At 69.9% G+C, this 113,143-nt stretch carries 97 protein-coding genes (1 of these 97 cut by a window edge); 53 read left to right on the forward strand and 44 right to left on the reverse strand.

What is annotated here, in order from left to right; genetic code table 11:
* Positions 1-395: the 5' end (the start) of an SAM hydrolase/SAM-dependent halogenase family protein gene (locus KY572_RS08560; RefSeq protein ID WP_224242031.1), read on the reverse strand. The gene continues 400 nt to the left of window position 1, outside the view; only the first 395 of its 795 coding nucleotides appear in the window; its start codon is at positions 393-395; the stop codon falls past the left edge of the window.
* Between the two features lie 97 nt (positions 396-492).
* Here KY572_RS08560 and KY572_RS08565 point away from each other — a divergent pair, with 97 nt between their 5' ends.
* Entirely contained in the window at positions 493-963 is a 471-nt protein-coding gene (locus KY572_RS08565; protein WP_224242032.1) for a hypothetical protein, read from the forward strand.
* Positions 964-975: 12 nt separating this feature from the next.
* Here the strand turns inward: KY572_RS08565 and KY572_RS08570 are convergent, their stop codons facing one another.
* Genes KY572_RS08570 through KY572_RS08580 form a run of 3 tightly spaced genes read right to left on the reverse strand, consistent with a single transcriptional unit; the run spans position 976 to position 4,924 of the window.
* On the reverse strand, positions 976-2,997 hold the full coding sequence (locus tag KY572_RS08570) for a PAS domain S-box protein (protein WP_224242033.1): 2,022 nt from the start codon (positions 2,995-2,997) through the stop codon (positions 976-978).
* A gap of 50 nt (positions 2,998-3,047) precedes the next feature.
* Complete coding sequence (locus tag KY572_RS08575; protein WP_224242034.1) at positions 3,048-4,055, reverse strand: NAD(P)H-dependent glycerol-3-phosphate dehydrogenase; 1,008 nt, start codon at positions 4,053-4,055, stop codon at positions 3,048-3,050.
* A 35-nt stretch (positions 4,056-4,090) separates the two neighbouring features.
* Positions 4,091-4,924, reverse strand: coding sequence for a hypothetical protein (locus KY572_RS08580; protein WP_224242035.1), 834 nt, complete (start codon positions 4,922-4,924; stop codon positions 4,091-4,093).
* A gap of 376 nt (positions 4,925-5,300) precedes the next feature.
* On the opposite strand from KY572_RS08580, the gene KY572_RS08585 reads away from it, so the two are divergent.
* A complete protein-coding gene (locus tag KY572_RS08585) occupies positions 5,301-5,918 on the forward strand; it encodes a hypothetical protein (protein ID WP_224242036.1) in 618 nt (205 codons plus the stop codon).
* A 9-nt stretch (positions 5,919-5,927) separates the two neighbouring features.
* Here the strand turns inward: KY572_RS08585 and KY572_RS08590 are convergent, their stop codons facing one another.
* Both KY572_RS08590 and KY572_RS08595 read right to left on the reverse strand, forming a co-directional pair.
* Positions 5,928-6,425, reverse strand: a complete 498-nt coding sequence (locus tag KY572_RS08590) for a cupin domain-containing protein (RefSeq protein ID WP_224242037.1) — start codon at positions 6,423-6,425, stop codon at positions 5,928-5,930.
* Between the two features lie 102 nt (positions 6,426-6,527).
* A complete protein-coding gene (locus KY572_RS08595) occupies positions 6,528-8,588 on the reverse strand; it encodes a c-type cytochrome (RefSeq protein WP_224242038.1) in 2,061 nt (686 codons plus the stop codon).
* A gap of 256 nt (positions 8,589-8,844) precedes the next feature.
* On the opposite strand from KY572_RS08595, the gene KY572_RS08600 reads away from it, so the two are divergent.
* The 3 genes from KY572_RS08600 to KY572_RS08610 are packed head-to-tail and all read left to right on the forward strand — an operon-like array spanning position 8,845 to position 11,822.
* Positions 8,845-10,368 (forward strand): sensor histidine kinase, encoded by a 1,524-nt coding sequence (locus KY572_RS08600; protein ID WP_224242039.1) that lies wholly within the window; start codon positions 8,845-8,847, stop codon positions 10,366-10,368.
* Positions 10,365-11,054 (forward strand): response regulator transcription factor, encoded by a 690-nt coding sequence (locus KY572_RS08605; protein WP_224242040.1) that lies wholly within the window; start codon positions 10,365-10,367, stop codon positions 11,052-11,054. Before KY572_RS08600 ends, KY572_RS08605 begins: the two co-directional genes overlap by 4 nt.
* An 18-nt stretch (positions 11,055-11,072) precedes the next feature.
* Positions 11,073-11,822, forward strand: a complete 750-nt coding sequence (locus KY572_RS08610) for a hypothetical protein (protein WP_224242041.1) — start codon at positions 11,073-11,075, stop codon at positions 11,820-11,822.
* Between the two features lie 21 nt (positions 11,823-11,843).
* Here KY572_RS08610 and KY572_RS08615 read toward each other — a convergent pair whose 3' ends face one another.
* A complete protein-coding gene (locus tag KY572_RS08615) occupies positions 11,844-12,539 on the reverse strand; it encodes a class I SAM-dependent methyltransferase (RefSeq protein WP_224242042.1) in 696 nt (231 codons plus the stop codon).
* 196 nt (positions 12,540-12,735) lie between these two features.
* Here KY572_RS08615 and KY572_RS08620 point away from each other — a divergent pair, with 196 nt between their 5' ends.
* The 3 genes from KY572_RS08620 to KY572_RS08630 all read left to right on the forward strand — a co-directional run bounded on the left by KY572_RS08620 (position 12,736) and on the right by KY572_RS08630 (position 16,282).
* Positions 12,736-14,382, forward strand: coding sequence for an ICP22 family protein (locus KY572_RS08620; protein WP_224242043.1), 1,647 nt, complete (start codon positions 12,736-12,738; stop codon positions 14,380-14,382).
* A gap of 761 nt (positions 14,383-15,143) precedes the next feature.
* On the forward strand, positions 15,144-15,527 hold the full coding sequence (locus KY572_RS08625) for a DUF6310 domain-containing protein (RefSeq protein ID WP_224242044.1): 384 nt from the start codon (positions 15,144-15,146) through the stop codon (positions 15,525-15,527).
* Positions 15,524-16,282 carry a DUF5953 family protein gene (locus tag KY572_RS08630; protein WP_224242133.1) on the forward strand — a complete coding sequence of 253 codons (759 nt, stop codon included), beginning with the start codon at positions 15,524-15,526 and terminating at the stop codon, positions 16,280-16,282. The genes KY572_RS08625 and KY572_RS08630 overlap by 4 nt, the downstream gene beginning before the upstream one ends.
* Positions 16,283-16,636: 354 nt before the next feature.
* Here the strand turns inward: KY572_RS08630 and KY572_RS08635 are convergent, their stop codons facing one another.
* Both KY572_RS08635 and KY572_RS08640 read right to left on the reverse strand, forming a co-directional pair.
* Positions 16,637-17,977, reverse strand: a complete 1,341-nt coding sequence (locus tag KY572_RS08635; protein WP_224242045.1) for a monooxygenase — start codon at positions 17,975-17,977, stop codon at positions 16,637-16,639.
* 7 nt (positions 17,978-17,984) lie between these two features.
* The gene (locus tag KY572_RS08640) at positions 17,985-18,602 is read right to left on the reverse strand and encodes a hypothetical protein (RefSeq protein WP_224242046.1); all 618 of its coding nucleotides are present in this window, start codon (positions 18,600-18,602) and stop codon (positions 17,985-17,987) included.
* A gap of 188 nt (positions 18,603-18,790) precedes the next feature.
* Here KY572_RS08640 and KY572_RS08645 point away from each other — a divergent pair, with 188 nt between their 5' ends.
* The 12 genes from KY572_RS08645 to KY572_RS08695 all read left to right on the forward strand — a co-directional run bounded on the left by KY572_RS08645 (position 18,791) and on the right by KY572_RS08695 (position 31,701).
* Positions 18,791-20,155, forward strand: coding sequence for a sigma 54-interacting transcriptional regulator (locus tag KY572_RS08645; protein ID WP_224242047.1), 1,365 nt, complete (start codon positions 18,791-18,793; stop codon positions 20,153-20,155).
* A gap of 29 nt (positions 20,156-20,184) precedes the next feature.
* Positions 20,185-20,832, forward strand: coding sequence for a DUF3332 domain-containing protein (locus KY572_RS08650; protein ID WP_224242048.1), 648 nt, complete (start codon positions 20,185-20,187; stop codon positions 20,830-20,832).
* 315 nt (positions 20,833-21,147) lie between these two features.
* The gene (locus KY572_RS08655; protein ID WP_224242049.1) at positions 21,148-22,110 is read left to right on the forward strand and encodes a hypothetical protein; all 963 of its coding nucleotides are present in this window, start codon (positions 21,148-21,150) and stop codon (positions 22,108-22,110) included.
* Complete coding sequence (locus KY572_RS08660) at positions 22,107-22,868, forward strand: glycosyltransferase family 2 protein (RefSeq protein WP_224242050.1); 762 nt, start codon at positions 22,107-22,109, stop codon at positions 22,866-22,868. The genes KY572_RS08655 and KY572_RS08660 overlap by 4 nt, the downstream gene beginning before the upstream one ends.
* A gap of 14 nt (positions 22,869-22,882) precedes the next feature.
* Positions 22,883-23,353 carry an ATP-binding protein gene (locus KY572_RS48085; RefSeq protein WP_407659915.1) on the forward strand — a complete coding sequence of 157 codons (471 nt, stop codon included), beginning with the start codon at positions 22,883-22,885 and terminating at the stop codon, positions 23,351-23,353.
* Positions 23,353-24,666 (forward strand): M20/M25/M40 family metallo-hydrolase, encoded by a 1,314-nt coding sequence (locus KY572_RS08665; protein WP_224242051.1) that lies wholly within the window; start codon positions 23,353-23,355, stop codon positions 24,664-24,666. Before KY572_RS48085 ends, KY572_RS08665 begins: the two co-directional genes overlap by 1 nt.
* Entirely contained in the window at positions 24,663-26,990 is a 2,328-nt protein-coding gene (locus KY572_RS08670; RefSeq protein WP_224242052.1) for an arylamine N-acetyltransferase, read from the forward strand. Before KY572_RS08665 ends, KY572_RS08670 begins: the two co-directional genes overlap by 4 nt.
* A complete protein-coding gene (locus tag KY572_RS08675) occupies positions 26,981-28,033 on the forward strand; it encodes a hypothetical protein (protein WP_224242053.1) in 1,053 nt (350 codons plus the stop codon). Before KY572_RS08670 ends, KY572_RS08675 begins: the two co-directional genes overlap by 10 nt.
* Entirely contained in the window at positions 28,033-28,587 is a 555-nt protein-coding gene (locus KY572_RS08680; RefSeq protein WP_224242134.1) for a TIGR00725 family protein, read from the forward strand. Before KY572_RS08675 ends, KY572_RS08680 begins: the two co-directional genes overlap by 1 nt.
* Positions 28,584-29,501, forward strand: a complete 918-nt coding sequence (locus tag KY572_RS08685; RefSeq protein ID WP_224242054.1) for a polysaccharide deacetylase family protein — start codon at positions 28,584-28,586, stop codon at positions 29,499-29,501. Before KY572_RS08680 ends, KY572_RS08685 begins: the two co-directional genes overlap by 4 nt.
* Positions 29,498-30,742 carry a nucleotide sugar dehydrogenase gene (locus KY572_RS08690; protein WP_224242055.1) on the forward strand — a complete coding sequence of 415 codons (1,245 nt, stop codon included), beginning with the start codon at positions 29,498-29,500 and terminating at the stop codon, positions 30,740-30,742. The genes KY572_RS08685 and KY572_RS08690 overlap by 4 nt, the downstream gene beginning before the upstream one ends.
* Before the next feature lie 2 nt (positions 30,743-30,744).
* Entirely contained in the window at positions 30,745-31,701 is a 957-nt protein-coding gene (locus KY572_RS08695; protein WP_224242056.1) for an NAD-dependent epimerase/dehydratase family protein, read from the forward strand.
* A 47-nt stretch (positions 31,702-31,748) separates the two neighbouring features.
* Here the strand turns inward: KY572_RS08695 and KY572_RS08700 are convergent, their stop codons facing one another.
* From KY572_RS08700 to KY572_RS08715, 4 genes are read right to left on the reverse strand one after another with little or no spacing between them, the layout of a single operon-like run.
* Complete coding sequence (locus tag KY572_RS08700; protein ID WP_224242057.1) at positions 31,749-32,816, reverse strand: NADH:flavin oxidoreductase/NADH oxidase; 1,068 nt, start codon at positions 32,814-32,816, stop codon at positions 31,749-31,751.
* A gap of 42 nt (positions 32,817-32,858) precedes the next feature.
* Entirely contained in the window at positions 32,859-34,067 is a 1,209-nt protein-coding gene (locus KY572_RS08705; RefSeq protein ID WP_224242058.1) for a cytochrome P450, read from the reverse strand.
* Positions 34,068-34,096: 29 nt separating this feature from the next.
* On the reverse strand, positions 34,097-34,609 hold the full coding sequence (locus KY572_RS08710; RefSeq protein ID WP_224242059.1) for a hypothetical protein: 513 nt from the start codon (positions 34,607-34,609) through the stop codon (positions 34,097-34,099).
* A 14-nt stretch (positions 34,610-34,623) separates the two neighbouring features.
* On the reverse strand, positions 34,624-35,925 hold the full coding sequence (locus KY572_RS08715) for a hypothetical protein (protein WP_224242060.1): 1,302 nt from the start codon (positions 35,923-35,925) through the stop codon (positions 34,624-34,626).
* A gap of 125 nt (positions 35,926-36,050) precedes the next feature.
* On the opposite strand from KY572_RS08715, the gene KY572_RS08720 reads away from it, so the two are divergent.
* The 4 genes from KY572_RS08720 to KY572_RS08735 all read left to right on the forward strand — a co-directional run bounded on the left by KY572_RS08720 (position 36,051) and on the right by KY572_RS08735 (position 40,083).
* Positions 36,051-36,695: a gluconate 2-dehydrogenase subunit 3 family protein gene (locus KY572_RS08720; RefSeq protein WP_224242061.1), complete on the forward strand. Its 645-nt coding sequence runs from the start codon at positions 36,051-36,053 to the stop codon at positions 36,693-36,695.
* Positions 36,692-38,347, forward strand: a complete 1,656-nt coding sequence (locus tag KY572_RS08725; protein ID WP_224242062.1) for a GMC family oxidoreductase — start codon at positions 36,692-36,694, stop codon at positions 38,345-38,347. The genes KY572_RS08720 and KY572_RS08725 overlap by 4 nt, the downstream gene beginning before the upstream one ends.
* Positions 38,348-38,360: 13 nt before the next feature.
* On the forward strand, positions 38,361-38,960 hold the full coding sequence (locus tag KY572_RS08730) for a hypothetical protein (RefSeq protein ID WP_224242063.1): 600 nt from the start codon (positions 38,361-38,363) through the stop codon (positions 38,958-38,960).
* A 400-nt stretch (positions 38,961-39,360) separates the two neighbouring features.
* Positions 39,361-40,083, forward strand: coding sequence for a hypothetical protein (locus KY572_RS08735; RefSeq protein ID WP_224242064.1), 723 nt, complete (start codon positions 39,361-39,363; stop codon positions 40,081-40,083).
* Between the two features lie 81 nt (positions 40,084-40,164).
* On the opposite strand, the gene sitI6 is transcribed toward KY572_RS08735, so the two are convergent.
* The 4 genes from sitI6 to KY572_RS08755 are packed head-to-tail and all read right to left on the reverse strand — an operon-like array spanning position 40,165 to position 42,527.
* Positions 40,165-40,887: a SitI6 family double-CXXCG motif immunity protein gene (gene sitI6 / locus KY572_RS08740; protein ID WP_224242065.1), complete on the reverse strand. Its 723-nt coding sequence runs from the start codon at positions 40,885-40,887 to the stop codon at positions 40,165-40,167.
* Positions 40,888-40,911: 24 nt separating this feature from the next.
* Positions 40,912-41,631: a SitA6 family polymorphic toxin lipoprotein gene (gene sitA6, locus KY572_RS08745; RefSeq protein WP_224242066.1), complete on the reverse strand. Its 720-nt coding sequence runs from the start codon at positions 41,629-41,631 to the stop codon at positions 40,912-40,914.
* A 52-nt stretch (positions 41,632-41,683) separates the two neighbouring features.
* Positions 41,684-41,998 (reverse strand): hypothetical protein, encoded by a 315-nt coding sequence (locus KY572_RS08750; RefSeq protein WP_224242067.1) that lies wholly within the window; start codon positions 41,996-41,998, stop codon positions 41,684-41,686.
* Positions 41,999-42,056: 58 nt separating this feature from the next.
* Positions 42,057-42,527 carry a hypothetical protein gene (locus KY572_RS08755; RefSeq protein ID WP_224242068.1) on the reverse strand — a complete coding sequence of 157 codons (471 nt, stop codon included), beginning with the start codon at positions 42,525-42,527 and terminating at the stop codon, positions 42,057-42,059.
* Positions 42,528-42,595: 68 nt separating this feature from the next.
* Between KY572_RS08755 and KY572_RS08760 the strand changes: the two genes are divergently transcribed.
* On the forward strand, positions 42,596-43,042 hold the full coding sequence (locus tag KY572_RS08760; RefSeq protein WP_224242069.1) for an Ig-like domain-containing protein: 447 nt from the start codon (positions 42,596-42,598) through the stop codon (positions 43,040-43,042).
* A 54-nt stretch (positions 43,043-43,096) separates the two neighbouring features.
* Here KY572_RS08760 and KY572_RS08765 read toward each other — a convergent pair whose 3' ends face one another.
* From KY572_RS08765 to KY572_RS08785, 5 genes are all read right to left on the reverse strand, one after another.
* A complete protein-coding gene (locus tag KY572_RS08765; protein ID WP_224242070.1) occupies positions 43,097-45,373 on the reverse strand; it encodes a cell-cell cohesion protein MtsF in 2,277 nt (758 codons plus the stop codon).
* Between the two features lie 62 nt (positions 45,374-45,435).
* Complete coding sequence (locus KY572_RS08770) at positions 45,436-47,217, reverse strand: vWA domain-containing protein (RefSeq protein ID WP_224242071.1); 1,782 nt, start codon at positions 47,215-47,217, stop codon at positions 45,436-45,438.
* Positions 47,214-49,178: a cell-cell cohesion protein MtsD gene (gene mtsD / locus KY572_RS08775; protein ID WP_224242072.1), complete on the reverse strand. Its 1,965-nt coding sequence runs from the start codon at positions 49,176-49,178 to the stop codon at positions 47,214-47,216. Before mtsD ends, KY572_RS08770 begins: the two co-directional genes overlap by 4 nt.
* A gap of 39 nt (positions 49,179-49,217) precedes the next feature.
* Complete coding sequence (gene mtsC, locus KY572_RS08780; protein WP_224242073.1) at positions 49,218-50,546, reverse strand: cell-cell cohesion MYXO-CTERM protein MtsC; 1,329 nt, start codon at positions 50,544-50,546, stop codon at positions 49,218-49,220.
* 170 nt (positions 50,547-50,716) lie between these two features.
* On the reverse strand, positions 50,717-52,318 hold the full coding sequence (locus tag KY572_RS08785) for a calcium-binding protein (protein ID WP_224242074.1): 1,602 nt from the start codon (positions 52,316-52,318) through the stop codon (positions 50,717-50,719).
* Positions 52,319-52,461: 143 nt separating this feature from the next.
* On the opposite strand from KY572_RS08785, the gene KY572_RS08790 reads away from it, so the two are divergent.
* Positions 52,462-52,842, forward strand: a complete 381-nt coding sequence (locus KY572_RS08790) for a DUF4406 domain-containing protein (RefSeq protein ID WP_224242075.1) — start codon at positions 52,462-52,464, stop codon at positions 52,840-52,842.
* 21 nt (positions 52,843-52,863) lie between these two features.
* Here KY572_RS08790 and dbpA read toward each other — a convergent pair whose 3' ends face one another.
* Positions 52,864-54,249 (reverse strand): ATP-dependent RNA helicase DbpA, encoded by a 1,386-nt coding sequence (dbpA, locus tag KY572_RS08795; protein WP_224242076.1) that lies wholly within the window; start codon positions 54,247-54,249, stop codon positions 52,864-52,866.
* Positions 54,250-54,357: 108 nt separating this feature from the next.
* On the opposite strand from dbpA, the gene KY572_RS08800 reads away from it, so the two are divergent.
* Entirely contained in the window at positions 54,358-55,797 is a 1,440-nt protein-coding gene (locus KY572_RS08800; RefSeq protein ID WP_224242077.1) for a discoidin domain-containing protein, read from the forward strand.
* Positions 55,798-55,970: 173 nt separating this feature from the next.
* Here the strand turns inward: KY572_RS08800 and KY572_RS08805 are convergent, their stop codons facing one another.
* The 3 genes from KY572_RS08805 to KY572_RS08815 all read right to left on the reverse strand — a co-directional run bounded on the left by KY572_RS08805 (position 55,971) and on the right by KY572_RS08815 (position 60,624).
* Positions 55,971-57,152: a FadR/GntR family transcriptional regulator gene (locus KY572_RS08805; RefSeq protein WP_224242078.1), complete on the reverse strand. Its 1,182-nt coding sequence runs from the start codon at positions 57,150-57,152 to the stop codon at positions 55,971-55,973.
* A 179-nt stretch (positions 57,153-57,331) separates the two neighbouring features.
* Positions 57,332-58,081 carry a sulfite exporter TauE/SafE family protein gene (locus tag KY572_RS08810; RefSeq protein ID WP_224242079.1) on the reverse strand — a complete coding sequence of 250 codons (750 nt, stop codon included), beginning with the start codon at positions 58,079-58,081 and terminating at the stop codon, positions 57,332-57,334.
* Between the two features lie 233 nt (positions 58,082-58,314).
* On the reverse strand, positions 58,315-60,624 hold the full coding sequence (locus KY572_RS08815) for an NHL repeat-containing protein (RefSeq protein ID WP_224242080.1): 2,310 nt from the start codon (positions 60,622-60,624) through the stop codon (positions 58,315-58,317).
* A gap of 205 nt (positions 60,625-60,829) precedes the next feature.
* Here KY572_RS08815 and KY572_RS08820 point away from each other — a divergent pair, with 205 nt between their 5' ends.
* Genes KY572_RS08820 through KY572_RS08855 form a run of 8 tightly spaced genes read left to right on the forward strand, consistent with a single transcriptional unit; the run spans position 60,830 to position 72,242 of the window.
* A complete protein-coding gene (locus tag KY572_RS08820; protein WP_224242081.1) occupies positions 60,830-61,246 on the forward strand; it encodes a hypothetical protein in 417 nt (138 codons plus the stop codon).
* Positions 61,247-61,281: 35 nt separating this feature from the next.
* Positions 61,282-63,633 carry an AgmX/PglI C-terminal domain-containing protein gene (locus KY572_RS08825; RefSeq protein WP_224242082.1) on the forward strand — a complete coding sequence of 784 codons (2,352 nt, stop codon included), beginning with the start codon at positions 61,282-61,284 and terminating at the stop codon, positions 63,631-63,633.
* Between the two features lie 49 nt (positions 63,634-63,682).
* Positions 63,683-64,318 carry an outer membrane beta-barrel domain-containing protein gene (locus KY572_RS08830; RefSeq protein WP_224242083.1) on the forward strand — a complete coding sequence of 212 codons (636 nt, stop codon included), beginning with the start codon at positions 63,683-63,685 and terminating at the stop codon, positions 64,316-64,318.
* On the forward strand, positions 64,315-65,934 hold the full coding sequence (locus KY572_RS08835; RefSeq protein WP_224242084.1) for a hypothetical protein: 1,620 nt from the start codon (positions 64,315-64,317) through the stop codon (positions 65,932-65,934). Before KY572_RS08830 ends, KY572_RS08835 begins: the two co-directional genes overlap by 4 nt.
* A complete protein-coding gene (locus tag KY572_RS08840; protein ID WP_224242085.1) occupies positions 65,931-69,206 on the forward strand; it encodes a tetratricopeptide repeat protein in 3,276 nt (1,091 codons plus the stop codon). The genes KY572_RS08835 and KY572_RS08840 overlap by 4 nt, the downstream gene beginning before the upstream one ends.
* Positions 69,203-69,685: a hypothetical protein gene (locus KY572_RS08845; protein ID WP_224242086.1), complete on the forward strand. Its 483-nt coding sequence runs from the start codon at positions 69,203-69,205 to the stop codon at positions 69,683-69,685. The genes KY572_RS08840 and KY572_RS08845 overlap by 4 nt, the downstream gene beginning before the upstream one ends.
* A complete protein-coding gene (locus KY572_RS08850) occupies positions 69,682-70,317 on the forward strand; it encodes a hypothetical protein (RefSeq protein WP_224242087.1) in 636 nt (211 codons plus the stop codon). Before KY572_RS08845 ends, KY572_RS08850 begins: the two co-directional genes overlap by 4 nt.
* Positions 70,317-72,242, forward strand: coding sequence for a tetratricopeptide repeat protein (locus KY572_RS08855; RefSeq protein ID WP_224242088.1), 1,926 nt, complete (start codon positions 70,317-70,319; stop codon positions 72,240-72,242). Before KY572_RS08850 ends, KY572_RS08855 begins: the two co-directional genes overlap by 1 nt.
* Positions 72,243-72,380: 138 nt before the next feature.
* On the opposite strand, the gene KY572_RS08860 is transcribed toward KY572_RS08855, so the two are convergent.
* Positions 72,381-73,232 carry a DMT family transporter gene (locus KY572_RS08860; RefSeq protein ID WP_224242089.1) on the reverse strand — a complete coding sequence of 284 codons (852 nt, stop codon included), beginning with the start codon at positions 73,230-73,232 and terminating at the stop codon, positions 72,381-72,383.
* A 244-nt stretch (positions 73,233-73,476) separates the two neighbouring features.
* On the opposite strand from KY572_RS08860, the gene KY572_RS08865 reads away from it, so the two are divergent.
* Positions 73,477-74,385, forward strand: coding sequence for a fatty acid desaturase family protein (locus KY572_RS08865; RefSeq protein WP_224242090.1), 909 nt, complete (start codon positions 73,477-73,479; stop codon positions 74,383-74,385).
* A gap of 1 nt (position 74,386) precedes the next feature.
* Here KY572_RS08865 and KY572_RS08870 read toward each other — a convergent pair whose 3' ends face one another.
* From KY572_RS08870 to KY572_RS08880, 3 genes are all read right to left on the reverse strand, one after another.
* On the reverse strand, positions 74,387-76,732 hold the full coding sequence (locus KY572_RS08870) for a hybrid sensor histidine kinase/response regulator (RefSeq protein WP_224242091.1): 2,346 nt from the start codon (positions 76,730-76,732) through the stop codon (positions 74,387-74,389).
* A gap of 19 nt (positions 76,733-76,751) precedes the next feature.
* Positions 76,752-77,879, reverse strand: coding sequence for a sensor histidine kinase (locus tag KY572_RS08875; RefSeq protein ID WP_224242092.1), 1,128 nt, complete (start codon positions 77,877-77,879; stop codon positions 76,752-76,754).
* Between the two features lie 181 nt (positions 77,880-78,060).
* Positions 78,061-79,248, reverse strand: a complete 1,188-nt coding sequence (locus tag KY572_RS08880; RefSeq protein WP_224242093.1) for a sensor histidine kinase — start codon at positions 79,246-79,248, stop codon at positions 78,061-78,063.
* A gap of 357 nt (positions 79,249-79,605) precedes the next feature.
* Between KY572_RS08880 and KY572_RS47090 the strand changes: the two genes are divergently transcribed.
* Positions 79,606-80,784, forward strand: coding sequence for a radical SAM protein (locus tag KY572_RS47090; protein WP_263451483.1), 1,179 nt, complete (start codon positions 79,606-79,608; stop codon positions 80,782-80,784).
* 22 nt (positions 80,785-80,806) lie between these two features.
* On the opposite strand, the gene KY572_RS08895 is transcribed toward KY572_RS47090, so the two are convergent.
* Together KY572_RS08895 and KY572_RS08900 are read right to left on the reverse strand one after the other, a co-directional pair.
* On the reverse strand, positions 80,807-82,960 hold the full coding sequence (locus tag KY572_RS08895; protein ID WP_224242094.1) for a PhnD/SsuA/transferrin family substrate-binding protein: 2,154 nt from the start codon (positions 82,958-82,960) through the stop codon (positions 80,807-80,809).
* A 227-nt stretch (positions 82,961-83,187) separates the two neighbouring features.
* Positions 83,188-83,826: a putative metallopeptidase gene (locus tag KY572_RS08900; protein ID WP_224242095.1), complete on the reverse strand. Its 639-nt coding sequence runs from the start codon at positions 83,824-83,826 to the stop codon at positions 83,188-83,190.
* 66 nt (positions 83,827-83,892) lie between these two features.
* Between KY572_RS08900 and KY572_RS08905 the strand changes: the two genes are divergently transcribed.
* Together KY572_RS08905 and aat are read left to right on the forward strand one after the other, a co-directional pair.
* Positions 83,893-84,729 carry an LEA type 2 family protein gene (locus tag KY572_RS08905; RefSeq protein WP_224242096.1) on the forward strand — a complete coding sequence of 279 codons (837 nt, stop codon included), beginning with the start codon at positions 83,893-83,895 and terminating at the stop codon, positions 84,727-84,729.
* 26 nt (positions 84,730-84,755) lie between these two features.
* Positions 84,756-85,439 (forward strand): leucyl/phenylalanyl-tRNA--protein transferase, encoded by a 684-nt coding sequence (gene aat / locus KY572_RS08910; RefSeq protein ID WP_224242097.1) that lies wholly within the window; start codon positions 84,756-84,758, stop codon positions 85,437-85,439.
* Between the two features lie 3 nt (positions 85,440-85,442).
* Here aat and KY572_RS08915 read toward each other — a convergent pair whose 3' ends face one another.
* The 3 genes from KY572_RS08915 to KY572_RS08925 are packed head-to-tail and all read right to left on the reverse strand — an operon-like array spanning position 85,443 to position 88,480.
* Positions 85,443-87,074, reverse strand: a complete 1,632-nt coding sequence (locus KY572_RS08915) for a tetratricopeptide repeat protein (RefSeq protein WP_224242098.1) — start codon at positions 87,072-87,074, stop codon at positions 85,443-85,445.
* Between the two features lie 33 nt (positions 87,075-87,107).
* Positions 87,108-87,632 carry a class I SAM-dependent methyltransferase gene (locus KY572_RS08920; RefSeq protein ID WP_224242099.1) on the reverse strand — a complete coding sequence of 175 codons (525 nt, stop codon included), beginning with the start codon at positions 87,630-87,632 and terminating at the stop codon, positions 87,108-87,110.
* Positions 87,633-87,676: 44 nt separating this feature from the next.
* On the reverse strand, positions 87,677-88,480 hold the full coding sequence (locus KY572_RS08925; protein WP_224242100.1) for a pilus assembly protein N-terminal domain-containing protein: 804 nt from the start codon (positions 88,478-88,480) through the stop codon (positions 87,677-87,679).
* A gap of 54 nt (positions 88,481-88,534) precedes the next feature.
* Between KY572_RS08925 and KY572_RS08930 the strand changes: the two genes are divergently transcribed.
* Positions 88,535-89,935, forward strand: coding sequence for a hemolysin family protein (locus KY572_RS08930; protein WP_224242101.1), 1,401 nt, complete (start codon positions 88,535-88,537; stop codon positions 89,933-89,935).
* 155 nt (positions 89,936-90,090) lie between these two features.
* Here KY572_RS08930 and KY572_RS08935 read toward each other — a convergent pair whose 3' ends face one another.
* Genes KY572_RS08935 through glgA form a run of 3 tightly spaced genes read right to left on the reverse strand, consistent with a single transcriptional unit; the run spans position 90,091 to position 92,951 of the window.
* The gene (locus tag KY572_RS08935) at positions 90,091-90,567 is read right to left on the reverse strand and encodes a hypothetical protein (protein WP_224242102.1); all 477 of its coding nucleotides are present in this window, start codon (positions 90,565-90,567) and stop codon (positions 90,091-90,093) included.
* Positions 90,567-91,490 (reverse strand): serine/threonine protein kinase, encoded by a 924-nt coding sequence (locus tag KY572_RS08940; RefSeq protein WP_224242103.1) that lies wholly within the window; start codon positions 91,488-91,490, stop codon positions 90,567-90,569. Before KY572_RS08940 ends, KY572_RS08935 begins: the two co-directional genes overlap by 1 nt.
* A 33-nt stretch (positions 91,491-91,523) precedes the next feature.
* A complete protein-coding gene (glgA, locus tag KY572_RS08945) occupies positions 91,524-92,951 on the reverse strand; it encodes a glycogen synthase GlgA (RefSeq protein ID WP_224242104.1) in 1,428 nt (475 codons plus the stop codon).
* Positions 92,952-93,045: 94 nt separating this feature from the next.
* On the opposite strand from glgA, the gene pdxH reads away from it, so the two are divergent.
* Entirely contained in the window at positions 93,046-93,630 is a 585-nt protein-coding gene (pdxH, locus tag KY572_RS08950; protein WP_224242105.1) for a pyridoxamine 5'-phosphate oxidase, read from the forward strand.
* Between the two features lie 17 nt (positions 93,631-93,647).
* Here the strand turns inward: pdxH and KY572_RS08955 are convergent, their stop codons facing one another.
* On the reverse strand, positions 93,648-94,358 hold the full coding sequence (locus tag KY572_RS08955; RefSeq protein ID WP_224242106.1) for an SDR family oxidoreductase: 711 nt from the start codon (positions 94,356-94,358) through the stop codon (positions 93,648-93,650).
* Between the two features lie 104 nt (positions 94,359-94,462).
* On the opposite strand from KY572_RS08955, the gene hemG reads away from it, so the two are divergent.
* The 4 genes from hemG to KY572_RS08975 all read left to right on the forward strand — a co-directional run bounded on the left by hemG (position 94,463) and on the right by KY572_RS08975 (position 98,423).
* Positions 94,463-95,827, forward strand: coding sequence for a protoporphyrinogen oxidase (hemG, locus tag KY572_RS08960; RefSeq protein ID WP_224242107.1), 1,365 nt, complete (start codon positions 94,463-94,465; stop codon positions 95,825-95,827).
* A 207-nt stretch (positions 95,828-96,034) separates the two neighbouring features.
* On the forward strand, positions 96,035-96,607 hold the full coding sequence (locus KY572_RS08965; protein ID WP_224242108.1) for a sugar transferase: 573 nt from the start codon (positions 96,035-96,037) through the stop codon (positions 96,605-96,607).
* Positions 96,604-97,659, forward strand: coding sequence for a sensor histidine kinase (locus KY572_RS08970; RefSeq protein WP_224242109.1), 1,056 nt, complete (start codon positions 96,604-96,606; stop codon positions 97,657-97,659). Before KY572_RS08965 ends, KY572_RS08970 begins: the two co-directional genes overlap by 4 nt.
* Positions 97,656-98,423, forward strand: a complete 768-nt coding sequence (locus tag KY572_RS08975) for a LytR/AlgR family response regulator transcription factor (protein WP_224242110.1) — start codon at positions 97,656-97,658, stop codon at positions 98,421-98,423. Before KY572_RS08970 ends, KY572_RS08975 begins: the two co-directional genes overlap by 4 nt.
* A 3-nt stretch (positions 98,424-98,426) precedes the next feature.
* On the opposite strand, the gene KY572_RS08980 is transcribed toward KY572_RS08975, so the two are convergent.
* Positions 98,427-99,914 (reverse strand): glutamate--cysteine ligase family protein, encoded by a 1,488-nt coding sequence (locus KY572_RS08980; RefSeq protein ID WP_224242111.1) that lies wholly within the window; start codon positions 99,912-99,914, stop codon positions 98,427-98,429.
* Between the two features lie 107 nt (positions 99,915-100,021).
* On the opposite strand from KY572_RS08980, the gene KY572_RS08985 reads away from it, so the two are divergent.
* From KY572_RS08985 to KY572_RS08995, 3 genes are all read left to right on the forward strand, one after another.
* Positions 100,022-100,420 (forward strand): DUF1499 domain-containing protein, encoded by a 399-nt coding sequence (locus tag KY572_RS08985; RefSeq protein ID WP_224242112.1) that lies wholly within the window; start codon positions 100,022-100,024, stop codon positions 100,418-100,420.
* 78 nt (positions 100,421-100,498) lie between these two features.
* Complete coding sequence (gene rlmN, locus KY572_RS08990) at positions 100,499-101,587, forward strand: 23S rRNA (adenine(2503)-C(2))-methyltransferase RlmN (RefSeq protein ID WP_224242113.1); 1,089 nt, start codon at positions 100,499-100,501, stop codon at positions 101,585-101,587.
* Positions 101,588-101,652: 65 nt separating this feature from the next.
* The gene (locus KY572_RS08995; RefSeq protein WP_224242114.1) at positions 101,653-102,507 is read left to right on the forward strand and encodes an aldo/keto reductase; all 855 of its coding nucleotides are present in this window, start codon (positions 101,653-101,655) and stop codon (positions 102,505-102,507) included.
* A 36-nt stretch (positions 102,508-102,543) separates the two neighbouring features.
* On the opposite strand, the gene KY572_RS09000 is transcribed toward KY572_RS08995, so the two are convergent.
* Positions 102,544-103,284 carry a ferritin-like domain-containing protein gene (locus tag KY572_RS09000; protein ID WP_224242115.1) on the reverse strand — a complete coding sequence of 247 codons (741 nt, stop codon included), beginning with the start codon at positions 103,282-103,284 and terminating at the stop codon, positions 102,544-102,546.
* 252 nt (positions 103,285-103,536) lie between these two features.
* Here KY572_RS09000 and KY572_RS09005 point away from each other — a divergent pair, with 252 nt between their 5' ends.
* Positions 103,537-103,980 carry a hypothetical protein gene (locus KY572_RS09005; RefSeq protein WP_224242116.1) on the forward strand — a complete coding sequence of 148 codons (444 nt, stop codon included), beginning with the start codon at positions 103,537-103,539 and terminating at the stop codon, positions 103,978-103,980.
* A gap of 9 nt (positions 103,981-103,989) precedes the next feature.
* Here KY572_RS09005 and KY572_RS09010 read toward each other — a convergent pair whose 3' ends face one another.
* Positions 103,990-105,603 carry an adenylate/guanylate cyclase domain-containing protein gene (locus KY572_RS09010; RefSeq protein WP_224242117.1) on the reverse strand — a complete coding sequence of 538 codons (1,614 nt, stop codon included), beginning with the start codon at positions 105,601-105,603 and terminating at the stop codon, positions 103,990-103,992.
* A 34-nt stretch (positions 105,604-105,637) separates the two neighbouring features.
* The gene (locus tag KY572_RS09015; RefSeq protein ID WP_224242118.1) at positions 105,638-106,507 is read right to left on the reverse strand and encodes a metallophosphoesterase family protein; all 870 of its coding nucleotides are present in this window, start codon (positions 106,505-106,507) and stop codon (positions 105,638-105,640) included.
* A 177-nt stretch (positions 106,508-106,684) separates the two neighbouring features.
* Here KY572_RS09015 and KY572_RS09020 point away from each other — a divergent pair, with 177 nt between their 5' ends.
* From KY572_RS09020 to KY572_RS09030, 3 genes are all read left to right on the forward strand, one after another.
* On the forward strand, positions 106,685-107,887 hold the full coding sequence (locus tag KY572_RS09020) for a PEGA domain-containing protein (RefSeq protein ID WP_224242119.1): 1,203 nt from the start codon (positions 106,685-106,687) through the stop codon (positions 107,885-107,887).
* A complete protein-coding gene (gene gluQRS, locus KY572_RS09025; protein WP_224242120.1) occupies positions 107,884-108,828 on the forward strand; it encodes a tRNA glutamyl-Q(34) synthetase GluQRS in 945 nt (314 codons plus the stop codon). The genes KY572_RS09020 and gluQRS overlap by 4 nt, the downstream gene beginning before the upstream one ends.
* 83 nt (positions 108,829-108,911) lie before the next feature.
* Positions 108,912-109,844, forward strand: coding sequence for a hypothetical protein (locus tag KY572_RS09030; RefSeq protein ID WP_224242121.1), 933 nt, complete (start codon positions 108,912-108,914; stop codon positions 109,842-109,844).
* On the opposite strand, the gene KY572_RS09035 is transcribed toward KY572_RS09030, so the two are convergent.
* A complete protein-coding gene (locus tag KY572_RS09035; RefSeq protein ID WP_224242122.1) occupies positions 109,841-111,154 on the reverse strand; it encodes a sensor histidine kinase in 1,314 nt (437 codons plus the stop codon). The genes KY572_RS09030 and KY572_RS09035 overlap by 4 nt on opposite strands.
* Positions 111,155-111,262: 108 nt before the next feature.
* Between KY572_RS09035 and KY572_RS09040 the strand changes: the two genes are divergently transcribed.
* A complete protein-coding gene (locus tag KY572_RS09040; RefSeq protein ID WP_224242123.1) occupies positions 111,263-112,924 on the forward strand; it encodes an FAD-dependent oxidoreductase in 1,662 nt (553 codons plus the stop codon).
* Positions 112,925-113,143 lie beyond the last annotated feature (219 nt).

Here is a 113,143-nt window from a genome sequence, read left to right on the forward strand (position 1 = left end):
TCCCTTCCGTGGAAGGTGCTCGAGCGCAGCGGCCCCCAGTAGGCGGACTCCGTGAGCTCCACCGCGGCGTCCATGCCCCCGAGCTGCTCGAGCGCCGGCAGCAGCAGCCCGTTGTCCGGCCCCACCAGCACATCCCCTCTCCGGGAGCGCACCGCCACCGCTCGGCGACGGGAGCCCACCCCCGGGTCCACGACGGCCAGGTGCAGCGAGCCCGGGGTGAAGGCCTCCACCGCCGTCCAGAGCAGGAAGGCTCCCGCGCGCACATCCTGGGCCGGCACCGCATGCGTCAAATCCACCAGGGTGGTACCCGGCGCGATGCGGAGGATGGCCGCCTTCATCTGCCCCACATAGGTGTCGGCGGCGCCAAAGTCGGTGAGCAGGCTGACGAGAGGCATGGTCCGCCGCCCAGGCTACCGCACCTGCCCGCCAGGCGACGCCTTCCTTCAGGGAGGGTTGCGGGGAAACCCTCGGATTTTCTAGATTGGCCCTACCGTGCTCACGCTGCTCCTCAGCCTCCTGCTCCACCTCGTCCAGATCGACGGGCTCCCCGAAGGGATGCCCGGCCATGACGACACGCCCAAGTACGTCAAGCCCGCCTCGTCGATGGCGCCCAAGTACTTCGATCTGCTGGAGCAGAACAGCCACATCGTCTACCCGGGGCTGGCCGTCATCACCCTGCTCATCCTCGTGGCCGGCATCTTCCAGGCCTGGAAGAGCCAGGACATGGACGGCCTCTCGAAGAACGAGTTCAAGCGCGCCATCGTCAACGAGCTGCGCAGGAACATCAGCGGACTGCCCGGTGACATGATCGCCCGCGCCATCGGGCTGGATCGCCTCAAGACGGTGCGCCTGCTGGAGCAGATGCAGCAGGAGGGCATGGTCAACTCGTACATGAGCTCCAACCAGATGATGATGTGGCGCGTGCGCGGCGTCGGCCCCGAGAAGAAGGACAAGCGCTACTAGCGCCCGCCCCCGCTACAGGAACGAGCGGACGCGCACCGGATCGAACGGCTTGTCCACCCGCCGCTCGGCCACCCGCTCCAGGAACTCGGTGGCTCGCGGCGTGAACGTCCCCGCCGTCATGTACACCATGCGCCCCAAAAACTCCGGCCGCTGCTCCGAGAGCGCGTCGTGCAGGTCCATGCCGGTGACGTCCGGCATCATCAAGTCACAGAAGACGACGTCGTAGTCCTCGCGCCGCGTCAACAGCCGCTCCTTCGCGTCGCGCGCCGTCTCCGCCAGCTCGACGACGTGCGGCGAGCCGATGATGCGCGAGAGCGCCAGCCGGACCTCCGGATCGTCGTCGATCACCAGCACCCGCCGCGAGGTGACGCTCCGTGGCTCCGCCGACTTCCCCGCCGGGAGCACCCGCGCCGACGGCGCCCCCACCGGCAGCAGCACCCGGAACGTGGTCCCCTGGCCCGGCTCGCTCTCCACCTCGATGCTGCCTCCCAGCCCCGTCACGATGCCGTGGCACACCGAGAGCCCCAGCCCCGTGCCCACCCCCACTGGCTTGGTGGTGAAGAACGGCTCGAAGATGTGCGGCAGGTGCTCGGCGGCGATCCCCTTGCCCGTGTCGCTCACCTCCACCAGCACCCAGCCCTCCCGCCCCGGGCGCGCCGTCACCGTCACCTGGTGCTCCTCCACCGCGCCCTCGGGCGTGGCCTGCGCCGCGTTGAGCAGCAGGTTGAGGAACACCTGCCCCAGGCGGGACTCGTTCGCCTGGACGAGCGGCACCGGCTCGTACCGCCGCACGAGCTGCGCCCGCTGGCGGATCTCATGCGCCGCCATGGCGATGGAGAACTCCAGCGCCGCCTGCACGTCCACCGGGCCGATGGCCTCCGGATCGCCCCGGGCGAAGATGCGCAAGTCCCGGACGATGTCCCGGATGCGCTCGGCGCCCAGCTGCGCCTGCACCAGCGCCCGCTGGATCTCCTCCATGTCCACTTCCGGCGTGGGGGCCTTGAGCTGGGCCAGCTCCTCCACCGCGTACATCACGTTGGCCAGCACGTAGGCCAGCGGGTTGTTGATCTCGTGGCCCACGCCCGCCGCGAGCTGCCCCGCGGTGGCCAGCCGCTCGGCCTGCACCAGCGCGCTGCGCGTCGCCGCGAGCTCCGAGGAGCGCCTGCGCACCAGCTCCTCCGCCTCCGTGCGAGCCTGGTGCTCGCGCGCCAGCAGCGCATCCCGCTCCAGCTCCGCGCGGTGCCGCCGGGAGATGTCCTCGATGACGCTGATGAAGTAGTCCGGCGTGCCGTCCGGCCTGCGCACCAGCGACACCGTGAGGTTGCACCACACCTCCTCGCCCGTCTTGCGCAGGTAGCGCTTCTCGACGGCGAACATGGGCGCCGTGCCCCGCAGCAGCCAGCGCACCTGCTCCAGGTCCTGCGCCACGTCATCCGGGTGGGTGACGCTGAGGAACGTCTGCTCCAGCATCTCCTCGGGCGTGTAGCCGAGGATCTCGCACAGCCGCAGGTTGGCGCGCAGGCAGCGCCCGTCCACGCTCACGTGCGCGATGCCCACCGCCGCCTGCTCGAAGGTGGCCTTGAAGCGCCGCTCGCTCTCCTCCAGCCGGAGCAGCGTCCGCTCCCGCTCGGTCACGTCGACGATCTGCGAGAGGATGCAGAGCAGCTGCCCCCTGGCATCCCGCAGCGTGTAGCTGTACCAGTCGCACAGGATGACCGAGCCGTCCCGGCGGTAGTTCCGGTTGCGGCAGAAGTTCCAGGGCTCCTGCCCCGTCAGCAGCCGGCGCACCGCCTGCACGGCCAGATCGTTGTCATCCTCGTAGACGAAGGGCCGGCCACCACCGCCGGGGTAGCCGCCGAGCACCTCCTCCTCCGTCCAGCCGAACATCTCCTCGGCGCGCGGGTTCCAGTAGCGCACCCGCATGTTCGGATCCCACTCGATGATGGCGATGGGCGAGTTCTCCGTGAGATCGAGCGCGGAGAACGTCCACGTGGGAGACACGGCCCCCGGGAGCTTGGAAGGACTCTCGGACATGAGGATGCCATCACCGGGGTGCGGGCCAGCCCGCCCCGCCACAGAAAGGTTCAGCCGCCGCTCAGCTCGGACTTCGGCTGACGCGTCATCAACTCCACCACCGCCGCCTTCGCGCTCTTGCCCTCGTAGGCAATCGCGTACACCTGCTGGCAGATGGGCAGCTCCACGCCCGTCTTGAGCGCCAGATCCCTCGCGCTCTTCGCCGTCTTCACCCCTTCCGCCACCTGCTTCATCTCCGCGAGCACGTCCGCGAGCTGCCGGCCCTTGCCCAGCTCCATGCCCACTCGCCGGTTGCGGCTCAGCTCGCCGGTGCACGTGAGCACCAGGTCTCCCATGCCCGACAGCCCCGAGAGCGTCAGCGGGTTGCCGCCCTTGCGCACCGCCAGGCGGGTGATCTCCGCCAGGCCCCGGGTGATGATGGCCGCGCGCGCGTTGTGCCCCATGCCCAGCCCGTCCGCGATGCCCGCCGCGATGGCGATCACGTTCTTCAGCGCCCCGCCGTACTGCACCCCCACCACGTCGTTCGAGGTGTAGGAGCGGAACGTCTCCGTCTGCAGCGCCTTCCGGCACCGCGCCGCCACCTTCTCCCAGTGCGAGGCGATCGTCACCACCGTGGGGCTGCGCTGCGCCAGCTCCCGGGCGAAGCTGGGCCCCGAGAGCACGGCGATGTAGGGGTGGAACTCCTCCGGCAGGCAGTCCTCCAGGAGCTCCGTCATCGTCAGCAGGGACTCGTTCTCGATGCCCTTGGCCACCGTGACGAGCGGCACATGGCGCGGCAGGTGCGGAATGGCCCGCGAGACGATGTCCCGCGTGGCGTGGCTGGGCGTGGCCAGCACCACCAGCTCCGCGCCCTCGAGCGCCTCGCTCAGCTCCAGCGTGGCGCGCACCCGCGAGGAGAGCGGGATGCCCGGCAGGTAGGTGGAGTTCTCGTGGCGGGTGTTGATGGCCTCGGCGAGCGCGGCGTCCCTTCCCCAGAGACGCACCTGCTCGCAGTTCACCGCCAGGGTGTTGGCGAGCGCCGTACCGAACGAACCAGAGCCGATGACACTGCTACGCATGGAATGCCTCGGGAGGAGAGAGGGCTCGGAGCGCCTCAGAAGCCGGTCACCAGGCCGATGCCCACCGTCGGCATGAAGGAGGCGTCCTCCTCGCGGCCCTGGATGTTGCCGCCGACCATGACCACGTAGGACGTCTTCTCGGAGAAGGGCACCTCGAGCCCTCCCCGGAACGTGAGGTTGCCGGACACCTGCACGCCCTGGGGAATGCCGCCGAGCGGATCCCTCTGGAAGGGCTGCGTGTCGAAGGCGATGAGGTAGCGCACATCCAAGAAGCCGCGAGAGCGCCTGCCCAGCTGCAGCGAGCCCATGAGCCCCGGCGCCAGGTTCCAGTTGCGCCGCCCCGTGAAGTAGCGCGCCCCGAACTCCTCCTGGCTCGGCGAGTTGAGGAAGAAGGCCCGGCCGCCCTCCACGGAGAGGGCCAGGTGCGCGTCCTCTCCCGACACCAGCCCGACGCGCACGTAGGCACGCACCTCGTTCATGATGCCGTACAGGCTGTCCGCGCCGAGCCCCACGTCCAGCCGGGGCAGCACGCCCAGGGAGGCCTTCACCGAGGCCAGCGGGAAGCCCAGCACCGCGCCCACCCCAACCTTGCCCGGCTCCAGCAGACGGCCGCCGTAGAGGCTCACCCGGTTGGGCTTGAGCGGCTCCTCGGGAACCTGCCTCCTCGTCGACACCACATGAGGCGCGTCTCTCGAGGGCAGCAGCGGCGGCGGCAGCGCGTCCGGCGGCGGCGCGGGGGCCTCGGGCCCCGGGTAGTTCAGCCAGGACTCGTCGGGCGCGGGAGGAGGCGGCGCCTCCGAGGGGGCCTGGGCCTGGGCCGGAAGCCCCAGGCCGACGACGAGCAAGGATGGGAGGAGGAAGGCGCGCATGGGCAGAGACCCGCGCAGTCTAAGGAGTTTGAGGAGTTTCAGGTAGTTGACGTGCCAACTTGGTGGAGGAGATGCAAGCACGCGGGACTGGCGCCTGCGGTTCCAGCTGAGCGGTCCGGTTACAGTGAGCCCGCTGCTGGCCAGTTAAAAAGCGGGGTCGACTACTAACCAGTTAGTAGTCGACCCCCTCCCACCCCCCGACTACTAACCAGTTAGTAGTCGACCCCCTCCCACCCGGCGGGAACTGCCGCCCCGTTGGCCATGAACTCCTGCCCGTCCTCGGAAGCGGCCCACCCGTCATGACGTGACCCCAACGGGCCCGAGCCGGTCTACCATCCGCGCCCTGCCGCAGTGGCTGCGGGAGGAGCGAGACGGGATGAGGGTCGGACGGGGCGTGGGACTGGTGGTGGCACTGGCGCTGAGCGCATGCCGGGAGCGCGCGCCTGCCGCGCCCGTGGATGCCGGCCCGCCCGTGACGGCCTCCGCCGGCGAGCTCATCCCCTGCGACTCGTTGCTGCCCGCGGACCTGCGTGAGCTGTCGCTGCCCGGCTTCAGCGTGAAGGAAGAGCGCGCCTGCGCCAACTGCGGCCCGCTGTGCACCTTCCGCTCCGACGCGGAGCCCGGCACCACCGTGTCGCTGGCCTACAACTGCACGCCGAGAGCTCCCTCCGCGGACGTGCGCGAGCTGCTCGCGCCAACCCTGAATGCCGGCGGCGTGGAGGTGCCCGCGCTGGGCCGCGCCGCCGCCCGCCGCACTCCCATCCCCGGCATGCTGCAGGTGGTGGCGTGGGACGATGACACGCCCTGCACGCTCGTCGTCACCTGGATGGGCAACGGGCCGGAGCGCGCCGTGGACCTGATGCGCACCGCCCTGCTCGCCCTCACCGCCTCGTCACTCGCCGCGGCTCGCGCGCAGGACGCGGGCGTGCCGCCTCCCTCCACCGAGGACGCAGGCGTGCCGCCTCCCGCCACCGAGGACGCGGGCACGCCCTGAGACGGGCGCCTACCCCTCGTCGAACGAGATCACCGCGCCGTCCAAGTCGTAGACGGCCGCCTTCATGCCGAAGCGCACCAGGCGCTTGCCGATGCGCGGGAAGTCCGCGACCTCCACCGCGCGGCGCTCGCCCCCGGAGAGGTAGACGAGATCCTCCTGGAACGGGTTGCGCAGGTGGTGGGCCACCGAGGGCGTGGGGAAGCCCATGAAGTCGCCGGGCCCCACCTCGAAGCTCTCGTCGCCAATCTCCGCGATGCCCCGCCCGGAGAGGATGTAGAGGAACTCCTCCTCCGAGTGGTGCGAGTGGAAGATGAAGGACTCCTTGCCGGGAGCCACCTTCAGCAGGTGGAGCCCCACCCGCTCCAGGCCCACCTGCTCGCTCAGCGAGATGCCGCGCACCAGCGAGTTCGGATTGAGCGGGTGGGACTGGGACTGCTCCGGCACCTTCGAGTGATCCGCGGCGCGGAAGAGCAGAGGCTTGCGAGGGGCTTCCTGCTTGGACGTCATGACACGCTCCTGGCCTGGCGAGGCGCACCGGCGTCTCCCGGTGCGCCCACGTGTGAGGAGGGCGCAGGATGCCCCGCGGCACCCTCCCCGGCCAGTTCGCGGCTACAGCACGCGCAGGAACTCGACCAGGTCGTCCAGCTCCTGATCGCTCAGGTGCGACGTCTTCCCGTGCTGATCATTGAAGCGCGTCTTCAGCAGGCGCTCCTTGAGCGTATCCGCGCTGCCGTCATGCAGGTACGGCGCGCTGCGGGCCAGGCCGAGTAGCGACGGGGTGTTGAGGCCCGCCTTGCGCACGGCCGCGTTGTCCTGCACCTCGCCGCTGACGACGAAGGTGCCCACGTTGGCCTGCTTGTTGTTGGTGAGCGCCTCGCCCGCGTGGCACTCGTTGCACTGGGCCTTGAGGAAGGCCTCGGAGCCGCGGCGCTGCGCGTCCGTCAGCTCGTCGCGCTTGTACGGGTTGTCCGGCGAGGGCATCACGTCCATGAAGGCCGCCAGCTGGGTGGCCATCTGCGCGTCCACCACGCCGCCGCCCATGCGCTGGCGCACCGTCACGTCCAGGAAGTCGCGCAGCGAGGGGAACTCACCGCTCCAGTGGAACGGCGCCGTCTTGGTGATCATGCGGCCGGCGATGGTGGGCGTCTGGCGCGGGCCATCCGGGAAGCCCCACGTGTGGCCGTCATCGCGGCCGTCGTGGTGGCACGTGGCGCACGAGGCGCCCACGTTGTTGGCCGTCATGCGCGAGTCGATGGCCGAGAAGAACAGCTTGCGGCCCATCGCCTGCTCCGGCGACATCACATCCTCGGCCAGCTTCAGCCGCGGGCCCTCCTCGCGGATGTTCAGCGAGTGGCTCGTGCCACTGCCCACCAGCGTGGTGAGCGTGTGGTCGAAGGAGTTGTACACGTAGGCCTTCTTCCCATCGCGCGTCAGGGCGATGCCGTTGGGGCCGGCGCCCACGCGCACCAGCTGGCGCACCGCGCTGGACGGGAAGGTGTTCACGTGCAGGTCCGAGCCCGAGCGGCGGTTGGTGGGCATCACCGCGACGTTGTTCGTCTCGCGGTTCACCATGAAGAGCCACGCGCCCGTCGGGTCCACCACCGTGGCGATGGGGCCCTGGATGGGGTGCGTGGGGTCCGGGCTGGTGATGGTGCTCGGCGGGTAGTCCTTGTCGTCGCCGCCACCACCGCAGCCGCCGCCGTTGAGGTCATCCACCAGCGGATCCGCGGAGTCCGCCTCCAGGGTGATGACGCCCGGGGAGGCAATGGCGCCCGTGCCGCACGGGCCACCGCCGCCATACAGGCCGCCGCTGCCCGGAGGCGGCTGCGGCTGCGGGATCGGCTCAGGGTCCGGCGTCGGGCCCGGATCATTCGGGTTGGTGCCCGGCGTGAGGGACGTCTCGCGGGCCCACAGCGTGGCCGCGTAGGCGCGGTCTCCATCCGGCGACACGATGATGTCCGTGGTGCCGCGCGGGTGGAACGAGACCATGCCGGAGAAGCCGGGGTCGAACCCGCCCCTGTCCTCCTCCGTGCGAATCTTGCTGGCGTTGGCCTTCTTGTAGACGTCCGTGCCCGCCTTCAGCAGCTTGGGCCGGTCGCGGTTGGACAGGTCCACCTGCACCACGTCACCCTTGCGGTGCAGGGTGATGAGCGCCTTGTCGTTCTCCAGCAGCGCCAGGCCGCGCGGCTCGTCCCCCACGGGGATCTCCCACAGCCGCTTCAGCGTGCCGGTGTCGAAGGCGACCAGCGAGCCCTGCTCCGTGGTCTCCAGCATGGTGGAGTTCACCACGTAGAGCGTCTGGCCATCGGCCGACAGGCCCATGCCCATGGGCTCCACGCCCACGTCCAGGCGCGCCGCCTCCGTCCACTCGCCGCGGCGGATGACGGACACGCTGCGGCTGCCGCGGTTGGCGACGTAGACGGTGTCGTCCGGGCCCACCGTGACGCGCTCGGGGCCGCGGCCCACCTTCACCTCCGCCACCTTCACATGCGAGGCGGTGTCCACCACCGAGAGGATGCCGTTGTCGGCGTCCACCGCGTAGAGGAACGCATCATCCCGGCTCAGCGCCAGCGAGCCCGACGAGGGCGTGTACGTGGCGGACGGCTTCTGCTCGCAGGCAGTCAGTCCGAGGACGGCCACGACCGCCGCGGCAAGGATCTTCTTCTTCATGGGGAGTCTCCTCCTCGGCGCGACCTTGCCCGTCCCACCCCGGCCCTGGATGTCTCGAGGGCTCCGCCGCGCATACCCGTGGAAGGAAGCATCCGGCCCGGCTGCTCCCTTCTGGCAACCGGCTCATGCTGCCATCAAAGGAGACGGAAAGTCGAATGTTTCCCTACATCCCGTGTAACCCGCTGGACAAGCGGGTCTGATCCGTGGGTGAAACGACACGAGCGCACACGCTGGGAACAGGAGTAAAGGAGAGGGCGTGTCTCGGGCCTCTCCTCCCATCGTCATGAACTTCCGGCGCACGTTCGCGCTGCTCATCCTGCTGGTCGTGCTGCCGTCCGCGGGGCTGTCCGGCTTCGGGGTGGTGGCGATCATCAACGAGCGCGCGGCGGTGGAGAAGCGGCTGGAGGCCGCCTGGCACGGGACGCTGGAGGCGCTGGCGGAGGAGCTGCCCCTGATGCTGCGCGAGGCGCGCTTCGTGGAGCGCGCCGGCGTGTGGCGGCTGGTGACGGCCGAGGGCCAGGTGCTGTCCGAGGTGCCCTTCGTGGTGCGCGAGGGCAAGGTGGAGTCTCCGGACGCGGCGCTGACGGCGGCGCTCACCGCGGTGCTGCCCGAGCTGGGCAACCTGCCCTCCGAGCACACCGTCTTCTCCCTGCCGGTGGGCGGGCACCCGAGGCTGCTGTCCACCGAGCGCACGGCAGACGTGCTCCACGGCACCCAGCTGTCCAGCGCCGCGGTGGAGACGCTGCTGGCGGCCCGGGCCGACCGCTACCTCACGTCGCCGGAGCCCGTGCGTTTCACCCTGCTGCCCCTGGTGCGCGAGGGGGGCGAGGGCCTGGTGAACCGGCTCATGTCGGAGGTGGTGCAGGCCCGGGCCAACGCGCTGGGCCCCCCGGTGCTCGCCGAGCGGGTGCTGGCGCCGCCCCTGCAGGACTTCCGGCTGGTGGTGCTCTCCACGGGCGAGGATCCGGTGGCGCGCGCCTCCACTCGCAACCGGGTGGTGTACGCGGTGCTGCTGGGGCTGTTCTACCTGACGCTCACCTTCGGCGTGGTGTACACCGGGCGCGCGCTCTACCGGGAGGCCAAGCTGTCGCGGCTGAAGACGGACTTCGTCTCGCTGGTGAGCCACGAGCTGCGCACCCCGCTCACCTCCATCCGCATGTTCATCGAGACGCTGGCGCTGGGGCGGCTGAAGGACCCCGCGCAGACGCAGGAGGTGCTCCAGCTGCTCACCCGGGAGACGGAGCGGCTGTCCGAGCTCATCGAGCGGGTGCTGGACTGGGCGCGCATCGAGAGCGGGCGCAAGGAGTACCACCTGGAGCGCATGGAGGTGCCGCAGCTGGTGGAGACGGCGGTGGCGGCCTTCCGCGCGCAGCGGCTGGACAGCGGCGTGGAGCTGAAGGTGGACCTGCCCTCGAGCCTGCCGCCGGTGTCGGTGGATCGCCACGCGGTGGCCGGAGCGCTCCTCAACCTGCTGCAGAACGCGTACAAGTACAGCGGGAAGGACAAGCGCATCTCCATCACGGCCCGGGTGGAGGGGAGGAAGTGGGTGGGCCTGGCGGTGGAGGACAACGGAGTGGGAATCGCGCCACGAGAGCGCAAGCGCATCTTCGAGCGCTTCTACCGGGTGGACAACCTGCTGACACGCAAGACGGAGGGCAGCGGCCTGGGGCTGGCCATCTCCAAGCGCATCATCGAGGCGCACGGGGGCCGCATCACGGTCCAGAGCGAGGTGGGCAAGGGCAGCCGCTTCACCCTCCAGCTACCGGTGGACGAGGCATGAGCGACAAGCCGCAACGCATCCTGGTCGTGGAGGACGATCTGTCCATCCTCACGGGGCTGTCGATGAACCTGCGCATCGAGGGCTACGAGGTGCTCCAGGCGCAGGACGGGCGCACCGGCCTGGCCAAGGCGCTGGACGAGGCGCCCGACCTGGTGGTGCTGGACATCATGCTCCCGGAGCTCAACGGCTACGAGCTCATCAAGGAGCTGCGCCGCCGGGGCCGGGACACGCCCATCGTCATGCTCTCGGCCAAGGGCATGGAGGTGGACAAGATCCTCGGGCTGAACCTGGGCGCGGACGACTACGTGGTGAAGCCCTTCGGGCTGCAGGAGCTCTTGGCGCGCATCAAGGCGGTGCTGCGCCGGCGCTACCCCACCGCGGGCACGCCGCCGATGACATTCGGGGACGTGGAGGTGGACCTGGTGGCGCGCACGGTGACGCGGGGCGGCAAGCCCGTGGAGCTGACGGCGCAGGAGTTCAAGCTGCTGGCCCACTTCCTGGCGCAGCCGGGGCGCACCTTCACGCGCGAGGAGTTGCTGTCGGGGGCCTGGGGTTTCGACTACGAGGGCAGCGCGCGTACAGTGGACAACTTCGTGCGCCAGCTCCGGCTCAAGTTCGAGCCGGATCCGGAGGATCCCCGTCACTTCCTGACGGTCCGAGGGCTGGGCTACCGGTTCGACCGCTGAGACAGCCTCGAGGCCTTCATGGACTCCCCGCCGCCGCCCCAGGACGCGCCTCGCCCCGAGTACAAGCTGCCTGGCATCGCGTTCACGCTCAGCCTGCTGAGCTGCCTGGTGCTGCCCCTGCCGTTCGCCATCGTGCTGAGCGCCGTGGCGCTGTACTCGACCTGGAAGGACCCGCGGCTGCCGCACCGGCGCCTCGCCATCGCCTCGGTCCTCCTGTCCGCCTTCTGGACGTACTTCCTGCTGGCGAAGTTCATCCCCAACTACATCAACTTCGGGGCCCGGGCCCGGCAGTCCGAGTGCAACACCAACCTCAGGGCCCTGTACACGGCGGAGAAGGTCTTCCACTCGCAGCACCAGCGCTACACGGAGCGCATCGCGGAGCTGGGCGTCCCGTTCGAGTACCGCACCCGCTACGCGTACTTCCTCAGCACTCGCGGGCCCTTCGACACCCACAAGCCGCCCGACCTGGCGAGCTCCTCCCCGGAGAGCACAGGCGTTCTCCCCGACACTCCCATGGGCGGCGGCGATCCGGTCGACGCCTCCTCCTACGTGGAGGCCATCCCCGCGCTCGCGGGCGGCGTCCAGGTGGGCCTGTCCGGAACCTGCCCGGCCTGCGACATCACCCTGGTGTGCATCGGGGACATCGACGGGGACTCCGAGCTGGACGCGTGGTCCATCTCCACGAAGGAGCGCCAGGGGCCCGAGGGGCCCATCCCTCCGGGAGAGCCCTTCAACGACTTCTACGATCTGGCGAACCGGCCGTGGTGAGCGCCAGGCCCTGAGGCGCGCTCACAGGCCCGCGACGCCAATCTGCCGCGAGTCCTCCAGGTCGAACGGCTTGCCGTCGAAGCGCCCGAAGCGCTCGCGCAGCGTCAGCCCACAGCCCGTCAGCGCCTCCTCCAGCTCCTCGGGAGCGAAGTGGCGCAGCTTCAGCCGGCGGATGGGCGCCTGGCCTCCGGGGGGCTTGCGCTCGCGCAGGTGCAGGGCGAACACGGGACGGCGCGGCTCCAGCGGGGCGCGCGGCTCCTCCTCGTCGCGGAGGATGGCCTCGCGCGGCGGGTTCAGCACGTCGTAGATGAACGTGCCTCCGGGCGACAGGTGGTGGCACACCGTGGCGAGGAAGGCCTCCAGGTCATCCCGCGTCGCCATCAGCCCCATGGCGTGCTGCGGCGCGAGCACCAGCGGGAAGCGCTCCGGCAGGCGCAGGGCCCGCACGTCCGAGGCGATGAAGCGTACGCGATCGGACACCTCGGTCGGCTCGTCGGCGCGACGCTCCTCCGCGGAGCGGATCATCACCTCGGAGGCATCCACCCCCACCGTGGCGAAGCCATGGCCCGCCAGGAACCAGGCCACGCGCCCGTTGGCCGAGCCCAGCACCAGCACCGGCCCCCCGCGCTCGCCCGCCTGCCGCGAGTAGAAGAGGAGATCCGGATCCTGCCCCACCAGGGACAGGGGCGTGCGACCGCGGATGTCGTTGCCGCTCATCACCCTGGGCGTAGCACGGTTGGGGCTCCGCAGGGACAGGAGCCTGCCCAGGCAGGGAATTCTTCTACCCACTGCCTGTCCAGCAACCGACGCCTGCCCCCTCCCGAGGTGGGAGGAGCGCTGGCACTCGCCTTGCCAGGGAAGAGGCTGGCGCGGGTGTCGGGGACACCCGTCTTCATCACGGGGCGAGGGGCATATGAGGGGCGGATGGCGGTGGGCAGGCGCGCTCGTCGCGGCGAGCCTGGTGTGGATGGGCGGCTGCTCGGACGGCGGTGACGGCACGGACAACCCGGGGGTGGTGGATCCTCCCGTGGACCCGGACATCGGCAAGCCCGTGGATCCTTCGCCGGACGCGGGCACCTCTCCGGATGGGGGCACCCGGCCTGATGGGGGCACCCGGCCCGATGGCGGCACCCAGCCGGACGCGGGCACTCCGGACGCGGGCACTCCGGACGCGGGCACTCCGGATGCGGGCCTGCCTCCCCCTGTCATTCTTCCTCCTCCCACCACGGAGGGCTGGACTTTCTACGGGGCGAACGAGGGCGGCCCGAAGGAAGTCCACGGGGTGACAGCCGACGAGGCCGGCAACATCTGGGTCGCCGGCGGTGAGGAGGGCCTCTTCGTCCTGCGCCCGGGCGCCACGAGCTTCCAGCGCTTCACCATGACCGAGGGGCTGCGCCCCTACGGCTACCTGCCGGATGGCAGCAACCCTCCGGGGCCCTACTACCTCAAGGTCATCTCGGTGGCCGGCGGCCCCGGCAACACCGTCTTCGTGGGCTACGAGGGCCTGCCCGGCGCGAAGAACTGCGAGGACAACTGGGACCAGGCCGGGCAGGCGGATCCGTCCGTCTACAAGAGCGGCGACGCGGACAAGGTCACCCTGAAGCCGGATGGCACGCTCGACGTGGTGCACTACGACATCTTCTCCGGGCCGGGCGTGGTGGCGGCCGAGCCTCAGGGCCGTGAGCGGCTCTGCAACATCCTGAAGATTGCGTACGACAAGCGCACCCACAGCGTGTGGTTCGGCGGCAACCACGGCTTCGCCCGGGGCGACGCGCGCTTCCAGGGCAACCCCGCCTGCAACGGCCAGCACGTGTGCGCGGGCGTCACCGAGCACGTCCACCCGGCCATCAACGCGTACGTCTACTCGCACAAGAAGGAGGACGAGAAGCTCTACCCGAACGATCCGTCCAAGTGGCGCGTCAAGGGCGCGCTGCTCACGGACGCCTACTACGGGGTGGCGGTGGACCCGAGCGGGGATGCGTGGTTCGGCGGCTCGGACCGCTCCACCCGGTTCCGCTACATGACGGCCACGGGTACCGCCAACTACTGGCGCGCGCAGTCCATGACGGAGGACAGCCAGTACGCCTGGAACCGCTTCGACATCTGGCCGGACTCCCTGCCCGAGACGCACATGACACGGCCCGAGCAGCGCACGCCGGACAACGTCTCGGCCATCTCGGTGGCGCCCAACGGCACCGTCTGGGTGGGCAGCGCCTCCAACGGGCTGGCGCAGCTGACGTCCGAGGGCTCGGTGGTGCGCACCTTCAAGACGGAGCTGGTGGATCGCAAGGGGTACGTCTCGGCGGTGGCGGCCGATCCGCTCGACAACAGCGTCTGGGCGGGCGCCCGCTGGGGCAGCGGCCTGACGCGGGTGAAGGACAACACGGTGATGCACTACGGCGCGGCGGTGTTCGGCGTCGACCTGGCCATGTACCGCGTCTCCGACATCCAGGTGGACACCTCGGGCAGCCGGCGCCGCATCCTCGTGGGCTTCCTCGGCTACGAGCGCTCCGACAAGCGGTGGGTGGCCGGCACCGTCGGCATCTACACCGGCAACTGAGCGACAAGGATTTCCAATTGCTGCGTCAGGCACCCCACGGCCTGACGTGCACCGCGGCCGCTCTCCTCGAGGAGGGCGGCCGCGGCCTTTTTCTAGCTCGCGGTCCACGCGCGCTAGAAGCGCCTGAGTTGTCGCGCCCGCGAGGAAGCGAGCCCCTGAAGTTCTCGCTCGCGTGTCCAGAAGAGCCAACGCGCCGGTGGAGGGCTTCCGTGTACGGCCCGCCTGCTGGGCCCGATGTTCCGCTAGCGTGCTCTCCTGCCCGGTTTCCGCACTGCCAAGTTGCGGGCGTGCTCCACGGGCCCGAGCTGGAGCTGTCGGACCCGTGCTCCACCGGCTCAAGCTGTCCGAACATGCTGGCAGACTCCAGAGGGGGACTGGCCCAGCCTTGACCCGCACCGCCTCCTCTTCGATGGAAAGAACGCGGAATGGACTTCCGAACTTGCAGCGCACTCCGCCAAGCCGTTGCCGTTGCCGTCGTCGTAGCTGGGTGCGCCACCTCTCAAGAGGCGCCTGAGACCTACGCCTGGGCGCCTGTGCGCCCACCCGCTGCGCCCGGCACGGGCCTCCCCACCCACGGGCAGCCAGGGCAGGTTCGCCCCCAGCCCCTGCCGCGGAGCCCGCACAAGCGCGTGCTGCCGCCTACCCGGGAGCCGGGCCTTTGGGCCGGAGACGCTCCTCGGGCCCCGCAGGAACCGGAGGCCAACCCCGCACCGGACAGGTCAGACAGGTCCAGAGCGAACAGGAGGGACCCGCCTGCCCCGGTGACGGCGGAGCGCCGCCTGGAGTGCGACCCCATCCCGGTGCCGCACGCGGGCGAGGATGACCCGCATGACGAGTGCGCCGACAAGTTTCCGCCTAACCGTTATCCCGGAATGGACGTGCGCGTGGGCGGGGTGCGCTTTGATGCGCTGCAAGTCGGGGAGCGTGTGCTGTGGGAGATCAAGACCCATCGGTTTGACACGTACCCGGACTTCATCCGGGAGCGGACGATCCTGAAACAGATGCCGTTGTTGCGGGAAGAGCGGGACATCGCGGAGGCATGTGGCTATGGCTTCGTCGTCGGGGTGAGCACCGAAGCGCACAGAGACGCGTTGCTCAACGAGGATATAACCCTCAATGTTGTCGTCACTGGGTGCAAGCGATGACCAGGCGGAGAACCCTCATCCACATCATCTACGCGCCTGCGCTTGTGGGCAACGACGGTCGCACGCTCGCAGTCGTCCACGGAATCGAACGGGCACTCCCTGGTATGCGCCTGGAGTGGGAACTATCTGAGGAGGGGCGGCCCATCGCGTTGCCGCAACGCGATGGGTGGCTCGCTGAGGCGGCCGAGCGCGGGGGGTTCCCGTTGCTGTGCAACGGCGACGAGAGTTACCCGGTGACGGTTTATGGGCTGCAGACATCCGGGCGCCAGGCGCCGGGCGGCCAGCCGTTGCTCGATGTCCACGCAAAGCTGCCGTTAGATGCGGTCGGCATCGCAGCGGCAGCGGATGTGCTGGAAGGCGTGGCGGAAGGCGCACGCGCGTTCTGGGGGCGCGTGCTGCCGGACACAGTAGCGCCGGAGATGGCAAAACAGATTCGCCACTCGATGAATCAGCCGCATGTCCCGCCCCGGGGGCTCCCAGCACTCAACCTTCCCAAGTACATTCGCTCGCCAGAGATTCCCCATCACCTCGGGTGGCTGAACTACTGGTCGGCAGCCGCTGCACAAGCAATCGGGTTCCCGGACCCTGCCCGCGATGCAGACTTGCTCTCTCGGGCGCGGCGCACGGCGACGGGCGGGTGGGTGGTTCGGCTCACAGAGACGCCGCTGGATCTCGACAACCCCTCGCACCTGGGGGCGCTCTTGCGCGCGTATGAGCGCTTCCCAGAGATTGGCGGGCGCGTGCCCCCTCGCTGAGTCACCGGGCCCGAGGCGGAGCTGTCCGACGCGCGCTACCGGGCCGAGATGGACGCGGCGACGATGGCACCGCGCTGCCAAGTCGCGCCGCTGTGTCAAAAGGCGCCGTGCTGCCCGAAGCGGGCCCGCCGGGTTTGGCGCCGGGTCGCATCTAGGTACTTCTGGTAGAGCACCCGCTGCTGCTCCATGGTGCGGAAGCCGCTGGTGCAGCTGCGTCACGGCGCCGCCCTTGGAGCCCTCGCGCAGGGTGGGAGAGCTGGCGGCGCGGCACGAGGTCGCGGCGGCGGCGCTGCGGGTGCGTGATCGGCGGATCTTTCAGGAATTCACCCGAGGCACTCCCCTATCCCCGCGGCGTCACGGGAGCACCAGGTACATGCCGCCCACGCACATCTCGTTCTGCGTGCCCCACCCCGGCAGCGTGGGCTCGGAGCGGCCGCGCGTGTCGTACTGGCAGGTGACGCGGACGCGCGAGCCCCGGTCGAACCGGTACGGCCTGGCGTAGAAGTAGAGCAGCTGCCAGTCGAAGTCCCAGTGGTTGACCTCGGCGCCGCAGTGCGCGGTGCCGGCCGGGTCCCGGAACTCCATGCGGTAGCGCTGCCCGAGCTCGTGCATGTGCGGGAACACGCCGTAGATGTCCACGTGGTCCACACCGAGCCCGGCCAGCTCCCGGTCGAAGTCCATGCTCCAGCTGTACTCCACCGACTCCTGACCGGGCGCGAGCGACTGGCCGCTGTCGAGGAACTCATCGGGCAGCACGAAGATGCCCTCGCGCTCCACCTGGCTCGCGACGCGCAGGCGCACCTGCGTGGAGTCGGACTGGCCGCGCACGCGCTCGTCGATGAGGTTGTAGTGCATCTGCACCACCAGCACCCGGCCCGCGGGCAGGCGCAGGCCGCTCTTCTCGGGATACGGCACCGGGCCCATGCCGGGCGCCCACGTCGCCGGCACGCTCTCGATGCCCACGCCTTCACCGGCCTGGCTGAAGCACGGCCAGCCCAGGCGATCCGGCGACGCCTCGTCCATGGCGCGCATGAGCTCCATGTTCGTCTTGCCCCCCGCGCCCTCGCCCTCGGGGTCCACGACCATGAGCAGCATGTGGTGGACCATCGCATCGTTGCCCGGCACCACCTCGTAGCCCGTGATGAAGCGCTGGATGTCGGTCTCCCCCTCGAGCAGGAAGCAGCGGTAGTCGTCGAACTTCGCGTACGCGCTGCCATCCGGCTCGGGCACGTACGTGGGCGTGCGCAGGGTGAGGATCTCGCTCGTGCCATCCTCGAGCCCCTTGCCCGGCTCGCTGGCGGCGGGCACCTGGAGGTCGTCACGCGGGGTGCCCTCGGGCGAGCCCGCCGCGACCCAGGCGGCGATGGTGGCGATCTCCTCCTCCTCGAGCCAGCGGGAGTCTCGGAACTCGCCGCAGGAGCCGTCGGCCGTCACCAGCCAGGGCGGCATGGTGCGCCCCTCCACGGCCTGCTTGACCGCGGCGGACCAATCCCGGGCATCCGCGTAGGTGTCCAGGCGGAACGGCGCGATGCCGCCCGTCTGGTGACAGGTGACGCAGTTGTCGAAGAAGAGGGGCGCCACGTCCTGCCAGTAGGTGACCTCGGGCTCGTCCGGGGTGGGGGTGCTGCTGTCGCTGCAGGCTGCCCCTCCAATGCTCAGGAGGGACACGGCTGCGATCCAGATGTGCTTGTGCATGGACTCGTCATTCCTCGGGTTGGGTGTTGTCGGCCGGCGTCTGCGCGGGGGTGCTCTCGGAGGGAGCACGCAGAGCGAACTCGTTCAGGTTCCAGGCGTTGGAGCCGTGGTTGTGCAGGTGGAACGTCACCGTGGCTCCCGCGGGCGCGGACAGCGGGCTGGCCAGCTCCACCTCGCGCGAGGCGGCCGGACCGGGGATCCGGACACGCTCTTCCCAGACCAGGTGCTCGCCCACGAGCAGGGCCAGGTGGCCCTCGACGGGCTCGGGGCTGACCAGGGTCTGCCACCACACCCGCACGCGCAGCGGGTCGCCCTGCCGCAGCGCCCGGAGGAGCAGCTGTTGTACGACAGCGTAGTTGCAGTGCGTGGTCTGGATCTCCAGGCCGTCGAGCTCCGGGTGCCAGTCCTGCCTGCCACAGGCGAGCACGTCGCTACCGGTGGGGTGGGCCATCGGGTCGGCGCCCGCGGGCGCGGGCTGCCAGCTCTCGGCCAGCACCAGGGGCACCCACGTCGTGTCCGTCTGGGGGTCCGGGGCTGCGGAGCAGCCGATCAGCAGCGCGCTACAGGCGAGCGCCCATGTGGGCCCGAGCGCACCTCGCCGGGGGAGCGGACGTGTCGTGTGCATGAGTCCATGAACACCCGCCCGGCCTGCAAGTGTTACTTCATGTGGAAAGCCCCAAGCGGGGGCCGGCGCCAGGGCTCCCGCCGCCCCCCTGCCCCGGGAGCAGGCCCCCACCAGCGGGCGCCCCCACGCGATTCCGGCCTCCGGGAAGTCACCACTGGGCGGAAAGCCCACTAGAATCCGCGACATTCATGTCTTCCGTCCCTCCTGGACCCATACCTCTGCACACCGTCGTCGGCGCGCGGGCGCAGGCGGATCGGCTCGCGGCACAGCAGTTCCACCTGGTCCTGCTGGACACCGAGCGTGCTGGCACCGTCTACCCGCTGTCCGGCGAGATGCTCCGGATCGGCAAGGCCCCCGAGAACGACGTCGTCATCGACCACCCCACCGTCAGCCGCAACCACCTGGTGGTGCGCCGCCAGGGGGACCGGTTTCTCGTGCAGGATCTCGACTCCACCAACGGCACCTTCCTGGATGGCGCGCAGGTGAAAGAGGCGTACCTGCGCCCGGGCGCGCTGCTGGAGGTGGGTGATGTACGCCTGCGCTTCAGCCCCCAGGTGGCCCCCGTCCAGATCGATCCGTCCGCCGAGGATCGGCTGGGAGATCTGGTGGGCCGCAGCGTGCCCATGCGGCAGATCTTCGCCCTGCTGCAGCGCATCTCCTCCACGGACTCCACCATCCTGCTGGTGGGCGAGACGGGCGTGGGCAAGGGCGCCGCGGCCAAGGCGATCCACAAGCTGTCGCCCCGGGCGTCGGGGCCGCTGGTCGTCTTCGACTGCGCGTCCGTGTCGGACTCTCTCATCGAGAGCGAGCTGTTCGGCCACGAGAAGGGCGCCTTCACGGGCGCGGTGAGTCAGCGCATCGGCTGCCTGGAGCGCGCTCACGGCGGCACCCTCTTCCTGGACGAGATCGACGACCTGGCGCTGGACCTGCAGCCCAAGCTGCTGCGAGCCATCGAGGATCGCGAGTTCCGCCGGCTGGGCGCCTCGAGCCCCGTGTCGTTCGACGCGCGCATCGTCGTGGCGAGCAAGAAGGACCTGTGGGCGGAGACGCAGGCGGGGCGCTTCCGGGAGGACCTCTACTTCCGGCTCTCGGTGTTCACGGTGAGCCTGCCGCCGCTGCGAGACAGGAAGGAGGACATCCCCCTGCTGGTGGACGCGTTCGCGGGCGAGGGGCTGTGGGCGCGGCTGCCGGAGAAGGTGCGCGAGCAGTTCCTGGGGCACACGTGGCCGGGCAACGTGCGCGAGCTACGCAACGCGCTGGAGCGCGCGCGGCACATGGCGGACATCCCGGAGCTGGCCGGAGACGGGCTGCTGCGCGAGTTCACGCGCGAGACGCCAGCGGTGGAGGGGGACTCGCTACCGGTGGAGTTCACCGGTCCGTTCAAGGCGTGCAAGGACGAGCTCATCCGCGCCTTCGAGCGCGAGTACCTCACGCGGCTGCTGGGACGCACGAAAGGCAACATTGCGAGGGCGGCGCGAGAGGCGGAGTTGGACCGCAAGCACCTGTATTCCCTTCTGCACAAGTACGGGCTGGTGCAGAGTGAGGGGGACTGACTCGCGGTCCTTGGAGGGACATCCCCCGTATGAAGCGTGCTTCCCGTCTGCTGGCGATGCTGTGCCTGGTCCTCGTGTCGACGCAGGTGTCCGGATGCTTCGGCAGGTTCGCCCTCACCCAGGCGATGTGGGACTTCAACAAGAGCGTCTCGGGCAACAAGTTCATCCAGTGGGTGGTGTTCCTGGTGATGGTCATCGTGCCCGTGTACGAGATCGGCGTGCTGGTGGATGCGCTGGTCATCAACAGCATCGAGTTCTGGACCGGCTCGAACCCCGTCTCGAGCGTGGACTCCCCGGACGGTGACACCCGCGTGGTGCGGCTGAGCCCCCAGGACACGCTGCGGCTGTCGCGGGACAGGGAGTCGGGCGTCATGAAGGTGGAGCTGGAGCGCGCGGGCCAGCCGACGCTGGTGCGCTACTTCGAGCCGCTCGAGGACGGCATGGCGGTGCGCGACGACGCGGGCGCGCTGCTCATCCAGGCGCGCGAGCAGGCCAACGGCGCGGTGGCGGTGACGGACGCGGCGGGCACCACCATGGCCCTTCACTCGGCCGAGGCGGTGGCGCAGGCGCGGCAGGTGCTGCTCAGCGAGGGCGCCGAGGGCCTGGCGCAGTACGCGCGGACGCAGGTGTCTCCGCTCTCGCAGGGGCTGGCGCAGGTCTGCACCAGCCAGCCGTAGCTTCGGCTCAGTCCTTCGCCCGCGTGTACTGGACGGGCCACGAGACATCGGCCCCCAGCTTGCGCGCGGCGCGCAGTGACGAGGCATTGCCGGCGTGGAGAAATGATGGCTACGCAGCCGCATATCGTCTGCGACCCCAATCCCTTTTGCTACGGGTCCATCTCAGCGCTGCGAGCGCTGGCGCGCTGCTTGCCAGAAGCACGGCTGACGGTGCTGGCGACCGGTCCGACACGGGAGCAGTGCGACCCAGCCACATTCGCCCAGGTGCTCTCCTGTGATGTCAAAGCGCCGGAGTCTGTGGCCAGACAGGCTCCAGTGCTGAAAACCGCCGACCTCTACCTGGCCATCTCCAACAACACCAACATCCCCCTGGCGCTCGAGCTGGGCCTTCCCGTGGTCTTCATCGACATTCTGTTCTGGATGAAGCGCCAGCTCACCCCCGCCATGCGCCATGCGCGAAGCTACATCATCGAGAACTTCCCCGGGGTCTCCGAGGCCTTGAGGACGTATGGCCCGGAGATGCGCCACCCTCATGTAGTAGGTCCACTCATCGCGCCCCCCTCCATCCGTGAGCGAAAGGTTCTCTCCCCTCTACTCCTGGTGAACTATGGCGGCGCCCATTCTCCAGACATCATCCCTGGAAAGAACACCTGCTATCCCTCCTCGATGACCCGGCTGATACGGGATTTGCTTCCCGCAGCGAGCTGGCGTCCGGAGACAGTCATCATCGCCGCAGGTGCCAAGGCCGTCTCGAGCATCCACGCTCATGGCTCGGTGGGAGGGCTCCGCGTCGAAACCTTTCCCCAGGATCAGTACCTGGACCTGCTGGCGGGCTGCAGCCAGTTCCTCACGGCCCCAGGTCTGAATGCCCCGTTCGAGAGCTTCGCCCAGGGAGTGCCCACCAGCTTCCTGCCGCCCCAGAACCTGACCCAGGTCTTCCAGCTGGCCGTGTACCAGGAACACGGCCTGGCGCCACGAGGACTGAATCTCACCGAGCTGTACCCGGACCTTCCCATCTCTGCGCGTGCTCCGGAAGCAGAGGGAACAGCCCGGGTCCTGGAGCTCGTCTCCCGCTTCGACGCTGACACAGCAGCCAGGAGCCACATGAGCGAGCGAGTGGTCGCGCAACTCCGTCGCAGCCCCGTGGAGCTCGAGAGGCACCTCGCCGCACAAAAGTCCTTCTTGGAGCTGCTCGGTCCCCCTGGGGGAGCCCAGGCCGCCGCGGAGATCCGGCGTGTGCTCGCGTCCCAGCCCTCCAGGAAGGAACATCGAGGATGAAGGACTCGGCAATCTCAGTCCTCATCCCGACACGACACCGCCCGGTGCTCCTCCAGCGAGCGCTGGCCAGCGTGGCCGCGCAGACCCGACGTCCTGACGAGGTGCTCGTCATCGACGATGGGGACGAGCCCCTGGAACTTCTCTCGCGGGGAGAAGTCTCCGTGGTGCGACAGGAGGCTCCCCATGGAGCGCCTCGAGCCCGGAATCGAGGCGCGTCCCTGGTACGTGGAAGATTCATCGCCTTTCTTGACGACGACGATACCTGGCACCCGGACTACCTGGCCGAGGCGGAACGGATTGCGCTCACGGGCGACCTGGACCTGGTGCTGACCGCCTTCTTGAAAGTGAAGGAAGGAGCGAGCGTGGGTGAGCAGGAGATCGTGCCTGAGAAGGTCCCGCCAGAGTTCCTTCGACCTGAGGACTTCCTGGTCCGAAATCCCGGCATCCGCGGCTCCAACCTGTTCATCTCTCGCAGTACCTTCATGCGCGCCGGCGGCTTCGATCAGACGCTGCCGTCCTTCCATGACATGGACCTCGGCTATCGGCTGGCCTGCCTGCCGGGCTTGAGGTACGGGCGCAACGTGCAACCTCGGGTGCACTTCCATGTCCATACAGGACTCCGACTCTCTACCGCGGGCTCACCTACCAACATCGAGGGCCTTCGCGCCTTCCTGGCCAAGCACTCGAAGAACATGCACCCTGAGCAAGTGGCTGCATTCAAGGCACGCGCACGTCAGCTCTTTGGAGTGGAGCCTTGAGGCGTCTCATCTGGTTGGTCGGTCCTCCCGCGGCTGGGAAGAGCACCTGGGCGGCGAAGCTACTGGAGCGGCCCCTGCCACCTCGGGTGCTGGAACTCTCACACATGCTCCTCCCCCTGATGGATTCCTCACGACCACGCAAAGGAATGATGCAGGCCCGGAGCCTGCTCATTCGCGCCATCCGGCGGGTGGAACTGGACCCAGACAATGGAGGCCTTCCCCCATTGATGGTCATCACGGCAATCCTTCGAGAGGAGGACTTGTTCCCTCTGACGGACGGAGAAGAGGTGCTGCTGCTTCTTCCCCCGCCGGACCAATGGGAGCGCCAATTCGTACAACGCCCGCCGGGACATGCTCCTGGCAGTCTACCTATGAGTTTGGAAGAGGCCCGACGATGGTATGATCAATACCGAGGATGGAAGGAGCGAGGATTGCCCATGACATGGCTGGCAGCGGGTTCCTCGCCAATCCTCGAGGAGGACTGATGAGCCATGGCTCCGTGGACTCGCCAGGCCGCGATCTGTGGCATGGGCTGCATCATGTCCTGGCCACGGTCATCCTGGATCCCGAGTCCTCACCGGACAGCGTGTGGTGGAAGCGACTGCCCTCGGATGAAGCCACCCAACACCGGGCGAGCACAGGCAACCTTTCCTTGCCAGAGATTGCGGAGCTGTATTCCCATCCTCCGTTCCGGGCATCCCTGGATCGCGCGCTGGGCACGCTCGGCGTCACGCTCCCAGGCCACGCTGAGCTCACAGCGCTCTTTCAGCGCGCCATCGTCTCCAGTCGCGCGCACTCAGTTCCCCCGGAGCGGGTCGTGGTCTCTCCCTGGGATGCGGCCCTGTGGGAGACAGTCTGTGCTCCCGTGGGAAGAGCTCTCGCGCAGCGCTACCACACGCTCGCAGCAGCCCCTCCTATCTCTCGTCACGCAACATTGCCACTGCCTGGCACACGAGAGACCCTGGCACGCCTGCTTGCTTTCGACACGAGCCCAGGCAGCCGGGCCCACACAGCGTGCGTTCAATGGCTGTGCGGCCGCCTCGAAGCACTTGGCTTCACCTGCAGCCTCCATCAGCCCCTCCCCAGCGCACCAGCCGTCATCGAGGCCCATCGATCCAGCCTGGGACTGGCCGGACATGTCGTTCTCTACAACCACTACGATGTGACGCTCATCCGCCATGGAGGGCGCGGCTGGGCCACTCCGCCCCAGGTACTGACGGAAGAGGGGGGGCGCTGGTTCGGGCACGGGGTGGGTGACAACAAGGGACCACTGGCGGCCCGACTCGTGGCTCTGGCTTCTTTTGAACGCGCGCCGGCGATCACCTGGTTCATCCAAGGCGAGGAAGAGACTGGCTCCGTGGCATCCTCGCTGGTGCTGCGAGAGCGTCTCTCGAGGCTTCAGGCGGAGCTCTGGCTGGAGGAGACCGGCTACCATGATGACGAGGATGGCACGCTCCGGCTCATCGCTCGCACCCTGGGCCCCTCAGCCGGAACGAGCAATCCTCCGGACTCGGCCATGCGGGAATTGCTCCATGCGCTGCGCCTGCTCGCAGGTCGCTGGGGCGTGGGAACCCGCCTGGAGGTGCGAGGGCTGAACAAGGTGGCAGTCGAAGGCGGGTGCCCCTTCAACAACAACCTTCCAGCAGGGGCTCGATATCTCGCGCTTGGGGTGAATGACTCCCGCTCTCGCATCCATGGAACGAACGAGTCAGTCCCTCTCTGGACGTTTCCGCTGCATGCCGAGGAACTCCAGGTCGTGTTCCACTGGGTGGACCGGGTAGCTCGCGGCCTGACATGACCCTGCCCCAGCTCGACAGCGCGACGGTCGATGCGTACCTCGCGCGCCTCCGCAAGCCAGCCATCTCCTTCAGCCTGGACGGACTGGCACGCCTGCAGCAGGCCCACCTCCGCGCACTGCCGTTCCACAACCTCTCACTCCTGGCCAACGTCGGGAGCGATCCAGTGCTTCCTCCTGCCGAGGCGGCCGTGGAAGGCAACATCGCGGGCTTGGGAGGAGCAGCCCACCAGCTCACACCTCCTTTCATCGCGCTGCTGCAGGCGTTGGGCTTCGATTCATGGCTTGCGGCCGCCAGTGCTCGCGAGCCCGGTGATCACTGCGTCGGCATCGTCCAGTTGCCTGAGGGACGCTTTGTCGTGGATGTCGGCGGCGGCCAGCCCTATCTGCAGCCTTTTCCCCTGCAAGGAGGCCCGCTGGCCTTCACCAGCCACGGGTGCTCGTTCCGCTTCGAGCACCATGAGCGCGAGGGGCACCGGTTGCTCCGTGCTCTTCCGGGTGGGCAGCTCACGACGGTGTACCGGGTGCATCCAGCTCCCCGCGCCTACTCCACCTTCGGGCGTCTCGTCCGCGTGCGACCTCACCAGCCGGACGGCAGGTCGCTCCTCGCGGAGATCCAGGCGGCCAGGATGACCGAGTGGGCCCTGGCGATACTCGGAGCGGGCCTCTATCAGCGCTTCGCGGGCGGGCTCGTGAGCACACGCCTCGTGATGGAGTGGGAGTCTCTGGCCGAGCTGCTTCACGTCACCTTCGGCCTGCCTGCGCGACTCATCGCACAGGCCCAGGAGACCGTGCGGAAGGACTGCCCGAACCCTCGAAGTCAGCTCCACCCATCCAGGCCCGGCCTTCGGTTCATTCTGTCACTGGCGGTCACTGACCGAGCCGAGAGTGTCGGTGAGCTACTCCGGTCACTGGACGAGCTGCTCGGGAGAAGCCGGCGCTCGCGCGACACCATAGGAGTCCTGCTGCTCGACAACAGCCGTCCTCAACCCGGGCACGACATGCTCGCCCCCGTGTTGGCGGAAGCACGACTCATGGGAGTCCGTATTGTCCGCGTGGATGCACGCGACGCGCTCGAGCGCCTGAGGCCGTTTCAGCGCGGGGGGCTCCTTCCCGCCGAACTCTCCATCCCCATCCCCATCGGAGCCTCCCGTACGCTGCAGACGGCGCTCCTGCACGAGCACCTTCGAACGGGCCATCTCAGGCTCCCCCACCCTGGCGACGGTGGAGGACCGGTAGTCATCTGGATGCTGGATGATGATCTGGCGTTTCGGAGATTGTGCGAGACGCACGAAGGACTGCGGACATCTCCCGGAGAGGACCTCTTCGCCCAAGCCGAGCAGCTCTGGAGCAAGCACCCGGAGATCTCCGTCGTGCTGGGAACCTTCACGGGAGAGCCACCCATCCCTGGTTATGCCACGCTCCAGGTCCAGCTCCATGACCTGGCAGGAAACCTCGCAGCCATGGCGGGCCTCGCTCCCGACGCACTCTGGCGCCCGGGAGAGGTGTCACGAGGACTGAGGGACTACTACTACGACCACGCCCAGGGTTCGACGGCACACCTCGAGGTGGTCTTCCCTTGGATGCCCCCGGCACCTGCGCCCTGGAGGGTCCGAGAGGCCTTTCACACCCTCTGCACGGCCTTCGGACGGGTGCCGCACGGGCACCAGGTCACCCGGCCACTGACATACCGGCCCATGAACACCCTCGCGCCGAGCCGTGCTCGGGGGGGCAATGCGTTATTCCTCGATCTGGATGCGCTGGTGGCCGCCCCCTACCCGGTGCTCCGCGGCGAGGACGGCATCATGACCCGGCGCGCCGACACCCTCTGGGCTCACATCACATCCCACGAGCCACTGCTTCGCCTCGTCCAGGCAGACCTCGACCTGCACCACTGTCGCCGCCTCGGTGATGGCAGTTCCCCGCTCTCGGCTCGCGATGTGGACCTCGACGCGCTCCGCCGCTTCGTGGAGGGGCAGGAACGAGGTGTGGTTCTCTCGAGACTGCTGGAGAAGAACCAGGCAGTGGAGCCTCGGGATGCCCAGCGCGAGATCACGATGCGGCGTGGCATGCTCGCCCGAAGCCAGAGTGGAGTACGCCAGGAACTGGAGAGAGCCCGAAGTCTGCTGGTGCACCCTGAAGCCTGGTGGTGGCACGAACCGCAGGCAGGCGCGAGTGCCCGGAACTGCCTTGCCACGATGGAGCAGGTAGAGGCACTCCTCGGCGCGCTGACTGCCCTCGAGGAGCCCTCTCTTCCCGAGCAGCTCGCACGTTTCGCGTGCCACGTGCTGGAGGCGTTGCCTGCATGGAGGGCCGCATGGGCCTGAGCTTCCTGGTCACTGGCGGCTACTTCGACGGCTCGGGCGAGGGCATCATCTGGCACGTCGACCTGGAGCGAGAGCAGGCGGAGCCTTTCGTCCGATGGCTTCCTCCGGAGCACCTCCGTGTACCGCGCAAGGGCTTCGCGGGTGGATGCAAGGCGAGCGACAGCACCGTCTACGTCGCCGCGCACTGCGCTGTCGTCCGCGTCGACACGGCACGAGCGGCGGTGTCGGGGATGTTGCACCAGCCGAGCTTCAACGACGTCCACCATGTCGCGATCGCGGAGAACCGTCTGTACATCGCCAACACGGGTCTCGGCACCGTGGACATTCATGAGGAAACGGGTCGCTTCATCGGCTCGCATTCCCTGCTGCCCACGTGGATCAACCATCAGCGGATGGCCGGAGCGGACCCTTCCCACTGGGAGGAGGTGCTCACTCCCTGCTGGGATGGTGCGGAGCCCATCCCGTGGCAGATACGCCAGGCGGATGACGGCTACCATGATGCCGGGCTCCACCGACGTCGCGGCGCCTTCGCCCGACTGAAGGTACCGGATCATCTCCACCTCAACCACATCTGCATCACCCCCCTCCAGACGCTGGTGACATGCCTCTACGACGGCACCGTGCGAGACCTACGCACTTTCGAGACCGTCCTCAGCCTCGCTGGCTGTCACCCCCACGACGGCCTCATTGCGGCTGACTCCTTCTGGACGACGAGCATCGATGGCCAGGTTCGCGCGACCCCTCTGCGGAGCGGACGCGTCACAGCGGATGCCGAGGTGAAGCAGAGCGTGTTCGACACGGGCCATGCGGGCTGGTGCCGCGGGCTGTGGACAGATGGGCGACGGCTGGTCGTAGGGCTCACGGAGGTTCGGCGGGGACGCATGCCTCGACATCACTGGGCCCACCGGGAGCCGGAGGGGAGCGAGACCTCGATCCTGCTGCTGGACCTCTCGGATGGGCGGCTGCTGGCGCGGGTGGACCTCTCCGATCGCGAGCGGCACTCCAAGCTCTACAGCATCCTTCCCCTGGAGGGAGCCACGTGATGCGTCGCAGGCAGATCGCGGTCGTAGGGGGGGCGTCTGAAGATGAGCAGACCCTGAGGCTCGCCGAGGAGATTGGACGGCTCCTCGTGGACCACGGCCACCGTGTGGTCACCGGAGGGCTCGACGGCGTCATGGCTGCCGCGGCGCGCGGAGCCAAGGGGTCAAAGAGGTCAGGTGATGGAGACACCATCGGTGTGCTTCCCATGTTGGATGCCAGCGCGGCGAACCCCTGGGTGGACATCGTCGTACCCACGGGGATGAACTTCGCGCGGAACGTCGTGCTCGTCGCCATGGCTGACGCCATGATCGCTATCGGCGGCGGAGCGGGCACCCTGTCCGAGATCGCCCTCGCATGGCAACATCGAGTGCCCATCGTGGCCATCGACGTCGGGAGCGGCTGGAGCAGTCGTCTTGGCGGACAGTTCCTCGACCATCGCAGTGAGCACCCCATTACCAAGGCGTCCTCCGCCACGGAGGCTGTCGCGCGGCTCGAGGCACTGCTGGCCTCGTCACCTGCCCATAACCCCGGCTTCCTGGCGAGGAACTCCCGGTGACTCGCGTGCTCATGCTGCACCGCGTGATGCCTGACGAGCCAACTGCCTTTGGCCGGCCGTCATGCTACCGGCTGCGCGGAACAGCCCTGACGCCAGCCGAGTTCTCCCGGCTCATGGACTCCGGGCCGCTGCGGTCCCTCGAAGAGGTGCTCGAAGCCCTCGAGACGGGAGAGCAGCCACCACCGGGATATGTGCTGACGTTCGACGATGGTTACCGTGAGTGGATCCACCACGTTGCACCAGTTCTCGAGGCCCGACGAGCGTTTGCGACGTTCCTGGTATGCCCGGCGTTCGTCCAGGAGAAGACCGCGCAACCCCATCCAGTCGACCTGTTCTACTGGTTGCTAGATCATGCGAGGTATCCTCGATTCGAGTTCCGACTGCTGGATGGCACCCTGGCGTCTGGCACGCTCGAGAGCGATGCGGGGAAGGCTGCGATCATCACGGGAGACCTGAAACGCAGGGTTGCCAACGGGTTGCCGGGGGAGCCTGAAGAGACCCTGAGGTTGCTGGCCAACGCGCTGCGCGTCGAGCCGCCCGCGGAGCTGGTGCAGTCGCTCTATCCGACGGAGGCGGAGCTTCGAGCCCTCGCATCGGCAGGCCACCTGCTGGGAGGTCATGGAACGAGCCACCGGCACCTGACGAAAATGGACGCGCCAGGCGCCTTCGCGGAGATCTCCGCATCCATGAGCTGGATTGCCCGACTGTCCGGTACACATCCCGTGCCCTTCGCATATCCGGATGGGGCATTCGACTCCGAGACCGAGCAGCTTGTTCGAGCAGCAGGGGCGACTTGCGCGCTGACCTGCATTCCAGGCCCGGTCACGCGTGAATGCGGCTTGTTTCGGATGCCTCGGGAGTTCATCACGCCCTCCCACCCCTGGATCGCCCGTACACCGGAGAGCCCACCATGAGCAGCCCCTCGCCACAGTCGCATCCAGGCTCGCTGCGCATCGTCGTCGTGGGCCAAGGGTACGTAGGGCTTCCACTGGCCGTGTCACTGGGAGAAGCCGGCCATCACGTGGTGGGCTATGACATCCACACGGAGCGAGTGCGTCTACTCGCGGAAGCCCGGGTGCCCGAAGCTCCCGAGGGACTACGCCGAGTTCTTGCATCTGGGCGGTACCGTCCCTCGGATGATCCTGCCGTCTTTCACGATGCCGAGGCGATCATCGTCTGTGTGCCAACACCTCTGAGTCCGGAGGGACGGCCTGATCCAGGCATCGTGCTGGAAGCTGCTCGTGTCCTCCGTGAGCGGGCTCCCGCGGCGGCGCTGATCGTGTTGGAATCCACGGTCGCTCCCGGCTTCGTCGACGGGCCGTTGCGAGAAGCGTTGGGAGAAGCGCTCCATCGCATTGCCTATGCCCCCGAGCGGATCGACCCAGGGCCGGCCCGTCCCCCACTTCGATCGATTCCGCGACTCGTCGCGGGAGTGACCCCAGAGGCGAGCGCATCCGCGGCGGCGCTCTACCGCTCACTCGGCGCTCCGGTTCACGAGGTCTCCATGGCCGTCGCTTCGTGGGCCAAGCTGCTGGAGAATACCTACCGGCTGGTGAACATCGCGCTCGTGGGAGAGTTCGCCACGGCATGCTCGACATCAGGCGTCGACATCGACGCGGTCATCGCCGCCGCCGCGACCAAGCCGTTCGGCTTCGCCTCCTTCCATCCTGGACCAGGCGCTGGAGGGCACTGCATCCCCGTCAACCCGCTCTACCTGCTGGAGCATCTGGGCACGAAGGATCTTGATCTGCCGCTGGTGCGTGCGGCCCTGAGCGCGAATGCGGAGAGACCCCGGGCCGTGGCTCGAGCAATTGCGGCGCGGCTGCCTCGAGCTCGTAGCGGTCGGGTGCTTCTCATTGGAGTCGCCTATAAGGCGGACGTCTCCGATACCCGACTGACGGCGGCTCGACCCATTCGAGACCTGCTTGTCGCCCTTGGCCACGAAGTGTGGTTCCACGACCCGCTCGTCCCTGAGCTCGATGGCCAGCGAGGTGTCCCGCTCACCGAGGAGACCTTGCGCGCGGCCGATGTGATCGCGCTTCTCGTTGCCCACCAGGGTGTGGAGAAGAGCAGGCTCGCGTCGGCGGGGCGGCCCGTCGTCGATGCCTGTGGAGCCATGGCTGGCACCCACAGTCTCCATGTCAATCGGGTGTGAACATGCACGTATTGGTGACAGGCGGTGCGGGATTCATTGGCTCCCACGTCGTGGATGCCCTGCTCAACGAGGGCCACTCGGTGGTCATCCTCGACGACCTGTCGATGGGCCGAACGGCCAATCTCCCCACCCGCGCAGGGCGGCTAGAGGTGCTCATCGGCTCTGTGCTGACCCCCGAGCTGTGCGCACGTGCGGCCCGACATGCCGATGCGATCATACATCTGGCGGCGCGCAACTCGGTCCCTCGCTCGCTGGTCGAGCCACGACTGGTCGTCGATGTAAATGTGGTGGGGACTCTCAACGTGCTGGAAGCCGCACGCAATGCCGGCGTGTCACGCGTCGTTTATGCGAGCAGCAGTTCGGTCTACGGAGCGGCCCCCAGACTGCCCATGCGAGAGGAACAACCGGTCGCGGCGTGCAGCCCCTATGCGGCGACGAAGGCCGCCATGGAGCAGCTCGCACAGGCCTGGACCCGGAGCTTTGGACTGCCGACGATTGGACTGCGCTTCTTCAACGTGTTCGGCCCCCGGCAACGGCCTCAGTCACCCTATGCGGCCGTCATCCCACGGTTTGTCGGGGCATGCCTGCGCGGCGGCGAAGCCATCATCTACGGGAATGGAGAACAGACGCGTGACTTCACCTATGTGGAGAACGTCGTCACCGCAACCTTGCGTGCGCTCATCGCAGCGGAGGTCTGCTTTGGCAACGTCTACAACATCGCCATGGGTGCCCAGATCAGCGTGCGCGAGGTATATGCGGCCGTTGCCCGAGCCACTCGGTGTGAACGCCCCCCAAGGCATGAGCCGCGCCGGGCCGGCGAGATCCCTCACAGCCAGGCCGATGCGTCGGCCGCCGCAAGGGACCTCGGCTGGCGAGGCCATTGCGCCTTCGAGCAAGGGCTTGCGAAGGCTGTGAGCTGGTACGCGGAGCGCGAAGAGAAATGGTGGACCACGGGTTGAGCGGGAGGTGAGCGCAACCCGATGGGCCACCGCGCGGAAAGAAGCTCTCAGTCCTTCGCCCGCGTGTACTGGACGGGCCACGAGACGTCGGCCCCCAGCTTGCGCGCGGCGCGCAGCGGCCAGTAGGGATCTCTCAGCAGCTCCCTGGCCAGCACGACCAGGTCCGCCTGCCCGGTCTTCAGGATGTGCTCGGCCTGGTAGGCGGAGCGGATCAGCCCCACCGCCGCGGTGGGCACGCCCGTCTCGCGCCGGATGCGCTCGGCGAACGGCGTCTGGTAGCCCGGGCCCGCCGGGATCTTGATCCCCGGCGCGATGGCTCCCGACGAGCAGTCGATGACGTCCGCTCCGTCCTGCGCCAGCAGCCGCGAGAGCGCCACCGAGTCCTCCAGCGTCCACCCTCCCTCCGCCCAGTCCGTGGCGGAGATGCGCACGAGCAGCGGCAGTTCCTGCGGCCACCGGCCGCGCACCGCGCGCACCACCTCGCGCACCAGCCGCACGCGACCGTCGAAGGACCCTCCGTACCCATCACCGCGGCGGTTCGCCAGCGGAGACAGGAACTCGTGCAGCAGGTAGCCGTGCGCGGCGTGGATCTCCACCACGCGGAAGCCCGCGGCCTGGGCTCGCACGGTGGCGTCGACGAAGGACTTCACCACCCGCGCGATGCCGGCCTCGTCCAGGGCCTCGGGCTCCGGGTCTCCCGAGGCGAACGGCAGCGCGCTCGGCGCCACCGTCCTCCACCCACCCTTGTCCGGCGCGAGCGCCTTGCCTCCCTCCCAGGGACGCGCCGTCGACGCCTTGCGCCCGGCATGCGCCAGCTGGATGCCCGCCACCGAGCCCTGCTCCTCGATGAAGCGCGTGATGCGCGCCAGCGGAGCGATGTGCTCGTCCTTCCACAGCCCGAGATCCTGCGGAGAGATGCGGCCCGCGGGATCCACCGCGGTGGCCTCGCTGAGCACCAGCCCCGCGCCACCCACGGCGCGGCTGCCCAGGTGGACGAAGTGCCACTCGCCGGCGAAGCCGTCCTCACTCGAGTACTGGCACATGGGCGAGACGACGACGCGGTTGCGCAGCGTCACGCCTCGCAGCTTCATGAGAGAGAAAAGCAGAGAGCTCATGGGCCCTCCGCTACCACAACGCGCGCCGAAGCGCGCTCCGTCTCAAGCGCCCTGGTCAGCGGGCAACAGCTCGATGGGGAGCACCGCGGGGCCGCGCATCGCGAGTGCCGGGCTCCACACGATGTCCTCCGACCTTCCACCGAGTCCCGCGCACCGGGTCAGCAGCACCTCGAGCGCCACCCGCGCCTCCAGCCGCGCCAGGGGCGCGCCCAGGCAGAAGTGGATGCCGTGGCCGAACGCCAGCTGACTGAGCCCGTCCCGCTCCGGATCGAACCGCTCCCCGTCCGGGACGTAGCGCTCATCCCTCAGCGCGGAGGCCACCACCGCCATCACCAGCGAGCCCGCGGGGATGCGTGCTCCGGCGAGTTCCACCTCCTGGGTGGTCACCCGCAGTGGACCGAGCACCGGCGGCTCGTAGCGCAGCACCTCCTCGATGAAGCGCGGCACCCGCCCGATGTCGGCCCGCATGCGGGCGAACAGCTCGGGGCGCTCGCGCAGCAGCCGCATCGCGTTGCCCAGGAGCACCACCGTCGTCTCCATCCCGGCCACCAGCAACAGGAAGAGGAAGCTGAACAGCTCCTCCTGCGAGAGCCCCTCGCCGTCCACCCGCGCGTGCACCAGCTCGCTCACCGTGTCCTGCCGGGGCTGGTGGCGCCGTGCGTCGATCACCTCCTCCAGGTAGGCCCTCAGCTCCTCCACGGAGGTGCGCACCTGCGCCTGGCGCGCGGTGTCCCGAGGCGTCACGTTGCTCATGGCCGCCACGTCCTCCGCCCAGCGCTTCACCCGCTTGAAGAGGAAGGTGTCCAGCCCCAGTAGCTGGCCGATGACGCTGGAGGCCAGCGGCATGCAGAAGGCCTGGATGAAGTCCACCCGCCGCGCCTCGAGCAGGTTCGTCACCAGTGGCTCCACCACCGAGCGGACGAAGGGCTCCAGCGAAGCCAGCGCCGCCGGAGTGAACGCCTGCTGTACCAGCCCACGCAGCCGCCCGTGCCGGGGCGGATCCGCGAAGGACATGCCGGAGGCGAGCGGGTGGGGCCGCCCCAGCCAGTCGACCTTCAGCGCCTGGCCCAGACCCGCGGAGGAGAAGAGCTCCGGGTGCTTGAGGGCGTACTGCACCTCCTCGTACCGCGTCAGCAGCCACATCCCCCGAGGATCCACCTGACACACGGGGGCCTCGCGCCGCAGCCGCTCGTAGAGCGGATACGGGTTGGCCTTCACCGCGGGATCCAGCAGGTTCGGTCGTTCACTCATAGCAGGGCCCCCACCCCTGGGTGCTCATGTCATGGAAGCGGAGTGGGCTCGGGCCCGAAGCCCGCGTCCATCGCCGTGGAGGAGAAGCGCCCCTCCAGGCTGCGCCCCGCTCCATACGCCTCGCCGCGCTGGAAGGAGAGCGAGAAGTTGCCTCGCGTGGGCTGGTCGATGCCGCCTCCCTCGTCCAGCACCAGATCGCCCCGCTCCACGGGAGCGAAGACGCGCGCGGGCTCGCCCGCCGCCAGGTGCACCACCGTGGCGCGCGCCACCCCGGAGGGGGTGTTGCCCGCCAGGTTCACCTTCGCGCCAGGCTTCAGGTCGAGCCCCTCGGTGGCCAGCGTGAGGCGCACCACCAGGTCCACATCCAGGCCGTTGTTCCGGTAGTAGCTCACCTGCAGCGCCTCGGCGTTGCGCAGCACCTCCACGCGCGACACCTCCAGCGAGAACAGCTCCTCCACGCTGCCCGACAGCGAGTTGGCGCCGCCGCAGCCCAGCAGCCCCAGCCCCAGCAACAGCCCGGAGAGCATCGACATCGTCCGCATGCCGCGCCCCTCCCTCATCGCTCCACCGCGAGCTTGAGGACACCGGTGTTGGGCACCCGGTAGGCAATCACCCGCTGGCCCGAGCTCAGGTACCCCATCTTCGGGAACACGCCGCCGCCAGCGTCCACCAGCTGCTCGCGCCAGTTGCCCTCGATGCGGGTGGTGACGCGCAGCTCGTCGTCGTTCGCGTTGCAGCTGCCCTCGTTGACGCCCGGCGAGTTGGAGCAGATGTAGAAGGCGATGGACGGATCATGCGTCTTCGGATCGATGGCGAGCGACGGGTACCAGCCACCCGAACCCGCCTCGTAGACGGGGTCCGGCGCCAGCCAGTCCGCGGCCACGGTGCACCGGCTGGCGGTGTTGCCCTTGCACTCGGTGAAGGTGAGCCGGCTGGTGGAGCGCTCCAGAACGGCGATGCCGTAGCCCAGCGTCGCATCCCAGGCCAGCGACGCGCCCTGCTGCGTGTTGGACACCCCCTGCACCTTGAAGGGTGGCGTCCACGAGCCATCCGCGTTGCGTCGCTGGAAGAGGACGTTCGAGCCGGTGCCCTCCGCGCTGCCGAAGACCTGATCATGCACCAGCGCCGGCTGCCCGTTGGCCATCACCATGGAGATGTGGCCGCCGTACGCCTGCTTGTCGTTTCCGCCCGCGGCCACCACCCGAGGCGTCCAGCCCGCCGGCCCTCCGACGGCGATCTCCAGATCACTGCCGGCCCAGTCCTGCTGAGGGAACTGGCCATCATGCCCGTCCCGGTACGCCACGAAGGCCTGCGTGCCGTTGAAGACGAGGGCGGGGTTGAGCCCCACCAGGAAGCCACGGTCGCTCACCATGTTGCCCGCGGGAGCCTGGTCGCCCGTCCGTACCGCGACGCTCTCGGTCCACTGGTTGGGCCCCGAGCGGAAGGCCACCGCCGCATCGCTCTGGAGCCAGAAGACGGAGTCATCGCTCTGGCCACCCAGGTACGCGATGGCGGGCTTGCCGGCCGAATCGAACGCGAGCGACAGCCCGTAGACGAGCTGCACCGTGGCCACTCGCTCCGGCTGGGAGACCTGGCCGTTGTCCACCTGGATGTAGCGGATCTCGTACTGCTTCTCGGCGACGCGGAAGAAGTAGGCCACGCCGACCACATCATTCGGCCCCACGGCGAGTGACAGCGGCAGCTGATCCGTGGCCGAGGACTCGAGCGTGAGCCGCGTGAAGTTGGAGTTCTCGTTCGGATCCGGGTTGGTCGTTCCCGCGTCCGGAGTTCCCCCGTCCTCGCCCTTGCATCCCACGAGCGTGAGCATCAGACACAGTGCCAGGCCTTGGCGTCTCATAACCTCTCCATTCGTTGTCGGCCCCAGAGGCGCACATCCTATGCCAGCCCCACGGCTCCGGGGCGATCGAGCAGGCACCGTCCGCGTTTTGCAAAGGAGGGCGCTCGCTCTAGGCTGGAACGCCTATGGCTCGTAAGCGTTCCTCGGCCGGGCGCCTCACCCGGCGCTCCTTCATCCAGCGGCTGACCTTCTTCGGCGGAGGAGTGGTGCTGCTCGGCTCCACCGCCTGCAAGCGCCCCGCGGAGGAGCCGGCGCAGGCAGCAGCCGCACCGCCCCCAGTGGAGAATTCTCCCCACGCCACCTTCACGGGCCTGGAGCTCGCCACCATGGCCGCCGCGTGCGAGCGCATCCTCCCGCGGGACGAGGATCCGGGCGCCAGGGACGCGAACGTGCCCGCCTACATCGACCGGATCCTCCAGACGCCGGAGCTGAAGCAGATGAAGGCGGACTTCCTCCAGGGGCTGGCGGCGCTGGAGCGGCGCTCGCGGAGCATGTTCAAGAAGGGGTTCGTGGAGGCCACGCCCGAGCAGCAGGACGAGCTGCTCACCATCTTCAAGGACAGCGGGGAGGGCACGGGCGAGGGGCACTTCTACGAGATCCTCGTGGTGCTGACGCTGGAGGGCTTCCTGGGAGACCCTTCGTACGGCGGGAACAAGGATCGGGTGGGCTGGCGACTGGTGGGCTTCGACACGGTGGGCACGGTGGCGATGGCGCCTCCCGAGGGCTACGACGGGCCCAAGTGCCTGCGTGAGTGCGGAGATCACCGATGACGAAGGACGCGGTGGACATCTGCATCATCGGCAGCGGCGCGGGCGGAGCCCCCATGGCGCTGGAGCTGGGCCGGGCGGGCTTCAAGGTGGTGGTGCTGGAGAAGGGCGCGCACTACAAGCCCAAGGACTTCGTCCACGACGAGATCCTCAACAGCCGGCGCAACTTCTTCATGCCGCTGCCGTGGGAGGAGCCGCACCTGTGGCGCCAGGGCTCCAGCGGGCGCTACGAGCGCACGAACTCGGCGTGGACGGCCAACTGCGTGGGCGGTGGCACGGTCCACATGAGCGGGTACTTCTACCGGCTCAAGCCGGTGGACTTCCGCCTGCGCTCGACGCTGGGAGAGGTCAAGGGCGCCAACCTGGCGGACTGGCCCATCTCCTACGAGGAGTTCGCCCCCTTCTACGACAAGGCCGAGGCGGAGCTGGGCGTCTCGGGCGAGGCCCGGCCCCACCCCTTCGCCGAGCCCCGGAGCGGGCCGTACCCGCTGCCTCCGCTGGACGTGCACCCGATCGCCAAGGAGATCGATCGGGTGTGCGGGGAGATGAAGTGGAACTCGCTCACCACGGCGCGCGGCATCATCAGCAAGCCGTACCGGGGGCGCTCGGCGTGCTCGTACTGCGCGCTGTGCGGCAGCTATGGCTGCGAGATGGGCGCCAAGAGCGGCACCAACGCCAGCGTCATCCCGGCGGCGCTGGCCACCGGCAACGTGGAGCTGCGCCCGAAGTGCATGGCGCGCTCCATCGAGGTGGACAAGGAGGGCCGGGCCAGGAGCGTCGTCTACCTGGACGCGGACGGCGTGGAGCAGGAGCAGCCGGCGAAGGTGATCGTCGTGTCGTGCACGGCGGTGGAGAGCGCGCGGCTGCTGCTGAACTCCACCTCCTCGCGGTTTCCGAAGGGGCTGGCCAACGGCAGCGGGCTGGTGGGGCGCAACCTGATGTTCAGCTCCTTCGGCGAGTCGCGCGCGACGTTCCGGATCTCCAAGCAGAAGGCGTCGCGGCCGTGGCTGACGGCGCCGGATCCGTTCGTGAACCGGAGCATCCAGGACTTCTACCTGATGCCGGACGAGCGCTTCGGCTTCCGCAAGGGCGGGACGCTGGGCTTCATGTGGACGCACCCCAACCCGATCTTCGCGGCGGTGGGGCTCGCGGGCTCCGGCAAGGAGGGGGTGTTCGGCAAGGAGCTGAAGGACCGGATGCGGGCGTACCGGGACTCGCGCATCCTGCAGTTCGAGGTGTACGGCGAGTTCCTCGCGACGCCGGGCACCTACGTGACGGTGGAGCCGGGCGTGAAGGACAAGTACGGCATCCCGGTGGCGGCCATCACCATGGATCGACACCCCAAGGACTTCGCGGCCACGCGCTTCCTGGTGGAGCGCGGCGAGGAGGTGCTGGCGCGGCTGGATCCGGATGACATCGAGCGGGTGGGCGTCGCGGGCGAGACGACCATCCTGCAGCACGGCACGTGTCGCTTCGGCAAGGATCCGGCCACCTCGGTGCTGGACAAGGACTGCCGCGCCCACGAGGTGCCCAACCTGTATGTGGTGGACGGCAGCTTCATGCCGAGCGCGGGCAGCGTGCCCTCCACGCTGACCATCGCCGCCAACAGCTTCCGCGTGGCCTCCCAGCTCGTCCGCAAGCTGAAGAAGGGCTGATCGCCCAGCCCGCATGAGCGAACTGACGGAACAGGACCTCGTCCAGCTCGTCCGCCACTTCTACCCCGCCGGCTCCTTCGAGCCGGCGGACAGCTCCACCCAGGAAGCTCCGTCCTACACACGGACTCCTGAGCACCAGCGTTGGCTGGGCGCGTGGAAGCGAGCCATGGAGTGGCCGCGATGGGACTCGCTCCTACAGGAGCTGGACCTCACACTCGATGGCGTGGGAGACGTCACCCAGCCCTACATGGCCGCCTGCCGTCGCTGCTCCAAGTCCATCCGGCGGCCGCCTGAGAATGGGGCTCAGCCTCTCACTCGCATGGTGGCGGCCGTGAGTGTCCTGGCCCCGCTCTATGTCAGCTACTGCGTCACGCAGAGCGCCCCTCCGCGAGGAGGCTCCGCCGGCCAGAACCTCTCCTTCGAACCTCCTCAGGAAGTGGAGTCCCAGGCCAACACGCTTCGTCGAAGCATCGAGCGCGTTCTGGGCTACCGCCCCTTTCCCCTTCCGCTGAGCAATATCCGCGTCCCGGACGTCTTCGTTCCCCACCTGGGCGGCGAGCCCGCCACGCTGCTCACGGCCCTCTTCGATGCGCCGCTCGACAACCTGCCTTGAATGAGTGCTGCTGAGCCTGCTGCTGCCCGTCCTCTGGACGGGATGCAGCCATGGACGTCCCCCGCTCAACCCCGTCACCGGAGCATCGAGACCGTCCCCTTTGGTGTCGTGATCCCCACGCGCTGATCCATCTGGGCGGCGCTCCGTCCCCTCGCGTCTCGCCTGCTTGTGGATTTGTGCCGGGACTACAAGGGATTTCCCGAATTTTCCTCACAAATGAAGAGCCGCACAGCTCCCCCCTCCCCGCCAACTGCCTGAACTCACAGGCTTTCTCACATTTTCAGGAGGAAAATGTAGGCAATGAGCAACCACCATCCCCTGCTGTACGAGAACAAGGGCGGTGGTTGCATCTTTGCCCCCTCACAACCACCCCATAACTTTTCCGTCCTGGAGAATTCCCATGATCAACGGCGTCAAGTCCTCCGGTGGTTTCTCGGCTGCCTCCTTCCGTCCTGTCGGCAATGAGGCTCGGACGCCCGCGATCGGTCAGCAGGGCCAGGGTGGTCTCCAGGATATCCAGAGCGCGCTCCAGCAGATCAGCGAGAACCCCATCGTCAAGGCGCTGCTCGGTGAGAGCGGCTTCGACGGCGTGAAGGGCAAGGGCGGCCAGAAGGGCATCGGCAAGGCCGAGAAGTCCGAGAAGGCCGAGAAGAGCGGCAAGGCTCCCGAGTCGGCCGAGGAGGCCATCAAGCAGCTGGTGGACGGCCTGAAGAAGTTCGTCGAGACGCTCGAGAAGATGCTCGGCAAGAAGAACGAGACCCAGGCTGGCGCCGAGGGTGCCAAGGCTACGGGTGGCGCCGAGGGCGCCGGTGGCGCCGAGGGCGCGCAGCAGGCCGGTGGTGCCGAGGGTGCCGGTGGCGCCGAGGGCGCGCAGCAGGCCGGTGGCGCCGAGGGTGCGCAGCAGGCCGGTGGCGCCGAGGGTGCTCAGGAGGCCGGCGCCGCCGAGGGCGCTCAGGAGGCCAAGGATCCCCTCTCGCAGATCCTCGAGACCCTGAACAAGATCATCGAGCAGCTCCAGCAGCTCCTGACCTCGCTCGGCGGGCAGCAGCAGCAGCAGCCTGGCAACACGGGCATCGTTCCCCCGACCACCCGGGAGCAGGCGGACACCACGGCCGCCGTCTGAGCCTCGTCCCCACGCTGAAGCAACACGGCCCGCCAACCTCCAGGTTGGTGGGCCGTCGTGCTTCTGGAGCCTGCCGCGCGTTCAGCGGACCTCCATCTCCTGGAAAATGACTCCGTCCAGCTGCAGTCGCTGGACGGTCTCCACGAAGCGCTCAGTGGCGATGATGAGCAACGCCCACTCGGCGAGCCGAAACACGTCCAAGGCGCCGGGCAGCGACTCGATGGCGAGGATCGGGTGTTCCGGAAGCTTCAAGAAGTCGTTGCCGCAGGTCGGGCATGGAGGCTTGGGGGCCGCGGGTTTGCAGTCGGGGTGGAGTTGGCCATGGTGCTGGAGCTGTACCTCCAGCAGCTCGGGCGGGCGTTTGACGCGGAAGCGCACATTGATGGGACAGCCCTGGAGCCCACGAATGCCCGCTTCCTGCAGTCGCGCCAGCGCCTCGCGGCGAGCATGGAGCGCCCATGGGTATTGCATGAAGAGCTGACCGAAATGGCCCGAGCCCGAGCCTGCCAGCGGGCCGAAAGTCGCCCCCGGCTCAAGGACGGCATCTGGGGGTGCCAATGGGCGCACGAGCTCGCGCAGCCGAGCGAATTCTTCGCGCGGTACAGGCCAGGGGTCTGACAATTTCTTCAATTCCTGGGGCGGTAGACCTGACAGATCCACGCATGGGTGATCGAGGCCGATCAGGCCCCCCCCCGTGCGGCACGTCGGGCAGGGCTCTACACCGGGCAACCCCCATGGGTGGTCGGCATTCAGCTTCCCTGTGTAATGGGGCGAGGGGTCTTGCTGAAGGCCATAGAACTTCATGCGACCATGTCTCCTACCCAGGGTTCAGGGAGCGAGCAGTTGTGGGCCCGGTGGCGGAACCGGGGAGGAGTAGGAGCGGATGGGCCCTGCGATGTCGTAGCGGAGGGCCAGCTCAAAGGCTTTTCTCAGCAACTCCTCGCGTGGCACGAAGCCGAAGCCGTTGGCTTTGGCGTACTGCCGCCATGCCTCGTTCCACATGCCGCCTCGTGCCCCCCTGTGGATGCGGAGGTGGACATGCTCAGGGACGAGCATCGTCCACGCGTGGATGTTGATGCCATTGGCTTTGAACCATCGGGCGAGTATGGCCTCCTGTGGAAACAGGTGGTGCTTGATCAGCCTTCCTTCGAGCAGTGGAAAGGCGGGGAGAAAGCCGTCGCGGTAACGGAAGTGGACCGTCATCCGGGGCCGGGCGTCCTCGCGTAGACCGGCTCGCCTCCAGTTGCGATGGGGTCCAGGGGCCCGAAAGGGCGGGCGGAAACCACGTGCCAGTTCCACGTGACTGTCGAGAGATGCGTCCGCGACCGCCTCCGGATCCACATCCTCGCAACCGAAGATGCCGCATTCCCCGTCAACACACGCGAACACGACACAGTGATCGGCGCTGGGTTCCTCACATGTGGCGGGGTCAGCTCGCTGAGCAGCCTCCCACGCGCCCAAAGCGGGCGATGGAGCGGCGCATGCGGACAACAGCAGCGTCACGAAGGACAGTGGCACGAGAGCGCCTGGGAGGATGGGCTTGGCCATGATGCTTCAACTGGGTTGGTGGGCCGTCGTGCTTCTGGAGCCAGCCGCGCGCTCAGCTCCGGATGTAGCTGCGCTTGATGAGCTCCAGCTCCTCGGAGAGCTTCTTCATCTCCTCGCTCTCCTCGACGACCAGGCCCGTCGACCGGAGGATCGCCCCGAGCTGCATCTTGAAGACGTCCACGAGCATCGCGGACGCCCCGGCGGCCTCCGGCGGCAGCTGCCGGCCCAGGTCCGCCAGCGACTCCTTCAGGGCCTTGGTCACCCGCTTCACCTCCACCTCGAGCTGCTCGCGGGTGAGCTGGCCCGCCTGCACGGCGCGGTTCAGCTCCTGGAGCGTGGTGAGCAGGGTGTTCAGGTCCTGTGCCATGGGTCGATGCCTGGGAGAGAGAGTGCCTACCCCCTGAAGGCTACCGCGTTTCGGGCGCTCAGCGGTTGCGCAGCGGGTCCACCTCCACCTTCAGCACATAGCGCGCCTGCATGTCCGACTCGAACTCCACCAGGTGGTCCCCCACCCCGGTGAGCTCCGCCTCGCGGCTGAACTCTCCCAGCTTCTCCGCCGAGTCCAGCGCCGCGCGCCCGCTCACCGACTGGCGGATGCGCGCCCGGCACCCCTCCTCGTGGAACGTCACCACCGTCTCCTCGCCCGCCGCCACCACCTCCTCGAGGAAGAAGCGCACGCGCACCGTGGAGGCCTCCTTCAGCTGGACGATGAACTGCCCTCTGCCCGGCAGCCGCCCCTCCGCGTAGCTCTCCAGCCCCAGGATGCAGCCTGCCACCCGGCTGCACACCGGCCACTCCGCGTCGCACACGTCCTTCGCGCGTCCGCCGATGAAGTCCGAGCGCCCACTCCCGCATCCCGCACCGAGCGCCAGCGCCAACGCTGACAGGACGATCACTTGGGTGCTTCTCGCGAACACTGTTACAAACCCAACCATCTTCTGACCCCCACACCGAGGAGTAAACGATGCGCCTGCGTCACTTGTGGTTCCCCATCATCCTCCTGACCCTGGCTGGATGTGGAGAGGATGATGAGGTGAAGCTGGAGAAGGGCCCCTTCCTCTTCCTGGATCGCCAGTCCATGGGCTTCGACCAGGAGTTCGGCAGCGGCACGTACGTGGGTGCCTCCACATTCAACGCGCTCTACATCGAGAACCGCGGGGACGAGCCGCTGGAGATCACCGCGATCACCAAGAGCGCCCCGGCGGAGTTCATCCTGCAGGTGCCCTCGGAGTTCACCGAGGGCCAGAAGCTCACCCTCCAGAGCCGCGCGCACACCTCCATCCAGGTGCAGTTCAAGCCCAGCCGGGTGCAGACGTACGACGGCAAGTTCACCATCCAGTCCAACGCCAGGAACGCGCCCCAGCAGGACATCCTGCTGTCCGGCAAGGGCGTGGCGCCTCCCAACCCGTAGGCCGCACGGCCCCGGAAGAGAGGGCGGGCCCCTCCCGACCCGCCCTCTCCCCGGTCACGGCTGAAGGGTGAAGCGGCAGCCCGGCGTCCAGGCCGTGCCGCCATCGGCCAGCGTGCCGCCATCCGGCTGCGGCGCGGGGCACATGCGAGTCCCACCGTCCACCGCGTAGCTCTGCGGGTAGTCCGTGTGGGCGGCGCGGACCGTGTAGTTCACGCGCTCGTAGGAGTCGCGCTCGGCGGCGGTGACGTCCACGCGCACGGTGCCGCCCTTGATGAAGCGCGGCTCCAGGCAGGAGCAGGCGTAGGGCAGCACGGTGAAGGTGGTGGCGCCCCCGGACACCTGCCGCGAGTAGAGCGGCTGCAGCCCGCTGAGGCCTCCGCTGGGCGAGTGCCACGCGCGCAGCGAGTCCGGCCGGTAGGCCAGCGTCAGCGGCGCGCCCCGGCTGCCCGTGCTCACCGGCGTGCAGCCGCCGCCATCCAGCCGGTTCCCATCACAGAAGGTGAGGTCCAACGCCAGCCCGTGCGGCAGGCCGCCATCCGGCAGGTTCTGCACCGTCCACTGCAGCTCCCAGGTGCGATCCAGGGGCTCGCCGCGGTTGGGCAGGTTGAGGGTGACGCTGTCCACGTCGGACGGGATGGCGTCATAGTCCATGGGCCCGCGCACGCCTCGGCCCCTGACGCGATCATCGGCCTGCAGGCGGCCGAAGCCGTAGTTGAGCTGGCCGCTCAGCACGACGGCCGAGGCGGGCGGCGCCGGGAAGGTGCTGCTCGAGGAGTCATCCGCGAGCTGCACCGGGCTGCCCGGCTGGGAGTCCGGGTCATCCTCCCAGCTCACCACCAGCGAGTAGTCCCGGTCGTCCGCCCAGTTGGTGCCGTCGTCCTGGACGAGGAAGTAGTAGCGCACCGTCGTGCCGTGGGGCGGCACGGGGATGGCGCCCTCGAAGTTGCGCAGGTTGGGGAAGCGCTGGGGCTCCTCCTCGCGCGCGGAGTAGAGGCACAGCGGCTCGGGCTGGGAGTTGTTGCAGTACGCGTCCACCAGCGGCTGCGCGGTGGGCACCTCCGAGTAGCCCTTGGGGCAGGCCGTCACGTCCGTCCTACAGGCCACGCGCCGGTCCGGCGGCGTCGCGCCCTTGGTCACCTGCTGGAAGACGCGCACCTGGCGGTCCACCAGGCCGGGCAGCGGCGGGAAGCGAGCGCCCCGGGTGCCCTGCCGCAGCTCGAAGTGCAGCAGCGAGGGCTGTCCGTAGTTGGGCACGTCCACGGCGTACCAGTCCGCATCCGGCACGTAGCCCAGCCGGCCATCGAGCGAGAGGACGCCGGGCGGCGCGGTGCCGAACATCTGCACGTGCGCGTTGGCCAGTGAGTCGTTGTCCCCGTTCTGATCCTTCGGGTCCTCCTCGTCCATCACCCGCACCTCGAGGGTGTAGCGCAGGCGCAGGTCCCCCTCGACGGGGGTATTGGTGTTCGCGGGCTTGTAGCCGAGGATCTCCACCTTCCAGGTGCCCGAGTCCTTCACCTTGCGCGCGGTGGCCAGATCCGTGGCGATGCTGGAGTTGGCCACCTGCCCCTCCACCTCGCGCGTGCCGTTCGGGCGCACCAGCCGGTAGGAGAGCCGGTAGGGCGGGGGCGGCCGGAGCTCCTCCGCGAACAGCCGCAGGTACGCCACCTTGCCCGCGGGCACGGTGAAGCTGAACAGGTCCACGTCATCCGTGGTGGCCAGGTAGCCGCTGCCGTTGGCCACCTGGATGCCGCCCTGCGGCTGCAGCGTCAGCGCCGTGGGCTGGGTGTCGTTGGGCTCGTTGACGTCCGGGTTGTCCACCACCTCCACCTTCAAGAAGTAGGGCGAGCGCGCGTCGAACTGGGGCCGGTTGGGGATGGTGGGCTTGTCCTCCAGCAGCAGCAGCAGCCGCGCGTTGGGCTCGGTGAAGGGGAGGATGATCTCCACCGGCTTGGGCGCGGCCTGGGCGTGGGCATCCACCTCGAGCGCCAGCGACTGCTGGTTGCCATCGGCCCGCAGCAGGTTCACCGAGAGGTTCACCGCCGTGCTCGTGGCCAGGTAGCCCGCGGAGATGCGCAGCAGCGTGCGCGCGTTGGTGGTGGCGGGCATCTGCACGCTGTACCAGTCCTTGTCGTTGGGCTCGGAGATGTAGCGCTCGATCTGCTGGCCGAACACCAGCTGGCAGTCGGGCTGCGAGAGCGCCTCCTCGGGGGTGTTGCACAGGTCCGCTGGGAGCTCGGAGCCCCCATCCGGATCGGTGGGGCCGTCGTCACCGGGACAGGCGGCGAGGAGCAGCAGGGACGCGAGCGGCAGCAGGCGGGCGAGTCTGGACATGGTGAGGAGCTCGAGTGCCCCGGACAGGCCGGGGCCATGAGGGTTCCAGCTTCCGGAGAGCCTCAGGGCGTCTGAGGCTGGTCCGGGCGGCCAGGACAGGTGGAGAGGAAGTCCTCCGGGTTCACGCGGATGAGCCCGTCCACGGGGGACTTGATGCCGCCCACGGGGTAGCGCGCGGCGTCGTAGCGGAAGAAGCGGGTGATGGTACGAGCCGTCGGATCGTCCGCGGGGATCATCGCCACCGAGAGCCAGAGCGAGTTGTACCCCGCCCCGCGCACCACGGGCACGCCGCCGTCCGGCAGCGGAATCACGCCCGCGTCCACGCCGCCGTCGGCGAACTCGAGCCGCGTCGGCGCCAGCAGCACGTTGTCCACGCGGAAGTCGTAGCACTGGCGCCCGTTCTCGTCCGGCGGCCCGATGGCCTCCATGGAGTAGCGGTAGCCGTCCACGGACAGGTGCGCGGTGTCCACGTCCACCGGGTTGGTGTGCAGGCGCAGCTCGGCGCGGCTGGACAGCCCGTCGTTGTCCGGATCCTGCTCCAAATCATTGCTGGAGCCCTGGGTGCCGCCGCGCCACTCCACGCCGTCCGGCACGCCGTCCCGGTCGCTGTCCACCAGGTTGGCGTTGGTGCCGATGAACTGCTCGTCGCAGTCCAAGAGCCCGTCGCAGTCGTTGTCCACGGAGCGCAGCGGCGGCGGGCAGCCCGGATCCAGGCCTCCGCCGTCCGGCAGCTGCACCTGCGTGGGGTTGAAGTCCACGCCCTGGCGGCTGAAGCGCACCTCCACGCCGTCGCTGAAGCCGTCTCCGTCCGTGTCCACCAGGTTGGGGTTGGTCCCCTCCTCCGCCTCCTCCTCATCCGTCAGGCTGTCGCCGTCCGTGTCCGCCGCGTCCTCCGGGCTCCCCATGGGCGCGTTGAAGTTGGAGGCGATCAGCTCCTTGACGATGAAGGCGCGGCGCACCTGGCCGAAGTTGAAGTCCAGGAAGTTGATGGGCTCGTTGTTGCGGAAGTCGCGGAAGTTGCCGCCGCCCCGCTGCGCCATCTGCTCCAGGCGGTCCGCGTCCTGGTTGATGATGAGCAGCGGGCAGCCGCCGTCTCCCGACAAGTCACACACCGAGCTGACCGGCTGCGCCGGGTTGAACACGTGCACCGTGTTGACGCGCACGTCCTCCACCAGGTCCCTCAGCTGGCGGATGCGCACCACCGCGTCGCCCTGGAGCAGCTCGTCGTCCTGGTTGTTGGTGGGGTGGCCGTCCGACAGGAAGATGACGTTGTAGCGCGCCTGCGCCAGCGCCTGCGCCCCGCCCGGCTCCGCGCGGCTCCGGGCGATGTCCGCGTTGATGAGCGAGTAGATGTCCGCCAGCGGCTTGACGAAGTCCGTCGAGTCCCGGTTGGGCGAGGTGTCGGGGTTGATGAAGTTGAGCAGCGTGCGCGTCATCAGCTGCTTCTGGGTGTCCGTGAGGCTGGACACCTGCGCGAAGCCGTCCATCCCGTTGGCGTCCTTGGTGAGGAACGCCGTGGTGCTGCCCGCGAAGAGCACCACCGCGACGAAGACCTCCGGGTCCGTGGGCAGGTTGTCCAGCAGCTCGATGAGCGCGAGCGCCCGCTGGCCGTCCGGATCCGTCACCTTCATGGACTGGCTGGCGTCCATGGCGACGACGATCTTGATGGGGCGCAGCACCTCGTTGGTGCCCAGCGTGCAGAAGCTCCCCTGGAAGGAGACGGCACGGTCCACCGGGACCTGCTGATCGCGCCGCTCGTCATAGAGATAGGCATCCGAGCAGGCGGCGACGATCGCCACCACCGACACCACCAACGCCGCTACGAGGCCGGCCCTGCGATTCACGGCGTTGCCCCCGGCGCGTCACCCACGCAGCGCTGCAGGTACTCGTTCATCTCGTTGAGGTCCGCGGGCCGGCGGAAGTTGCCGTCCTCCAGCGTCAGGTCCGGCCCCAGCGGCACGCGCAGGCCCGGCGGAGCGTACTGCGCCCATGCGCACGCGGTGCGCCACACGCCATAGTCGGTGGCCACGCCGCTCTCGGGCGCCTCGGCGAACCACAGCTTGAACAGGTTGTAGCCTTGCTGCACGCCCGAGCGGTTGGGCGGCGTCACCATCTGCAGGTTGGACACGCTGAAGTCATAGCAGGTGCTGCCGTTGTCCCGCTTCTCGGCCACCGTCACCGAGTACTGGTAGCCATACCGCTCGTGGAAGTCCTTGTCCCTGCGTGTGGGGTCGCTGCCCGCGCGCAGCTCCTCGTCGTCGCGCAGCCCGTCGCCGTCCGTGTCGATGCCCGACGCGTTCGGCTCGCGCGGATCCAGCCCGTAGCGGGCCTCGAGCGCGTCCGGCACGCCGTCACCGTCGCTGTCGACGATGCCCGCGCGCGTCTGCAGGTAGCTCTCGGCGAACTGGGACAGGCCGTCGCCGTCCGTGTCGCGGCACACGCAGCCCTGCGACAGCGGCGAGGCGGGATCGCACCCGCGCGCGTCCAGGTCATTGGAGGGCTCGAAGCCCTGGTCCTTGCGGCGCGCCTCGAAGCCGTCGTCCAGGCAGTCCCCGTCGCTGTCCATGTCGTAGGCGCCCGTCTTCAGCTCGAAGGAGTTGTCCACCGAGTCCGGCATCCCGTCGCCGTCGGTGTCCACCTCGCGGCCGGTCGCCCCCGGCACGGAGCTGAGCGCCTGCACCGTCAGCGTCTTGATGACGTTGCGCGAGGCGAAGGACGAGTAGTCCAGCGCGCCCAGGCCCATGTTGTTGATCTCGGCCGTGTCGTTGAACTCCTGGTACACGCCGTTGCCTATCTCCGCGAAGCGCTGCAGCAGCCACGAGGCGATCTGCTTGGCCGCCTGCGGGTACTCGCCGGGCGGGACGCCGGGATAGGTGCCGTACAGGTCCTGGCAGATGGGGCCGCAGCGGCGCACCGCCTCCTGGTTGAAGAGCAGCACGGAGTGCATGCGGATGTCGCCCACGTTGTGCTGCTCCTTCAGCTCCATCAGCCGGCGCACGTAGCTGAAGAGCTGGTAGTTCTGGTTGCGGTCCGTGCCGGGCTCGAAGCCCTCGATGTTGTCGGGCGAGTCGGGATCCAGCAGGTTGCAGAACTCCACCGCGCTGGAGGAGTCCGCCCACGTCAGGTCCGGGTTGCTCGGGTCCGCGTAGGTGGTGAGGTTGTCGTTGGCCGAGCAGCGCGGGTACGGGGTGCCGTCGGTGAGGAACACCACCACGTAGCGGGTGCGCGGCAGCACCTCGGGGTTGCTCGCGGACAGCGCGGTGATGTCGCTGGCGATCAGGCTGTACGCGTAGGAGATGGCGCCCTGGTAGTCGGTGCCCTTGCCCAGCTGGCTCTGCAGGCCACCGATATAGGTGTCCAGCGAGCTGTCCGGCCGGGCGAAGCGGTTGCCGGTGGCGGCCGGAGGCCACACGTTCTTCACGTTGGTCTCGAAGGGCACCACGGACATCTGCACGTTGGGCTGCTGGCGGAACTGGGCCACCAGCCTGCGCAGCGCGCGCACGCGCGCCGGCTCGGTGACGCCGGGGGGCACCACCACCGCCACCTGCTGGCAGAAGCCGGAGCCCTCCTGCGAGCCGGGCGGATCCGACACGCACATGCTGCCGGACTGGTCGATGACGAGCACCACCTTCACCGGGAACCCCGCGGGGTTCGCCGGGGCGGTGCACACCCGCCCCTTGAGGGTGAGCCGATCATCCTGGAGCGTCTGCTCCACGGAGAGCGGCTCCACCAGGGAGTCGGTACAGGCCGCCAGTGAAGCGGCCAGGAGGCCCGCTGCCATCAGCATCCGGGGGTTCAGGTGCATGGAAACGAGCCTCCTGCGAAGCATGTAAGGGGTGAGACTCTACTGCGCGCGACGACGGCGGAGCAGCAGGCTGAGGAGCGCGGCACCCAGCGCCACGCCGCCCGCCGGGCCCGGCAGCGCGGAGCAGTTGCTGGCGTTCTCGCCCACCGCCAGCTTGAGGCTGGAGACGGACTCACGCTGCTCCGGGTACGCACGGTCCGCGAAGGCCAGCTTCGCCTGCACCTGCAGCTCGTAGTCGCCATCCGCGTCCGCGGTGAAGCTGGGGACGTTGCCGTCCACATACGCGTACTCCCAGTGACGGCTGTTCGTCACGGCGCCCTTGGGGTTCTCCACCACGGCCTTGGAGCCAGAGGGGCGCTTCGTCACCGTCCAAGTGTACTCGATGGCGGCGCCGTTGCGGTTGGCGAACAGCGGCGGGCGCACCTGCTGGCCCTTCTTCAGGCTCAGCGAGCCACCACCCGACACGGTGAAGGGGCTCTTCGGATCCAGGCAGTCGCTGGGGTTGTTCTGGTCCACCACCACGCAGTACTTCGCGTCGCACGAGTCGCCCACGCCGTCACCGTCGTCGTCCACCTGGTCGCGGTTGGCCACGGCCGGGCAGTTGTCCAGCGGCTTGCCGCTCGGGTCCACGTTCAGCACGCCGTCATCGTCGATGTCCGGATCGCACACGTCGCCCAGGTTGTCGCCGTCCTTGTCCGCCTGGTTCGGGTTGGCCTGCTCCGGGCAGTTGTCGCCGTTGTCGGAGACGTTGTCGCCGTCCTTGTCCACGCGGCACTGGGCGGCGTTGGTGGGCATGGACTGATCCGGGTTGGAGATGCGCGGGCAGTTGTCCTCGCCGTCCGGGCGCCCGTCGTTGTCATCGTCCGAGTCGCACACGTCACCCTGGGCATCGTTGTCCAGGTTGCTCTGGTCCTTGTTGGGCACCAGGGGGCAGTTGTCCACCGTGTTGGGCACGGTGTCGTTGTCCGCGTCGGCGTCGCAGTCATTGCCCTGGCCGTCGCCGTCGGCGTCCTGCTGCTGGTAGTTGGCGATGCCCGAGCAGTTGTCGCAGACGTCGCCCACGCCGTCGCCGTCGCTCTCCGTCTGCTCGCGGTTGGAGGCAAACGGGCAGTTGTCGCGGTCATCCGCCTTGCCGTCGCCGTCCGCGTCGTCCGTGTACGACAGCGTCACGCCGTCATCCGTGTACGCCACCCACACCGAGCAGCCACAACCGCAACCGCAGCCACCGCCCTCCTCCTTGGGCCGGCCGCAGCTGCTGCCGAGGCACTCCGGGTTGACGCCATCCTGGGACTGCGCCTGGGCAGGCACCGAGGAGAGGAAGAAGAGGGCCCCGAGGGCCACGACTTGGGGGAGACGGGCACGTGTCATGACAACTCCTTTCGCGGCTGGTGCACTAGCAAGACCCGATCCGCTCACTGGCCGACGCTTGCTGTCAGGAAATTCAGGGATTTGCACAGAAGGGCCCCGGGAGGGGCTGCTGGGTGTGGGGGGCAGCCCCCAGTCGGATCGAGGGGTCCACCCCCCACTCGAGGAGGGGCTCAGGTGCCGAGGATGAAGAGGTCCGGGTTGAAGCTGCGCGGGCCCGCGGGGTTCTTCCCGCTGGTGTCGAAGTAGCGCAGCTTGTCGTCCACGTAGAGCGAGCCGACGCCCGCGCCGCGCGGATCATTGTCCCGGCCCACCTGCAGGTAGAAGTAGATGTCGTTCTGGCCGGCGGGGATCGTCACCCCTGGGAAGAGCGGGTGGGGGCGATCCAGCGTCTGGACGACGGAGATGTTCTCCGCGCGCACCTTGTAGCAGGCCCGCCCATCCGGCGTGGGCGTGGACAGCTCGAGCGAGTAGCCGTAGCCGCGCTCGGCCTGGAAGGCCAGGTCGGCGCTGAGCGGATCACCCCGGACGATGGCCTCGTCGATGTTGGGCACGCCGTCGCGGTCGGTGTCGAGGAGATCCTCGGGGACGAGCGGGTTGGTGCGCCCCAGGGCCTCCACCATGTCGGGCAGGCCGTCGGCGTCGGTGTCGCCCATGCAGGGGTCGGTGCCGAGCACGCGCTCCTCGCAGGTGTTGAGCCGGTCGCCGTCGTCATCCAGCGAGACGTTGCAGCCGTTGATGACGTTGAGGGCCAGGGGATCCAGGCCCATGCGCAGCTCGATGCCGTCCATGAGGCCGTCGCCGTCGGTGTCCGCCTGGCGGGGGTCCAGGCTCAGGTCCGCCTCGTCCCTGTCGGCCAGGCCATCCCCGTCGCTGTCGGCGAGCAGCTCGCCGTCGCGCACCTGGACGTTGCGGTTGAAGGCGAGGAAGCGCTTGAGGACGAGCGACGTCTGGAGCGAGGAGTAGTTGAGGTTGGAGAGGGCATCGCGCAGGCCCTCGGGGTCGGTCTCGATGGCCTCGGTGCCGCCGGCGTTGGCGATGGCGGCCACCTGGTTCCGGGTGTTGGTGTCCGGCACGGAGCGCACGTAGATGGGCTGGACGACGACTTCACCCGCGCCGAACTGCTGGACCAGGTTCTTGAGCTCGCCGGTGACGGCCGTCAGCTCGCACTCGCTGCACGCCTGGGAGCCGGAGACGGGGGTGAGGGCGGAGCAGCGCGCGTCGATGCCCACATTGAAGGCGGGGTTGTCGCAGCTGAGGTCGGCGTTGGTGACGACGAGGACGACCATGTAACGGGTGCGGCCGACGGCGCCGCGGCAGGACGTCTGCATGTCGCCGGAGAGGATGCTCTTGGAGAGGCGCAGGGCGGAGCGGATGCTCATGGGCCCCGTCTCCTGATAGCTGGCGTAGCGGGCCAGGGCGGACTGGAAGGTGGAGGCGTCCGCGAAGCTGCCCTGCAGGCCGGTGGCCACGGTGTGGTAGGCCACGAGGGAGAACGAGATGAAGGGGCCGGAGAAGCGGCTGCTGAGGGTGCCGAGCGCGTCGGTGGAGTAGCCCACCAGCTCGGAGGGAACGCCCTGCCCGCCGGCGAGGGCGAAGACGACCTTCACGGGGAAGGCATCTCCGCCGGCCAGGGGGATGCATACCTCGCCCGTGTAGTCCGCGCGGTCCTTGCCGCTGGGCCCGCGGCCATCGAGCGCATAGAGGCCCGCGTCGGTGCAGGAGAGCAGCAGCAGGGGGACCAGGATCCAGATCAGCTTCGAGGAGGAGCGCATCAGCCCCCCATTGTAGAGCGCAGGGGCCGGGAGGGTTTCAAGCGATCCGACCGGAAGTGCAGCCGGATCCGCCCCGGGGTCTCGCCTTGGAGGAATCTTCCACCGGGCGCGGTCCATCCCCTGCCGGTTAATGTGCGTCGCCCATGGAGACCTCTCATCCCCAGCCTCTGATGATCCTCGTCGCCGGCCCCTACCGCTCGGGTACGAACGACGAGCCCGCGAAGATGGCGGCCAACGTCACCGCGATGACGGAGGTGGCGCTGCGGCTGTACCGCGCCGGGCACCTGCCGGTGGTGGGAGAGTGGTTCGCCCTGCCCCTGGTCGAGGCGGCGGGCTCCACGAAGGTCGGCGACGCGGTCTTCAACGAGCTCTTCCACCCCATCGCGCACCGCATCCTGGAGCGCTGTGATGCCTGCCTGCGAATGGGCGGAGCCTCGCAAGGAGCGGACGAGATGGTGCGGACGGCCCAGGCCCAGGGCAAGCAGGTGTTCTACCGGCTGGAGGACGTGCCGGGTTGCGGCTGAGCCCTGGACGGGACAGGTGGCCTACTTCACCCACTCGATCCAGTGCTTGCGGCCCTTGATGCGGCCGGCCTGGAGCGCCTTGAGCGCCACGCGCACCACGCGCTTGGAGACGGCGACGTAGGCCTGGCGGTCCTGGATCTCGATCTTGCCGACGTCCGAGGCGTTCAGTCCGCCAGCCTCGCCCGTCAGGGCGCCGAGGATGTCACCCGGCCGCATCTTGTCCTTGCGGCCGGCGGAGATGAGGAGCGTCTCCCAGGGCGACTCGAGCGGCATCCGGCCCGCCGCATCCATCGGAGGGAGCGCCTCCACGCTGCCGGGCTCCAGCTTCACGCCGGTGGCCTGCACGATGTCCTCGACCTTGCGCTCGTCTCGCGGGGTGACGAGGGAGATGGCCAGGCCCGTCCTCCCGGCGCGCCCCGTGCGGCCGATGCGGTGCACGTAGGGCTCGGGCTGGAACGGCATGTCGTAGTTGATGACCGCATCCAGGGCCTCGACGTCGATGCCGCGCCCCGCCACGTCGGTGGCGACGAGGACCCGGATGCTCTGATTGCGGAACCTGGCCATGACGCGGTCGCGCTCGCTCTGCTCCAGGTCTCCCTGGAGGCCCGCCGCGCTCACGCCCGCCTCGCCGAGCGCCTGCGTCAGCTCGACGACGGTCGCCTTCTGGTTGCAGAACACGATGGCGGAGCCCGGCTGGTACTGCCGCAGGATGCGCAGCAGGAGCGACGTCTTCTGCTCGGGCTCGCACGGGTAGCGCAGCTGCTGGATGTCGGGCGGCGCCTCGGCCTCGACGACCGTCACGCGCGTGGGATTCTTCTGGAACGCCCGGCTCATCTCCTCGATGGTTGGAGGGAACGTGGCCGAGAAGAGCACCGTCTGACGCGAGGGAGGCGTGGCCCCGAGGATGCGCTCCATGTCCTCCCGGAAGCCCATGTCGAGCATGCGGTCGGCCTCATCCAGCACCACGGTGGCGAGCTGACCTGTCTCGAGCACCTCCCTGTCGAGGAGGTCCATGACGCGGCCCGGAGTTCCGACGGCGATGTGGGCGCCCTTCTCGAGCGCGTTCACCTGGGGCCGGATGGGCTGGCCTCCCGCGAGCACGAGCACCTGGAGTCCGGGCAGTCTCCGGCCGAGGCGGCGGATCTCTCCGGCCACCTGGGCGCACAGCTCGCGGGTCGGGCACAGCACGAGCGCCTGGACGCGCCGCCGAGCGAGCTGGATCTTCTGGAGGATGGGCAGCGCGAAGGCGGCGGTCTTCCCGCTGCCTGTCTGCGCCTGACCGATGAGGTCTCGCCCCTGCAGGAGCACCGGGATGCTCTGGGCCTGGATGGGCGTGACAGTCTGGAACTCCAGTTCCTGGAGGACCTGGAGCAGCGGCGGAGAGAGCGGAAGCGAGGCGAAGTCCATCGGGGTCTCGGGGCCCCTTGTAACAGCTCGGACGACTTGATGCGGCGGGAGTGGCTGGGGATGCTGGCGGGTACGGTCTACCCGACAGTCCGGGGCCAGAGGGTCACCATGAAGATGTCTTGCGTCCTGATGCTGTTCGTCCTGGGGGGCAGCGCCCTCGCCGCGGAGCCGCCGCGGTTGCAGGCGTTGACGGCCACCTCGGGCACCGGCGTGGAGCTGCTGCTCGACGGGGACCCGGCCACGTTCTGGCGACCCGCGGGAGATCCTGGGGATGAGGGCGTGTTCCTGTGGCTGGACAAGCCGGCGGCCCTGGAGGGCATCGCGCTGCACCCCTGCCCCGGCTCGCCCGAGCTCCGGATCGATGTCTACCTGGATGGCCAGGCCCACACCTTCTATGACACGAAGTTCGCGGCGGCGAAGGAGACGGTGTTCAAGTTCCCGAAGAACAAGGGCCAGCAGCTCTTCGTAAAGCTGGTGCCGCCCACGCCGGCAGAGGCCTGCCTGAGCGAGCTCCGGCTCATCATGGACGGAAGGCCGCTGGCTCTGAAGCCGCCGCGCAGCGTCCCGGGACGAGTCCAGGCCACCTCCGTGCTGGAGCCCGCGGACTCCTACCACCCTGGCCTGCTCTTCGACGGACGGCCCGAGTACGGCTGGGCGGAGGGCGCCTCGGGCCCCGGAGCCGGGCAGTCACTCACGCTCACGCTGGAGGAGCCCATCGAGCTGGTGGCGCTCGAGCTGTGGAACGGCTACCAGCGCACGGAGGACCACTTCCGGAAGAACGCGCGGGCGAGCCAACTCTCCCTCTCCGTGGATGGCGGGGCGCCCATCCCGCTGAAGGTGAAGGACGCGCAGGGCGCGCAGCTGCTCGAGCTGCCCAGGCCCGTGAAGGGCCGCACACTGGTGCTGAAGGTGGACAAGGCCGTCGCGGGCAAGAAGTACGCGGATCTCGTCCTCAGCGAGCTGTACCTCGTGGACGCGCAGGGGCCGGTGACGGTGCGCACGCCCGACGTGGAGGAGCGGCGCAAGGCGTTCCTGGCGCAGCTTGCGGGCACCAGCCTCGAGAAGCTCGTGGACCGGAGCTGGCACAAGCGCTGCCCGGATGAGTCCTATGTCATCCGCACGCTCAAGCCCCGCAGCGACCACACCTTCTACCTCCTGGACGTCGTGGGCGAGACGGGAGGCGAGCGGCACGAGTACGACCTGATCCTCGAGGGCTCGTGGGCGGTGAAGAAGGCGGACAAGCCCTGGAGCACCCTCGAGCTGATCGGGAAGCAGCGGCTCGTGGACACGAAGCTGGTGGGAGAGCCCGGAGACCTGAGCCCGGAGGAGACGGAGTCCCTCGGTGCCGGGGGAGGCAAGCTGGAGGTGGCCCGGGTGGCGGACCTGGACGAGAAGGCGTTCCAGGCGCTCATCGCCGAGTGGACCCGGGGCCCACACAAGCTCGTGGTGAACTGCGTGGGCAAGCCGGGCCACACCTACAAGGAGCTCGTTGCCGCGGACGCCATCCTGGTCCGAGGCAAGCCCATGACCGAGCTGCTCGCGCGTTAACGCCCCGCCGGGAAGTTGGGTAAGGGAGAGGGAAGCGAAGCCAGGCGCCAAAGAAGACCTGAGCCAACAGGCAGGCCGATGGGCTCGTGGACAGGAGGGGGCCGTCGCCTCGAACGTGAGGCGCCCACATGAGCGCTGGCGAGCACCCACTCCCAATGCGTCGCCGGGCTCAGCTACGCAGGCTCCTCCGTGTCCCCGGGCAGAGGGGCCTGGCGTTCGCTGGGGACAGGCTGCCTTTCCCCGGCAGTTGAAGCTTCCAGGGACGAGGGAGGTGGGCCTGCCCCGTCTGCTGCCGGTACGCCCACGGAGGAAGGAGGCGCCCAGGCGAGAAACAGCGTGGGCGGAGGACAGGGCCTGCCAGGAACAACCCCAGTGGAGAAGCGAGGGGCGCAAGGGGCCGCAATGGATTCGGAGCCGCAGGAATCCTCCTGCCACTCGCCAGCGGGGAACGGAGCGGGTGGGGCCGAGGGTGCGTTCCGGCTCGAAGTGGCACACGCGAGGGTGTCCCCCTCCTCGTGGACCGGGGGCCTCCCTGTCGGCTCGACTTGTTGCGAACTGGTATGACAAGCATACCAGCTGCTGGCGTTCTCGCCCGACTCGGGCACCTCCCCGGCAGGCGGTGGGGGCTCGGGCGCGGCGTGTGCGTCGCGCATCGGGGCAAGGCGGTCGAGCAGCGGCTCATCGGCCGCCTTCAGCAGCGCCGGCAGCTGTTGGCGCAGGGCCAGGGCGTCACGGTCGGCCAGGGAGTTGAACACGCACTGGGCCCAGTGCTGGAGGGCCTCGGGTTGCAGCGCGGGGAGCAGCGCGTCGGCCAGCCCTCGGAAGGCCTTCTCCAACGACATCAGAAGCAGCAGGTGGCCTGGACGGTCCGCTGCTTGGGCCGCCAGCCGCAGCAGGTCGAACTCTCGCTCCACCCACCGGCTGCGCTTCTCCTGCCAGCGGGCCTCATCTCTCAACGCGAAGCTGGCATTGAGCAGCTGCTCCACGTCTTGCTGGCTGGCGTGCTCGCAGCAGGCGGCCAGTAGCACCACCGTCACCTCCCGCTTGAGGGCGAAGTACCCCTCGAGCAGCGGCCGGCGGTCCATGTCTTGGCGGCCCTCGAGCAGCAGCAGCTTCAGGCTCTCCAGCGACAGCGCTTCACCGAGTGGCACCGTGCGGCTCTGTCGCCCGGGGTGTTGACGGATGAGTCCTCTGGCGGCCAGCCCCTGGAGGGCTCCTCGGATGGTGGTGCGCGACACTCCATAGCGCTGGGCCATCTGCCGCTCGGAAGGCAGCCTGCCCTTGGGCCACTGCTCCAGGGCAATTGTTTGCTCCAACTGCTCCGCCACTCTCGACACCAGCCCCTTGTGTTCCATCCCCGCCACCCTCCTCGTTGCAAGCCGCTTCCATCCAAGCAGAGGCCTCTGACAACGCGTACGGCAGTCCGAGGGAGGGGCTGCGTTCATCTCCGGCAGCAGCACCGATCTAGCGGAGCGCCGGACAAACCTGTCCTACAAGCAGACAGGTTCCGCACGAGTGCGCCGGCCGGGTCGACTCAAGAGGTACGCCAGAAGAAGGCCAGCGTCATGGTCGCGGTGAGCAGGATGACACCGCCACGGAGCAGCCGGGGCTCGAGGTGGCGAGCCTGGCGCGCGCCCACGTAACCGCCAACCACCGCGGCGATCAGCATGACGAGGGTCTCCTTCCACCAGACCTGGCCAGCGGAGATGAAGCAGAGCACCGCAGCCGCATTGGTCGCGGCGACGAGCAGGGTCTTGGGCGGGTTCATCGCCTTGACGTCGACGGTGCTCAGCAGGCTCCAGGTCGCCATCATCCTGATGCCGACGGCGCCCCCGAAGTAGCCGCCATAGACCGCGAGCAGCCCCTGCGCGAGGAGAAGCGCCACCGGCTCGATGCGCAGGAGGCGACGCAGCGCCAGCCCTGCCCGGTGCCCGAAGGCGAAGGCGAGCGTCGCCACGAGCAACAACCACGGGAGGATCTCATCGAGCACCGCCGAAGGCGTGACGAGCAGCAGCACCGCGCCCGCGGCGCCCCCTGCCAGGCTCACCGGCAACAAGGTCCGAAGCGAGACCGTGCCGATGCCGACGAGGTCGCGGCGAAAGGCCCAGGTGCTGGCGAGGCTCGCGGGGAAGAGAGCGACGGTGCTGGATGCATTCGCCGCCACCGAAGGCAGGCCGGCGAGGAGCAGGGCAGGAAGCGTGAGGAAGGAGCCACCGCCAGCGACCGCATTCATCGCGCCCGCGAGGAATCCAGCTCCGGCCAGCACCCATATCGACCGAGTCATCCCGCGAGCTTGCCCCCCGGGGGTACAGGGTCACAATCTGGAAGACACGGAGGCAGCCTTCGGCCCGAGCGAAGGCTGGCGCCACCCTGTGGAGGATGCACCCGGGATACAGCGCGGTGCGGGCCTCCGGGACCTCTCCCTCAGCAAGGCGAAGAGCCCAGCACGCTCGAGCCGATGGGCGACGACGTACGACTGATAGAGCTCTTCGGTCCGCGACATGGCGGGCCCCGAGCCTACAGCGTCAGGAGGAACGCGAGCAGGTCATCCCGCTCCTCGGGCGTCAGGGCCTGGGCGTTTCCGTGCTGAGGCCCGGCGCTCTCGAGCACCGCCCTCAGCGGGAAGCGCGTGCCCACGACGAGCCGATCCCCCTTCACCTCGTAGCCCGCCGCAGCGCTCGTGAGCATGGGCCACACGTCCCAGGAGCCGATGAGCGCGGGCGGCGCCGCCCCCGGCACCAGCTCCTGCTGATCCAGCCGCAGCGGCAGCGCGATGGGCGTGCCCACCTCCAGGTACTTGCCTCGCGTGGCGGGCTCCTGATCCAGCGTGTAGAGCGGCGCCGGGTGACAGGCCACGCACCCGCCCTTGCCCTCGAACAGCGCCCGCCCCTCCGCGGGCCGGCCCGCGCGCCCGTCGGGCAGCGAGAGCGTCTCCGGCGGCGCCCCGTCCTCGCCCCTGAAGGGGTTGGGCAGCGTGGGCACCAGCGCGGAGTAGAGCGTCAGCGCCTCCACCTCCGTGTCCGTGAGCTGCGGGTTCTGGTAGCGGTTGCGGTTGCCCACCGTCTTGATCGTCTCCGCGATGCTGTGCGTGCTCGCCGGCGTGAAGTACGGCGGCGTATCCCGGCTGCCGCGCACCGTGGTGGAGCGGTAGATGCGCATCGGCTTCGTCTTCTCGAAGAAGACGCCGCCCGTGTGGCCCTCCAGGTGGCACGCATCGCAGCTCATCGCCGTGCGCCCCATGTCCGCGTAGTAGAGCACCTGCCCCAGCCGGCGCTTGGCCTGCGTGCGCATCTCCGTCACCGGGAGCTGGCGCACCACGCGCGCCTGGCCCGACTTCGCCTGCGTCACGTCCACCACCGCCACCGTCCCGGTGTGCCGGTTGAGCACGTAGAGGGTGCGCCCATCCGGCGCCAGCGCCAGGCAGCGCGGCCCCGAGTGCAGCTCCACCCCCGCCCGGCCCTCCTTGCCGTAGTCCTCGTCCGGCCGCGCCCGGGGCGTCTTCTCCGGCAGCGGCATGGGCAGTTCCTGGAGCAGCGCCTTGCGCGCCCCCTCCTCGCTCTCCCCCAGCTTCCGCGCGTCCACCACCCGCACGAGCCCCAGCCCGATGTCCGCCGCGTAGAGCAGCCCCGTGGCCTCGTCCAGCGCCAGCCCCTCCGTCACTCCCGCGCCAAAGCCCCGGTGACGCACCACCGTGCCGCGCTTCGGATCCAACACCGCCACGCCGCCGTTGGCGCTCACCTCCATGCGCTCGGCGTTGGGCCCCACGTTCGGCCCCAGGCTGGCGACGAAGAGGCGCCCCAGCCGCTCGCTGGCCACCATCCCGCGCGTCGCCTTGCCTCCCATCACTTGCTTCGAGAAGCGCTCCGTCCCGCCTCCGACGATGGGCACCCCAGGCCCCGGCACCAGCGTCGACACGAGCCCCCCATCCGACTGGCGCAGCACCTCCACCTGCCCCGTCTGCAGGCTGCCCACCGCGAGCAGCCCCTCGAGCGCCGCGAGCTGCCGCGGGTTCGGATCCACCGCCGTCGCCCACCGCTCCTTCCCATCCACCAGGGACAGCGCGCGCACCGTGTCCCGCACCTGCTCCGCGACGAACGCCTCCTCGCCCTTCGCATCCACCACCAGCCCCATGGCCCCCACCGGCGCCGGCAGCACGCGCGGCGCACTCCCCGGAGCGTCCAGCGCATACAGGCGCAGCTCCGGGCTGAACCGGTGCGCCACCGCGAGCCAGGACTGCCCAGCTACATCCTTATATGTAGCGATAGCGCTCGGCCCATCCGCCGTGGCCAGCGCCGTCACCTGCCCCGAGCCCACGTCCAGCGCGAACACCGTGTCCGTCGGCGGCGAGGCGATGAAGGCCGTCCGGCCATCCGGCGACAGCGCCAGCGCGAACAGATCCGGAAACGCCGCGTCGTTCACGACATCCAGCCGAGCCTCCCCCTCTGGAGCCGGCTTCCCCGCGGGGGCGATCAGCCGCGCCGTCACGCTCGCGATCGGCAGCTCCGGCGGGAGCGAGACATCCGCCGGCAGCCGCGCATACCCGTGTCGCGCGTCCACCACCTTCAGCGGCAGCTCGCGAGACACCGGAGGGCCCAGCGCCAGGCGCATGCCCTGCTCCAGCCCCTCGCCGTACACCGACAGCGGCTCCGAGGTCTGATTGCTCGTCAGCCGCGGCCCCACCGACAACAGCCTCGCGGCGGGCGCGGCCGGAGCCTGCGCATCGGGGCGGGCCGCCGGCGGCTCACCCGAGCCAGAGCGCGCGACGAGCACGGCCACCACGCCCAGGCACAGCACCAGCGCCACCACCACGGGAAGGGTGCGTTTCATGGAGGATCCGCTCCAAATAAAGGAGGACCCGGACTCTACCTTTCCAGCCCGCCCACACCCTCTACCTGAAAGGTCAGTGCAGGTGGGGGCTGCATCCCCCAACTGGGGTGGACTGCTCCCCACACTGCTCGCCTGCTCGTGAGGGAACCCGTGAAGCACGTGCGTTGACAGAGCGGTACAACCATCGCTTAACCTGGAACTCCGAATGCGACGCCTTCTCCTCGGCCCTCTCGTCGCCAGCCTCCTTGGCCTTGCTCCTCTTCCGATGCTCAGCTCGGAGGCATGGGCGCAGCGCGGGCGTGCGTCTCGCGCTGCGTCGAAGAGCAAGTCCAAGAAGCCCGCGCCCTCCAAGTCCGCCCCCAAGCCCGAGCCTCGCTCGGAGCCGGCGGCCACCACCCCGGATCCCGTCACCGGCGAGGCCTCGTCCACCGCCTCCGCCTCGACGCCTCCGCCCAGCCGCGGCCCCTCGCGCATCGACTTCGATGACCGCCTGATCCAGGGCCAGACGAACAAGTCCGGCGCCGTCTATCTCTACGACCGCAAGGAGCTCAAGACGCGGTCGATGATCAAGGAGCGGGACAGCTTCCGCTCCGAAACCCTCTCCACCGTCTACGACCAGTAGGGCTCGGCCCACCGCCCTCGAAAGGGAGTGTCCACGTGAGCGCTCAGCCCTCCGTCCTCCAGGTCGTCATCCTCCGCGACGGGCTGCTCGTCGGCACGGAGGTCTTCGTCCCTGGCACCTACGCCATCGGCTCGGATCCGTCCTCGGATCTGCGGCTGGATGACGCGTCCATCGATTCGCGCCACGCCCTGCTGTACTTCCAGAACGGGCGCTCGGCCATCCAGGACGCCGGCTCCAACGGCGGCGTCTACGTCAACGGCCACCGCGTCACCGCGTGCGAGATCCGCTCCGTGGACGAGGTGCTCTGCGGCCCCTTCGTGCTGAAGACGCGCGTGCTCTCGCAGAAGCCCGCCGAGAAGCCGCCCCCGTCCCCCGAGGTGGCCGCCCTGCTCGGTGGCGCCTCGCCGCCCGCCGCGCCGCCGCCCCAGGCCGCCGTCCATCCGCTCCGGCCTCCTCCGGCGGCGACGATGCCCGCGCGCCCTGCTCCGCAGCCGGCCCCGGGCCCGACGCCCGGCGAGCTGATGGCCTCCACGGTCGCCACCGGCTACGCGCCCCAGAACGCCCCCCGAGGCCCGGCGCCGCAGGCCGCCGTCGTCCCCATGCCGCAGCCCGCCGCGCAGCGAGGCCCTCCGGCCGCCGCCTCGCGCGGAGGCCCCGCCGTGGCCCACGCCCCACGCCCCGCGCCCGCGGTGATGCCCGTGCAGTCCGCGCCGGCCGCGCCCGTGCCCGCCAACACGGTGCCCTCCGCGCGCCGCCGCGCCACCCAGGACGTGATGCCGGCGGCGGACGCAGGCCCCGCCATCCAGCTGGCGGATGATCTCTTCGGAGACCTGCTGCCCGAGCCGGCGCAGCCGCAGGCGGAGGAGCCCCTCTTCACCGACGCCGCGCCGCAGGCTCCGGTGGCTCGACCCGCGCCGCGCCAGGCGCCGGCCCCGGCCCCTGCACCGGCACCCATCGCCCGAGCGGCCTCGCACGGCTCACACGCCCCCAGCGAGCTGCCGCCGGATCCGCCCCGCCCCACGCACGCCCCCAGCCTGGGGCCCGGCAAGGGCAAGACGCAGCTCTACCTGGAGCTGTACTGGGGCGGAATCCGCCGCGAGGCCCGCAGCTTCCAGGGCGGCAAGGAGCCCCTGAAGACCACCGGCGAAGAGAAGACCGCCATGCCGCTGTGGGGCTTCTCGCTGCCCGAGGAGGGCTTCACGCTCGCCGAGTCCCTCAACGGCGCCTACCGCCTCTACGTGCCCCCCGGCTCCACGGTGGAGAAGGCCAACTCCGGCGGCCGCTACACGCCGGTGCAGCTCACCGCGCTCGAGGCCGACGGCACGCGCCGCTTCATCACCCTGCGTGACGGCAGCGCCGCCCGCCTGAGCCAGGGACAGATGTCGCTGGTGGCCTACGCGGCGCCCAAGCCCGAGAAGGTGTGGGTCAACCCGCTCTCGGGCCTGCCGTGGCTGGCGCTGGCGTGCTTCTTCCTCTTCGGTGGTGCCTTCGGCGCCTTCGTCGTGCTCAGGCCGCAGTCGCCCGAGTCCCCGGACTTCCAGCAGAAGAACCTCCCGCCCGTCGCCCTGCGCCTGCTGGCGCCGGAGCCGAAGAAGAAGGAGGAGGCCAAGAAGAAGCTGGAGGCCATCAAGGAGAAGGCCAAGACGGCCGAGAAGAAGCCGGAGAAGGCCGTCGAGAAGCCCAAGGTGGTGGAGAAGACGCCGCCTCCCAAGCAGAAGGAGGTGGCCCCGCCGCCTCCGCCCGAGTCCAAGGCCCTCAAGGCGCTGGCCAAGCTGTCGGCCGCCGGCCCGGCCACCAATGACGTGCTGGCCGCGGTGGACAAGCTGGGCAGCGGCCCGGGCAGCAAGAACGTGAAGACATCCAACTACAAGCTGTCGGGCCTCATCGGCAAGGCGCCCATCGCCAACGCGGGCCTGGGCACCTTCGGCCTGGGCGGCGGCGGCAAGGGCGGCGGCGCCACGCTCGGCGCGGAGCTGCTGCGCGGCAAGGGCGGCGGCGGCATCGGAGCGCTCGGCGCGGGCGGCGTGGGCAAGGGCCAGGTGGGCGGCGTGGTGACGCGCGCCACCTCGCGCAGCGTCGCCGCGACGCAGGGCAGCATCGACCGCGAGGCCGTGGCCAAGGTCATCAACAGCCACCTGCAGGAGGTGTACGCCTGCTACGAGCGCGCCCTGCTCAAGGACACGGGCCTGGCCGGCAAGGTGGTGCTCGAGTGGACGATCGGCGGCAACGGGAGCGTGGTGGCAGCCAAGACCAAGTCCTCCACCCTGCGCAACGGCACCGTCGAGGCCTGTATCCTCAGCAGCCTGAAGAAGTGGACCTTCCCCGCTCCCAAGGGCGGCGTCGTCATCATCAGCTACCCGTTCATCTTCAACTCGGTCGGCTACTGAGGCGGATTCCTCCGCCTCAGGCCGTCCTCACGACCGGACAGTCCCCATCGTGCGATACGCCCTGCTTCTCCTTCTGTCCCTGGCTCCCGGCCTCGCGCTCGCGCAGGCCGAGGCGCTCGAGAACCCTGGCACCACCTCGGCCGTGCAGGATCGGCTGTACCAGCTCAACCACGAGCTGATGCTCGGCCTCGGCGTGCTGCCGGCCGACGCCTTCTACAAGGGCTACTACGCCGGGCTCAGCTACACCTACCACTTCAGCGATCACTTCGCGTGGCAGGTGGGCCGGGGCGGCTACAGCTACAACGTGAAGACGAGCCTGCGCCGCCAGCTCGAGCGCGACTTCGGCGTGGCCCCCACCGACACCTCCTTCGAGGACGAGGTGCAGTGGTTCGTGGGCTCGGACGTGATGTGGAGCCCCTTCTACGGCAAGACGTCCATCCTCAACCAGAAGGTGCTGCACTTCGAGGCCTTCCTGCTGGGTGGCGCCACCGTCTTCAAGCTCAACCGGGAGGGCGGCTTCCGCCCCGGCGCCAACGTGGGCCTGGGCCTGCGCGTCTTCAAGAGCAACCACATCTCCTTCCGGCTGGACGTGACGAACAACGTCGTCTTCGCCGGCGCCTCCCGCATCATCAACATCCCCTCGATCCAGCTCGCGACCGCACTCAACTTCGGCGCCACGGAATGATGCCCCGCAAACTGCTCGCCGCGCTCAGCAGCGCCGCGCTCCTCGCCCTCCCTGTCACCTCCCGGGCTGGCGCTCCTCCCGCCACGCCCGCGCCGGCCCCCGCCGCGCCCGCCGCGGCTCCGGCCACGGCTCCGGCCAACGCCACCAATGCGCCCGCGCCCGCCGCGGACGCCAGCAAGCCCGCGCCCGCCGAGGGCCAGGCCGCCGCTCCCAAGCCGGAGGAGGCTCCCCCTCCCCCGCCGCCGGAGAAGGTGGACCCCAAGCTCTTCGACGAGGCCCTGGCGGACTACTTCGACGGCGATCCCCGCGCCGCCGCCGGGCCGCTGTACGCCTGGCTGTCGGCCGCGCCGAAGACGGACGACAACTACGCCTGGGGGCAGTACTTCCTGGCGCGCAGCCTCATCGATCTCGGCCTCACCCACGCGGGCGCCGTGTACCTGGCCCGCATCGCCCGTGAGCGCACCAACCCCAACGTGCTGCCCCGCGCGCTGGAGCTGCTCAAGTCGCTGACGGACAAGCCGCACGACGAGGTGATGATCGACGAGCAGGTGTTCGCCGCGCTGGACCTGGGCTTCCTGGAGCAGGAGGCCGGCGCCTACGTGCACTACCAGCAGGGCCTGGTGGACCTGCGCGTGGGCAACGAGCGCTGGGCCAACACCCACTTCTCCAAGCTGGACGAGGGCAGCGCCGAGGCCAGCCGCGCGAAGTTCGTCCTGCTCGTCACCCGCCTGAAGACAGTGAAGGAGCCCTCGGAGGAGCTGGTCAACGACTTCCTGGCGCTCTCCAAGGACGAGAAGCTCACCCGCGAGGCGCGCAACGAGGCGGCGCTCGCGGTGGCCCGCCTGCGCTACGAGCGCAAGGACTACAAGGGCGCGCTGGAGGCCTACTCCCTGGTGCAGCTGCCCGAGCTGGATCCGGGCCGCGCCACGCTCTACCTGGAGGAGGCGTGGACGCGCTACAAGATGGGCGAGCTGCGCGCCGCGCTGGGCATCCTCACCACGCTGGACGCGCCCTCCTTCCGCGACGAGTTCCTCCCGGACAAGTACCTGCTGCGCGCCCTCATCTTCCGGGACCTGTGCCACTACCTGCCCGCCAAGCGCTCCGCCAAGGAGCTGACGCGGCGCTTCGCGGACTCGCTGGACGCCATCGCCGAGCGGGATGACCTGACGCAGGACCTGCGCCTGCGCCGGGCCGCCGAGTCCCACGGCTCCACCCGCCGCGCCGCGCGCTTCAAGGGGCTGCTGGAGCTGGAGTCCGAGCGCCTGGGCCGCTTCGCCGGCAGCTTCGGAGACCGGCTCCAGTCGCACCTGACGAAGCTCTACGCCCTGTCCCTGGGCGAGGCCGAGCGCGTCTACCAGGCGCGGCTCACCGAGGCCGTGCGCCAGGAGGCCGACACGCTGCTGCGCGCCGCCGAGCAGGTCCGCCTCATGGAGTACGAGGTGGGCCTCAAGCTCTACGAGCGCGTGAAGAAGGGCTCGAAGATCGTGCTGCCGCCCGAGGAGGAGCTGCTCAAGCCCTCCCAGGTCGCCTTCCGGTTCGAGGGCGAGTACTGGAACGACGAGCTGAAGTCCTACCGGGTCCGCATCGACAGTCGTTGCATCGAGGAAAACCAATGACCGGGCAGTTGACGGGGATCATCACCGCGGCGCTGCTGGCCGCGAGCTCCGCCGGGCCTCAGCGCCTGGACCGGAACCTCAACCCCATCGTCTCCAAGGCGAAGGAGCGCGAGGAGCTCATCACCAAGCTCAAGCGGGACATCTTCAAGGTGGACCGCGCCATCGGCGAGACGGAGAAGCTCATCTCCAAGAGCCGCAACGCGCCCTACCTGCCGGACCTGCAGTTCCGGCTGGCCGAGCTCTACGTCGAGAAGAGCCGCTACGTGTACTACCTGCAGGCCGAGCAGCGGCCGGAGGGGGCCTCGGGCGCCATCGTCTCTCCGGAGACGCGGCTGATGAAGAACAAGGCGGTGCAGCTCTACCTGCGCCTGCTGCGCGAGTACCCGGACTTCCACGACGGCGACAAGGTGACGTTCTACCTGGCGCACGAGCAGCGCGAGCTGGGCACCTTCGACGAGATGCTCAAGACGCTGGGGGACCTCATCCGCAAGTACCCCACCAGCCCGCTGCGGCTGGAGGCCGAGCAGATCATCGGCGACTACCACTTCGACAAGGCGGACCTGGTGGAGGCGGAGAAGCACTACACCGCCATCCTCGCCCAGCCCCCGTCGCCGGTGCATGACCTGGCCCGCTACAAGATGGGCTGGATCCGGGTGAACCAGGCCAAGCACGCCGAGGCCGTGGTCTTCTTCGAGGCCGCCGCCGCCAGCGAGCCGCTGCCGGGCGTGGACGCCAAGAAGGCGCTCAACGTCAAGCGCGAGGCGCTGCTGGACCTGGTCTACAGCTACACCGAGGCCAAGCCGGCCAAGGGCGCGCTCAACTACTTCGAGAAGCTGAGCGACAGCCGCGCCACGTTCGCGCTGGCGCTGGACAAGCTGGGCAACCGCTACTTCATCAAGCAGCAGTACGAGTGGGCCATCCCCGCGCTGCGCAAGCTGATGGAGATCCAGTTCGACCCGGAGCTGGACCTGGAGCGCGGCCAGAAGCTCTATGACGCGCTGAAGGCCTCCAAGGGCAAGGTGATGCCGGAGCCGCAGGACATCCGCTTCCTGGTGCGCGCCGCGGTGCAGAGCAAGACGGACCCCGAGCTGGACGGCACCGAGCGCAAGAAGCAGCTCGCGGAGCTGGAGGAGATGTCGCGCGACCTCTCCACCCAGCTGCACCTGGCCGCCCAGAAGAAGAACGACAAGGCGATGTTCATCACCGCGGCCACCGCCTACCGCGAGTACCTGAGCCTGTTCCGCCCCGACCAGTACGTGCGGCCCATCATGAAGAACCGCGCGGACGCGCTCTTCGAGGCGGGCAGCTTCCCCGAGGCCGGGCGCCAGTTCGAGGAGCTGGCCCGCTACGAGGAGAAGGCGAAGCAGCGGGACGAGAAGGCCATCGACGCCGCCATGTACGGCGCCCTGCTGTCCCACTTCTCCACCGTGAAGCCGGAGGAAGCCGCCAAGCGCACCACCTTCGAGGTGGCGGACGCGCGCCAGGCCCTCAAGGTGCTGGGCTCCAACTACGTCACGCGCTTCCCCCAGAGCCCCAACGTGCTCGAGGTGAAGTTCAACATCGCCCGCGCCTACTACGAGGACGGCGACTACCCGAAGGCCTCCGAGCTCTTCACCGCCTTCGCCCTGGCCCACCCGCAGCACAAGGACGCCGCCGTCGCCGGCAACCTCGCGCTCGACAGCCTGCGGCAGATCAACGACTTCAAGGGCCTGGAGGCCACGGGCAAGAAGTTCCTCGGCACCGCCCTGCCCGCGAAGTTCCAGGACGACGTGAAGAAGATCCTCGCCCAGAGCAAGGCCGAGGCGCTGGATGAGCTGGCCCTCAAGAGCGCCGAGGAGACGGGCGACGTCATCACCGGCCTGCTCAAGGTGGCCGACGAGAACAAGAACTCGGAGATCGGCGAGAAGGCCCTCTACGGCGCCTTCACCGCCGCGCGCGAGAAGCGGGATTTGACCAACGCGAGGGACCTCGGCAACCGGCTGATGAACGAGTACCCCAAGAGCCAGTACCTCTCGGACGTGCTGCTGACGCTGGGCCGGTACTCGGCGGAGGCCGGCTCGTTCGGCGAGGCGGCCGAGTGGTTCGACAAGGTGGGCCAGAAGCTCGGCAGCGACGTGGCCGGCCTGGACGGCTACCTGTCCGCCGCCAAGCTGCGCATGGCCATGGGTGACTACAAGGAGGCGGCCAAGAGCCTGGAGACGGCCTCCGCCAACGCCGGCGCTCGCAAGGGCGAGGTGCTGGTGCTGCTGGCCGAGGCCCACCTCAAGCAGAAGGACTACGCCGCCGCCCGCCGCGCCGCGGAGAGCGCGCTGGCCCTGGACAAGACGAGCACCGGCGCCGCCGCCGTCATCGCCGAGGTGCAGGCCACCACCGCGCCGAACGAGCCGCCCGACAAGCTCATCTCCACCCTCACCACCGCGGTGCAGGGCCCCAACGGGCAGACGGAGGAGGCCGCCAAGGGCCTGTGGTTCCTGGGAGAGATCCTCTACCGCGGCTACAAGGGCCTGGCGGCCGACAAGGTGGAGGAGAAGGTCGCCGCGCTGCAGGGCATGGAGGGCATCTACACGCAGGCCGCCTCGCTGGGCTACCCGGAGTGGGCGGTGGCCTCGCTGTGGAAGCTGGGCATGGCGTACTCGCACCTGGCGGACGTGGTGGACGCGACGCCGGCTCCGGCGGGCGCCTCCGCGGCCGACGTGAAGGCCTTCCAGCAGGCGGTGAAGGAGCAGGTGGCGCCGCTGCGTCAGCGCGCGGACGAGGCCTTCAAGGCATGCCTGGCCCGCGCCGAGCAGCTCGACGTGTTCAGCGCCGCGGTGGTGGGCTGCCGCTCGCGCACCGACACGGCGTCACTGCCGGTGCCCAACCCGGGCGCGCCCACGCGCAGCGCCTCGCTGGAGGAGGTGCGCAAGAAGGCCGAGGCCACGCTCACCGCCGAGGCGCTCGAGGCGCTGGGCATGGCGTACCTGGAGAACCGGCAGTACGGCCTGGCGCAGCTCACCTTCGGCCGCGTGACGGAGCTGCAGGACACGCGCGCCTCGGCGCACAGCGCGCTGGGCTGGGCGCTGCTCAACCAGGGTGACGCGATGAACGCGCGCGCCGCCTACGCCAAGGCGCTCGAGGCGGACCCGACGTACGGCAAGGCCCGCCTGAACCTGGCCGCCCTGCGCTGCCGCTTCGGCGACACCGAGGGCGCCAAGCGCGAGCTGTCCGTCCTCAAGGACATGGGCTCGCTGGGTGGACCGGACGTGGACGCGGGGTGGAAGGCGTGCAAGTGAGCCCGCGCATCCTCCCGGCCCTCGCACTGGCGGGCCTGCTCACCGGCTGCGGTCAGGGACCGCACCTGGAGGGCAGCGTCACGCCGCTGCTGGATCTGCACTACGAGAAGGCGGAGGCCCTGGCCGACGAGGACGAGGCCTCCGTGCGCTTCCTCACCGCGCAGGGCTCCGGCGAGAACACCATCCTCAAGGTCGCGGCGCGGCTGGACAGGCTCCAGCTCACGCCCGGCACTCCCATCGATCTGGCCGAGCTGCTCGGCGAGGAAGAGGACGCTCCGCAGCGCGGCACGGTGAGCCGCAGCGTGCTGGACGAGCCCGCGCGCGACTTCCCGCGCATCCTCCGGGGCACCCTCACCTTCGACGGGGCCCTCACCCCCGCCGCGAAGGTGCCGGGCAGCTTCCACGTCACTTTCGTCAACGGCACCGACGTCTACTCCGGCCGCACCATCTTCGGCCGTTTCGAGGCGACTGTTCCATGAAGCGCATCCTCCTGCTCACCCTTCCCCTGCTCGCCGCGTGTGGCCCGCGCTACGGCATGCGCGTGCCGGACGACATGGTGAAGAAGCTGCCCTACGAGACGCGCATCGAGCTGCTCGAGGCGGAGAACGACCTGGCGCTGGCCATCGACAAGGTGGACCAGGCCAGCAGTGAAATCCTGCGCGCCCGCGACAACATCCGCCGCGCCCGCTCCCGCGCCAGGGCCGCCGAGGACGAGCTGGATCGCGCCGAGGACAACGTCTCCAAGGAGGTGGCGCAGCTCACCATCGACGAGGCGGAAGCGCGCGTGGAGTACCTGCGCTCGCGCCAGCGCCTCAACGTGGCCCTGCTGGAGGTAGAGGAGCTGGCGCTGCGCTGCGCCTTCGCCCGCTTCGAGCTGGCGCGCGTGACGGCCGCTCGCAAGTCCAAGGTGGAGGGCAGCGAGGAGCTGGACCCCAAGGAGTTCGAGGCCCAGGTGGCCGAGTGCGACGCGGCGGTGAAGGAGGAGCGGGCCGACCTCGGCTCGGACACCGCCGAAGAGAAGGCCGCGCGTGAGGCGTGGGAGGCGAAGAAGGCGGCCCTGGCCAAGAAGACCTTCGACGCGAGAACCAGTCCCTACGTGGAGAACCTGTGATGACTCGAGCCGGTGTCCTCGTCCTCCAGCTCCTGACGGCGCAGGCTCCCGCGCCGGCCACCCCCGAGGCCGCGCCCGCGGCCGCCACCGCCGAGGCCGCCCCGCTGCCTCCGGACGTGGACGCCCTCTACAAGCTGGGCGTGGCCTTCCTGAACCAGGGCCAGCCGAAGAAGGCCGCTCCGCCGCTGAAGAAGCTGTTGGAGAAGGCCCCCGAGGTCATCGCCGCGCGCGTGGCGCTGGCCCGGGCGCTGCGGCTGTCCGGCGAGACGGAGGAGGCGCGCACGCTGCTGGACGGCTCCATCGCCATGTACCCCGAGGAGTCCACCCTGCGCGCCGAGCGCGGCCTGCTGGCGCGGGTGATGGACGAGTCCGACGTGGCCATCAGCCAGTACTCGGTGGCCGTGGAGCTCTCCCCCAAGGACGCGGAGCTCCAGTTCAACCTGGGCGAGGCGCTCCATCGCGCGGGCCGCACGGACGACGCCATCAGCGCCTACGAGGACGCGCTGAAGCTGGACGCGAAGCTCACCTCGGCCCGCATCAACCTGGCCAAGGCCCAGGCCGAGAAGGGGCTGATGGGCGAGGCCCGGGAGACGCTCAAGGAAGCGCTCCAGGTGGCGCCCAACGACGCCGAGGCCCACTACAACATGGGCGTGCTGATGATGCGCGCCAATGACCTGGTAGGGGCCATGTCCGAGTACCAGAAGGCCCTGGAGCTCAACCCCAAGCACGCCATGGCGCACAACAACGTGGGCGTGGTGTACGACGGGCTGGGCCAGCACCAGAAGGCGACCGAGGCCTTCAAGAAGGCCATCAGCGCGGACCCGAAGTACGCGGAGGCGCACTTCAACCTGGGCCTGGCGTACTTCTGGCTCGGCCAGCAGGTACAGGCGACGAAGGCCTTCGAGAAGGCGCTGGAGCTGGAGCCGCGGCGCTCCAGCGGCCCGTACACGCAGCTGGGCCACCTCTACCTGCAGCAGGGCAAGAAGGACCGCGCCGTGGAGGCCTTCAAGAAGGCCATCGAGGCGAGCGCGGACGACGGCAAGAAGACCACCGAGGCCTACCAGGGCCTGGCGCGCGCCTACCTGGCCCAGGGCAAGGTGGAGGACGCCGTGGCCACGCTCAAGAAGGTGGTCGACGACTTCCCCAAGGACGCCAGCGCGCGCGCGGCCTACGGCGATGCGCTCAAGGCCAAGGGCGACCTGGACGGCGCCATCACCCAGTACGAGGAGGGCGTGGCGCTCTCGCCGACGACGGAGGCGCGGCTGGCGCTGGCCAACGCGTATTCGCGCAAGCGCGTGGGCGCCAAGGCCCAGCCCATCCTCGAGGCCATCCTGAAGGACGAGCCGGGCCACCGCGTGGCGAAGCTGGAGCTGGCGGACCTGTACCTCGCCATGGGCCGCTACGCGGAGGTGGAGCAGCTGCTGCAGGCCAAGGACGGCGAGACGACGGACACCGGCGCGCTGGCGCGGCTGGGCGTCATGCACTCGCGCATGCAGCGGCCGGACAAGGCGCTGGGCATGCTGGAGCAGGTGGCGAAGCGGGATCCGTCGCAGCTCGACGCGCGCGCGGAGCTGGGGCAGATCTACCTGCGCGGCGGAGACTCCGAGAAGGCGGTGCGGGTGCTGGGCGACGTGCTGGCCATCGAGCCGCGGCACTCGCTGGCGCTGCTGTACACCGGCCAGGCGCTCTACCAGCTGGGCAAGGCGAAGGAGGCCGAGCAGTCCTTCCGGGCGGCGGCCCAGGTGGACCCCCACTTCGCCGAGCCGCACAACGCGCTCGGGCAGCTGCTCGAGCAGGCCAGGCGCGTGGACGAGGCGAAGGCGGAGTACGCCAAGGCCGTGGAGCTCCAGGCGAACCACGAGGACGCGAAGGCGGCCCTCAAGCGGCTGGGCGGCGCGGCGGCCTCGGCGAAGACGACGCCCTGAGTCGGTCCGGGCGTCCGGTCCGCCCTCGTGCCGGGCGGACCTTGGCCCAACTGGTCTGCTTGTCATACCAGTTGGGGACCGGTTCGAGACCAGGGCGCCTCCCTGCCGGGTTGCGCGCACCTCCTCGGAACGGCTTCGTCACGCCGGCCAGCCCAGCAGCACCGCGCCCGAGATCACCAGCGCCGCCCCGGAGAGCTGCTTGCGCCCGGGGCGCTCGCCCTGCAGCACCGCGAGCCCCAGCGCGAAGGCGATGGACGTGTTGCGCAGCGTCAGCACGGCCCCCGCCCCCGCCTGCGCGAGCGCCGTGAGCAGCAGCCCGAAGGACAGCGTGCACACCCCGCCGGTCGCCAGCAGCAGCAGCGGCCGCAGCCTCGCCGCGCGCAGCACCGCCCCCAGGCCCCCTTCGCCCATGCGCGCCAGCACCAGCATGGGCAGCGACACGCACATGGGCACGACGAAGAGCGCGGCGGCCTGCGCGCCCTCCCCCAGGGCCTGCTTGTAGGCCAGGTGGTAGCAGGCGATGCACACCGCGCTCACCGCCGCCCAGAGCAGGCCTCGGCCCACCGAGCCACCCTCGGTCCGAGCCAGCCCCGTCACCACCAGCCCCGCGCCCAGCACGAGTGCTCCCGTCACCGTCAGGGGGGTGACAGCCTCGCCCAGCCACACCACGGACACCGGCCACACCAGCAGCAGCGCGCCGCCGCGCGCCACCGTGTACGCAAGTCCGAGCGGGGCGTAGCGCAGCGAACGCGCGAGCGAGAACAGGTAGATGCCCTCCCAGAAGCCCGCGACGAGCGCCCACACCCAGGCGGCGCGCGTGGGAAAGGCCTCCGCCTGCAGCCCCAGCGTCCACACCGAGCCCAGCGCGATGGCCACGGCGACGACGCACACCATGGAGGACTCGGGATCCTCCTGCCGCTTGAGCAGCGCGTTCCACAGCGCGTGCAGGAACGCGGACATCAGCACCAGCGTGAGGGCGACAGGCTCCAACTCGGCTCCGGGGGACACGACCTGGGAAGGAGGCCCGGTTCTACCCTCCTCCGGGCATCCCCACAGGGCAGAGATTTTCCAACGACAGGAGGGCTTGCCGCCCCGGCGCCCGAGACACACCGTGCCCGATGGGGTCGGGTCGGCGGAGGGGTTCGAAAAAAGCGTCCGCTCGCCAATCCATCCGAGAACTCGGCGACCGGTTCGTGTACACTAGATCCGGAATTCTCGGAGCAATCGGAAAATTATGCCCCAGCCCGATTCTCGCGTGGCCCCTGTGCTGGATGTTCCGAACCTCGCGGTCCACGCGCTCTGGGGGGCGTGGTTCACGGGGGTGCTGTGGGGCTGGAGCTCCTGGTCTCCGGGATTGCGCACCGCGGCAATGGCCGTCGGCGTGGCGGTGATGTTCTGGAACTACGCGGTGCTTCACAACCACATGCACGTGCCCATCGCGAGGCCTCGGGCGCTCAAGTGGCTGGTGTCGCGGACGCTGGGGCTGGCGTGCGGCTTCGCCTACCGCGCCTATTACATCCACCACTTCAACCACCACAGATACAACGACGGCCCGGGGGACTGGGGCCGGCCGAGGCCCGGCGAGGGCGCGCTCCACTACTGCCTGCGCTGGGCGCTCACGCCGTGGTTCTGGCCGTGGGAGGCGGTGGGGCTGGTGTGGAAGAGCTGCAAGACGCGCGGGCAGCGGCTGGAGCTGCTGCTGGACTTCGTGGTGGTGGACGGCACGCTGCTGGCGCTCTTCGCGTGGCAGCCCTCGCTGGGGCTGTCGCTGCTGGCCATGCTGCTGGTGGGGCAGACGTGCATCCACTACCTCAACCTGGCGGCGCACGCGGGCTCGGACTCCACGGACCGCACGGCCCTGGCGGTGACGTCCACCTCGCGCTTCTACAACCGCTGGTTCTTCAACGCGGGCTACCACCAGGCGCACCACCTGAAGCCGCAGGCACCGTGGCGCGCCCTGCCCGCGCTCACCGAGGAGCTCGTCCGCCAGGGGCAGCACCGCCCCTCGCTCTACGTGGAGCCCGCCCCCATCCACCCCGCGTGGATCGCCGGCGTCGCGGCCTTCCGCCGCGCCACGAGCGAGCGCGAGCGGCGAGCCCCCGTGCCGCGCCCAGTCGCGAGGACGTCCGGCACCTCCTCCTGAGTCAGCAGGCCGCGCTCGTGCGCGAGCTCAGCGTGCGCACCATCTCCAGCACCTCCGAGAGGCGCACCGGCTTGCTGAGGTAGGCATCCGCGCCGGCCTCCAGGCACCGCTCGCGGTCGCCCGGCATGGCCAGGGCGGTGAGCGCCACCATGGACAGGTGGGCGGTGTCCGCCCCCGCGCGGAGCTGGCGGATGGCGTCCAGCCCGTTGAGGCGTGGCATCTGGATGTCCATCAGCACCACGGCGGGCCGCACCTCGCGGCACATGCGCACCACCTCCTCGCCATTGCGGGCGATGAGGATCTTGAAGCCGTGGGCCTTCAGGTAGTCCTCCAGGTGCTGGGTGTTGGCCTCGCTGTCGTCGGCGATCAGCACCGTGCACGCGGTGACACCCGCGACAGGCACCGGCGCCTGGGCGCGCAGGCTCGCCAGCACGGCGGCGCCCTCCTCGGAGTTGGCCGGCGGCTCCACCGACAGCACCACCGTGAAGCGGCTGCCCTTGCCTACCTCGCTCCGCAGCTCCACCCGGCCGTGGTGCAGCTCCACCATGCGGCGCACCAGGGCCAGGCCCAGGCCCGAGCCCTCGTGGCGCCGATCCAGCCCCGCGTCCAGCTGCACGAAGGGCTCGAAGATGCGCTGCCAGTGCGCCTCGGCGATGCCGGGCCCCGTGTCCCAGACGGTGAAGGCCACCTCGCCGCCGGGGCGCGCCGTCACGTCCAGGCCGATGCGCCCGCCCTCCGGGGTGAACTTCTGCGCGTTGGCCAGCAGGTTGAGCAGCACCTGCCGCAGCCGCCGCCGGTCCGCCCACACGTGCGTCACCAGGCCGTCGCTGGCGTAGGTGACGGTGATGCCCTTGCGGCGCGCCTGCTCGCGCACCAGGCGCAGGCTCTCCTGGCACACCTCCTCCACCGGCACCGAGCCCAGGTTCAGCTCCAGCCGCCCGACGCTGCTCTTGGTGATGTCGAGCACGTCGTTGATGAGCGACAGCAGGTGCCGGCCGCTCTCCTCGATGGTCTTCAGCGAGGACAGCTGCTCCTCGGTGACGGGGCCGAAGATGCTCTCGCTCATCGCCTCCGCCTGCCCCAGCACGGCGTTGAGCGGGGTGCGCAGCTCGTGGCTCATGTTGGCCAGGAACTCGTCCTTCATCCTCGCCAGGCGCTGCAGGTCCTCGTTCGTCTTGCGCAGGTTCTCGCGCAGCAGCTCCTGCTCCGCCTCGCGCGCCTTCCGCGCGGTGATGTCCACGTGGTAGCCGGTGACGCGGACGCCCTGGCCCTCCCTGTTGCGCCCCACCAGGCCGTAGCTGGCGATCCACCGCCACGAGCCATCCTTGGCGCGCATGCGGAACTCGTTCACGTAGCGCTCGCCGCCGGCGGGGTCCCTCACGTACTGGTTGGACACCTCCAGGGCCCGGTCGCGATCCTCCGGGTGCATGAGGTCCTTCCAGGTGTCCCGGGTGTTGGGCAGCTCGTTGTCCTCGTAGCCCAGCTGCGCCTTCCAGATGGGCGAGAAGTACATCTTGTCGGCCGTCACGTCCCAGTCCCACAGGCCGAGCTGGCCCGCGCTCACCGCCAGCTCCAGGCGCCGGTTGGCCTCGTGGAGCAGCTCCGCCATGCGCTTGCGCTCGGTGATGTCCACCGAGATGCCCAGCACGAAGTCCTCTCCGTCGGGCGCGCGTAGCGGCCGCTTGCGCGTGTCGAACCAGCCCACCGCCCCGTCCGCCCGGGTGAAGCTCTCCTCGATGCGCACCTCGGACTGGGTGACGAGCACCGCCTGATCCACCGCGTCGAAGACCTTGAGCTCCCCCTGGTCGGCGTGGATGGCCGCGTTGTGCTTGAGCACCACCTCGTCCGGCGGCGCGGAGAAGAGGTCCGCGCACGCCTGGTTCACGAAGATGAAGCGCCCCCGGCGATCCTTCACGAAGATGAGGTTGGGGTCCGCGTCGAAGATGGACAGCATGAAGGCCCGCTGCTGCTCGGCCAGGTCCCCCTGCGGCTGGATGTGCTTGCGGCTGAGGCGGCGCTCCCAGGCGGCGGGCACCTCCGCCACGGACGTCTTCAGCTCCCCACCGCAGATGAGCAGCCCACCGCCTCCCAGCCGGTGCCGCTCCAGGCGCCACGGGCCGGGCTCGGAGTCCCCCAGGGAGACCGGACACGCCCACTCCACGTCCCCGGCCTCGGAGGACAGCAGCCGCCTCGCCAGCGGCTCGCCGAACAGCTCCGCCAGCCCGCGGCCCCGAGGGTTGCCGCCCAGCAGCCGGGCGCTGCCGGGAGAGCAGGTCTGCACCGTCCCCAAGGCATCCGTGAGCAGCCAAAGGGGGTGTTCGGCCACGGAGGGCGCGGGAGTACTCATGAGGGGACCTCGATGCGAATCAGGAGGGTGTGCCGGGCGCGGGGGGCGTGGCGGAGGGGATGTCGATCACCATCCGCGTGCCGCTCCCCGGCTTGCTCTGGACCTGGATGGTGCCGCCCCAGGACTCGACGAGCTGCTTGACGACCGGCAGCCCCAACCCCGAGCCGGAGCCCGTGGGCTTGGTGGTGAAGAAGGGCTCGAAGATGCGGTTGAGCACCTCCTCGGGCATGCCCGGGCCGTTGTCCTGCACCCACGCCTCCACCCGGCCTCCGGGGTTGGCGCGCACGCCGATCTCGATGCGCGGCTCGCGCCGGTCCGCCACCGCGTCCGCGGCGTTGCTGAGCAGGTTGAGGAACACCTGCTGGGCATGCACCTTGTTGGCGCGGATGAGACAGGCCTGCTCGGGCATCACCAGGTCCACGATGGCGTGCCGCGTGCGCCCGGTGAGCCGCAGCATGTTGCGCACCTCGTCCAGCGTCCGGGACAGATCGATCTCCAGGACGCCCTGATCCTTCGGGCGCGAGATGTTGAGGATGGTGCGCGCCAGCTCGGTGATGTGGCCGCCCACGTGCATGAGGATGTCCCGGACGTTGAGGATCTCCTCGGTGGTGTTGGCGGGCGCCTCGAGCGCGCCGCGCATCACCTGGGCGATGTTGTTCAGTTCGTGGCTGACGCCGGCGGCGAACGTGCCCAGCGTGGCCAGCCGGTCCGCGCGCAGCACCTGCTGGCGCAGCTCGTCCACCATGGCCAGGGCCCTGTCCCGCTCGGAGGCCACCAGCCGGTGGTAGTCGCGCACCTTGAGCAGGTTGGACACGCGCGCGCGAAGCTCTGCGCCGTGCACCGGCTTGTGGAGGAAGTCGTCGGCGCCCGCCTCCAGGCCTCGGACGACGTCGCTGCGCCCGTCCAGCGCGGTGATCAGGATGATGGGCACGTAGTCCGCGCCCAGCCGGGTGCGCAGGCGGCGGCACACCTCGAAGCCGTCCAGGCCCGGCATCATCACGTCCAGCAGCACCAGGTCCGGCGGCTCCTGCTCCGCCGCCGCAAGGGCCTCCTCACCGTTGGCGGCGAACCGGATGATGTGCCCCGCGGGGGACAGCAGCGCCGCGACCGTGTTGCGGCTCGCGGTGTCGTCATCGGTGATGAGCAACCGCCGAGGTGAGCTCGAGGGCCCCGGCCTGGCAGCCTGCGTGGAAGAGGGCTTATCGGGCATTTTATGAAGTTTTTAACACGACTTCCGGGCTTCAATCCAACGCGCCCCCTGGGTCCGGATCATCCCCCCCGAGGCGAGCGGGCACCCCATCCTCAGGCCACCTACCCTCGCCTCGCGCTCATGGGCGGGCCTCGACGGAGTGCGTCGCGCTGGCGGCCGGAATCTCCATCACCATGCGAGTGCCCCTCCCGGGCTGGCTGTGAACATGGAGGCGTCCGCCCCAGGACTCGACGAGCTGCTTGACGACCGGCAGCCCCAGCCCCGTCCCAGCGCCAGGAGGCTTGGTGGTGAAGAAGGGCTCGAAGATGCGGCCGAGCACCTCCTCGGGCATGCCGGGGCCGTTGTCCTGCACCCACGCCTCGAGCTGCCCGCCCGGCGCGGCGCGCACGCCCGCCTCGATGACGGGCTGGGGCATGTCCGCCACCGCGTCCGCGGCATTGCCGAGCAGGTTGAGGAACACCTGCTGGGCGTGCACCGGGCTGGCGCGGATGACACAGGCCTGCTCGGGCACCGTCACCACCAGCCGCGCGTGCCGGGCCCGCCCGGTGATGCGCAGCATGTTGCGCACCTCCTCCAGCGTGCGGCGGAGATCCGTCTCCGGCAGCAGCCCCTCCGTGGGGCGAGCCATCCGCAGGATGGTGCGCGCCAGCTCGGTGACGTGGTTCAGCACGTGGTCGAGCACCTCGGGGGTGGGCATCTCCTCCCCCTCCGCCGCGCCCGGGCTGTCCGGGGACGGCAGCTCCAGGGCAGCGCGCAGCACCTGGGCGATGTTGTTCAGTTCATGACTGACGCCGGCGGCGAACGTGCCCAGCGTGGCCAGCCGATCCGCCTGGAGCACCTGCTGGCGCAGCGCATCCACGGTGGCCAGGGCCTTGTCCCGCTCGGAGGCCACCAGCCGGTAGTACTCGCGCACCTTGAGCAGGTTGGACACGCGCGCCCGGAGCTCCGCCGACTGCACCGGCTTGCGCAGGAAGTCGTCGGCGCCCGCGCCCAGCCCTTGGAGGACGTCGTCGCGCTCGTCCAGCGCGGTGATCAGGATGATGGGGATGTAGTCCTCGCGCAGGCGCTCGCGCAGCCGGCGGCACACGTCCAGCCCCGTCAGCCCCGGCATCATCACGTCCAGCAGCACGATGTCCGGGGGCTCCTCCCTCACCGCGGCCAGGGCCTCCTCGCCGCTGGGGACCAGGCGCAGGTGGTAGCCCACGGGTGATAACTGCGCCGCAACCGTGCTCCGGCTCGCGGGATCGTCATCCACGATGAGCACCCGCCACGGCGGGGTTGCCTTCTCCGAAGCATTTCCAGACATGTTACATTTTTATACCAACGACTCCTTCGTGAGCCATGGGGGGCGTGTTTTGTGTATGTCTGAGCCGCATCAGCCCTCACCCAGACATGCATCAAGCACGCTGCGCTGGGTAGGCCCGAGTCCCCCCGCGTCACACTGCGCCCCCGTGAGAAGTGGCTCCTTCTTCCACGTGCCTTTTCACGGCAACGCCGCTATGGAGGGGCGCCGACTCACGACTCCTGAGGAATCCGCTCGAGCACTGCTCAGACCGTGAAACATTTAATTCAAGCAAAAGGTGCTTATTTAGCAATCTCAGACAATATCTGACCTAGCAGGAGAACTTGGAACGATGCACAATTGTATTTACACTGCATTTCCATGATCCCTCTCAGCCGCCCGCCAGATGTCATCTGGGATGTCACCTATGCGTGCCCGCTGCGCTGCACGCACTGCTACTCGGAATCCGGGCGACGCGCGTCTCGGCAGCTGAGACACGAGGAGATGCTGCGCGTGGCGGATGCGCTCATCTCGCTGCGGCCCTCGTCGGTGCAGCTCAGCGGCGGCGAGCCGATGCTCGTCAAGGGGCTGGTCCAGCTCGCCGAGCGCTTCCAGCAGGCAGGCATCTCGGTGGCGCTCTACACGAGCGGCTGGCTGATGACGCCGGAGATTGTCCCAGAGCTGTTCCGGGTGTTCTCGCAGATCCACGTCAGCGTGGACGGAGCGACGGCGCGCGTCCACGAGGCCATCCGCGGCCGGGTCGGCGGCTTCGAGCGCGCCATGCGAGCGCTCACCCTCCTGGACGCCGCGGCGCGCGAGGAGCGGGAGCGCACCGGCAGGTCCGTCACCTTCGGCGTGGACTGCGTGGTGGTGCGCAGCAACCTCCACCAGCTGGAGGCGTTCTGCACGGACCTGGTGCCGCGCTTCCCGGAGCTGAAGTTCCTCTTCTTCGGGGTGGCCATCCCCTCGGGGCTGGCGAGCCGGCAGGGCTTCGCCGAGCGCGAGCTGCTGACGGAGGAGCAGCGGCAGCGGCTGATGAACCCGGACTTCGTGGGGCACCTGCGCTCGCTCGTCCCGCCCTCGGTGCGCATCCGCGTGTCCGACGGCATGGCGCTGCAGATGCACCCGGAGCACCTGGCCCGCGGCCGGGCGGCCCGCTACTCGATGCAGGTGGAGCCCGACGGCGCCGTGCGCGGCATGGCCATCTACGAGGGCACCGTGGGCAGCCTGCTGGAGGAGCCCGCGCAGGTGCTCTGGGAGCGAGTGCTCGCGCGGCCGCATGATCCGTTCGTGGCGGAGACCTTGAGCCCCGTGCGCACGCGGCAGGAGTGGGCGGAGGCGGTGCGCCGCATCGACTACCACTTCGGCACCGAGGAGGTGCGCGCCCGGATCGACCGCCGGCCGGAGTTCCCCACCCCGCGCCCGCCCATCACCGTGCTGGAGCCGGCCGTGGACTGGGCCAAGACGTCGGAGCTGCCCTCGGTGGAGCCGGAGCACCCCGCCCTGGAGGCCTCGGGGCTGGAGTCGAAGCTGGAGTTGGAGCGCCCGTCGCTGACGTGAGGCCGCAGGCGCTCCCCTGCCCTCACTCCGGGGGCAGGGTGATGGTGATGAGCGTGCCCACGCCGGGCTGACTCTCGGTGCGCAGCGTGCCGCCCAGGCTGGTGATGATGGCGTGGCTCACCGACAGCCCCATGCCCAGGGCGTTGGGGCGCGTGGTGAAGAAGGGCTCGAAGATGCGCGCCATCACCTCGGGCGTCATCCCCACGCCGGTGTCCTGCACCTCGACGATGATCTCCCCGGCGGGGCTGGCGCGGGTGCTCACGCGCAGCACGTTGCGCGCCGCGTCCCGGTCGGACATGGCCTGCACGGCGTTGAGCAGCACGTTGAGGAACACCTGGCCCAGTCGCGCCTCGTCCGCCTCCACCAGCGGCACGGGCTGGAAGTCCTTCTCCAGGCGGGCGCGGTGGCGCAAGTCGTTGCGCACCAGCTTCAGGCTGTCCTCCAGCACCTGCTGCACGTCCACCCAGGCGCGGTGGGTGGGGGGCTCGCGCACCAGCAGGTGCAGATCCTGGACGATGACGCGCAGCCGGTCCGCGCCGTCCCAGGACTCGGTGAGCGCCTCCAGCACCTCGTCGAACTCCTCCAGCGTCTCCTCGCGCCGCTCGGTGCGCAGCGCCTGGCGCAGCCGGTTGATCTCCTCGCGAGCGAAGGAGAGGTTGGCCATGAGGTAGGCCAGGGGGTTGTTCATCTCGTGGCCCACCCGGGCGGCCAGCGAGCCCAGGGCGGCCATGCGATCGGCGTGGAGCAGGCGCGCCTCCATCTGCTTGCGCGCCGTCACGTCCTTGGCGAACACGCGGATGACGCCGGCCTCCTCCATGGAGAAGACCACCAGCTCCCAGTGCTGCTTGGCGACCTCCACCACGGGCGGGGAGCTGCCGGACTCCTCGCGCTGGAGCCACGCCTGCGCGGCGCCCACCAGCGGGTGCTGCGAGCCGAGCACCATCAGGTCCGGGAAGGCCTTGTGCGCGGCGGGGTTGGCGTAGTGCAGGGTGCCGTTCTGCCCCAGCTCCAGCATGGGCTCGGGGTGGAGCAGCGGGAAGGAGGCCAGCCGGTACAGCTCCGTCTCCAGGGCGTGCTGCTCGGTGATGTCGCGCACCAGCAGGACGGTGCCCGGGGCGGGCTCGCCAGGCGCCGCGGACAGGGGCGAGGCCTCGGCGGCGTACAGTCGCGAGTCCCCGCCCGTCTCCAGGCGGTACTCGGCCCGGCCGGCGATGCCGTGGTGGCGCGCCTCGCGGGCGAGCGCCTGCAGCGGGGCGGCCGCCTCGGCGGGCAGCACCTGCATCAGCGTCTGGCCCTCCCGGCCGTGGAAGTCCTGTCCGAAGACGGCGCCCGCGGAGGCGCACAGGCGCAGGAAGCGCTCCTCGCGATCCAGCTCCGCCGCCAGGAACTCGGCGCGCTGGGCCTGCAGCGCCGGGGGCCGCTGGGCCTGCGTGGCCAGCGCGAAGCCATCGATCATGAAGAGGCCGAGCAGCGGCTGCAGCCCCTCCTGGGTGAGCCCGGTGAGCGCGGCCACCATGCTGGCCGCATCCGCCTCCGACAGCCGCCGGGTGAGGATGATGCCGTCCGAGAGGGTGGGCTCGGTGTAGCCGAAGGTGGTGAGCAGGTGCTCGGAGGCGCCCACGCGCTGGGCCAGGCCGGCGCGCACGGTGACTTCGTCCGGGTGGGTGGTGAACAGCGAGGTGACGTCCGCCTCGCCATGGAGCACGGCGAGCAGGGCGTTGCGGTAGCTGCCCACGAAGCGCTGCTCGGCGAAGACGTCCTCGAGCACCAGGCCCCGGGCCTCCAGGTGGCGGCGGGCCAGCAGGTAGCCGCCGGTGGACAGCGGCGCCACCCAGGCGGCGCGAGTGCCCTTCAGCGACTCCAGGGTGACGGGCTTGTCGGCCCGGCAGATGAGGGCGGCGTGGTAGTACAGGCGCCCGGCCCGGACGGCGCGCAGCACCGCGTGGGCCTGGGGCTCGAAGGCGTTGCACTGCTCGGCGGTGGCCCAGGCCATGTCCACGCGGCCCGCGGCCAGCTCCTGCTCCACCATCTCGTAGGTGCGCGCCACCTCGACCACGATGGGACGGCCGGCTCTCTGGGAGAGCAATCTCCCGAAGAACTCGATCCTCACGTGCTCCTTGACCTCACCCAGGGAGGGATAGATGAGGAATCGGATGGGAGGACTCAGCGATGACAAACCGTTCTCCTGCCCCAGGGTCTCCCGCGGACCCGACGCTGCAATTATCGGAGCATGCCGAACGTCCCGCCGCGAATACACGATGATCTCGGCTCCCCGACTCAACCTGCTTCACCCGGAGCGTAATACCAGGGGCTGAGAAGAAGTCACGGTTGACCCCGCTGGGGCCGATTTCACCATCGGGTGACGCCTTGGGGGGTGGGATGTACCCCGGTCTTCCCAGGGGCTCAGTGGAGCTTGGGAGTGCGTGCTCCGGCCTCGCGCGCCACGCGGGGCTTGGGCGTCACCATGCGGGCGATGCCGTAGAAGAGTTGATCCTCGGTGTAGACCTTTCTCACGCGCGAGTGACCTGGGACATAGGAAGAGCCGGGGCGCTCCAGCCACTGGAGCACCCGCACCTCGCCGCGGTGGGCGAAGGCGGCCTTGAGCTCGGGGGGACACTCCTTGAGGTAGCGGCGCACCAGGGGCCGGAGGCGACGGGCGAAGTACTTGCCCAGCACGTCGTGCCGCCGCCCGGCGTGCAGCGTCCCGTCGAAGCGGCGCGAGCAGTGGAACAGCTCGTGGATGACGGTCTCGATGCGGGCCTTGGCGGTGGAGCCGCGGAAGAAGAGCGGGCGCAGGGTGATGCAGTAGAGCATCCGCCGGCCGCGGATGCGGATGACGGGCTTGCGGCGGCCGGTCCGGTCCGTGCTCTTGCCGCCGCGGAAGCACAGGGGCTTGACGGTGCCGCGCGAGGCCCGACGCGCTTCTCCGGCCACCACGAGGATGCGGCTGGCCCTCACGTGGCCGAACTCCGGCATACGGGTGGCGATGTCGCGGATGAGGGCGCGGAGCGCCTTGTTGAAGTTGGGGCGGCGTGGGGCCACGAGTGGTGGACAGTCTAGCGGAAATCCTCTTGGGAGCAGCCCGCCAGCCCCTCACAATGTTGGCCTGTGAAGCCCTCTACCCTCTCCAAGACCCTGGTCCCCGCCCTGCTGGGCGCTCTCTGGCTCGGCTGTGCCTCGGCCCCCGCTCGGCCGGAGACGCCCCCCGCCCTCACCCTCCAGGAGGCCACCGTGCCCACCCAGGGGCTGACGGAGGCCACCGTCCGCTACGCCGGCCAGGTGGTGAGCCCCGTGCCCGGCGTCATCGAGAAGGCCGACTACGAGCTCGTCTCCGACGGGCAGGTGGTGAAGACGGGGACGGCCTCGCTCGACGTCCCGGTGACGCCCAACCAGCCCACCTCCTTCTCCTTCGAGGAGCGCGCCGCCTACGTGCGCGGCCCGGACGACCTGAAGGCGATGAGCGAGCGGGGCGGCTCGCTGCTGCTGGCGCTGCGCGGCACGCTGACGGTGCGCTCGGGCCAGCAGGTGGAGACGCTGCCGTTCGCCGCTTCGCGCTCGGTGCGGGTGCCTCGGCTGCCGGAGGTGGTGCTGGAGAGCATGGACGCGGCGCGCTACTCGGACACGGAGGTGGGCCTCACCTTCCGGGTGGGGGTGAAGAACCCCAACCCCTTCCCGCTGCGCCTGGACCAGCTCACCTATGAATTGCAGGTGAATGGCAAGTCGCTGGGCACCGGCCAGCTGACCAAGGCGGACACCGTGGACGCGTCCGCCACGGGCGTCTATCCGCTGGAGGCCTCGGTGTCGGCCGCCACGTGGGGCCCGGAGGTGAAGAAGCTCATCGCCAAGAACGTGCTCACCTACACGCTCGCGGGCCAGCTGAAGGGCCCGCTGCTCGAGCAGCCGTACTCGCTCATCGGGGACGTGCGGCTCAACGTCTCCAAGTAGCGGCCGGCTCCCGGTAGGCTTCGGCCGTGCCCATCTACCTGCTCGATCCCGAGGATCCGGAGGCCTTCCCCCCGCCCGAGAAGGCGGACCGCAGCGGCGTGCTGGCGGTGGGTGGCGACCTGAGCCCGGAGCGGCTGCTGTCCGCGTACTCGCGCGGCATCTTCCCCTGGCCCGTGGAGGGCCAGCCCCTGCTGTGGCACTCGCCGGATCCGCGCTTCGTGCTGGAGCCGGCGAAGCTCCACGTGGGCCGCAGCCTGCGCAAGACGATGAAGGCGGGCACCTACGAGGTGCGCTGGGACACGGCCTTCGCGGAGGTCATCGCCGCGTGCTCGGAGACGCCGCGGCCCGGCCAGGCGGGCACGTGGATCACCGACGAGATGCGCGAGGCGTACATCACGCTGCACCGGCTGGGCTTCGCGCACTCCATCGAGTCCTGGGAGGGAGGCCGGCTGAAGGGGGGCCTCTATGGCGTCTCGCTGGGCGCGGCCTTCTTCGGCGAGAGCATGTTCGCGCACGGGCCGGACGCCTCGAAGGTGGCCTTCGCGACGGCCGTGGAGCGCTTCGCACAGTGGGGCTTCCACTTCGTGGACTGCCAGGTGGAGACCGAGCACCTGGCCCGCTTCGGCGCCGAGCACTGGCCCCGCCGCCGCTTCCTCACCGCGCTGAAGAAGGCGCTCGGGGAGCCCACCCGCCGCGGGCCGTGGACCTGAGGCTCAGTCCGAGGCGGAGGCGCCCTCGCGGCTCCTGAGCTTCTGGGCACGCGCCTCGCGGAGGAGCTGTCGGGCCACCTCCTCGGCGGAGCGCGGCTTGCCACACTCCTCGGGCTTCACGTCCTGCATGTAGAGGACAGGCCTGGGCGCGCAGACGGGGACGTTCCGGGAGGGAGTGGCGAGCACCGCCTGGAGGAGCCGCTCCGCCTCGCTCCAGTCCTTCTCGTCCCTGGCGAGGAGGGCGAGCCGGAGCATGCCCTCGAGGAGCAGCGAGTCGGTGCCGAGCCGCCGGAGGATGCCCGACTCTTCCAGCCCCGCCACGCCGATGCTGTACAGCCGGGTGGCCAGCTCCCGGTCCTGGAGCTGCTCGGCCATCAGCCCGAGCATGATCAACGCCTCGGGACAGCCGCTGCGCAGCTCGCCCTCGGTGCTGGAGGGCAGCTCGAGCAGGGCCGCGCTCGCCTTTCCGGCCGAGCGCAACAGGCGCTCCAGGCTCCGCGCGGCCCGGGCGCGGGTCGGCTCGCCGGGGTCCGCGCAGAACGGCACCGTCTGCCAGAAGTCCTGGAGGGCCTCGAGCCCGTTCATCAACACGGGAAAAGCGCTCTGGGTGCGCAGCAGCTCATCGCGCTGGACGAGCGTCTCGGCGAGCTGCCTGGCGGTCCCTCCCTGCTCGTAGAGGTGCACGAGGGCGAACATCCGGGCGTATGGGGAGGGGTGGGGCTGCTCGAACATCTTCAAGGCGTAGGCCCCCGCCTCCTCGGGCATCCGACTGGAGAGCGCGCGGAGGATGGCGACGTCCCGCTCCGGCTCCGCGAAGGCGAGCCGGCGCAGGAACTGGAGGTCCAGCTCGGCGCCGGTGGAGCCCAGCGCCGTCACGGCGATGGGGAGGATGGCGCGCGGCGTCTTGGGATCGCCCAGCACATCCATCCAGAAGCGGGGAACCTCGTATATCACCTTCGAGCGGTCCTCCCGGGAGGTGCCCCAGAGCTCGTCCACGATGCGCAGGCGGGTGAGCGGATCCTCTTCCTGGCGGTACAGCTTGATGAGCTCCATCGGGGGCCTGGAGAGCACCGCGGGAAACCGGTCCATCTGCCCCAGGGAGGAGATCACGAAGGCGACGTACCGGGACTCGCGGGAGAAGCCGACCGGAGCCCCGACGGGGACCACGAAGGAGAAGGTGCTGCCCTCCACCTCCAGCTGGTCCGCCCACGCCTTGTCCCCGCATCGCTCCCAGTCGCGGGGGATCCGCGCGATCTCGGAGCGGGTCAGCACGTTCTCGAAGGGCCAGGAGCCGAGCGTCTCGCCGGCACTGCCATGAAGCACGAACTTCGCGCGAGGCCGGCTGATGACCAGGACGGCGGTCCCGTCATGGGAGATGAGGACGTCCTCGGAGGGCAGGAGCTGATCGACGGTGTGACTCCAGAGGACCTTCCCCGATCGCCGGTCCCGGAGGCCGAGCCGGGCGTCGGTGATGACCCCCGGTGCGGACTCCTTCATGCTCAGCTCGAAGCGTCCATCCGGCGAGCGCTTCGTCCAGGACTTGAGCTCCGGCGGACGGCACGCCAGCGCCACACGGGGCCCGATGAGGACCAGGACCGCCAGCACCAGGCACCAGGGCATCGAGCGTCGAGCCATGGCCCCGAGGCTAGCCTTGCTCGGTGAGCCCTGTCACGGCGCGGCCGGGTCGCCTTGTCGGCCGAAGCCGCCGGGCACCACGTAGACATAGATGGGGGTGCGGTACAGGTCATCGACCACGAGCGTGCGCAGCGGCTTCCAGCCTCGCAGCGCGAAGGTGTGGCTGAGGACGCGTGTGCCGGGAGACAGCTCCGCCAGCAGCTTGGGAGCCAGCCGGCTCATGGCGCCCGGGTAGAGGTAGGAGACGACGACCGCCGCGCCCGAGAACGAGGCCCGAAGGAAGTCCTGGCGCCGGAGCTCGAGGTTGGCGCGAGGCGCGAGGCGCTGACGCAGCCAGCAGAAGGCGAACGGGAGCGGAGACAGCTCGAAGGCCACCACCTTCGCCCGAGGGCAGCGGTCCGCCAGGGCGAAGGCGAGCGTCCCCCACCCGGCGCCGAGCTCGAGGATGGTGCCCTCGAGGTCCGGCTCGAGCAGGGGCAGCAGCTGGCGGCGGACCTTGCCCAGGGTGGGCATGGGGGAGATGCCGGTCCTCAGCGTATAGAGGACGATGGACAGCATCCCTCCGAGGAGGAGGGCCCCCAGGAGCAGGCCGAGCGCTCCCGTCACTTCGTCGGCGCCCCGCGCTTGCGCTTGCCGGGTGTCCGCGGCTCCTCGGTCGGTGCCGCCCCCGCGTCCACGGGCCCGGTGCCCGCGTCGGGTGTAGCCTCTGGCGTGAGGACCTTCACACGGTCCTCCAGCGGGACGCGGCCCACGGACTGGCGGAACAGCTCCCAGAGGGCGCGCCGGTGGGCCTCGGGGGTGGACGTCCCCTGAAGGACGATGCCCGCGCCGCTGTAGCGCGCCTCCAGCCCCAGCTCCTTCAAGCGGTCCGTCACGGCCGAGAGCTGCTCCTGGAGCATGGGCAGCTCGAAGGTGACCTCCAGCTCTCGCGCCAGCCAGGCATCCGTCTGGAAGAGGGACAGGAGGGCCTTGCGACAGGCGCTGTCCTTCACGGTGGCGAGGAGCAGGCGCTCGGAGCCCTCGTTGGCCTGGAGCCCGGGACAGGCCTTGCGGGCGGCGGCGAGCAGCTCCGGCGCGGGCTCGGGCGTGTGGCGGGAGCCCGGCGCGGTGACGACGAGGCGCCAGACGCCCATCTTGCCCTCGGCATAGAGGAGCATGAGGGTGCTCCCGGGGCGCTTGCCGGTGATGAGCAGCTCGTTGCTGCCGGAGAGCAGCTCCACGGTGGCCACGGAGGGGTCCTCCACGTCCACCCAGTCCACGGCGGTGAGCTTGTGGAAGCGGTCCGCCCCGGTCTCCACGGGAAAGACGAGGTCCACCGGCCATGCGAGGGCTTGCAGGGGCAGGAACAGGAGAGCGGCAAGCAGGACGCCCCCCAGCCCCGTCCTGAAGGGCACAGGTGCGAACATCGGGCCTCCGGCGAAGTGGTGTGACCCCTTAGCACAGGTTAAGAAGGGGGCTCCATGCCTACCTGGGCCCTCTGGGTCGCCTGTCTGGCCCTCTGCCTCCTGCGCGCGCTCGTCGCCGCCGCCGAGTCCGCTCTCTACGGTACGTCCGACATGCGGGCGCAGGAGCTGGCGGAGACGAACGGCCGTGCCGGAAAGCGGGTGCTGCGCCACAAGACGGAGCGCGAGGCCACCGCCACGGCGCTGCGCCTGGGCAGCGTGCTGAGCGGCTTCCTGGCCGCGGCGATCGGCGCCCTGGCGCCCCCGCGGATGCTGGACTTCAACCGCCTGGGAGACGACGCGTGGCTGCCGGTGGCCACGGTGACGGCGGGAGCGCTCTTCGTGGGCGTGCTGGCCAGCCTGATGGAAGTGACGATGCGCGGCCTGGCCAACGCGGGCGCGGATCGCTGGGCCCTGCGGCTATCGGGGCTCGTCTCGGTGCTGGTCATCCTGTTCTACCCGCCCATGCGGGTGCTGCTGGGGGTGCTCAACCTGATGGCGCGCACCTTCGGGCGCACGCTGCGCTTCGAGCCGCCCCCGCCGCCGCTGGAGGAGCTGGAGAAGCTGCTGACGGCGCAGGCGGCCAACAACGAGGTGGACAAGAGCGCCCCGCAGCTCATCCGCTCCATCTTCGAGCTGTCCGACAAGCGCTGTCGGGACGTGATGGTGCCGCGCACGGAGGTCATCACGGTGGAGATGTCCACCCAGCCCACGGAGGTGCTGCGGCTGTTGGCGGAGGAGAACCACTCGCGCATCCCGGTGTACCGGGACGACGTGGACCACATCGTGGGCATCCTGCACGCACGGGACTTGATTCCCCTGCTCCAGCACCCGGAGCTCATCGTGTTGCAGGACGTCATCCGCCCGGCCAACTTCGTGCCGTGGATGAAGCCGATTGGCGATCTGCTGCGCGAAATGCAGAAGAAGCGCATCCACATGGCGATGGTGGTGGATGAGTACGGCGGCTTCATGGGCATCGTCACGCTGGAGGACATCCTCCGGGAGATCGTCGGCGACATCGGCGACGAGTTCGAGGTGGACGAGAAGCAGGTGGAGAAGCAGTCCGACGGCAGCTTCCTGGTGGACGCGGCGCTGGAGGTGGAGCAGTTCACGCAGACGTTCGGCTTCGAGCTGCCGGAGGGAGACTTCGACACGCTGGGAGGCTTCCTCTCGTCGCTGGCGGGCCACCTGCCGGACGTGGGCGAGCGCTTCACCTACGGTGGGCTGCAGTTCACCGTGGCGGCGAAGGAAGGCGCGCGCATCGACCGGGTGCGCGTGGTCCGGCTGAAGGCGAGCGCCGCCACCAAGGAGAAGGACGCCCGGGGGGATGGAAAGGCCGAGCTGGCGTCAGGAGACAGCCGCGCCGAGCCGGCCACGGGAGAAGGCCGCTCCGAGCCGCCGCCGACCGTGAAGGTCTGAGCACCTCACCCGCTCCGGTCAGGATGCGCAGGACATCCTCGGCCCGAGCCCTGGCCAGCCCTTCCGCCAGCAGCTCGAGCGTTCGCTGGAACGGATTTCTACCCTGCTACATCAGGCGGAGAGCCTCGTACAGCCTCCCCCCTGAGGCGCCCTGCTCACTCCAACATCGGCTCGGGAGGCGGCAGCCAGGGCAGCTCCATGATGCGCTCCACGCGGAAGGGCGCACGGCGCTCCGTCCTCGGGCCATAGCGCAGCAGGGCTCCACCGTTCAGCTGCACCCGGTGCGAGACATGGGACGCCGTCCCCGGCGCCCCCTGGGACACGAGCGGGAAGGACACCTCCACCGGGTGCGCCTGCCCATCGTCACTGAGCGGCACCTCCAGCTGCTGGAGCCCCTCGGCCAGCCGCCGCCCGTCCACCGCCAGCTCGAAGTCCACCCCGACGAGCAGCGCCAGGTCCGAGGACGGGTTGCGCACCTCCAGCTTCAGCGCCAGCAGGCCCGTGCCGTCCGGCGCGAAGCGCAGCTCCAGCGCCTCCACCCGCACCGCCGCGTCATAGGCCTCGGGCCGCCAGGGCACCCCACGGCACCCGGCGAGCAGCATCAACCCCAGCACCACCCAGAGCGCGCGCATCACCCGCCCAGCAGCGGCCGCAGCGCCTCCACCGAGAGCGGCCAGCCGGCCCGCTGGGCCAGCACCTCGAGCGCCTTGATGAACTCCGCGGCCGTCTGGTACCGGCGCGTCCTGTCCGCGAACAGCGCCTTGCGCACCACCTGCACCGCGTAGTCCGGCATGCCCAGGTTGAGCGAGGACAGCAGCGGCGCCCGCGCATCCCTCACCCGCAGCATCAGCTCCGCCTCGCCCCCCTGCTCCGTGCCGTACAGCCGCCGGTTGGCGAACAGCTCCCAGAGGATGACGCCCACCGCGTACAAATCACTGCGCGCGTCCACCGACTGCCCCAGCACCTGCTCCGGGCTCATGTACGCCACCGTGCCGCGCAGCGCGCCCGCCTCGCCCGCCATCACCCCGTCCACCTCCGCCACGCCGAAGTCGGTGAGCTTCACGTCCCCCTGCACCCCCAGGAGGATGTTGGTGGGGTTCACGTCCCGGTGGACGATGTTGGCGCCGTTCTCCCCCACCTTCGCCCGGTGGATGTAGTCCAGCGCCTTGAGCACGCACCAGGCGATGTAGCAGGAGGCCTCCGGCGGCATCGAGGTGCCCACCTTCATGAGCAGCCCCTGCATGAACGCCAGCGTCCGGCCGCTCACCAGCTCCTGCACCATGAGGTAGTCCGGCCCCGCCTTGAAGAGCCGGAACGTCCGCACGATGTTCGGGTGGCGCAGCCGCACCGTGAGCTTCGCCTCGTCCACGAAGGACTTCACGTACGCCGCGTCCGCCCGGAACGACGGGTGGAGCCGCTTGAGCACGACCTCCTCGGGCTCGCCCGGCGAGCGCTGGGTCGTGGGCCGGGCACGGGCCTGGTACACCTCGGCCATGCCGCCCACTGCCAGGCGGCCGATGACTTCGTACCCTCCCAACTCCAGTGCTTCCGCCACGATCGTGAGCCTACCGCGCCTGACCCCGCCCTACTATTCCTTGCGCAGGGTGAAGAAGAGAGTCTCATATCTCCGGGCAGAGACCGCCCAGGAGAAATCCCGCTCCATGCCCCGCCGCCGGAACGCCTCCAGCCGGGGCGGGTCCGCATAGAGCGCCAGCCCCCGGCGGATGGCCGCCAGCAGGGCCGCCGGGTGGAACGCCTCGAAGAGGATGCCGTTGCCGTCCAGGCCCCCCTCCACCGTGTCCACCAGCCCACCCGTCGCCCGGACGATGGGCACCGTCCCATACCGCAGGGAGTACATCTGGTTGAGGCCACACGGCTCGTAGCGGCTGGGCATCACGAAGAAGTCCGCCCCCGCCTCCACCAGGTGGGACAGGCCCCGGTCGAAGCCGATGTGGACCCCCACCTGCTTCGGGAAGCGCGCCCGCAGCGCCCGCAGCCCCTCCTCGTAGTGCCCCTCGCCGCTGCCCACCGCCACGAAGCGCAGGTCCGCCTGCAGCGCCGTGGGCAGCACGTCCATGAGCAGATCCACCCCCTTCTGCCACGCCAGCCGGCTGACGATGCCCAGCACCGGCGCCTCGTCATCCGGCAGCCCCATGCGCCGGAGCAGCTCGCGCTTGCACACCGCCTTGCCGGACATGTCCCCCGGGCTGTAGCGCGCTGGCAGCAGGGTGTCCGTCGCCGGGTCCCACTCGTGCGCGTCGATGCCGTTGACGATGCCGACCAGCCGCCCCTGGTGCCGCCGCAGCAGCCCGTCCAGGTTGCAGCCCAGCTCCGGCGTCTGGATCTCCCTGGCGTAGGTGGGCGACACGGTGGTGATGGCGTCCGCGAACGTCAGGCCCGCCTTGAGGAAGTTCACCGTGTCGTAGAACTCGACGCCGTCATGGGCGGTGAACAAGTCCCACGGCAGCCCCAGCTCCCCCATGATGTCCTTGCCGAACTGCCCCTGGTAGGCCAGGTTGTGGATCGTCATGACGCAGCGCGCCCGAGACAGCGGGGTGTGCTGGAAGCCGCGCCGCAGCGCCACCGCCGCCAGCCCCGTCTGCCAGTCGTTCAGGTGGACGATGTCCGGGATGAACTGAAGCCGCTGGGCCGCCTGGAGCGCGCCCATGCTCAGGTAGGCATAGCGCTGGTGGTTGTCGCCGAACTCGCCGAAGGCATCCCCGTAGATGCCGGGGCGCCCGAAGAACCGCTCGTTCTCCAGGAAGAGCACCTCGTGGCGCTCGGCCTGGCGGACGGCGAGGATGGGGCCCCCCTGCTCGCCGAAGGGAAAGCGCAGCCGCACGGAGTGCCCGGTCGGGGTCAGCCGAGGATCCTTCACGTCCGCGTAGCGCGGGGTGACCACCTTCACGTCATGGCCGAGCGCGGCCAGCGCCGCCGGCAGGGCGCCGGCCACGTCCCCGAGTCCGCCCGTCTTGGAGAAGGGGGCGACCTCGGAGGCGATGAACAGGATCTTCATGCCCGAACCATGCCGTGTAGGGCCTGTGAGTCAACCTTAAGAAGAAGCGTGTCGCCGGTCTTCCCTGGGCGAGCGGGATTGTTAGGGTGGCCCCATGGAACTGCCCCAGGACCCCATCGAGCGCTTCGCCGTCCTCTACGAGCAGGCGAAGAAGGCCATCCCCGTGGACCCGAACGCGATGATCGTCGCCTCGGTGGGAGATGACGGCCGGCCCTCGGCCCGGGTGGTGCTGCTCAAGGACTTCGATGCCCGGGGCTTCGTCTTCTTCACCAACCTCGAGAGCCGCAAGGGCCGGGAGCTGCGCGGCCACCCCGCCGCGGCGCTCGTCTTCTACTGGCAGCCGCTCGAGCGGCAGGTGCGGGTGGAGGGGCGCGTGGAGACTGTCTCGGAGGAGGAGGCGGACGCGTACTTCCAGAGCCGGCCCCGGGGCAGCCAGATCGGCGCCTGGGCGAGCCACCAGAGCCAGCCGCTGCCCTCGCGCCAGGTGCTGGAGGAGCGGGTGGAGTCCCTCACCCGCCAGCACGAGGGGAAGACCATTGCCCGGCCGCCCCACTGGTCTGGCTTCCGGGTCGTCCCGGACCGTATCGAGTTCTGGCAGGCCCGCCCCAGCCGCCTGCACGAGCGCATCGTCTACACGCGCACCGGCGACGGCTGGAGCACCGAGATCCTCTACCCGTGAGCGCCAGCCCCCGGCCCCTACCAGGGCACTTCCTTGCCCTGGTAGTCCAGAAACCGGCCGCTGTTGGCCAGGGTGAGCTCGTCTATCACCCGCAGCATCCCCTGCACGGACTCCTCGGCGCGCGTGGGAGCGATCTTCCCTCCCAGGTCGGTCTGCACCCACCCTGGATTGAGGACGGCGGTGATGAGCCCCTGCTCATGGAAGTCCACGGCCATGGTGCGCATGCCCGCGTTGAGCGCGGCCTTGGACATGCGGTAGGCGTACGCCCCGCCCGCGAAGCCGTAGACGCCCACCGGCGTGTTGTCCGCCAGCGAGGCCATGCGCGTGGTCAGGTGGATGATCTTCCGCGTGCCGCCCTTGAGCACGTTGGGGATCAGCGCGGAGGACAGGCGCATGGGACCAATGGCGTTGGTCTCCATCACGCGCGCCATGTCCTCGAAGTCCACCTCGGCAAAGGCGTTCCACTTGCCGCCGATGCCCGCGTTGTTGATCAGCACGTCGATGGGCGATCCGCTCAGCGTGGTGGCGAAGGCCCGCACGCTGTTGGGGTCCGTGACATCGAGGGTGTGGATGCGCAGGCGACCACCCGCCTCTCGCGCCAGGGAGGCCAGCTGCCGGGCCTCCGAGGGGACGCGAGCCCCAGCTTCGACGGTGTCGCCACGTGCGAGAAGTTGTCGGACGAATTCGAGGCCAATGCCGCGACTGGCCCCTGAGATGGCGTAGCGCATACATGTATTAAGACGCTTCACTGGCTGTAGGTACAACCGATGGGACCCTTGACCCGAGTGACCTACACGGAAGAAGTCAAAACGGATCCAGGAGTAACGGAAACATGACCGTTGTCGCCATCGTTGGAGGGGGAATTACCGGTCTCGCCTTGGCTTACCGTTTGCGATCCCGTGGGAAGGATGTGGTCTTACTGGAAGGTGAGACCCGCCTGGGAGGCAACATCCAGACGAGGAGACGTGATGGGTTGTTGACGGAAGCAGGACCCAACAGCTTCCTCGACAAGGAGCCCGCCACGCGAGAGCTGGCGGCGGCAGTGGGCGTGGAGGATCGGATCCGCGCGGCGGATCCGGCGGCGAAGGCGCGCTACCTCTACACGCGAGGGCGACTGCGCGCGGTGCCCGCGTCTCCGCCGGCGTTCCTCAAGTCGGACATCCTGCCGCTGGGCGCGCGCCTGCGCGTGGTGGCGGAGCTCTTCACGGGCCGTGTCTCCGGGGAGGTGGACGAGTCGCTGGGTGCCTTCGGGCGGCGCCACCTGGGGACGACGGCGACGGCGACGCTGCTGGACGCGGTGCAGACGGGCATCTACGCGGGGGACATGGAGGCGCTGAGCGTGGGCGCCACCTTCCCGCAGCTGACGAAGCTGGAGCGCGAGCACCGCAGCCTCATCCTGGGAGCCATCCGCACCCAGGGCGCGCAGCGCAAGGCGCTGCCGGCGGGCGGCCCGGCGAAGCTGCGCGGTGCGTTGAGCACCTTCGACGGAGGCCTGCAGACGCTGGTGGACGGCCTGGCGACGATGCTGGGGCCAGCGGTGCACACGGGCGCGAAGGTGGAGGGGCTCCAGCCGGGCCATGGCGGCTGGCGCGTCTCGGTGCGCGAGCACGGGCGGCAGGCGGAGCTGATGGCCTCGCGGGTGGTGCTGGCGACGCCCGCGTATGTGACGGCGGGGCTGCTGCGGCCGCTGGACGAGCCGCTCTCGGCGCTGGTGGAAGGCATTGCCTACGCGCCCATCGCCGTGGTGCACCTGGCGTATGCGCCGGGCAGCACGCCGGCGCCGGACGGCTTCGGCTTCCTGGTGCCGGGACTGGAGAAGCGGCGCCTGCTGGGCGCCATCCATGCGTCCACGGTGTTCCCCTTCCGCGCCGAGGGAGGGCACGTGCTCTACACCTGCATGGTGGGTGGTGCACGGCGGCCGGACCTGGTGAAGCTGGACGAGGAGGCGCTGGTGACGCTCGCGCGGGAGGAGCTGAAGGAGCTCGCGGGCGTGACGGCGAGCCCCGTCTTCGCGGAGGCCATCCGCTGGCCGCGCGGCATTCCCCAGTACAACGTGGGGCACCTGGAGCGGGTGGCCTCCATCGACGCGGCGCTGGCGCGGCTGCCCGGGCTGCACCTGGCGGGCAACGCCTACAAGGGCGTGGGGATCAACGACTGCATTCGCAATGCCTTCGCGCTGGGCGACATGCTGGCGTAGCGACCGCTCACCCCGCTCCCGCGACCGTTCAGCCCGTTCCCAGCCACGTCGGGGCCGAGCGGCATCATCCTCACTCCATCGCGCCGTCCCGGAGTGAGCCATGACCTCGATCTCGATGCCGCTGCTGGTTCTCTGCGCCGTCCTCCTCTTCCCGCTGGTGCTCGTGGGCTCCCTCGTCATGGACCTGACCGAGGCGGAGGTGGAGCCGTGAACAGCAAGCGCCTGCTGGACCTCGCCCTGCTGCTGCCGTTCGTGCCCTTCTTCGGGCTGGGCGTGGGCGTGCTCGCCCTGGCCGTGCTGCTCATGGACGGCCGGCCCGTGTTCTTCACCCAGCCCCGGCTGGGCCAGGGACGCCGGGTGTTCCGCATCTTCAAGCTGCGCACCATGACGTGCGAGCCAGACATGCGGGCCCGGCGCCCGACGCGGCTCGGCCACCTGCTGCGCCACCACGGGCTGGACGAGCTGCCCCAGCTCTTCAACGTCCTCATCGGTGACATGAGCCTGGTCGGCCCCCGGCCCCTCACCCCCGAGGACGCCGAGCGGCTGATCGCCGCGCACCCTCCCCTGGCGGCCCGCTTCGAGGTGCCGCCGGGCATCACCGGGCTGGCGCAGGTGTGCCAGGCCCGGGGGGCGGCGCTCACGGCGCAGCTGGATGCCGAGTATGCTCGGACCCGGAGCGCCTCCGTGGACATCCGCATCCTCCTCCGCACCACCTGGATCAACGTCGTCGGCAAGCGCCGGGGTGCGCGCCCGTTGCCGCCGCACCTCGTGCCGAGATGAGCGAGTCCCCGGAAGGCTCCATCGTCCGCGCCACCCTGCGCGGCCTCATGGCTCCCAAGCGGCTGGCGCCGCTGCTGCTGGTGTCGGCGTCGCTCGTGTTCGCCCAGGGCCGGTTCAGCAGGGATCCGCTGGCCGTCCCCCTGGGCATCATGCTGTGCGTGCTGTTCGTCGCGGTGGCCCCCGTCTCCTACCGCGTCCTGTTCCCCGAGGGCCTCGAGTTCAGCCACGGCGGCGTGCGGCTGCTGCTCTACGGAGCGGTGGGCAGCGGGGTGGTGCTGTCCTCGGGCTACGTGCTGCCGAAGCTCCTGCGCATGGCGCCGACCTTCCTCACCCAGCCGGTGAACCTGGCCGTCTGCGGCGCCCTGTACCTGGTGGGCGGGTGGGGCCTGGGGCGGGACATCGGCTTCGAGGAGTCCCTGGCCCGGGAGCGCGCGCGGGCCGCCCGACTCGAGCTCGAGGCCGAGCAGGCCCAGCTGCTGGCGCTGCGCAGCCACCTGGATCCGCACTTCCTCTTCAACACGCTGAACGCCATCGCCGAGTGGTGCCGCACCGATGGCGCCGTGGCGGAGGCCGCCGTGCTCCGGCTGTCGGCCATGCTGCGCAGCGTGCTGGCCGGTGTGCGCAGCGCGACGTGGCCGCTGGACCGCGAGCTGGAGCTGCTGCGCACCCTGTTCGAGCTGCACCTGCTGAGGGATCCGGAGCTGTTCCAGCTCTCGTTCGAGGTGGCGCCCGGGCTGGGCGAGGTGCCGGTGCCGCCGCTCATGCTGCTGCCGCTGGCGGAGAACGCCGTGAAGCACGGGCCGGCGGCCGGGCACCGCGGGCGCATCGCGCTCGACATCAGCTCGCGAGACGGTGAGCTGGTCTTCACCGTGGAGAACCCGGGGGCGTCCAAAGGTCCACGAGAGGGCAGCACGGGCCTGCCCACGGTGGAGCGGCGGCTCGCGCTGGCCTACGGTGGGAAGGCTCGGTTCTCGCTGGAGAGCGCCGAGGGCCGTACCCGCGTCACCGTCACCCTGCCCCGCTCGGGCCCCCTGCTGGGAGTCATCACGTGAGCCAGTCCCTGCGTGTCCTCATCGCCGATGACGAGCTGCTGGCTCGCAAGCGCCTGGCGCGCCTGCTGAGCGCGCTCCCGGACGTGGAGGTGTGCGGCGAGGCGGCGGATGGAGAGGCCGTGCTGGCCGCGGCGCGCGCGGGCGGGCTGGACGTCATCCTGCTGGACATCCACATGCCGGGCCTGAGCGGGCTGGATGCGCTGGCGCTGCTGCCCGAGGACGGGCCGGGCGTCATCCTGTGCACCGCGCACGCCGAGCACGCGGTGGATGCCTTCGAGCACGGCGCGGTGGACTACGTGCTCAAGCCCGTGGAGGCCGCGCGGCTGCAGAAGGCGCTGGACCGGGCCCGGGCACGGCTTGGGGCGAAGGACGGGCAGGAGCCGGCGAAGGGACAGGCCCCGGGCTCGAAGGGGCTGACGCGGCTGCCCATCCCCACGCGGCAGGGCATCGTCCTGGTGGATCCGGAGACCATCTCCCACGCGACGCTGGAGGGAGAGCTGGTGACGGTGTTCACCACGCAGGGCGAGTTCCTCACGGACTTCACGCTCAACGAGCTGGCCGACAAGCTGCCGGTGGAGGGCTTCCAGCGCGTGCACCGGCGCGCGCTGCTGAACCTGGCCCACGTGACGCGGCTGGAGCCGCTGGAGACGGGGGGCTACATCGCGCGCACCTCGCGCGGGCACTCGGTGGAGGTCAGCCGCCAGTCCGCCCGCGAGCTGCGCCGGATGCTGGGCCTGCGTCGCGGGGCCGAGGAAGAGGGCTGAGGCTCAGTCCAGGGGCCACTGGTGCACGGGCGCGCCGGAGTCGGCGTGCTCGCGGTAGCGCTCCAGCAGCGCGGCCAGCGCGTCCTGTCTCGGCAGGTGCTCCTCCAGCTTCGTAAGGACGCGCCGCTGCCAGCCGGCTCCGCTGCGCCGCGACGCCACGCGGGCCGCGATGATGTCGAGCATCGCGTCCGCGTCGGAGGCCTCCACGCCCGCCTCCACCAGGCCGCGCCGCGCGATGGGCAGCAGCCTGGGCACCAGCTCCGTCACCGGCACCCGCTGGGGCGAGGGCGCCGTCTCCGAGGGCCAGAGCAGCTCCGCGTCCATTCCCTGCTGCGCGGCCTTGAGGAAGTTGCCCCGCGCCCAGTGGAAGGGCATCGCCGGCAGCAGCGCGTCCATCTGGTCCGCCAGGCCCAGCGTCAGCCCGAGCAGCAGCGCGCCGTTGGCCACCATGTCCACCACCGTGGGGCCCGCCGGCAGCGCCCGGAACTCGATGCGCAGGTGCCCCCCGCTCTTCGGATCATAGATGGCGCGGTTCCAGTTCCAGATGGTGCTCTGGTGCAGCCGCAGCTCGTCCAGCCCCGGGAGCTGTCCGCGCGCCACGCACTCCAGCGGGGACTCCGGGCCCACCACCGGCAGCAGCGGCGCGTGCAGCGCCACCGCCTCCGCGAACAGCTCCAGCGCGCCCTCCCTCGCCCAGCCGTGGCCGAACGTCACGCGCGCGTGAGAGCCGGCGCCCTCGTGTGACTCGCCCCGATCGTCCACCGCCTGCCGGAAGAGCGCCACCCGCGTCTCGTCCCACAGCCTCCGCCCGAGGAAGAACGGCGAGTTGGTGGACACCGCCAGCACGGGCGCCGTCACGAACTGCGCCGCGTTGTACATCCGGGCGAACTCCGAGGGCTCCACGCGCAGGTGGAACTGGAGCGACGTGTTGGCCCCCTCCAGCGTCACGTCATCCCAGGTGAGCGACAGGGAGTCCTCTCCCGCGATGGCGACCTGGAAGGGCGCGTCTCCCCGCCGGCTCCGGATGGCGGCGGAGAGCGCCCGGTAGCGCGGCTTGCCCGTCAGCGCGTGGCTGCCCAGGTCCTTCTCTCTCAAGGTGGGGAGGATGCCCGTGACGACCACCTGGGCGCCCTGTGTCGCCGCCGCGCGACGCACCTCGCGCAGCGCGTCCTCGAACTCCTTGCGCAGGGCGGTGAAGGGGCGCCCGGCCAGCGAGGAGGGGCGCAGGTTGCATTCCAGGTTGAACCGGTCGAGCTCCAGCGTCACCCGGGGGTCCACCGTCTGGCTCAGCACCTGCCGGTTCACCGGCAGCGGGAAGCCCGCGGAGTCCACCAGGAACATCTCCAGTTCGGCGCCCACCGTGCGTGGGCCGGTGCCGAAGCCTGGCCGCGAGAGCACTCTGCGCAGCGCCTCCAGGTTCTCGGAAAGGCGCTGCGAGAAGCGCCGGTAGTCCTCGGGAGAGAAATCCTCGCGTTCGATCGCCAGACCCATGTGTGAGACATGGGCACTGCCCCCATTCCCGGCAGGCGGCCCACCGCTGGCCCGCTCCTGCTCGCCTGCCCCAGGGACGGTCAGGGCTTGACCGGCGGGCTGCCTCCATGCAAGGCGAGCAGGCGATGAGCCTGCTCACCGCCCTGACCCGGAACGTCGCGGAGACCTCGCCCCAGCACGAGGATCCCCGCCTGCGCACTCGTAGCTATCCCCTGTCCCGTGAGACGGTGTGGAGCACCGTCCAGGAGCTGGCGACCTCCCAGGAGGGCTGGACGATCGTCCGGACGGACCCCGCCGAGGGCGTGCTGGAGGCCGAGGCCCGCACCCGCCTCTTCAAGTTCGTGGACGACGTCACCCTGCGCGTGCGCCCCGCCAGCGGCCAGCGCATCTCCGTGGACCTCTCGTCCCGCTCCCGCGTGGGCAAGGGAGACCTGGGCACCAATGCCCGGCGGATCGGCCGGTTCCTCGCCGCGCTCGACCAGGCGCTGAGCGCCAAGCCGGGCTGACCGGGCCCGTCAGCCCGATTCCTGTGCAGCCGTCCCCAGGCACTCCCCCGCGCAGGTGTGTTATCGCTCGATAGCGCCATGCAGCCCGCCTCCTCCACCTCCCCGGTCAACCTGTACGACTTGCCGCGCACCGCCCTGGGCGAGCTGCTCGCGGGCTGGGGCTTCAGCGCCTTCCACCGGGACGCGCTGTGGGAGGCCCTCTACCGCCAGCAGGTGGGCTCGCTCGAGGCGCTGGAGGGGCTGCTGCGGCCGGACCTGGTGAAGCTCCTGCGCGAGCGCGCCTGCCTGCGCCGCCCCGCCGTGCACCACGAGGCGTTCAGCAGCGACGGCTACACCCACAAGCTGCTGCTGCGCCTGGATGATGGGCAGACCATCGAGACGGTGCTGATGCGGTTCAAGGGCCGCGCCACGGTGTGCGTCAGCACGCAGGCCGGCTGCGCCATGGGCTGCGTCTTCTGCGCCACCGGGCAGATGGGCCTGGTGCGCCACCTGAGCCCGGGGGAGATCGTCGCCCAGGTGCTCCACGTCACCGGCGTGCTGCGCCAGTCCGGCGAGTCCCTGCGCAACATCGTCCTCATGGGCATGGGCGAGCCCCTGCACAACTACGACGGCACGATGGAGGCGGTGGACATCCTCGTGGACCCGCTGGGGCTGGCCATCGGCCCGCGCTTCATCACCTTGAGCACCGTGGGCGTGGTGCCCGGCATCCGCCGGCTCGCCGACGAGGACCGGCCGGTGCAGCTCGCCGTGAGCCTCCATGGCGCCACGGACGCGGAGCGCGCCGCGCTGGTGCCGGTGGGCAAGCGCTGGCCGCTCGACGAGCTGATGGACGCGTGCCGCTACTACAGCGAGAAGCGCAAGCGCCGCATCTTCTTCGAGTGGACGCTCATCGCCGGCAGGAACGACACGCCGGAGCAGGCGCACGCGCTCGGGCAGCTGCTGCGGGGCATGGACGCGCACGTCAACGTCATCCCCCTCAACCCCACCATGGGCTACGGCGGGACGCCCAGCGAGGCCACCGCCGTGCGCGCCTTCCAGGACGTGCTGGCCTCCTACGGGCTGCCCAGCACGGTGCGGCAGCGGCGCGGCATCGACATCGACGCCGGGTGCGGTCAGCTCAAGGCGGCGGTGGAGCGGCCGCGTCGTTCAGTTCCGGCAACTCGCTGAGCGACAGTCGAGCGCCCGGGCGAGCTCCCCATTAGCGTGCGCGGATCCTCTCTCGGAGATCCGCCATGGCCACTTCGCTCCCCGCAGCCGCCGCCGGTACGTTCCGTCTCGGCGACATGACCGTCAACCGCATGGGCTTCGGCGCCATGCGCATCACCGGCCAGGGCATCTGGGGCGAGCCGAAGGATGTCGAGGCCTGCAAGCGGCTGCTGCGCCGCGTGGTGGAGCTGGGCATCAACCTCATCGACACCGCGGCCTCCTACGGACCGGACGTCTCCGAGCGCATCATCGGCGAGACGCTCCACCCGTACGCCAACGGCCTCATCATCGCCACCAAGGGAGGCCTCACCCGCAGCGGCCCCAACGGGTGGCACCCGGCCTGCTCTCCCGAGCAGCTCACGAAGGACCTGGAGGGCAGCCTGCGCAAGCTGCGCGTCGAGCGCATCGATCTGTACCAGCTCCACACCGTGGACCCGAAGGTGCGCTTCGAGGACTCGGTGGGCACGCTGGCGCGGCTGCGCGAGCAGGGGAAGATCCGCCACGTGGGCCTGTCCAACGTCTCCGTGGAGCAGCTGCGGACGGCGCGGAAGATCGTCCCCATCGTCTCGGTGCAGAACCGCTACAACCTGGCGGACCGGCACAGCGAGGCGGTGCTGGTGGAGTGCGAGAAGGAGGGCATCGGCTTCCTGCCGTGGTACCCGCTGGCGGCCAGCGAGCTGGCCAGGGGCGACAGCCCGCTCGCGCAGGCGGCGAAGCGCCACAACGTCACCCCGGGGCAGCTCGCGCTCGCGTGGCTGCTGAACCGCTCGCCCGTGATGCTGCCCATCCCCGGCACCTCCTCCCTCCAGCACCTGGAGGAGAACACCGCCGCCGCCGCCGTGAAGCTGTCCGCCGACGAGGTCCGCGAGCTGGCGCGCTGAGCGCGGCGGGCCACGGCGCCTGCCGCTGCACCAGCGTCACCGCGGGGCGGGCACGGCTCCCCGGGCTTCGCGCTCGGGGAACACGGGCAGGTGGCTGGCGGCCTCTCGCACCAGCCCCACGAAGGCCCGCGCCGCCTCCGTGAGCGGGATGCCCATCGTCCGCAGCGTGCGGCGGTGGTCCACCAGCACCACCCCCATCGCCGCCATCGCGACGCTCCACCACGCCGCCTGCCACGCCGCGCGCGTCAGCACGCCCCAGCCCTGCCGCGCGAAGAACTCACCGTGGTAGTCCAGGTGGTGCTGCTCGTCCTCGCAGATCTGCTCCAGCCCCCGCCGCAGCCCACCCTCCGGCAGCCGCGAGGCCAGCAGCCCGTAGAAGGCGCCACCAATCACCTCCGCCACCAGCAGCACCATCAGCTTCAGCCGCAGCCCCAGCAGCCGACGCCCGAAGACGAAGAGGCGCTCGGTCCAGTTGCGCGCCAGCAGCTTGCCGCCCAGCCCGCGCACCATCAGCCCCAGGATGCGTGCATGTCGCCCTTCCTCCGCCACGAAGAGCTTCAACGCCGCGCGGTAGTCCGCGTCGATGCCGGGCAGGTGCGCCCGATCGATCTCATGCGCGATGCGTCCCTCGCCCGCCTCGCCCAGCTGAAAGGTCGCCAACGACCCGGCGAGCGCCGGGCGCCAGGCCTCGGGCACCTCCTCCGCTCGCTCCACGCCCTCGGGCAGAGGCCGCTGCCGGTTCATCTCGAAGTGCTTGCGCCAGTCGCTCCACCGCATGGTCGTCTCCTTCGCGGGACGCTCGTGCGTCCCTCTCGCGAAGAAGAAATGCCTCAGTCGCCGGTGCCCGGAGGGACATCCCACCCGAGCGGTCGCGGCGCACCTCCGAGTGGTCGCCTGGTGCTCCCAGCCGTCCCAGGCGCTCGCGCACGGGGCGACGTTCAGTGTCAGCGGATGCGGGATTCTCTACGACGCCACGCGCTACGCGGTCGATGGTGGACAGTCGACGCAAAGCACGACGAGGGCCCTTGCATGGACTCGGCACGTGGGCACATTCTTCGTGCTGGCAACACCGAGGGAGGTGGGGCGATGCAGCTGGCCATCCATGAGCACGCGACGGTGGAGGAAGCGAGCAAGGATCTGCTCGACTTCGTCCTCACACCCTCCAACTGGCTCTCCATCGAGCAGCAGACGGAGGATCCGTCCTCGCGTCCCGCGCAGAACGCGCTCTATCAGCGGCGCGTAGGGCCGCTGCGCATCTGCGCCAGCGTGGACGTGTCCTCCTCGCTCGAGGTCTTCCTGCGGGTGGCCTTCCGCGCGCCGGGCCTCACGCCCGTGAAGGCCGCCGACCACCTGGAGACGTTCCTGCGCACGCGCATGCCGCTGACGCCCAACACCGAGTGGCAGGTGGAGGTGGACGAGCGCCGGTGGATCCACTTCGTGCGGCGCTACGCCGGCGCGCGGCTCCAGGCCTGAGGCCAGCGCTCACGCCAGCTTGTAGTAGCGCAGCGGCTGGCCCACGTTCTTCACGGCTGTCTCCACGAGCGGGCTGAACCTCAGCCCCTGCACCCAGGGCTCCTGGGACTCGCTCAGCGCCTCGCGCGCGCTCTCCATCAGCAGCGTCTCCCGGAAGCCGCCGAGCGCCTGCAGCCGCGCCGTCTGGTTCATCCCCGTGGAGAAGGCCGTGTACTGGCGGTTGGGTCCGAACAGGCCGCAGTTGGCGTGCGCCAGGTTCACGCCGACGGACACGCCCAGCCCGGCCAGCTGCACCCGCTTGCACAGCTCCATCACCTCGTCCCGGGCGCTGAGCGAGGCGGTGTACTTCTGGATCTCCAGCGCGGCGCGCAGCGTGGCCTCCGCGCGCTGGACGCGGCTCGTCTCGAAGAAGGGCGGGCCGAACAGGCCGATGACGCAGTCACCCACCATCTTGTCGAAGACGCCGCCGCACTCCCAGATGGCGTCCACGACGCGCGCGCTCCACTCGTCCACGAAGCGGCCGATGCTCTTGGGGCTGTCGAAGCCCTGCTCGCAGATGCGGGTGAAGCCGTTGATGTCCGCGAAGAGGATGCCCACCTCCTGGTCCTGCGGCCGCAGGTGGTTGGCGTAGGCGGGGTCCCTCAGCAGCTCGTCGATGGTGTTGCTGCGGAAGAACTGCGAGAGGTGGATGCGCTCGCGGTTGTAGTCCTGCAGGCGCTGGCTGAGACCGGAGGCCAGCAGCCGGACGATCTCCATCGTGTACGCGGAGAAGCCCTCGTCGCTCCAGAGGACGATCTTCCCCAGCTGCTCGCCGGAGGAGGTGCCCGAGATGAGCACCACCTCGGAGGTGCGGCCCCGCGCCTGGCCGAAGAGCTGACGCAGCGAGCCGTCCACGCGGTTGAGCAGATCCGGGCCGTGCTTCTGGATGAGGCGCTCCAGGTGGGGCCCGGGCCGCTCGGTGCTCTCGTACTCCAGGTGGCCGTGGCGCCAGGTGCGGTAGTGCAGCACCTGCGGGCGCACCGCGTCGCGGTACAGCAGCACGAAGCCGGGCAGCCGCACCCGCTGCGCCAGCGTCAGCACCGCCTGATCCATGCCCACCTCGAAGACGGGGTTGGACAGGTGGCGGTTGCACTGGACGATGAGGTGGTGCTTCTCCGCGGCGGTGTGGACGAGGCACAGCACCGTGTCGAGCAGCTCGGCCAGCGTCTCCAGGGTGCGGACGATGCGGGCGGACTCCACCACACCCGTGTGGTCCCCGGGGAAGAGCATCCCGATGGAGCCCACCCGCGTGCCCACCACGTCGAGCGGCTGGGTGACGAGCGTGTCACCCTCCAGGCGCCGCACCCCGATGGCCTCCTCCAGCAGCATGCCGGGGTGGCGCTCGCCCCAGGACCCCTCCGTCCAGGTCTGATCGGCCAGCTCCTCGTTACGGGTCGTGAGGGCGATGGCGCGCGCGCCCGTCATCTCGAGGATGCGCGGAAAGCACCGGTCGAACGTCTGCTCGAGACTCTCGCGCTCCTTGAGGCTCTCCTCGACCAGTTCATCCAGCGCGCGGTGGAGGTGGCGAAGCGACCGGAGCTCCTCCAGGGAGGGATCCGCGGGCAGCGCGTACGACGCTTTCATGGGCCCAGGTTGTACAGCCCTTCCGGCCCCGCTGTCACAGCCCTCCCCCTGAAAGGCGGGGGACGTGCTTCTGGCCGCCCACCACCTGGCCCTCCGACACATCGATGACCCAGTACCCCTCGTCTCCCGCCAGGGTGGAGGAGCCTGCTCCGAAGATGTGGGGGCGCTCGGGCGTGGCCGGGTGGTGGTAGCGGTGGTGGATGTGACCATGCAGGACGGCATGGCGGGGCCCCGGCAGGAGCCGACAGAGCGCCTGGGCGTCCTTGAGCCCGTGGATCCACCTGTCCTCGCGTCCACGATGCGTCAGGGGCGCATGGTGGACCACCACGAGCACGGCCCGGCCGGCCAGCCTCGGGTCCTGCACCAGCGCCGCCAGCCCCTCGAGCTGCGCGGGGCCGACGAGGCCATTGGAGATGCCAGGCACGAAGGGCACCCGAGCGGACTTGAGGCCCACGACGGCGGCCTCCCGGCCCACCAGCCGGACGAAGGGGAAGCCGTCCTCCCGGCAGTGCTCGGGCAGGTCGCTCTCCAGGAGGTGACCGAAGTAGCGCTCGAAGCGCCTGCTGCGGTGGCTGCCCGGCGTGTAGACGTCATGGTTGCCGGGGATGACGGTGCAGCGGCTCCGGTCCTCGACCAGCTCGCCGAGCGCCGCCCGAGCCCCCTCGAACTCGCTGCCCAGGGCATAGGCCGTGAGGTCCCCGGAGAGGATGAAGTGGTCGGCCTGGTGCTCCCGGGCCTCGCGGGCGATGGCGGCGAGCGTCTCTGGAGCGCGCCGGTATGCCCTGGCCCGGCCCCCGACCGTCAGCTCCGCGAAGGCCAGCCAGCGGCGCCAGCCGAGCCGGAAGAACGACTGCGCGAAGTAGTCGGCGGTGATGTGGACGTCGGAGCAGTGGACGAAGCGCATGGCGAGCCCCGGGCGGGAACGGTCCGCGGTAGGGGGACATTCTCGCCGAGCCGCCGGGCGTGGGAAGCAGCTTCGACAGGAGGCCCCACCAAAAGAGCGCTGTCTCACGCTCGACTGGCCCGCCCGGGCGGAGTACGAGTTCTCCGATTGCTCCCGATGGCTCACCTGTCCGGTCCCATGACGCGAACCGTGCTCCTCCTCAGCCTGCTGCTGTGCACCGTCAGCGGCGCCCAGCAGGCCCCCAGACGTGTGGCCGTGCTCCCCTTCCAGGCCAGCTCGGGAGACGTACCCGGACGGGCAGGCCCCCGCGTGACGCAGCGGCTCGTCACCGAGGTGCGTGGCGTCGAGGGCCTGGAGCTGGCGGAAGCGCCCGCGACGGAGCCGCCTCCGGATGCGCTCGCCCAGGCGCGCGAGGCCGTGAAGGACGCACGGGCCCGGTGGCAGAAGCGTGACCTGGCGGGCGCGGACGCGTCGATCGGCCAGGCGCTGGACGCCTATGCCACCGTGGCGGCGGCGCTCCCGAGCGGGAACGAACTGGCGGACGCCTATGCCCTGCGCTCCGCGGTGCGCTACTCCCAGGGGCGCGACGAGGAAGCCGCTCGCGCGCTCGGCTTCGCGCTGACGCTCTCTCCGAGGCGCGCCCTGCCGCTGGCCAGCTCCTCTCCCCTCTTCGCTCGCACGGTGGAGCGCGCGCAGGCGGCCCTCCGGGAGCAGCCTCGTGGCACCGTGCGCTTCGTCTCCGTGCCTCCCGGTATCCCGGTGACGCTCGACGGCCATGCCGTGGAGAACACGCCGGTCCGGGTGGCGGAGGTCCCTCCTGGAGGCCACCTGTGGCGCGCGGTGCTGCCCTCGGGAGAGACCACGGGTGGGGTTGTCGAGGTGCTGAGCGGCAAGGAGGTCGAAGTGAAGGTGCGTCCTCCAGGCGACGGCGCGGAGGCGACAGTCTCCTCGGCCCTCGCCGGCAATCGCCTGGACGCGGCGGCGGTGGAGGCGGCCAAGGCGCTCGGCCAGACGCTGCGCGCGGAGCTCGTCTTGTTCGGCACGGTGTCTCAGGCAGGCTCGGGCCTCGCCCTCGACATCTTCGTCCTGGCTCCGGAGGCCAAGGCGCCGCGGCGGGTGCCCCGCATCTCGCTGGACGCGGATCTGCTCGACGCTGGCCCGCCGCTGCGAGAGCTGGCCTCCACGCTCGCCGCTCGTGGCTCGCAGGCAGGTGAGGCCGTCTCGCTCCCCGCCACACCTTCCGCCGGAGCCGGCCCGGCTCCGCGCCTGGCGCAGGTGAAGTACCCGGTCGAGGAGAAGCCCGTGAGCGCTCCGAAGCCGGTGGCGCCCACCCCCGACCGCGCTCCCCTCGCTCCCAGGAAGCCCCTCGTCCGCCCATGAGCTTTCGTGGTCGCTTCGCGCCCAGCCCCACCGGGCGCCTCCACCTCGGCAATGCCCGCAGCGCGCTGCTCGGGTGGCTCCAGGCCCGCGCCGCGGGAGGCCAGTTCCTCCTGCGCGTGGAGGACCTGGACCGCGCTCGCTGCCGCCCCCAGTACGTCGATGACCTGATGCGCGACCTGGAGTGGCTGGGCCTCACCTGGGATGAGCCGCTCCTCTTCCAGAGTGCTCGCGATGACGTGTACCGGGACGCCCAGGCCCGGCTGGAGCGGGCGGGCCTCGTCTATCCCTGCTTCTGCACCCGAGCGGAGATCGCCCGCGCGGCCAGCGCCCCTCATGGATTGAGCGACGAGGGGCCACGCTACCCGGGCACCTGCTCCCGCCTCACCGCCGCTGAGATCTCCGAGCGCTCCCGCACGCGCGCTCCCGCCTGGCGCTTCCGTGCCTGGCCCGGCGAGGTGCGCTTCGTGGACGGGCTGCAGGGCCCGTACGCCCAGGACGTGGAGACCGTGGTGGGAGACTTCGTGGTGCGCCGCAATGACGGCGTGGCCAGCTACCAGCTCGCGGTGGTGGTGGACGACGCCGCCACGGCCATCACCCACGTGCTGCGCGGGGAGGACCTGCTCAGCTCCACCCCTCGCCAGCTCCAGCTCTACGCGGCGCTCCAGCTGACCCCGCCCGAGTTCTTCCATGTGCCTCTGGTGCTGGGTGAGGACGGCAAGCGGCTCGCCAAGCGCGAGGGGGCGTTCGCCCTGGCGGAGCTCAGGGAGCGGGGTCTGCCAGCCGAGCGCGTCCTCGGCCTGCTTGCCGCCTGGAGCGGGCTCGGAGATGGGAGCCCCACCTCCCTGGAGGAGCTGGTCCGCCGCTTCCGCCCCGAGGCGCTGCCCCGGACTCCGGTGGTGGCCCAGGAGCGGACGCTCGTCACCGCGCTTGGGTTGGACTGAGCCCGCCCTGACTCCATGCCCATCTTTGCCCATGAGACGGAGCTCACCGCTCGATTGAGTGAGCCTTTGCACGCGAGGCAGACATGGCGGAGATCGTGGAGAAGTCACGGGTCGAGGCAATCCCCGGCATCCCATTCAAGCTGAGCTGGGGCGCCATCCTCGGAGGAACCTTCGTCGCGCTGGGAGTCTGGATCCTCCTGTACTCACTGGGCCTGGCGCTGGGGCTGTCCTCGGTGGACCCAGGCAACCCGGGGAGCGCGCGCTCGGCCGGCATCGGCACCGGCATCTGGTCGCTCATCGCGCCGCTCATCGCGCTCTTCATCGGCGGCCTGGTGGCGTCTCGGACGGCGGGCGTGGTGGACAAGATGGGGGGGGCGATGCATGGCGCGGTGCTCTGGGGCCTCACCACGCTGGTGGGCGTCATCCTGATGGGCATGGCCATCTCGTCGCTGCTGGGCGCGGTGTTCAACGTGGGCAAGAGCGCGGTGAGCGCCACGGGAGCGGCCATCAGCGGAGCCGCCTCGCAGGGAGACCAGGTGGGGAATATCGCCCGCTCGTTCGGCATCGACGCGAATGACGCGCTCGCGCCCATCAACCAGCGGCTGCAGCAGCAGGGCCAGCCCGCCATCACCGCGGACCAGCTCCAGGCGGCCACCAAGGACGTCATCGGCACCGCCCTCCAGCAGGGCCGGCTGGACCGCGACCTGCTGGTGAGCTCCATCGCCGAGAACACGGCGCTCACGCGCCAGGACGCGCAGGAGGTCGCCGGCCGCATCGAGGCCCAGTGGAACCAGGCGCAGGGCCAGGTGGGTCAGGTCGCGCAGCAGGTCCAGCAGGGAGCGCTCCAGGCCGCGGACACCACGGGCCGCGTCTTCTGGGGCGTGTTCTTCGCGCTCCTGCTCGGGCTCATCTCCTCGATCCTCGGCGCCACGCTGGGAGTGAGCAAGCGGCAGCGCTTCTTCGCGGGCGGCAAGGTCATCCCGGCGGTGGGCCCGCGCCGCGAGGTGTATCCCTAGGCCGGCCGGGGAGAGTGCACCAGCGGCAGGCTGACGGTGAAGGTGGAGCCGCTGCCCGGTGCGCTTCGAGCGACGATGGTGCCTCCGTGGCGCTCGGCGATCTTGCGGCAGATCGCCAGCCCCAGCCCCGTGCCCTCGTACTTGCCGCGCCCGTGCAGGCGCTGGAACAGGGCGAAGATCTTCTCCGCGTGCTTCTCCTCGAAGCCGATGCCGTTGTCCCGCACCTGGAGCTCGCAGCGCCGCGTCTCCGGGTTCTGCGTGGCCTCGATGGAGATGCGCGGCGGGGTGTCCTCCCGACGGAACTTGAGGGCGTTGCTCACCAGGTTCTGCAGGAGCTGCCGCATCTGGGTGGGATCTGCCTCCAGCGCGGGCAGCTCGCCCACCGTGACGGTGGCCTTCGACTGCTCGATGGCCACCTCCAGATCGCTCAGCACCTCGCGGGCGATGGTGCCCAGGTCCACCCGGGTGAAGGGCTGGGCCTTCGAGGTGACCCGCGCGAAGGCGAGCAGGTCGTCGATCAGCCGGCGCATGCGGGTCGCCGCGCTCTGCATGCGCTCCAGGTAGTCCATCGCCTCGGGGCTCAGCGCGCCGGCGGCCGAGCTCTTCAGCCGCTCGCCGAAGGACTGGATCTTCCGCAGCGGCTCCTGGAGATCATGCGAGGCGACGGAGGCGAAGCTCTCCAGCTCGCGGTTGGACTGCGCCAGCTCGCGGTTGGACTGCTCCAGCTGGAGCTGCGTCGTCTTCAGGCTGGTGACGTCGGTGGTGATCATCGTGAAGCCGACGATGCGCCCCGCGTCACGGATGGGCCCCACGCGCACCACGTACCACTGGGGTCCGGTCTCGGCGTAGGAGCCGATGTCGTATGCGTCCGGCACTCCCGTCTCGAGCACCTTGCGGAAGATGGCCCGGCACCGCTCGTGATCGGCCGGAAGAATGAAGTCGTAGACACTCCGCCCGAGCACCTGCTCGTACGTCAATCCAGGGATGGTGAAGTTGACGAAGCGGATCCGCTCGGAGGCATCGGCGGTCATCATCATGTTCTGCGACTGCTCGACCAGCGCCTCGATGCCGAACTTCTCCACCGAGGAGAGCCGGCGCGCCTCGAGCAACCCCGCGAGATCGTTGAGCGCCTGAGCCACCGGCCCCAGCGTCCCCGTCCCCACGCGGCACCTCACGTGGGGCTCGTTAGTCGCCAGCCGGGTGATGAACTGAAGCAGCTCCTCGGGGGTCGTCTCCGCCCCACCGCCCCCCGTCGCCTGGGTCTGGCTCGCATCACCCGAGGGGCTCTTCAGCGCTGTCTCCTGAGTCATCCTTGGCTCCTCTCGAAGACATCCCGTGAAGCGTCCCGCCCGGTGGCTCGGTGCCTCCCGAGCCATGTACACTGCGCATCAACATAACCTGCAAGCGAGGGGGCGGGCATGCTGCAGTGGGACCATCGGGCGGATGTCGTCGTCGTCGGAACCGGCGCTGCGGCGTGTGCGGCGGCCGCTGCGGCTGTGGACCGGGGAGCCTCGGTCGTCATGCTCGAGGCGGCGGACGCCCCCGGGGGCACCACCCGGCGCTCCGGCGGTGCCTACTGGATTCCCAACAACTCGCTCATGCGGGCGCACGGCTTCGGCGATCCGCGCGCGGATGCCCTCAAGCTGATGGCGCGCCTGGCGTATCCCTCTCTCTATGATCCGGCCCAGCCCCGGCTCGGGCTGCCGCGGCTCCAGTACGAGCTGCTCGCCACGTTCTACGATAACGCGTCGCCCGCCATCGATCGGCTGACGCAGCTGGGCGCGCTCGATCCCATCATCCTTCCCAACTACGGCTACTCGCCCAACCCGGTGACGGATCCGGACTACTTCGCGGAGCTGCCCGAGAACCGCGCGCCCTACGGACGCGTGCTCACGGCGAAGTCTCCCCCGGGATCCACCGAGTTCCCGGGCCTCTACCTCTCGGAGGGGATGCTGAGCCACCTGCGCGGCCGGGGCGTCCCCATCCTGCTGCGCTACCGGGTGACGGACGTGGTCTGCAACCGGCAGGGCGAGGTGATCGGCGTGCAGGCGGAGAACACCGGCCGCACGAAGTTCATCCGCGGGCGGCGAGGCGTCATCTTCGGCTCGGGAGGCTTCGCGCACGATCGGGACAAGATGCGCTCGTACCAGCGCGGTCCCATCTTCGGCAGCTGCAGCGTTCCCACGGGCACGGGCGCGTTCGTGGATATCGGCGCCCAGGCGGGAGCCGAGCTGGGCAACCTGGCCAACGGCTTCTACTACCAGGCCGCCCTCGAGGACGCCGCGGCCCACGAGGGCTACGTGGTCCGTCCGGACGCGCACGTGTTCTTCCCGTACGGGGACAGCACCCTCCTGGTGAACAAGTACGGCCACCGCGTGGTGAACGAGAAGTCCCCGTACCACGTGCGCACCCAGAGCCACTTCGACTGGCGCCAGACGGAGTACCCGAACCTGGTGCAGTTCATGATCTGGGACCAGTGGACGGCCAACGAGCCCACGCCCTGGCCGTGGCGAGGCATCGTCCCGTTCCCGGGGCAGGCGTCTCCGCTCGTCTTCCAGGCCGCCACGCTCGAGCAGCTCGCCCAGCGCATCAGCGAGCGCCTGGACGCGATGCGCGGCGTGCGCTTCCTGAGCAGCGCCATCGTCCCCTTCGTGCGGCTGGCCCCGGACTTCGTGCCCTCGCTGCGCGCCACCATCCAGCGCTTCAACGGCTTCGCCACGACGGGAGTGGATCTCGACTTCCACCGCGGCGAGACGCCGGTGGAGCGGGCCTGGCAGGGGCCGTCGCGCAGCACCACGGGCAACCGGACGATGTACCCGCTGACGCTCAACGGGCCGTACTACTGCGCCATCCTCGGCCCCGCGACGCTGGACACGTGTGGCGGACCGGTGATCGGCACGGATGCGCGGGTGCTCCGTCCCAACGGCACGCCCATCCCCGGCCTCTTTGGCGCAGGCAACTGCATCGCCTCGCCCACCGGCCAGGCCTACTGGGGCGCGGGAGGGACAATCGGGCCAGCCCTCACGTTCGGCTTCATCGCCGGGCGAAACGCGGCCGCCCATCCGCCTCTCGCGGACTGAGGCGGTCCGAGGAAGTGCTCGCCCCCTGGGGGCAGGCGCCCGTGCCAGGGCAACGGCCTGGCCAGGGAGGCGCCCTGTGAGCGGAACGGTACCCAACTGGTATGACAAGCAGACCGTCGAAATACGGCGTGAGGACCCGGGCGAGACAGTGGCACGCCAATCCCCTGCGCCATGGCGCAGGGGGGGGAGGCGCCTAGAAGAAGCCGATAGCGAGCAGGC

It is taken from the genome of Hyalangium gracile (genome assembly GCF_020103725.1).
Lineage (GTDB): Bacteria > Myxococcota > Myxococcia > Myxococcales > Myxococcaceae > Hyalangium > Hyalangium gracile.

What these genes read in the sequence shown, in the direction of transcription:
- KY572_RS08570 (WP_224242033.1), bottom strand. Translation starts at nt 2,997, where the DNA reads ATGTCCGAGAGTCCTTCCAAGCTCCCGGGGGCCGTGTCTCCCACGTGG.
- KY572_RS08575 (WP_224242034.1), bottom strand. Translation starts at nt 4,055, where the DNA reads ATGCGTAGCAGTGTCATCGGCTCTGGTTCGTTCGGTACGGCGCTCGCC.
- KY572_RS08580 (WP_224242035.1), bottom strand. Translation starts at nt 4,924, where the DNA reads ATGCGCGCCTTCCTCCTCCCATCCTTGCTCGTCGTCGGCCTGGGGCTT.
- KY572_RS08585 (WP_224242036.1), top strand. Translation starts at nt 5,301, where the DNA reads ATGAGGGTCGGACGGGGCGTGGGACTGGTGGTGGCACTGGCGCTGAGC.
- KY572_RS08590 (WP_224242037.1), bottom strand. Translation starts at nt 6,425, where the DNA reads ATGACGTCCAAGCAGGAAGCCCCTCGCAAGCCTCTGCTCTTCCGCGCC.
- KY572_RS08595 (WP_224242038.1), bottom strand. Translation starts at nt 8,588, where the DNA reads ATGAAGAAGAAGATCCTTGCCGCGGCGGTCGTGGCCGTCCTCGGACTG.
- KY572_RS08605 (WP_224242040.1), top strand. Translation starts at nt 10,365, where the DNA reads ATGAGCGACAAGCCGCAACGCATCCTGGTCGTGGAGGACGATCTGTCC.
- KY572_RS08610 (WP_224242041.1), top strand. Translation starts at nt 11,073, where the DNA reads ATGGACTCCCCGCCGCCGCCCCAGGACGCGCCTCGCCCCGAGTACAAG.
- KY572_RS08615 (WP_224242042.1), bottom strand. Translation starts at nt 12,539, where the DNA reads ATGAGCGGCAACGACATCCGCGGTCGCACGCCCCTGTCCCTGGTGGGG.
- KY572_RS08620 (WP_224242043.1), top strand. Translation starts at nt 12,736, where the DNA reads ATGAGGGGCGGATGGCGGTGGGCAGGCGCGCTCGTCGCGGCGAGCCTG.
- KY572_RS08630 (WP_224242133.1), top strand. Translation starts at nt 15,524, where the DNA reads ATGACCAGGCGGAGAACCCTCATCCACATCATCTACGCGCCTGCGCTT.
- KY572_RS08635 (WP_224242045.1), bottom strand. Translation starts at nt 17,977, where the DNA reads ATGCACAAGCACATCTGGATCGCAGCCGTGTCCCTCCTGAGCATTGGA.
- KY572_RS08640 (WP_224242046.1), bottom strand. Translation starts at nt 18,602, where the DNA reads ATGCACACGACACGTCCGCTCCCCCGGCGAGGTGCGCTCGGGCCCACA.
- KY572_RS08645 (WP_224242047.1), top strand. Translation starts at nt 18,791, where the DNA reads ATGTCTTCCGTCCCTCCTGGACCCATACCTCTGCACACCGTCGTCGGC.
- KY572_RS08650 (WP_224242048.1), top strand. Translation starts at nt 20,185, where the DNA reads ATGAAGCGTGCTTCCCGTCTGCTGGCGATGCTGTGCCTGGTCCTCGTG.
- KY572_RS08660 (WP_224242050.1), top strand. Translation starts at nt 22,107, where the DNA reads ATGAAGGACTCGGCAATCTCAGTCCTCATCCCGACACGACACCGCCCG.
- KY572_RS08665 (WP_224242051.1), top strand. Translation starts at nt 23,353, where the DNA reads ATGAGCCATGGCTCCGTGGACTCGCCAGGCCGCGATCTGTGGCATGGG.
- KY572_RS08670 (WP_224242052.1), top strand. Translation starts at nt 24,663, where the DNA reads ATGACCCTGCCCCAGCTCGACAGCGCGACGGTCGATGCGTACCTCGCG.
- KY572_RS08675 (WP_224242053.1), top strand. Translation starts at nt 26,981, where the DNA reads ATGGGCCTGAGCTTCCTGGTCACTGGCGGCTACTTCGACGGCTCGGGC.
- KY572_RS08680 (WP_224242134.1), top strand. Translation starts at nt 28,033, where the DNA reads ATGCGTCGCAGGCAGATCGCGGTCGTAGGGGGGGCGTCTGAAGATGAG.
- KY572_RS08690 (WP_224242055.1), top strand. Translation starts at nt 29,498, where the DNA reads ATGAGCAGCCCCTCGCCACAGTCGCATCCAGGCTCGCTGCGCATCGTC.
- KY572_RS08695 (WP_224242056.1), top strand. Translation starts at nt 30,745, where the DNA reads ATGCACGTATTGGTGACAGGCGGTGCGGGATTCATTGGCTCCCACGTC.
- KY572_RS08700 (WP_224242057.1), bottom strand. Translation starts at nt 32,816, where the DNA reads ATGAGCTCTCTGCTTTTCTCTCTCATGAAGCTGCGAGGCGTGACGCTG.
- KY572_RS08705 (WP_224242058.1), bottom strand. Translation starts at nt 34,067, where the DNA reads ATGAGTGAACGACCGAACCTGCTGGATCCCGCGGTGAAGGCCAACCCG.
- KY572_RS08710 (WP_224242059.1), bottom strand. Translation starts at nt 34,609, where the DNA reads ATGCGGACGATGTCGATGCTCTCCGGGCTGTTGCTGGGGCTGGGGCTG.
- KY572_RS08715 (WP_224242060.1), bottom strand. Translation starts at nt 35,925, where the DNA reads ATGAGACGCCAAGGCCTGGCACTGTGTCTGATGCTCACGCTCGTGGGA.
- KY572_RS08720 (WP_224242061.1), top strand. Translation starts at nt 36,051, where the DNA reads ATGGCTCGTAAGCGTTCCTCGGCCGGGCGCCTCACCCGGCGCTCCTTC.
- KY572_RS08725 (WP_224242062.1), top strand. Translation starts at nt 36,692, where the DNA reads ATGACGAAGGACGCGGTGGACATCTGCATCATCGGCAGCGGCGCGGGC.
- KY572_RS08730 (WP_224242063.1), top strand. Translation starts at nt 38,361, where the DNA reads ATGAGCGAACTGACGGAACAGGACCTCGTCCAGCTCGTCCGCCACTTC.
- KY572_RS08735 (WP_224242064.1), top strand. Translation starts at nt 39,361, where the DNA reads ATGATCAACGGCGTCAAGTCCTCCGGTGGTTTCTCGGCTGCCTCCTTC.
- sitI6 (WP_224242065.1), bottom strand. Translation starts at nt 40,887, where the DNA reads ATGAAGTTCTATGGCCTTCAGCAAGACCCCTCGCCCCATTACACAGGG.
- sitA6 (WP_224242066.1), bottom strand. Translation starts at nt 41,631, where the DNA reads ATGGCCAAGCCCATCCTCCCAGGCGCTCTCGTGCCACTGTCCTTCGTG.
- KY572_RS08750 (WP_224242067.1), bottom strand. Translation starts at nt 41,998, where the DNA reads ATGGCACAGGACCTGAACACCCTGCTCACCACGCTCCAGGAGCTGAAC.
- KY572_RS08760 (WP_224242069.1), top strand. Translation starts at nt 42,596, where the DNA reads ATGCGCCTGCGTCACTTGTGGTTCCCCATCATCCTCCTGACCCTGGCT.
- KY572_RS08765 (WP_224242070.1), bottom strand. Translation starts at nt 45,373, where the DNA reads ATGTCCAGACTCGCCCGCCTGCTGCCGCTCGCGTCCCTGCTGCTCCTC.
- mtsD (WP_224242072.1), bottom strand. Translation starts at nt 49,178, where the DNA reads ATGCACCTGAACCCCCGGATGCTGATGGCAGCGGGCCTCCTGGCCGCT.
- mtsC (WP_224242073.1), bottom strand. Translation starts at nt 50,546, where the DNA reads ATGACACGTGCCCGTCTCCCCCAAGTCGTGGCCCTCGGGGCCCTCTTC.
- KY572_RS08785 (WP_224242074.1), bottom strand. Translation starts at nt 52,318, where the DNA reads ATGCGCTCCTCCTCGAAGCTGATCTGGATCCTGGTCCCCCTGCTGCTG.
- KY572_RS08790 (WP_224242075.1), top strand. Translation starts at nt 52,462, where the DNA reads ATGGAGACCTCTCATCCCCAGCCTCTGATGATCCTCGTCGCCGGCCCC.
- dbpA (WP_224242076.1), bottom strand. Translation starts at nt 54,249, where the DNA reads ATGGACTTCGCCTCGCTTCCGCTCTCTCCGCCGCTGCTCCAGGTCCTC.
- KY572_RS08800 (WP_224242077.1), top strand. Translation starts at nt 54,358, where the DNA reads ATGAAGATGTCTTGCGTCCTGATGCTGTTCGTCCTGGGGGGCAGCGCC.
- KY572_RS08805 (WP_224242078.1), bottom strand. Translation starts at nt 57,152, where the DNA reads ATGGAACACAAGGGGCTGGTGTCGAGAGTGGCGGAGCAGTTGGAGCAA.
- KY572_RS08810 (WP_224242079.1), bottom strand. Translation starts at nt 58,081, where the DNA reads ATGACTCGGTCGATATGGGTGCTGGCCGGAGCTGGATTCCTCGCGGGC.
- KY572_RS08815 (WP_224242080.1), bottom strand. Translation starts at nt 60,624, where the DNA reads ATGAAACGCACCCTTCCCGTGGTGGTGGCGCTGGTGCTGTGCCTGGGC.
- KY572_RS08820 (WP_224242081.1), top strand. Translation starts at nt 60,830, where the DNA reads ATGCGACGCCTTCTCCTCGGCCCTCTCGTCGCCAGCCTCCTTGGCCTT.
- KY572_RS08835 (WP_224242084.1), top strand. Translation starts at nt 64,315, where the DNA reads ATGATGCCCCGCAAACTGCTCGCCGCGCTCAGCAGCGCCGCGCTCCTC.
- KY572_RS08840 (WP_224242085.1), top strand. Translation starts at nt 65,931, where the DNA reads ATGACCGGGCAGTTGACGGGGATCATCACCGCGGCGCTGCTGGCCGCG.
- KY572_RS08850 (WP_224242087.1), top strand. Translation starts at nt 69,682, where the DNA reads ATGAAGCGCATCCTCCTGCTCACCCTTCCCCTGCTCGCCGCGTGTGGC.
- KY572_RS08855 (WP_224242088.1), top strand. Translation starts at nt 70,317, where the DNA reads ATGACTCGAGCCGGTGTCCTCGTCCTCCAGCTCCTGACGGCGCAGGCT.
- KY572_RS08865 (WP_224242090.1), top strand. Translation starts at nt 73,477, where the DNA reads ATGCCCCAGCCCGATTCTCGCGTGGCCCCTGTGCTGGATGTTCCGAAC.
- KY572_RS08870 (WP_224242091.1), bottom strand. Translation starts at nt 76,732, where the DNA reads ATGAGTACTCCCGCGCCCTCCGTGGCCGAACACCCCCTTTGGCTGCTC.
- KY572_RS08880 (WP_224242093.1), bottom strand. Translation starts at nt 79,248, where the DNA reads ATGTCTGGAAATGCTTCGGAGAAGGCAACCCCGCCGTGGCGGGTGCTC.
- KY572_RS47090 (WP_263451483.1), top strand. Translation starts at nt 79,606, where the DNA reads ATGATCCCTCTCAGCCGCCCGCCAGATGTCATCTGGGATGTCACCTAT.
- KY572_RS08915 (WP_224242098.1), bottom strand. Translation starts at nt 87,074, where the DNA reads ATGGCTCGACGCTCGATGCCCTGGTGCCTGGTGCTGGCGGTCCTGGTC.
- KY572_RS08920 (WP_224242099.1), bottom strand. Translation starts at nt 87,632, where the DNA reads ATGCTGTCCATCGTCCTCTATACGCTGAGGACCGGCATCTCCCCCATG.
- KY572_RS08925 (WP_224242100.1), bottom strand. Translation starts at nt 88,480, where the DNA reads ATGTTCGCACCTGTGCCCTTCAGGACGGGGCTGGGGGGCGTCCTGCTT.
- KY572_RS08930 (WP_224242101.1), top strand. Translation starts at nt 88,535, where the DNA reads ATGCCTACCTGGGCCCTCTGGGTCGCCTGTCTGGCCCTCTGCCTCCTG.
- KY572_RS08935 (WP_224242102.1), bottom strand. Translation starts at nt 90,567, where the DNA reads ATGCGCGCGCTCTGGGTGGTGCTGGGGTTGATGCTGCTCGCCGGGTGC.
- glgA (WP_224242104.1), bottom strand. Translation starts at nt 92,951, where the DNA reads ATGAAGATCCTGTTCATCGCCTCCGAGGTCGCCCCCTTCTCCAAGACG.
- pdxH (WP_224242105.1), top strand. Translation starts at nt 93,046, where the DNA reads ATGGAACTGCCCCAGGACCCCATCGAGCGCTTCGCCGTCCTCTACGAG.
- KY572_RS08955 (WP_224242106.1), bottom strand. Translation starts at nt 94,358, where the DNA reads ATGCGCTACGCCATCTCAGGGGCCAGTCGCGGCATTGGCCTCGAATTC.
- hemG (WP_224242107.1), top strand. Translation starts at nt 94,463, where the DNA reads ATGACCGTTGTCGCCATCGTTGGAGGGGGAATTACCGGTCTCGCCTTG.
- KY572_RS08970 (WP_224242109.1), top strand. Translation starts at nt 96,604, where the DNA reads ATGAGCGAGTCCCCGGAAGGCTCCATCGTCCGCGCCACCCTGCGCGGC.
- KY572_RS08980 (WP_224242111.1), bottom strand. Translation starts at nt 99,914, where the DNA reads ATGGGTCTGGCGATCGAACGCGAGGATTTCTCTCCCGAGGACTACCGG.
- KY572_RS08985 (WP_224242112.1), top strand. Translation starts at nt 100,022, where the DNA reads ATGCAAGGCGAGCAGGCGATGAGCCTGCTCACCGCCCTGACCCGGAAC.
- rlmN (WP_224242113.1), top strand. Translation starts at nt 100,499, where the DNA reads ATGCAGCCCGCCTCCTCCACCTCCCCGGTCAACCTGTACGACTTGCCG.
- KY572_RS08995 (WP_224242114.1), top strand. Translation starts at nt 101,653, where the DNA reads ATGGCCACTTCGCTCCCCGCAGCCGCCGCCGGTACGTTCCGTCTCGGC.
- KY572_RS09000 (WP_224242115.1), bottom strand. Translation starts at nt 103,284, where the DNA reads ATGCGGTGGAGCGACTGGCGCAAGCACTTCGAGATGAACCGGCAGCGG.
- KY572_RS09005 (WP_224242116.1), top strand. Translation starts at nt 103,537, where the DNA reads ATGGACTCGGCACGTGGGCACATTCTTCGTGCTGGCAACACCGAGGGA.
- KY572_RS09010 (WP_224242117.1), bottom strand. Translation starts at nt 105,603, where the DNA reads ATGAAAGCGTCGTACGCGCTGCCCGCGGATCCCTCCCTGGAGGAGCTC.
- KY572_RS09015 (WP_224242118.1), bottom strand. Translation starts at nt 106,507, where the DNA reads ATGCGCTTCGTCCACTGCTCCGACGTCCACATCACCGCCGACTACTTC.
- KY572_RS09020 (WP_224242119.1), top strand. Translation starts at nt 106,685, where the DNA reads ATGACGCGAACCGTGCTCCTCCTCAGCCTGCTGCTGTGCACCGTCAGC.
- gluQRS (WP_224242120.1), top strand. Translation starts at nt 107,884, where the DNA reads ATGAGCTTTCGTGGTCGCTTCGCGCCCAGCCCCACCGGGCGCCTCCAC.
- KY572_RS09030 (WP_224242121.1), top strand. Translation starts at nt 108,912, where the DNA reads ATGGCGGAGATCGTGGAGAAGTCACGGGTCGAGGCAATCCCCGGCATC.
- KY572_RS09035 (WP_224242122.1), bottom strand. Translation starts at nt 111,154, where the DNA reads ATGACTCAGGAGACAGCGCTGAAGAGCCCCTCGGGTGATGCGAGCCAG.
- KY572_RS09040 (WP_224242123.1), top strand. Translation starts at nt 111,263, where the DNA reads ATGCTGCAGTGGGACCATCGGGCGGATGTCGTCGTCGTCGGAACCGGC.